93 protein-coding genes, 1 tRNA gene and 1 pseudogene (1 of these 95 running past the window's edge) are annotated in these 115343 nt (G+C 54.3%); 38 read left to right on the top strand and 57 right to left on the bottom strand.

All coding sequences use genetic code 11. The features are described 5' to 3' along the window. Positions 1-144, bottom strand: a pseudogene (locus C5F52_RS18370) (IS256 family transposase); the annotation flags it as partial. Between the two features lie 173 nt (positions 145-317). Here C5F52_RS18370 and C5F52_RS18375 point away from each other — a divergent pair. From C5F52_RS18375 to C5F52_RS18385, 3 genes are all read left to right on the top strand, one after another. Continuing rightward, positions 318-394: transfer RNA gene (locus tag C5F52_RS18375), tRNA-Met, on the top strand. Between the two features lie 122 nt (positions 395-516). Next, a complete protein-coding gene (locus tag C5F52_RS18380; RefSeq protein ID WP_104799815.1) occupies positions 517-1263 on the top strand; it encodes a TerC family protein in 747 nt (248 codons plus the stop codon). A gap of 42 nt (positions 1264-1305) precedes the next feature. Continuing rightward, positions 1306-2472: an ion transporter gene (locus tag C5F52_RS18385; RefSeq protein WP_104799816.1), complete on the top strand. Its 1167-nt coding sequence runs from the start codon at positions 1306-1308 to the stop codon at positions 2470-2472. 47 nt (positions 2473-2519) lie between these two features. Here C5F52_RS18385 and C5F52_RS18390 read toward each other — a convergent pair whose 3' ends face one another. Genes C5F52_RS18390 through pal form a run of 5 tightly spaced genes read right to left on the bottom strand, consistent with a single transcriptional unit; the run spans position 2520 to position 7439 of the window. Next, the gene (locus C5F52_RS18390) at positions 2520-3704 is read right to left on the bottom strand and encodes an acetate/propionate family kinase (RefSeq protein WP_104799817.1); all 1185 of its coding nucleotides are present in this window, start codon (positions 3702-3704) and stop codon (positions 2520-2522) included. Next, on the bottom strand, positions 3701-5131 hold the full coding sequence (locus tag C5F52_RS18395; protein ID WP_104799994.1) for a bifunctional enoyl-CoA hydratase/phosphate acetyltransferase: 1431 nt from the start codon (positions 5129-5131) through the stop codon (positions 3701-3703). The genes C5F52_RS18390 and C5F52_RS18395 overlap by 4 nt, the downstream gene beginning before the upstream one ends. Before the next feature lie 49 nt (positions 5132-5180). Next, positions 5181-5963, bottom strand: a complete 783-nt coding sequence (fabI, locus tag C5F52_RS18400; protein ID WP_104799818.1) for an enoyl-ACP reductase FabI — start codon at positions 5961-5963, stop codon at positions 5181-5183. A gap of 32 nt (positions 5964-5995) precedes the next feature. Further along, positions 5996-6901 (bottom strand): NUDIX hydrolase, encoded by a 906-nt coding sequence (locus tag C5F52_RS18405; RefSeq protein ID WP_236657917.1) that lies wholly within the window; start codon positions 6899-6901, stop codon positions 5996-5998. Between the two features lie 22 nt (positions 6902-6923). Continuing rightward, entirely contained in the window at positions 6924-7439 is a 516-nt protein-coding gene (pal, locus tag C5F52_RS18410) for a peptidoglycan-associated lipoprotein Pal (RefSeq protein ID WP_104799819.1), read from the bottom strand. Between the two features lie 341 nt (positions 7440-7780). Here pal and C5F52_RS18415 point away from each other — a divergent pair, with 341 nt between their 5' ends. The 3 genes from C5F52_RS18415 to C5F52_RS18425 are packed head-to-tail and all read left to right on the top strand — an operon-like array spanning position 7781 to position 10848. Next, entirely contained in the window at positions 7781-8716 is a 936-nt protein-coding gene (locus C5F52_RS18415; RefSeq protein ID WP_104799820.1) for a ParA family protein, read from the top strand. Next, positions 8713-9207, top strand: a complete 495-nt coding sequence (locus C5F52_RS18420; protein ID WP_104799821.1) for a hypothetical protein — start codon at positions 8713-8715, stop codon at positions 9205-9207. Before C5F52_RS18415 ends, C5F52_RS18420 begins: the two co-directional genes overlap by 4 nt. A 30-nt stretch (positions 9208-9237) precedes the next feature. Continuing rightward, positions 9238-10848 carry an FMN-binding glutamate synthase family protein gene (locus C5F52_RS18425; protein ID WP_104799822.1) on the top strand — a complete coding sequence of 537 codons (1611 nt, stop codon included), beginning with the start codon at positions 9238-9240 and terminating at the stop codon, positions 10846-10848. On the opposite strand, the gene C5F52_RS30065 is transcribed toward C5F52_RS18425, so the two are convergent. The 8 genes from C5F52_RS30065 to C5F52_RS29935 are packed head-to-tail and all read right to left on the bottom strand — an operon-like array spanning position 10845 to position 17348. After that, complete coding sequence (locus tag C5F52_RS30065) at positions 10845-11951, bottom strand: hypothetical protein (RefSeq protein WP_201747046.1); 1107 nt, start codon at positions 11949-11951, stop codon at positions 10845-10847. The two genes, C5F52_RS18425 and C5F52_RS30065, sit on opposite strands and share 4 nt — an antisense overlap. 2 nt (positions 11952-11953) lie before the next feature. Then, entirely contained in the window at positions 11954-12436 is a 483-nt protein-coding gene (locus tag C5F52_RS18435; RefSeq protein WP_104799823.1) for a hypothetical protein, read from the bottom strand. A gap of 13 nt (positions 12437-12449) precedes the next feature. Then, the gene (locus tag C5F52_RS18440) at positions 12450-14087 is read right to left on the bottom strand and encodes an SPOR domain-containing protein (protein WP_104799824.1); all 1638 of its coding nucleotides are present in this window, start codon (positions 14085-14087) and stop codon (positions 12450-12452) included. 17 nt (positions 14088-14104) lie between these two features. Beyond that, the gene (gene flhB / locus C5F52_RS18445) at positions 14105-15253 is read right to left on the bottom strand and encodes a flagellar biosynthesis protein FlhB (RefSeq protein WP_104799825.1); all 1149 of its coding nucleotides are present in this window, start codon (positions 15251-15253) and stop codon (positions 14105-14107) included. 1 nt (position 15254) lies between these two features. After that, a complete protein-coding gene (fliR, locus tag C5F52_RS18450) occupies positions 15255-16025 on the bottom strand; it encodes a flagellar biosynthetic protein FliR (protein ID WP_104799826.1) in 771 nt (256 codons plus the stop codon). A 12-nt stretch (positions 16026-16037) separates the two neighbouring features. Next, on the bottom strand, positions 16038-16307 hold the full coding sequence (gene fliQ, locus C5F52_RS18455; protein ID WP_104799827.1) for a flagellar biosynthesis protein FliQ: 270 nt from the start codon (positions 16305-16307) through the stop codon (positions 16038-16040). Between the two features lie 11 nt (positions 16308-16318). After that, positions 16319-17086, bottom strand: coding sequence for a flagellar type III secretion system pore protein FliP (fliP, locus tag C5F52_RS18460; RefSeq protein ID WP_104799828.1), 768 nt, complete (start codon positions 17084-17086; stop codon positions 16319-16321). Continuing rightward, positions 17076-17348 (bottom strand): flagellar biosynthetic protein FliO, encoded by a 273-nt coding sequence (locus tag C5F52_RS29935; RefSeq protein WP_161499731.1) that lies wholly within the window; start codon positions 17346-17348, stop codon positions 17076-17078. The genes fliP and C5F52_RS29935 overlap by 11 nt, the downstream gene beginning before the upstream one ends. A 105-nt stretch (positions 17349-17453) precedes the next feature. Here C5F52_RS29935 and C5F52_RS18470 point away from each other — a divergent pair, with 105 nt between their 5' ends. Next, complete coding sequence (locus C5F52_RS18470) at positions 17454-17846, top strand: surface-adhesin E family protein (protein ID WP_161499732.1); 393 nt, start codon at positions 17454-17456, stop codon at positions 17844-17846. 10 nt (positions 17847-17856) lie between these two features. Continuing rightward, on the top strand, positions 17857-18585 hold the full coding sequence (locus C5F52_RS18475; RefSeq protein WP_104799831.1) for a hypothetical protein: 729 nt from the start codon (positions 17857-17859) through the stop codon (positions 18583-18585). Here the strand turns inward: C5F52_RS18475 and C5F52_RS18480 are convergent, their stop codons facing one another. The 10 genes from C5F52_RS18480 to C5F52_RS18530 all read right to left on the bottom strand — a co-directional run bounded on the left by C5F52_RS18480 (position 18586) and on the right by C5F52_RS18530 (position 31743). After that, positions 18586-19026, bottom strand: coding sequence for a flagellar FliJ family protein (locus tag C5F52_RS18480; protein ID WP_104799832.1), 441 nt, complete (start codon positions 19024-19026; stop codon positions 18586-18588). Next, entirely contained in the window at positions 19023-20342 is a 1320-nt protein-coding gene (locus C5F52_RS18485) for a FliI/YscN family ATPase (protein WP_104799833.1), read from the bottom strand. Before C5F52_RS18485 ends, C5F52_RS18480 begins: the two co-directional genes overlap by 4 nt. Before the next feature lie 2 nt (positions 20343-20344). Next, the gene (locus C5F52_RS18490) at positions 20345-21004 is read right to left on the bottom strand and encodes a hypothetical protein (RefSeq protein WP_146100113.1); all 660 of its coding nucleotides are present in this window, start codon (positions 21002-21004) and stop codon (positions 20345-20347) included. Next, entirely contained in the window at positions 20991-22373 is a 1383-nt protein-coding gene (locus tag C5F52_RS18495) for a FliH/SctL family protein (RefSeq protein WP_146100114.1), read from the bottom strand. Before C5F52_RS18495 ends, C5F52_RS18490 begins: the two co-directional genes overlap by 14 nt. Then, complete coding sequence (gene fliG / locus C5F52_RS18500) at positions 22366-23406, bottom strand: flagellar motor switch protein FliG (protein ID WP_201747047.1); 1041 nt, start codon at positions 23404-23406, stop codon at positions 22366-22368. The genes C5F52_RS18495 and fliG overlap by 8 nt, the downstream gene beginning before the upstream one ends. A 23-nt stretch (positions 23407-23429) precedes the next feature. Further along, positions 23430-25502 carry a flagellar basal-body MS-ring/collar protein FliF gene (fliF, locus tag C5F52_RS18505; RefSeq protein ID WP_104799836.1) on the bottom strand — a complete coding sequence of 691 codons (2073 nt, stop codon included), beginning with the start codon at positions 25500-25502 and terminating at the stop codon, positions 23430-23432. A 19-nt stretch (positions 25503-25521) separates the two neighbouring features. Then, positions 25522-25866, bottom strand: a complete 345-nt coding sequence (gene fliE, locus C5F52_RS18510) for a flagellar hook-basal body complex protein FliE (RefSeq protein WP_104799837.1) — start codon at positions 25864-25866, stop codon at positions 25522-25524. Beyond that, positions 25863-27341 (bottom strand): sigma-54-dependent Fis family transcriptional regulator, encoded by a 1479-nt coding sequence (locus C5F52_RS18515; RefSeq protein WP_236657918.1) that lies wholly within the window; start codon positions 27339-27341, stop codon positions 25863-25865. Before C5F52_RS18515 ends, fliE begins: the two co-directional genes overlap by 4 nt. Before the next feature lie 401 nt (positions 27342-27742). Further along, positions 27743-31102 (bottom strand): flagellin, encoded by a 3360-nt coding sequence (locus C5F52_RS18525; RefSeq protein WP_104799838.1) that lies wholly within the window; start codon positions 31100-31102, stop codon positions 27743-27745. A gap of 176 nt (positions 31103-31278) precedes the next feature. Continuing rightward, positions 31279-31743, bottom strand: coding sequence for a hypothetical protein (locus C5F52_RS18530; RefSeq protein ID WP_146100115.1), 465 nt, complete (start codon positions 31741-31743; stop codon positions 31279-31281). Between the two features lie 297 nt (positions 31744-32040). Between C5F52_RS18530 and C5F52_RS18535 the strand changes: the two genes are divergently transcribed. Next, the gene (locus tag C5F52_RS18535; protein ID WP_146100116.1) at positions 32041-35997 is read left to right on the top strand and encodes a hypothetical protein; all 3957 of its coding nucleotides are present in this window, start codon (positions 32041-32043) and stop codon (positions 35995-35997) included. A 169-nt stretch (positions 35998-36166) separates the two neighbouring features. After that, positions 36167-42214, top strand: a complete 6048-nt coding sequence (locus C5F52_RS18540) for a hypothetical protein (protein WP_146100117.1) — start codon at positions 36167-36169, stop codon at positions 42212-42214. A gap of 4 nt (positions 42215-42218) precedes the next feature. Here C5F52_RS18540 and C5F52_RS18545 read toward each other — a convergent pair whose 3' ends face one another. After that, on the bottom strand, positions 42219-44057 hold the full coding sequence (locus C5F52_RS18545; RefSeq protein WP_104799842.1) for an acetylglucosamine transferase: 1839 nt from the start codon (positions 44055-44057) through the stop codon (positions 42219-42221). Positions 44058-44177: 120 nt separating this feature from the next. On the opposite strand from C5F52_RS18545, the gene C5F52_RS18550 reads away from it, so the two are divergent. From C5F52_RS18550 to C5F52_RS18605, 12 genes are all read left to right on the top strand, one after another. After that, positions 44178-46388 (top strand): tetratricopeptide repeat protein, encoded by a 2211-nt coding sequence (locus C5F52_RS18550; protein WP_104799843.1) that lies wholly within the window; start codon positions 44178-44180, stop codon positions 46386-46388. 10 nt (positions 46389-46398) lie between these two features. Further along, a complete protein-coding gene (locus tag C5F52_RS18555) occupies positions 46399-46920 on the top strand; it encodes a hypothetical protein (RefSeq protein ID WP_146100118.1) in 522 nt (173 codons plus the stop codon). Then, the gene (locus C5F52_RS29735; protein WP_146100119.1) at positions 46917-48161 is read left to right on the top strand and encodes a glycosyltransferase; all 1245 of its coding nucleotides are present in this window, start codon (positions 46917-46919) and stop codon (positions 48159-48161) included. The genes C5F52_RS18555 and C5F52_RS29735 overlap by 4 nt, the downstream gene beginning before the upstream one ends. A gap of 24 nt (positions 48162-48185) precedes the next feature. Further along, on the top strand, positions 48186-49010 hold the full coding sequence (locus tag C5F52_RS18565; protein ID WP_104799846.1) for a methyltransferase domain-containing protein: 825 nt from the start codon (positions 48186-48188) through the stop codon (positions 49008-49010). A gap of 27 nt (positions 49011-49037) precedes the next feature. Further along, complete coding sequence (locus C5F52_RS18570) at positions 49038-50021, top strand: galactokinase (RefSeq protein WP_104799847.1); 984 nt, start codon at positions 49038-49040, stop codon at positions 50019-50021. Beyond that, positions 50018-50725, top strand: coding sequence for a sugar phosphate nucleotidyltransferase (locus C5F52_RS18575; protein WP_104799848.1), 708 nt, complete (start codon positions 50018-50020; stop codon positions 50723-50725). The genes C5F52_RS18570 and C5F52_RS18575 overlap by 4 nt, the downstream gene beginning before the upstream one ends. Then, complete coding sequence (locus tag C5F52_RS18580; protein WP_104799849.1) at positions 50722-51321, top strand: SIS domain-containing protein; 600 nt, start codon at positions 50722-50724, stop codon at positions 51319-51321. Before C5F52_RS18575 ends, C5F52_RS18580 begins: the two co-directional genes overlap by 4 nt. Continuing rightward, a complete protein-coding gene (locus C5F52_RS18585) occupies positions 51318-51854 on the top strand; it encodes an HAD-IIIA family hydrolase (protein WP_104799850.1) in 537 nt (178 codons plus the stop codon). Before C5F52_RS18580 ends, C5F52_RS18585 begins: the two co-directional genes overlap by 4 nt. Positions 51855-51856: 2 nt before the next feature. After that, on the top strand, positions 51857-52573 hold the full coding sequence (locus C5F52_RS18590; RefSeq protein ID WP_104799851.1) for a transaldolase: 717 nt from the start codon (positions 51857-51859) through the stop codon (positions 52571-52573). A gap of 102 nt (positions 52574-52675) precedes the next feature. Next, positions 52676-53806: a GDP-mannose 4,6-dehydratase gene (gmd, locus tag C5F52_RS18595; RefSeq protein ID WP_104799852.1), complete on the top strand. Its 1131-nt coding sequence runs from the start codon at positions 52676-52678 to the stop codon at positions 53804-53806. Between the two features lie 3 nt (positions 53807-53809). Next, a complete protein-coding gene (locus C5F52_RS18600) occupies positions 53810-54745 on the top strand; it encodes a GDP-L-fucose synthase (protein WP_104799853.1) in 936 nt (311 codons plus the stop codon). Between the two features lie 8 nt (positions 54746-54753). Further along, positions 54754-56181: a mannose-1-phosphate guanylyltransferase/mannose-6-phosphate isomerase gene (locus C5F52_RS18605; RefSeq protein ID WP_104799854.1), complete on the top strand. Its 1428-nt coding sequence runs from the start codon at positions 54754-54756 to the stop codon at positions 56179-56181. 86 nt (positions 56182-56267) lie between these two features. Here C5F52_RS18605 and C5F52_RS18610 read toward each other — a convergent pair whose 3' ends face one another. The 17 genes from C5F52_RS18610 to C5F52_RS18690 form a co-directional block, all read right to left on the bottom strand. After that, positions 56268-64730 carry a hypothetical protein gene (locus C5F52_RS18610; protein ID WP_146100120.1) on the bottom strand — a complete coding sequence of 2821 codons (8463 nt, stop codon included), beginning with the start codon at positions 64728-64730 and terminating at the stop codon, positions 56268-56270. 143 nt (positions 64731-64873) lie between these two features. Further along, the gene (locus tag C5F52_RS18615) at positions 64874-65446 is read right to left on the bottom strand and encodes a hypothetical protein (protein WP_104799856.1); all 573 of its coding nucleotides are present in this window, start codon (positions 65444-65446) and stop codon (positions 64874-64876) included. Positions 65447-65602: 156 nt separating this feature from the next. Continuing rightward, positions 65603-67762, bottom strand: a complete 2160-nt coding sequence (locus C5F52_RS18620) for a flagellin (protein ID WP_104799857.1) — start codon at positions 67760-67762, stop codon at positions 65603-65605. A gap of 99 nt (positions 67763-67861) precedes the next feature. After that, on the bottom strand, positions 67862-68230 hold the full coding sequence (locus tag C5F52_RS18625) for a flagellar protein FlaG (RefSeq protein WP_104799858.1): 369 nt from the start codon (positions 68228-68230) through the stop codon (positions 67862-67864). Between the two features lie 187 nt (positions 68231-68417). Beyond that, positions 68418-69941, bottom strand: a complete 1524-nt coding sequence (gene fliD, locus C5F52_RS18630; protein WP_104799859.1) for a flagellar filament capping protein FliD — start codon at positions 69939-69941, stop codon at positions 68418-68420. 59 nt (positions 69942-70000) lie between these two features. Next, entirely contained in the window at positions 70001-70924 is a 924-nt protein-coding gene (gene flgL, locus C5F52_RS18635; RefSeq protein ID WP_104799860.1) for a flagellar hook-associated protein FlgL, read from the bottom strand. Between the two features lie 15 nt (positions 70925-70939). Beyond that, complete coding sequence (gene flgK, locus C5F52_RS18640; protein ID WP_104799861.1) at positions 70940-74017, bottom strand: flagellar hook-associated protein FlgK; 3078 nt, start codon at positions 74015-74017, stop codon at positions 70940-70942. After that, positions 74014-74493, bottom strand: a complete 480-nt coding sequence (locus C5F52_RS18645) for a rod-binding protein (RefSeq protein ID WP_104799862.1) — start codon at positions 74491-74493, stop codon at positions 74014-74016. The genes flgK and C5F52_RS18645 overlap by 4 nt, the downstream gene beginning before the upstream one ends. An 11-nt stretch (positions 74494-74504) precedes the next feature. Then, positions 74505-75644 (bottom strand): flagellar basal body P-ring protein FlgI, encoded by a 1140-nt coding sequence (locus C5F52_RS18650; RefSeq protein ID WP_104799863.1) that lies wholly within the window; start codon positions 75642-75644, stop codon positions 74505-74507. 15 nt (positions 75645-75659) lie between these two features. Then, positions 75660-76343 (bottom strand): flagellar basal body L-ring protein FlgH, encoded by a 684-nt coding sequence (locus C5F52_RS18655; protein ID WP_104799864.1) that lies wholly within the window; start codon positions 76341-76343, stop codon positions 75660-75662. A gap of 11 nt (positions 76344-76354) precedes the next feature. Continuing rightward, on the bottom strand, positions 76355-77140 hold the full coding sequence (gene flgG / locus C5F52_RS18660) for a flagellar basal-body rod protein FlgG (RefSeq protein WP_104799865.1): 786 nt from the start codon (positions 77138-77140) through the stop codon (positions 76355-76357). 30 nt (positions 77141-77170) lie between these two features. Then, positions 77171-77935, bottom strand: coding sequence for a flagellar basal body rod C-terminal domain-containing protein (locus C5F52_RS18665; protein WP_104799866.1), 765 nt, complete (start codon positions 77933-77935; stop codon positions 77171-77173). Positions 77936-77957: 22 nt separating this feature from the next. Continuing rightward, a complete protein-coding gene (locus C5F52_RS18670; RefSeq protein WP_104799867.1) occupies positions 77958-81152 on the bottom strand; it encodes a flagellar hook-basal body complex protein in 3195 nt (1064 codons plus the stop codon). A 55-nt stretch (positions 81153-81207) separates the two neighbouring features. Then, a complete protein-coding gene (locus C5F52_RS18675) occupies positions 81208-81921 on the bottom strand; it encodes a flagellar hook assembly protein FlgD (protein WP_104799868.1) in 714 nt (237 codons plus the stop codon). Positions 81922-81946: 25 nt separating this feature from the next. Continuing rightward, positions 81947-82372, bottom strand: coding sequence for a flagellar basal body rod protein FlgC (flgC, locus tag C5F52_RS18680; RefSeq protein ID WP_104799869.1), 426 nt, complete (start codon positions 82370-82372; stop codon positions 81947-81949). Positions 82373-82378: 6 nt separating this feature from the next. Beyond that, on the bottom strand, positions 82379-82762 hold the full coding sequence (gene flgB / locus C5F52_RS18685) for a flagellar basal body rod protein FlgB (protein ID WP_104799870.1): 384 nt from the start codon (positions 82760-82762) through the stop codon (positions 82379-82381). A gap of 137 nt (positions 82763-82899) precedes the next feature. After that, the gene (locus tag C5F52_RS18690) at positions 82900-84162 is read right to left on the bottom strand and encodes a LysM domain-containing protein (RefSeq protein WP_146100121.1); all 1263 of its coding nucleotides are present in this window, start codon (positions 84160-84162) and stop codon (positions 82900-82902) included. Positions 84163-84232: 70 nt separating this feature from the next. Between C5F52_RS18690 and flgA the strand changes: the two genes are divergently transcribed. The 3 genes from flgA to C5F52_RS18705 all read left to right on the top strand — a co-directional run bounded on the left by flgA (position 84233) and on the right by C5F52_RS18705 (position 85943). After that, positions 84233-85042, top strand: a complete 810-nt coding sequence (flgA, locus tag C5F52_RS18695; RefSeq protein ID WP_146100122.1) for a flagellar basal body P-ring formation chaperone FlgA — start codon at positions 84233-84235, stop codon at positions 85040-85042. A gap of 141 nt (positions 85043-85183) precedes the next feature. Continuing rightward, positions 85184-85504 (top strand): flagellar biosynthesis anti-sigma factor FlgM, encoded by a 321-nt coding sequence (gene flgM, locus C5F52_RS18700; protein ID WP_236657919.1) that lies wholly within the window; start codon positions 85184-85186, stop codon positions 85502-85504. A 16-nt stretch (positions 85505-85520) separates the two neighbouring features. Beyond that, positions 85521-85943, top strand: coding sequence for a hypothetical protein (locus C5F52_RS18705; RefSeq protein ID WP_104799874.1), 423 nt, complete (start codon positions 85521-85523; stop codon positions 85941-85943). 26 nt (positions 85944-85969) lie between these two features. Here the strand turns inward: C5F52_RS18705 and C5F52_RS18710 are convergent, their stop codons facing one another. From C5F52_RS18710 to C5F52_RS18730, 5 genes are read right to left on the bottom strand one after another with little or no spacing between them, the layout of a single operon-like run. Continuing rightward, positions 85970-86263, bottom strand: a complete 294-nt coding sequence (locus C5F52_RS18710) for an EscU/YscU/HrcU family type III secretion system export apparatus switch protein (protein WP_104799875.1) — start codon at positions 86261-86263, stop codon at positions 85970-85972. Between the two features lie 8 nt (positions 86264-86271). Next, on the bottom strand, positions 86272-87363 hold the full coding sequence (locus C5F52_RS18715) for a hypothetical protein (protein WP_104799876.1): 1092 nt from the start codon (positions 87361-87363) through the stop codon (positions 86272-86274). Positions 87364-87372: 9 nt separating this feature from the next. Further along, complete coding sequence (locus C5F52_RS18720; RefSeq protein WP_104799877.1) at positions 87373-87768, bottom strand: FimV family protein; 396 nt, start codon at positions 87766-87768, stop codon at positions 87373-87375. 26 nt (positions 87769-87794) lie between these two features. Then, a complete protein-coding gene (locus tag C5F52_RS18725) occupies positions 87795-88865 on the bottom strand; it encodes a hypothetical protein (protein ID WP_104799878.1) in 1071 nt (356 codons plus the stop codon). 25 nt (positions 88866-88890) lie between these two features. Beyond that, the gene (locus C5F52_RS18730; RefSeq protein ID WP_104799879.1) at positions 88891-89394 is read right to left on the bottom strand and encodes an LPP20 family lipoprotein; all 504 of its coding nucleotides are present in this window, start codon (positions 89392-89394) and stop codon (positions 88891-88893) included. Between the two features lie 134 nt (positions 89395-89528). Here C5F52_RS18730 and C5F52_RS18735 point away from each other — a divergent pair, with 134 nt between their 5' ends. Beyond that, positions 89529-90632: a sigma-54-dependent Fis family transcriptional regulator gene (locus tag C5F52_RS18735; RefSeq protein WP_104799880.1), complete on the top strand. Its 1104-nt coding sequence runs from the start codon at positions 89529-89531 to the stop codon at positions 90630-90632. 30 nt (positions 90633-90662) lie between these two features. Here the strand turns inward: C5F52_RS18735 and C5F52_RS18740 are convergent, their stop codons facing one another. The 8 genes from C5F52_RS18740 to flhA all read right to left on the bottom strand — a co-directional run bounded on the left by C5F52_RS18740 (position 90663) and on the right by flhA (position 99075). Beyond that, the gene (locus C5F52_RS18740; protein ID WP_104799881.1) at positions 90663-91685 is read right to left on the bottom strand and encodes a flagellar motor protein MotB; all 1023 of its coding nucleotides are present in this window, start codon (positions 91683-91685) and stop codon (positions 90663-90665) included. After that, positions 91685-92545, bottom strand: a complete 861-nt coding sequence (motA, locus tag C5F52_RS18745; RefSeq protein WP_104799882.1) for a flagellar motor stator protein MotA — start codon at positions 92543-92545, stop codon at positions 91685-91687. Before motA ends, C5F52_RS18740 begins: the two co-directional genes overlap by 1 nt. 123 nt (positions 92546-92668) lie before the next feature. Beyond that, positions 92669-93091 (bottom strand): flagellar export chaperone FliS, encoded by a 423-nt coding sequence (gene fliS, locus C5F52_RS18750; RefSeq protein WP_104799883.1) that lies wholly within the window; start codon positions 93089-93091, stop codon positions 92669-92671. Positions 93092-93184: 93 nt separating this feature from the next. Continuing rightward, positions 93185-93988, bottom strand: a complete 804-nt coding sequence (locus C5F52_RS18755) for a hypothetical protein (protein WP_146100123.1) — start codon at positions 93986-93988, stop codon at positions 93185-93187. Then, positions 93985-94740 carry an RNA polymerase sigma factor FliA gene (gene fliA / locus C5F52_RS18760; protein ID WP_104799885.1) on the bottom strand — a complete coding sequence of 252 codons (756 nt, stop codon included), beginning with the start codon at positions 94738-94740 and terminating at the stop codon, positions 93985-93987. The genes C5F52_RS18755 and fliA overlap by 4 nt, the downstream gene beginning before the upstream one ends. After that, entirely contained in the window at positions 94737-95564 is an 828-nt protein-coding gene (locus C5F52_RS18765; protein WP_104799886.1) for a MinD/ParA family protein, read from the bottom strand. Before C5F52_RS18765 ends, fliA begins: the two co-directional genes overlap by 4 nt. After that, on the bottom strand, positions 95557-96942 hold the full coding sequence (locus C5F52_RS18770) for a hypothetical protein (protein WP_104799887.1): 1386 nt from the start codon (positions 96940-96942) through the stop codon (positions 95557-95559). The genes C5F52_RS18765 and C5F52_RS18770 overlap by 8 nt, the downstream gene beginning before the upstream one ends. 36 nt (positions 96943-96978) lie before the next feature. Then, on the bottom strand, positions 96979-99075 hold the full coding sequence (flhA, locus tag C5F52_RS18775) for a flagellar biosynthesis protein FlhA (RefSeq protein WP_104799888.1): 2097 nt from the start codon (positions 99073-99075) through the stop codon (positions 96979-96981). A 189-nt stretch (positions 99076-99264) separates the two neighbouring features. Between flhA and C5F52_RS18780 the strand changes: the two genes are divergently transcribed. Genes C5F52_RS18780 through fliN form a run of 4 tightly spaced genes read left to right on the top strand, consistent with a single transcriptional unit; the run spans position 99265 to position 103206 of the window. Then, positions 99265-101172, top strand: coding sequence for a flagellar hook-length control protein FliK (locus C5F52_RS18780; RefSeq protein WP_104799889.1), 1908 nt, complete (start codon positions 99265-99267; stop codon positions 101170-101172). Positions 101173-101207: 35 nt separating this feature from the next. Next, on the top strand, positions 101208-101807 hold the full coding sequence (gene fliL / locus C5F52_RS18785; protein ID WP_104799890.1) for a flagellar basal body-associated protein FliL: 600 nt from the start codon (positions 101208-101210) through the stop codon (positions 101805-101807). A gap of 11 nt (positions 101808-101818) precedes the next feature. Then, positions 101819-102811: a flagellar motor switch protein FliM gene (fliM, locus tag C5F52_RS18790; protein ID WP_104799891.1), complete on the top strand. Its 993-nt coding sequence runs from the start codon at positions 101819-101821 to the stop codon at positions 102809-102811. A 14-nt stretch (positions 102812-102825) separates the two neighbouring features. Beyond that, complete coding sequence (fliN, locus tag C5F52_RS18795) at positions 102826-103206, top strand: flagellar motor switch protein FliN (protein ID WP_236657920.1); 381 nt, start codon at positions 102826-102828, stop codon at positions 103204-103206. Positions 103207-103287: 81 nt separating this feature from the next. Here the strand turns inward: fliN and C5F52_RS18800 are convergent, their stop codons facing one another. Next, positions 103288-104490: a carbonic anhydrase gene (locus C5F52_RS18800; RefSeq protein ID WP_161499733.1), complete on the bottom strand. Its 1203-nt coding sequence runs from the start codon at positions 104488-104490 to the stop codon at positions 103288-103290. 235 nt (positions 104491-104725) lie between these two features. On the opposite strand from C5F52_RS18800, the gene miaB reads away from it, so the two are divergent. The 4 genes from miaB (at position 104726) to C5F52_RS18820 (ending at position 109362) form a co-directional block, all read left to right on the top strand. Next, positions 104726-106060 (top strand): tRNA (N6-isopentenyl adenosine(37)-C2)-methylthiotransferase MiaB, encoded by a 1335-nt coding sequence (gene miaB / locus C5F52_RS18805; RefSeq protein WP_104799893.1) that lies wholly within the window; start codon positions 104726-104728, stop codon positions 106058-106060. A gap of 100 nt (positions 106061-106160) precedes the next feature. Beyond that, a complete protein-coding gene (locus C5F52_RS18810) occupies positions 106161-107528 on the top strand; it encodes a Rieske 2Fe-2S domain-containing protein (RefSeq protein WP_104799894.1) in 1368 nt (455 codons plus the stop codon). Further along, positions 107525-108991 carry a glutamine synthetase family protein gene (locus tag C5F52_RS18815; RefSeq protein ID WP_236657921.1) on the top strand — a complete coding sequence of 489 codons (1467 nt, stop codon included), beginning with the start codon at positions 107525-107527 and terminating at the stop codon, positions 108989-108991. The genes C5F52_RS18810 and C5F52_RS18815 overlap by 4 nt, the downstream gene beginning before the upstream one ends. Before the next feature lie 41 nt (positions 108992-109032). After that, on the top strand, positions 109033-109362 hold the full coding sequence (locus C5F52_RS18820; RefSeq protein WP_104799896.1) for a 2Fe-2S iron-sulfur cluster-binding protein: 330 nt from the start codon (positions 109033-109035) through the stop codon (positions 109360-109362). 69 nt (positions 109363-109431) lie between these two features. Here C5F52_RS18820 and ffh read toward each other — a convergent pair whose 3' ends face one another. Next, entirely contained in the window at positions 109432-110817 is a 1386-nt protein-coding gene (ffh, locus tag C5F52_RS18825) for a signal recognition particle protein (RefSeq protein ID WP_104799897.1), read from the bottom strand. A 56-nt stretch (positions 110818-110873) separates the two neighbouring features. Between ffh and C5F52_RS18830 the strand changes: the two genes are divergently transcribed. From C5F52_RS18830 to C5F52_RS18845, 4 genes are all read left to right on the top strand, one after another. Next, positions 110874-111689 carry an inner membrane protein YpjD gene (locus tag C5F52_RS18830; RefSeq protein WP_104799898.1) on the top strand — a complete coding sequence of 272 codons (816 nt, stop codon included), beginning with the start codon at positions 110874-110876 and terminating at the stop codon, positions 111687-111689. Next, positions 111686-111928 carry a PP0621 family protein gene (locus tag C5F52_RS18835; RefSeq protein WP_104799899.1) on the top strand — a complete coding sequence of 81 codons (243 nt, stop codon included), beginning with the start codon at positions 111686-111688 and terminating at the stop codon, positions 111926-111928. Before C5F52_RS18830 ends, C5F52_RS18835 begins: the two co-directional genes overlap by 4 nt. Positions 111929-111931: 3 nt before the next feature. Beyond that, positions 111932-112516 carry a 1,6-anhydro-N-acetylmuramyl-L-alanine amidase AmpD gene (gene ampD / locus C5F52_RS18840; RefSeq protein WP_104799900.1) on the top strand — a complete coding sequence of 195 codons (585 nt, stop codon included), beginning with the start codon at positions 111932-111934 and terminating at the stop codon, positions 112514-112516. Positions 112517-112908: 392 nt separating this feature from the next. Then, positions 112909-115343, top strand: the 5' portion of a protein-coding gene (locus C5F52_RS18845) for a ribonucleoside-diphosphate reductase subunit alpha (protein WP_104799998.1). 481 nt of this gene lie beyond the right edge of the window; the window shows 2435 of its 2916 coding nt (coding positions 1-2435); the start codon lies at positions 112909-112911; the stop codon falls past the right edge of the window.

Consider the following 115343-nt stretch of genomic DNA (forward strand, 5'->3'; position numbering starts at 1 on the left):
AAGGTGCTCAGCCATCTCGGCTTCAAGGGCTCGCTCGACCAAGCGTTTGGTCAATTGTTTGAGAAGCCCGTTTTCTCCGATGAGGTCTTCAGGCTTTTTGTAATCCGCCAACAGGCGGTCTATCAGTTCGTTGCTTACGGTCATTTCTCTTCCTTTGAAGATGAAGGCAGTTTCCTGCCATTAGACCGTTTACACAAAATCTAGGACACGCCCCTGCGCCCCTGCAACAGCACGTCGCGACAACCATCGTAATCACCCATGCACAGCGCTAAACCGCCTAGAAAGGCTTGAAAAATAGCTTACAATGTCGCCTTGTCGGTGGTATAGCTCAGTTGGTTAGAGCGCAGCATTCATAATGCTGATGTCGCAGGTTCAAATCCCGCTACCACCACCAAAAATAGAAACCCACAGTTTTGCGACTGTGGGTTTTTTCTTTGGTGTTTACTTCTATGCCTTAGAAACCGCATGCTTTTTCCTGACTGGCTATCCTGCAAGCCTTCACTTGGAAAACTTCGCATGGACCTCCTCACCAACCCACAAACTTGGATCGCCTTTGGCACACTCACCGCCTTAGAGCTGGTGCTGGGCATCGACAACATCATCTTCATTTCCATCTTGGTGGACAAATTACCTGCGGCCAAACGTGAGATAGCGCGGCGCGTCGGCTTGTTCATGGCCATGTTCATGCGCATCGGCTTGCTTTTGATCTTGTCAGTCATCGTAGGACTGGTCGAGCCTATCTTGACGGTGATGGACAAAGCCGTTTCTGGACGAGACCTGATTTTGATCATCGGCGGCTTATTCCTGATCTGGAAAAGCACCGGTGAGATTCACCAGTCGTTTGAAGGCGAAGAAAGCAGCAACCCTAACGCCGCTAAAGCCACCTTCACCAGCGTCATTTTGCAGATCATGGTGATCGATTTGGTCTTCTCGCTCGACTCCATCATCACCGCGGTGGGCATGGTGGACGAAGTCGCCATCATGATCGCAGCCGTCGTCACGTCGGTGGGCTTGATGATGTTGTTTGCCAAAGCCATTGGTAAGTTTGTCTCCGAACATCCCTCAATCAAGATGTTGGCCTTGACCTTCTTGGTTGTCGTGGGCGTGGTGTTGATCGCAGAAGGCGTGGGCCACCATATCCCGAAAGGCTATATCTACTTTGCCATGGCGTTTTCGGTGATTGTGGAGATGCTCAACATCCGCTTTCGCAAACGTGCCAAGCAAGTGGTCCATCTGCATCAAGCGCGCATCCCTGGCGAATAAACAAAGGCAAAATGGTTTTATCAATTTTTTGAATAAAACCACATGCAGCTGCTACTCAAAAAAATCAATCTGTTTGGGCATTTCTACAAAGCGCTGCACTACTTCATCACCAAGAACAAAGGCCGAACTGCACGCCAGAAAGTCTTTTCGCTGCTGCACCCCACCAGCACGTCGGGACCGCTACACCGTTACATCGACCATGTGATCATCACGGCGGTCTTGGTGTCAGTGATGAGCATCATCTTGGAAACCGTGCCCGAAATTCACGCCATCTTCGGGCCTGAGTTCAAACTGCTGGAGTGGGTGACTGTGGGGATCTTCACCATCGAATACGTGGCACGAATTTACAGCTGCTGCGAGCTCGAAGAATACGAACACCCCATCAAGGGCAGACTGCGTTACATGATGTCTGTCAGCGCGTTGATCGACTTGTTAGCGATATCGCCGTTTTACTTTGATCTGATCTTTCACGAAAACTTCGACCTGCGGTTTTTGCGGGTGTTTCGTCTCTCACGCTTACTCAAACTCACCCGCTATACCGGCACGCTCAACACGCTGTTCAAAGCTGTGCAACGCGAGCACCGCGTGTTGTTTGCCTCTGCGTTCATGATGCTGCTGTTGGTGATCTTGACGGCCAGTTTGGGCTTTGAGCTGGAGCATGCCGCACAGCCGGACAAGTTCGAAAGCATTCCAGCCACCATGTATTGGGCCGTCATCACCCTGGCCAGCGTCGGTTATGGCGACATCACACCCGTCACACCCTTGGGACGCGCCATGACGGTGGTGATCAGCCTGATTGGCATTGGTATTTTTGCCATTCCCGCAGGCTTGATGGCTTCGGCTTTCACCGACCAGTTGCGCATTGACCGCGAAACATTTGAAAACGAGTTCCGCAAAGCCGTGGCCGACGGCCGCTACTCCGCCCACGACCGCCAAGCCTTAGACGCCGAAGCCGAGCGCTTGCACCTGACACCCCAAGACGTGAACCGCATCATGGAGCGTGTGCGCAATGAAATGCGCAGCGTGGGCCACGACGTGACTGAAGGCCTAGACCCCGAGGTGATGCTGGAGCGCTATCGCCAACAAATCAGCAACTTACGCAGCATGGCGCATGGCAAAAGTGCAGCGCAAATCAACACGCTGCTGACCGATGAAGCCAAATCGACGGCTGTGGAGCGCGAGATTTGGCAGTCACTGCGCCAAAAGTAAAACGCGCACAAATCGGAATTTAAAAATAACGCGACAGAGGTGGCGTCTTACAACAAGGCCAACGCGTCTTGCGCGGCCACACGGCCTTCGTCGGTGGGCACCACCCATACCTCGACGGCGCTGTTCGCGGTGTGAATCGCACACACCGCATCGCCCTTGGCCGCTTGGTTCGCGGCTGCATCCACAGACACGCCAAGGTAAGACAACGCATCTGTGACCTGTTGACGCAACACAGCATCGTGCTCACCCATGCCGCCTGTGAACGCCAGCACATCCAGCCCACCCAAGCACGCCGTCAAGGCACCCGCTTCGCGCACCACGCGGTGTGCAAACAAATCGGTGGCAAATTGGGCAGCGTCTGAGCCAGAGGCCCGCAAGGTGCGCATGTCAGCGCTTTCGCCAGACACGCCCAGCAGACCGCTTTGTTTATAGAGCAGCTTTTGAATGGCGTCGTGCCCCCAACCTTGCTCCATCAAGTACAGCAACACCCCAGGGTCAAGCGCGCCGCTGCGGGTACCCATCATCAGCCCATCCAAAGCCGAAAAACCCATGGTGGTGGCACAGCTTTCATGCGCACGCGTGGCGCACAAACTGGCACCGTTACCCAAATGGGCCATCAGCGTGCGGCCACCCGAACGTGGCGAGACACCTTGCAACACTTGGCTCACATATTGGTAAGACAAGCCATGAAAACCGTAACGGCGCACACCTTGAGCCGTGAGTTGGCGGTCAATGGCAAACGTGGTTTCTAGGGGCGACAGTGTGCGGTGAAACGCAGTGTCAAAACACGCCACTTGCGGCACGTCCGGAAAAGACGCAGCAAACGCCCGCACACCCGCCAAGTTATGCGGCTGGTGCAAAGGCGCCAACGCGTTGAGCGTGGCCAATTGCACCAACACCTCGGGCGTCACACGCACGCTGTTTGTGAAAAATTGGCCACCATGCACCACACGATGCGCCACAGCTTGCACCTGCAGGTGTGAAAAATGGGACATCAACAACAGGTCGAGCGCGCTGAGTGCGGCATCGAACACCTCTTGGTCTGGCAACACCGCCACGTCGGTGACGGTTTTGACTTGGCCCTTGGCCGCAAAACTGATGCAAGGCTCACCCGATGGCTCCAAGCCTTCGATGTTGCCGGTGACTTCGGCCTCACCGATCGTGTGGCCTTGGATCGGGTACAGCGCAAATTTCAGGCTCGATGAGCCTGCGTTGACAGACAGAATGCTCATGCGGGATGGTTGCGGTAGTGGTGCGCAATCAGCTTGGCCAACAAGGCCGAAGCGCTGCGCGTGGTGGCTGTGTCGGCGCGGCTGGTCAAGGCAATCGGCACGCGCGCGCCCAGCACCACGCCACAACCCGAGGCACCGCCCAAGTATTCGAGCTGCTTGGCCATCATGTTGCCCGACTCCAAATCGGGGGCCACCAAAATATCGGCCTGCCCCGCCACACGTGAGGCGATGTGTTTGATCTCGGCCGCGTGCATGGACACCGCGTTATCAAACGCCAAGGGCCCGTCCAACAAACCCCCTTTGATTTGCCCGCGATCGGCCATCTTGCACAGCGCAGCGGCGTCTAAGGTGGAGGGCATGTTGGGGTTGACTGTTTCGACTGCGGCCAAGATGGCCACTTTGGGTTCAGCCACGCCCATGATTTGCGCAAACAAAATCGCGTTTTGCACGATGTCCGCCTTTTCGGACAGGCTGGGTGCGATGTTCAGCGCGGCATCGGTGATGTACAGCGGCTTGGGGTATGCAGGCGTCTCGAAGCGAAACACATGCGACATGCGACGCCCCGTGCGCAGGCCAGGCTGCATGACCACGGCGTGAATCAACTCGTCGGTGTGCAAGCTGCCTTTCATCAAGGCCTCCAGCTGTTTGTCCGCTGCCATTTGCGCGGCGAGTTCTGCCGCGGCATGGCTGTGCGGCACATCGATGATGTCAGCCGTGCCTAAATCAATCCCAGCGTCTAGCGCCAAGGCGCGCAGTTTTTTCTCAGGGGCAATCAGCACCGCATGAATCAGACCTGCGCGGTGCGCGTCCATTGCGCCTTGCAAAGAATCTGCGTCACAAGGGTGCACCACGCCGCAGCGCACAGCCTCCAGCGTGGCCCCCAGCGCCAACAAATTGGCATGACGCTGCTCGGGATCAAACACACTGATGTGCGGCGCTTGAATACGCTGCATGCGCAACTTTTCAGCGGGTGCCATCACATGGGCCACACCGTACAACACGCGCTCGCCCTTTTGATTAACTAAGGTGCAATCCAAATCGATGGTCTTTTTCTCCGCGTGCTTGGCGGTGCACGTGACGCTGACGGTCAAGGTGTCGCCAATTCGCACGGGGCGACTGAAGTGCAGGTTTTGCTCTAAATAGATCGTGCCGGGCCCTGGAAACGTGGTGCCCAACACGCTGGAGATCAATGCGCCACCCCACATGCCGTGGCCAATGACGCCATGAAAGAGCGTGGCGTTGGCGTAAGCAGGATCGAGGTGCGCGGGATTGGTGTCACCTGACACAGCGGCAAAGGCTTGGATGTCGTCGAGCGTGAGGGTGCGCACCAAACGCGCGGAATGGCCGATGTCGATGTCGTCAAAGGTGAAGTTCTCAAACCAAGCGGCGTCGAGGGTGATGGGGTTGGCAGTGGGTGAGTTTGACATGCAGGTGGACGGTGGGTCGGTGCGAAATAGGGGGTGCCAAACGAGCGCGTCACGCCACGGCGTGGCTGCCCGCATCGACATAAATGGTTTGCCCCGTCATGCCACTGGCGGCATCGGTGCACAAGAAGGTGCTGAGGTTGGCAATCTCGTCCAAAGTCACCAAACGGCGCAAGGGTGATTTTTCGATGTTGCTTTGCATCAGATCGTCAAAAGCCTCAATGCCCGAGGCCGCGCGGGTAGGAATCGGCCCCGGCGACACCGCGTGCACGCGAATGCCTTGGGGTCCAAGCTCCAAGGCCATGTAACGCACCAACGATTCCAGCGCGGCTTTCACAGGCCCCATCAAACCGTAATGCGGCACCGCTTCATCAGCGCCCAAATACGTCATGGTAATCATGCTGCCACCCGCCGTCATGTGCGGCGCACACAACTGGGCCAACGTGGCAAACGAGTGGCACGACACCTCCATGGCGCGGGCAAAGCCGACGCTGGAGCTGTCGACCACGCGGCCGTGCAAATCTTGCAGCGGCGCCCAAGCGAGGGAATGAATCACAAAGTCCAAGCGGCCCAACTTGGCTTTGGCGTAGGCCACCAAGGCCTCCAACTCACCGGCGTTTTCGATGTTGCAGGTTTGTAAATCAATGCCAGAGGCTTCGGTGAGCGGGGCCACAAACGGACGCGCTTTGTCGTTCAAACACGACGCAACCACCTCGGCACCCATGGCCTGCGCTTGTCGGGCACAACCCCAAGCAATGCTGTGTTCGTTCGCCAGGCCAAGGACCAAGCCTTTTTTGCCAGCGAGGTGAAAAGAAGAAAGTGAGGGCGTCGTCATAGCGGCAATTTTTTAAAAACGACCCCTGAATGTCAGGGGTTCAGCAAAGCGTCGAGTCCGCCCAAAGGTTCAAAACGACCCTCGATGAAACGCAGTCGTGTGGGCCCCATCATGGCACGTTGCTGCACCGAATGAAGCGGATCGCCCGGGTAGCAAATGTGGCGCAAACCGTCGGCGTCAAAAGTTTCGGGCATCACACGGGGAGGCTGTTGCTGCGCGGCGGCACGCAACACGCTGGCCGCATCGGCAGACCCCAGCAAACTGACCAACGTCATGATTTGAGGCGGCGCCAATGACAACTCGCGGGCCCAGTATTTTTCAAGGGCAGCGCGTGGTGTCAGCCAAATGCTGTCGACGGCTTCTACGTTGTCATGAATCGGCGCTTGGCCTGCGGGCAAAACGGCCACGAAGAATCGGGTGTCAAAACGTTTGTTGGTCACCGAGGGCATGAGCGGTGTGATCCACCGCGACCACGGCGCCAAGTGCTGCGTATCGATACGCAGCGCGGCATCTTGCAGCACCTGCTCAAACCTTTGGCCCGCATGCAACTGCTGCTGCCAAGCTTGGCGTTGTGCGGCGTCGTGGGCCAACACATCGCTGTCGGCATGGCGCGCATACAACACGCCACACTCCTCCAAAGACTCACGCACAGCGGCGACATACAAGCCAGCAGCCGTATGCGCGTCTAAATCAGGTTCGCCCAAGGACTGGTGCAAGGCTTCAGGCGCGCGATCCAAGTGGCTGTGCAAACTGGGCGCGCAATCGGCGTCGTCCAGCTTGCCACCCGGAAACACATAAGCACCGCCCAACACGGCCGAAGCGGCGTGGCGGCGCAACAAAAACACCTCCAAACCCACCTGAGGCGTGTCACGCAGTAGCACCACCGTGGCCGAAGCACGCGCTGGCGTGGTCACCACTTCGCTGTTGAGTTGCATCATGTGAGTTAGGGGGTTGGATCAATTACTTGTTGGGGTAAGCGATGTCGACGCGGCGGTTTTGCGCCCAAGCGGCTTCGTCATGGCCTTCAGCACGGGGCTTTTCGCTGCCAAAACTCACCGGTTCGGCTTGCTTGTCGCTCACGCCGTACACCTTCAAAGCACGAGCAACCGCTTCGGCACGTTTTTGACCCAAAGCCAAGTTGTACTCGCGGCCACCGCGCTCGTCGGCATTGCCTTCAAGACGCACGCTCACATTGGGCTTGCTGGCCAAGTATTTGCCTTGACGCTCTAACACTGGGGCATCGCTGGCTTTGACGACGAACTGGTCAAAGTCAAAGTACACGCTGCGTTGTGTCGAAATCAAACTATTGGGATTCAAGTGATCGGCCACCACCGCCGTCACGGTCGATTCAGCACCGGGGGCTGGGGCCACAACTTTGCCCGTTACCTCCGTGGTGTTGTCCAGTTTGGTAGAGCTGCAAGCTGACAAAAAAGCCAGAGAAACGAAAGAAAGGAGAGCAATGTGGCTTTTAGACATGAAATGAGTTTTTACAAAAATTAACACTCAAATTTTAACGGTCAGTTTTAATCGAAGCGTGTACTTAGACAACGGCCACGCGAGCCATGGACGTTTTTCAACGCCTCAAAATGGCAAAAACAGCCAAATAAATTTGATGTTTTTATCTTAATTGATAGAATTTAAGAAAAATACATGACGAACCATTTTTCATGATTTTGTTTCGTTTTTGCAACCATCATCATTAAAAAGTACTATTTAGATTGATTTTCATGATTTTAGAGTTACATTCGTATGCAAATCAACGGATTCATCCCATCTACTCACCCTGTTTGTACGCAGTCGATGTTTGAAAGCAAAGAATGTCCAGTTTTAAAATTTTGATCACCAGCCAAAAAGGCGGCGTCGGCAAAAGCACCGTGGCCGCCAATTTGGCCGCATTTGTGCGCCGCCTTGGCAAATCGGTCACCTTGATTGACTTTGACACCCATGCATCCTCCAGCAACTGGCTCAACCGTGCCCCAGAGATTGGGGTGTCTGTGCAGCACCACCTTTTGCCGCTCGAACAAGGTGGCAAACGCCCCATCCTCGATGCACGACTGCATTTGCGCCGTGCGGCCGAACGCGCAGAGGTGGTGGTGTGTGACCTCACATGGACCGACGCCATCGCTAGCGAGTTGATGCTGGAATTTGACTTGGTGATTGTCCCAACGTCTGTGTCTGAAATTGAACTGTCAGCGACCGCTGGATTTTTGAACCGCCATCGCTGGGTATTTGACGCCATCATCCTGCACAGCGCGCCCATGTTGCTGATGTGTCCAACGCGTGTACATCCTGAGCAACTGCGCAGTGACGTTTTCTCAAACCAACGTTTCCCCGTCAGCTTCATGTTGGCACCTCCTGTGTTGGAAGCACAGTCAGCGCGTGACCTGTTTGAACGTGGCTATTTGATGGACTTACCCGATGCCTGCGGCACGTCATTTGTGGAGTTTGGCAAAGCCGTGATGGCGGCGCTTGAAATGCGAGAGGCATCCCTCGTCGTGCGTGAAACACAGACAACACCCGCTAATTTGAGCGCTATTGTGCGTAAACCGCTACACAACCCCACGGCCAGCAAAACGGCTACGGTCTCTAGCCAAGCTTCTATCTTGGGACGCCACCGTTTGCAAAAGATGCGCGCAGACGCCACCTCCGGGAAGAACCCCTCGGCGCCCTCTCAAATGCCAGCGAACAGCCTTGCCTCGATGAGGATTCCACAGTTTTTTAAACGTATGTCCATGGGAATGAGCACAAAATGAGCGCAGAACCACAATTTTTGTCCTTCACTGGACTCAAGCAATACACCCCCAACCAAGGCTGGAATGACACCAAGCCCATGACGCCACCGACCCCACCTACGCTGCTCAAGAGCGTGCCAGACAACGTGCCCACCTTGACAGAGCCCTTGGCGTCAGACGCTGGCGGTTCAAAAAATAATGTCTTTGACCCACTGATTCATGAGCTGTTTGATCAACTGCGGGTCTCCCCCACCGACGAGCTGACGCAAACTTGGCGCACGATTGCAGCAGAAGTCAACCTGCTGAGCCAACGCATGGCCCTGCAACGTGAATTGCAAGAACGGCTCAGCCACCTCGACCAAGACTTGGCCGAACTCAGGGCCAATATCATGTCCCATCTGCAAGAAGTGCAACAAGCAGCAGATCAGCAACTGTCTTCTGCACGACTGCGTGCCGAAGTTTCAGCCTTGGCGCAATCCAAATTAGCGGCGAAACTGCATAACAAGCTTTAATCCCTTACCCTCACGCGAAGGAGCGTAACGATGCTGGACAAACTCAATCAGATTTATCCGGTGCGCTACACCGCCTTCATCGCCTCGGTGGTTTTGTTGGTTTTCACCTTGCTCGGAGCTGGGGTCACGGGGCTCAGTGGCTGGTGGCCCTTTTTGTTTTTGGTGTTGAGCGGCATCGGCTGGTACGACTTGCAGCAAACACGCCATGCGATTTTGCGTAACTACCCTGTGATTGGGCATTTGCGCTTCATGCTCGAAACCATTCGTCCTGAAATTCGGCAGTACTTTTTAGAGTCTGAAACCGATGCATCCCCCTTCTCACGCGCACAGCGCACCCTGGTATACGCACGCGCCAAAGGCGAATCAGACAAGCGCCCTTTTGGCACACAGCTTGACGTGCGCGGCCTAGGCTATGAGTGGATCAACCACTCCATCGCCCCTTCCAAGTTAGAACACCATGACTTCCGCGTAAGGGTGGGTGGCGCAGACTGCACGCAGCCCTACAGCATGAGCCTGTTCAACGTCTCCGCGATGAGCTTTGGTGCCTTGAGTGCCAATGCCATCATGGCCTTGAACCTCGGCGCCAAACTGGGTGGTTTCGCGCACGACACGGGTGAAGGTTCTATCTCTCGCCACCATCGAACACACGGCGGTGACTTGATTTGGGAAATCGGCTCAGGCTACTTTGGTTGTCGCGATGCTGACGGCCATTTCAGTCCCGAGCGGTTTGTCGAAAACGTCCGCTCGCCACAAGTCAAGATGGTGGAAATCAAGTTGAGTCAAGGTGCCAAACCCGGCCACGGCGGCGTGTTGCCCGGCCCCAAAGTCACCGAAGAAATTGCCGAAGCACGGGGTGTGGGGATTGGTGAAGACTGCATTTCTCCTGCCAGCCACAGCAGTTTTTCAACGCCCTTGGAACTGATGCAATTTGTGAAGCAGTTGCGCACCTTGAGCGAAGGCAAGCCCGTGGGCATCAAGCTCTGTATTGGTCATCCATGGGAATGGTTTGGCATCGTCAAAGCCATTCGCGAAAGTGGCATTGCCCCTGATTTCATCGTGGTGGACGGCGCAGAAGGCGGCACAGGCGCTGCGCCCTTGGAGTTTTCAGACCACATGGGCATGCCCTTGCAAGAAGGCCTGCGCTTGGTGCACAACACCTTGGTGGGCGTGGGTTTGCGTGACCAAATTCGGCTCGGTGCGAGCGGCAAAATTGTCAGCGCTTTTGACATGGCGCGTGCGTTAGCGCTGGGCGCTGATTGGTGCAACAGCGCACGCGGCTTCATGTTCGCTTTGGGCTGCATTCAAGCCCAAACTTGCCACACCGGCAATTGCCCCACGGGCGTCACCACGCAAGATCCACAGCGTCAAATGGCTTTGGTTGTGCCGAGCAAAGCAGAGCGCGTTCACCAATTTCATGCGCACACCTTGGAAGCGCTACAAGAGTTGATGCAAGCCTCTGGCCTGCACGCCCCCAGCGATATCACCCCGCGCCACATCATGCGACGCGTGAGTGAAAGACAAACGCTGCATTTGTCCGAACTGGTGGACACCTTGGCCACGGGGGCCTTGCTTCAGGATGACCTCAGCGTCTTGCCTTCGGTCTTTCAAGACTGGCCCCAAGCCAGCGCCGCGCACTTTTAATCAGCGGCGCGCGGGTATTGAATAGGTCGGTCTTTGGCGGGCACAGCGGCAGCTGCTTTTGCTTTTTCAGCGGCAGCTTTTTCGGCAGCAGCTCTGTCAGCAGCCGCTTTCTCAGCGGCCTTTTCCGATGCCACACGCACCGCGGCAGCGCGCTCAGCCGCTAATTTCTCCGCAGCAGCACGTTCAGCAGCAGCCTTTTGCAGGGCCACACGTTCTGCAGCGGCAGCGCGCTCAGAAGCCAAGGCTTTGTCTGCCGCAGACGTGGCAGCCGCCGCCTTTTCGCTAGCCTTGGTAGCAGCACGTTCGGCAGCAGCGATCGCTTTGTCATGCGACTGGGTGGAGCTGTTCAAGTCTTGCTTGAGCTTTTGGATTTCATTCAGTAACGTTTGTGTGCTGGGCCCTGATGGGGCAGCACTCGGCGCTTGGCGCGACGACGATTGGCTCGCCGACTGCATCTTGCCTTCCATCGACTGCAGCTTGGTCTCTAAACCTTGCAGTTGTTTTTGCATGGCTTGAAACTTCGCATCGCTGACTTTGTTGGACTGATCCGCAATGTTGGTCGGCATGGCGATCAAGATTTTGCTCAATTCATCCAAACGGTTGGCAACTTGCGTTTGCGTTGCCGTCAGCGCGTCTTGCTTGTCCGTCAACTCGGAGAAGTCCGAATTGGTTTTGCCAATGGCGGTCAAACTCGCGTCCACTTCGATCACACGTTTGGCCATGGCATAGATCATGGTGTCAAGCTCTTTGATCGACTTGGTCATCTTCAAGCTGATGCCCAAAAAGATACCAATCGCCACCAATAAACACACCACAAACACACCCAACACAATGCGTGAATGCAAGATGTTGCGACGGTTGGTGGTTTGAATTTTCACCACCACCGCACGCATGGTGGCGCTGATGTCGGCGGCCACCGAAGCCGAGCGCGTCGACACCTCGGCGGAGTCAAGCACCACCGACGTTAATTCTTCAATTTGTCGAGCGACTTCGTTGCTGTCCATCGCTTGACTGGCGATGTCTCTCAGACGATCTGCCGTCGCAGCCACATCCACCAAGGGGGCTTTCTCGCCATCGGCGGGTTGTTGGGCGTCATCAGCCATGGTCAAACCTTTATCTTGGAACTGTTTGCAAGTCGATCCAGCTTATCGTTCAAAGAACTGATCTGGCCCGAAAGCTTGCCCATGCGGGCTTGCCTTATCTCTGCACGTTTATCGGCTTCAGCGGATCGAACTTGAACGTCCGCTTGGATTTGGAGTTCCTCATCAGGCGCCGCCAAACTCAAAGTAGGTGCTTGGATCGGATCTTCATCATCCGACTCATCAATCTCAGCCAAAGGCATCAGCTCGGTCAAAGTCGGCACTTCCGACAAAACTTGCGCAGACACGCTGACCGCATCTTCAGGCAAATCAGGCATGTCTATTTTGGGTAAGGTCTCGGGCTCATAACCTTTAGAAAAAGGTATTTCATCATCGGAACGAACGACTTCACCGACAGGCTTTTTCGGGGCGAGCTCGACATCCTCCGCATCAGGAATTTCAATGTCGTCTTCGAACTTCTTCGAATCTTCGTCTCCGGTAATTCTCATAATTAGCTCCCTCTTAGGGCTTGTTAAATTGGGACTTCAATGCTTTCACGCTGCGTAACCAACCCTTAGACAACAAGGGGCTGGTCTGCATAAAAGCATCGGCTTGGGCTTTGGTCGTGAAGGGACCCGCCAGCAAAATAAAGTAGCGTTTGTCGGTGTCTTTCTTCGGGGCGCGAACGACACGAGATTTGGCATACGCAGCGTTGCTGCGTTTGAAGGCAGTGATATCCGCCTCCGTGTCAAAAGCAGCCAATTGCACCACGTAGCCATTGACAGGCAATTGCTCAACCCACGCATCGTCAGGGCCTGCCACAGGCGCTTTGGTTGGCGCTTTCTCAGCCACCTTCGGTGCTGGTTTTTCAATGATCTTGGCTGGTAGCACAACCATGGCTGCCAAGGGGACCGAAGCGGCAGCGGCAACAGGGACAACCGCAGGCGCAGCACTGGCCACCGCTGAAGCCACCGCGCTGACTGCCCCTGCAGCAGAGGCAGAGGCCGGCGTAGAAGCCACCACAACGGCGGCACTGGCGGCTGTCGATGCAGCCTCTGCGCTGGCACTGGCGGCTTCAAGTGCCGACGTCAAAGCCGCCGCACTGGCAGCGGCGGCAGCAGACGCAGCCAATTCAGCGTCTTGTGCAGAGACAACGGCAGCGGGTGTGCCTCGCAACAAATACTTTTTAAAGGCGTCCACCTCTTGCATGAGCAAATCTTGGTACATCCAACCAAAAGCGGCCAACGACAACAAGAAGACCAACACCAGCCAACCCCATGGCGATTTGGAGGGGCGCTTGAACACCTCGACATCGGCCGCAGGCGGCGTCACCAAAACATCACTGGCGTGCAGCGAAGGTTCGCGAGAAACGTCACTCACAGGGTTTGCAGGCAATGGCGCTGCGGCAGCAAGAAACGTCGCGGCAGGCTGACCGGGCTCCGTGAGCAAAGGCAAAGCACTGGGCGCAGGTGGCAAAGGTTCGAGCGTGGGTGGAAGTTTGTCTCGCTGGCCAAATCCGGGCACACGCCAAGAGGTTTTCGTTGGCAACTTCAGTGGTTCAGCCTCAGCTTGCGCCTCGCCATCGGACACAGCAGGTGCCAAAAATGGGTTTAACGTGGGCTCAATCTGAGGGGGCACGTCCTTGGGTGACTCCGCCACCCAATCGGTCAACGGTTTTTTAGCCTCGCCCACTTGCGTTTCGACTTCCCACTGCAGGAGGTTTTTGCCAAAAGCCTCCAACTTATTTTTGTACGCATCGGCGCTATTGATCAACAAAATCACGTTGATGTTGCCTGCGGGAAAGCCATTCACCAGACGCGCCAACAACTGCAACTCGAAGTCTTGCATCAAGATCGAGTCACGGAAAATCAAGAACCGACGTGGCGCATGCTTTTTGTCTTTCTCCAACGCTTGATTCAGCGTGAGCTCCGACAAAATCTCGTTGAACTTTTGCACCAAGCGTTCGGAGTTGGTGGAAAAGCAAAACTCCACTTGGTGATTGCCCTTGGCACGCAACTGCTCTTCAAACAAATTACCGTAATAGTCGAGCACCATGTCGTGCTCACTCAGGACGGCCAAGTTGATACTCCCCTCGGTCAAAGACTTGAGGAGAATTTCAAACCGGAGCCGGTCACCGGGGCTTTGGAAAATATCTGTCATGGTGGCTCAGTGGGGTCTCAAGCGTTCATGGCTTTGCCGTTGGCGTCGAACTTCATCTCATCAGGGATAGACGGATCGGGTTTGATCACATCATGGCCTCGACCATACGATTGGTTCAAGCTGAACACATAGGCGATCACCTGCGCAACGGCATGGTACAAAGCCTCTGGAATCGGGTGATCCAGCTTCGTCGTGAAGTATAAGGCGCGAGCTAACAACGGCGCCTCAAACAAATACACCCCATGTTCTTTGGCTTCCTCGCGAATGCGGGCCGCCAAACCATCTTCCCCTTTGGCCACCAGCAGGGGCGCCCCGTCCCCTGTCGGGTCGTACGACAAGGCCACCGCAAAGTGGGTTGGGTTGGTGATGACCACGTCGGCGTCTTTCACGTTGGACATCATTTTGTTGTTCAAGATTTCGTGCTGACGACGACGAATTTGACCTTTGACCTCGGGGTTACCTTCCGAGTTTTTCATCTCGTCACGCACCTCTTGCTTAGTCATCTTCAACTTCTTGTTGAGCTGATGGCGCTGCAAAGGCACATCCACCAAGGCGACCAGCACCAACCCGAGGCTAAGCCAAAAGCATGAATCCACGATGATGGTGCCCGCCACTTTGATGGCGGGGCTCAAGTCCATTTGCGAAATTTGTGTGAGGTCTTGCAAGTTGTTCATGACCGAGATCAACAAGATCGCGCCCACCAACACAAACTTCACCAGCGCCTTGCCCAAGTTGATGGCAGCTTGCGGCCCAAACATGCGCGCCAAACCCGTCATTGGGTTGAGCTTGTTGAACTTGGGCATCACCAAGCTCGGTGCAAAAATAAATCCACCCGCCAAGGTGGTCGACAAAATAGCGATCACATACAAAATAGCCATCAGGGGCAAGATGATCAAAAAGCCGTCCACGATGGAGCTGGCAAAAATGGCGGGCAACAGCTCGGTCTTGTCCACAATGCGGCGGTCAAACTGCAGCTGCTGCTTGAACAAATTGCCCATGCTGTTGAACAAGTACTGCCCCATCATGGTGAAGAATAAAGTGGCGATCACCATCATGGCAGCAGGTGCCAACTCTTGCGAGCGGGCAATCTGGCCATCGTCGCGCGCTTTTTTAAGCCGCTGCGCCGTCGGTTCTTCGGTTTTGTCTGCGCCGCTTTCTTCTGACATGTCAGCTGGCTCCTAAAAAAGACCGAAGCACGAAGAACGCCTGCGTCCACACCCATTGGATACGCGCCACGTTGTTGCCCATGGAGAAAATCAAAATCACAAAGCCGGTCAAGATCAAGGCAGGAAAGCCCACCGTGAAAATGTTCAAACTGGGGGCGGCACGGGCCACAAAACCGAGGCCAATGTTGATGAACAAGAGCGTCATCATCACGGGCAAGGCAATCAGCAAAGCGCCCAAAAACATCATGGCACTCCAGTTGATCATCTTGCCCAACATGTCTTGGCTAAAAAACGGCTGACCAATCGGAATGAGCTGAAACGATTCCAGCACCAAGCCAAACACAATCAAGTGGCCACCGATGCCCAGAAACACCAGCGTGCCCAAGATGTTGAAAAACTGAGAAATCACGGGCACGTTGCCCATGTTGGGGTCCATCATGTTGGCGATCGACAAACCCATTGAACCCGACACCGCTTGTCCCGCCACCACCATCGCAGCCGACGCGACTTGCGAGACCAAGCCCATGGTTAATCCAATCAAAATTTGACGGAAAATTTCCATCAAACCCTCCGCACTGAGCGGGTCGATGCGCGGGATGTCGAGTTGCTGAGACACCAAAAACGCCATCGAAAACCCAAGCAACACGCGAATGCGCATGTTGACCGCACGGATCGAAAAAATAGACGTGAACGCCAGAAACGCAGACAAGCGCAGCATGGGCCAAATGACGACCAAAAACTTGTCCAGAATTTCAATGAGCGAGGCGTTCATGGTCAGCAGGTGTTACACGAACAAACTGGGAATGCGGATGAAGATGCCCTTGGTGTAGTCCACCATGGTGTTGATCATCCAGCCACCGGCGAGTGACATGGTCAAACCAATGCACACCAACTTCGGAATGAAACTCAAGGTTTGCTCGTTGATCGAGGTCGCAGCTTGAAAAATACCCACCACCAAACCAACGATCAAACCCACGCCCAACAGGGGCGCAGAAATCAGCATGGTCATCCACAAGGCTTGACGAGCTAAATCGACGACGGTTGCGCTATCCATGACGTCTCTCCTTAAAACACAAAACTGTTGGCCAACGACGCCATCAAGAGCGTCCACCCATCAATCAACACAAACAGCATGAGCTTGATGGGCGTGGAAATGATCATGGGCGACAACATCATCATGCCCATGGACATCAACACGCTGGCGACGATCAAGTCGATCACCACAAACGGGATGTAAATCAAGAACCCAATCGTGAATGCGCTCTTGATCTCCGATGTGATGAACGCGGGCATCAAGGTGGTGAACGGCACTTGTGCGGCATCTTGTAAATCACGGCGGTTCGAGATTTGCATGAACATCGCAATGTCGTCTTCACGGGTTTGCTTGGTCATGAAGTCGCGCACAGGGGCTTCGGCTTTCATGAGGGCTTTGTCGAAATCGAGGTTGCTGTTCATGTACGGGCCAATGGCGTCGTTGTAGACCTGCTCAAACACGGGCGACATGATGAAAAATGTGAGGAACAAAGCCAAACCTACCAAGACCATGTTGGGCGGTGTTTGTGCCGTGCCCAGTGCTTGGCGCAAGATCGACAAAACGATGATGATGCGCACAAACGACGTCATCATCAGCAACATGGAGGGCAACAGCGTGAGCGTGGTCATCAAGCCCAGCAATTGCAGGCTCATGCTGTACTGCTGACCCGATTTACCACCCGTGACGTTCACCAAAGGAACGCCTTGGGCGTGGCTGATCACTGGCAATGACAACAAGGCGAGCAACAGCACACCCAAGATGACATAGAGAATCTTTTTGGTAATAGGCTTACGCAGCATGCTCAACCCCTTCGGTCCAGGTGTGCAAGGTTTTCACCTCACCGGGGCTCACGCTGGTGAGCACCATTTGGTTGTCGACTTGAATCAACACAATTTTGTGTTTCAAGCTCAAGGGCAAGGCTTCTTTCACCTGAATGCGGCGATCCGCAGCCACACCGTTGCCCATCGCACGGTTGCGTTTGACCCACCACAGCGCCGCACATAACAACAGCAGCACCCCTAAGGTGCTGGCGAAGAATTGGCCCCAATCGAAACTTTGCATGATGAATTTCCTGTGCGCACTGACGCTTTTCCGACACTTGGCGTGCCTGTACCTAGGATATCTCGCAAAGTGCGTGCCAAGTTTTACTGACGCTATAGTCATTCCATGCAACAACTCAAAGCACTCCTCATCAGCGCAGCTTTGCTGGGCAGCAGCTTGACGCATGCCCACAACTTGACTGCCATTGGCCTGTTTGACATTGGTACGTTCTATGTGGACATGGACACCCTCACGCGCACAGGCGAAATCAGCAAAGTCTGGACCGCGTTGGATTACCGCGACCCACAAGTCAACCAACACAACAAAAAGACTTACAAATCAACACGCATGCAGATGGAATTCAACTGCAAGCACAGCACCGTGCGCACCCTTGCGCTGTCGTACCACAGCGGCACACGCTTGACTGGCAACATCTTGTCCAGCGAGGGCGTGATTGGCACGTTCGAGCCCGTACCACCCGACACCCCTGTTTTCAGGATCATGCGTTTGGTGTGCTGAGGCGACGGCAATGAGCACATGGCGAGACCTGCTGCATGCAGGGGGCACGGGTGGGTTGAGTTGGCACCTGCACGCATGGCGCGCACAGGCACGGTGGCAAGCGACCGTGAATCACCTGGATGCGTTTTTGAGCAAGGTACAACCTCACACCCAACACCTGCTGCTGATCGGCGGCAGCGCGGGCTGGATGATGCCGCCCAACTGGCTGACCCGATTTCAACGGATTGATGCGTACGACATCGACCCCCTCGCAGGTCGACTCTTCACATGGCGACACGGACCTCATCTGCGCCAACACGGTGTGCAGGTCACCCACCACCGTCAAGACGCGCTGGCCACCTTGCCCGAGTTGTTGCGCGAGCACCCCAATGCCTGCGTTTGGTTTGACAATGTTTTGGGGCAACATCGGTTCCGCGTTGGCGATATTGCCCGCGCTGAAAAAGAGTTGCGCCATTTAAAAGTCAGCTTGCAAGGCCGCCACTGGGGCAGCGTGCACGACGTGTACTCAGGCCCCACGGATGGCCAAGCACGGGTGGCAGACATCCAACCGAGCGTGACAGTGCTCGGTCCACAAGAAGCCGATCTCTCACAAGCTTTGTTAGGCAGCGTGGGGGCCAAAGGCGAATGGCGCGATCACTTGACGCAAGACGTGTTCCCCACAGGCACCACCACACACTGGATCCCATGGGCATTTCGCCCCGACGACTGGCATTGGCTGCAAGCGGGCTGGGTGAGTTAGTTAAGACTTGAGGTTGTAGAGCATCACGCCAGCAGCATCCATCTCGCGTTGTTCGCGCTTCTGATGAAAAGCACGCACTTGCTTGAGGTCTTGCTCCATCAAAGTTTCCATTTGGATGCGTTTTTTCTCTGCCGCCAACAGCATGAGTTTTTTGCCGTCTAGATCTTGGTTGGCTTTGGCCAAGTCGGCGTCCACGCGTAGCACCAGGGCTTTGACCTGCTGCATGAAACCCCGATAGTTCAAGGTCTCAGCCATGCTGTGCAGTTTTTTCTCGGCTTCTTTAGAGCGGTGCACGTAATCGAGGTAAAGCATTTCCATGCGCTCTCGGCTTTGCTCCAAATGCGTCACACGCTCACGCGACTTCACCACTTCGGCCTGCGCCTCTTCACACTTTTCTTTGGCTTTCTTCGCCAAAATCGGCCAAGCGGCGCGGGGCTTCATGACAGGATGTGGCGCAGCTGATCGCGCGTGACTTCGTAGTCTTCAGGCGCGTGCATCTCTTGGCGCAAAAACGCCACCATGTGATCGCGCAAGCGGATGGCCTCATCCAACTCGGGGTTCGAGCCATGCTCATAGGCGCCGACTTGCACCAAATCCGCGTTTTGTTGGTAGACCGACCAGAGGCGGCGGAACTTGTTGGACTGACGCAAATCATCGGGGCTGACCAACACTTGCATCACCCGCGAGATGGAACCATTCAAATCAATCGCGGGGTAATGCGCTTGGTCGGCCAAACGGCGCGACAACATCACTTGGCCATCCAAGGACGCGCGTGCGATGTCCACAATCGGATCGGAGGCATCGTCGCCTTCGGCCAACACCGTATAGATGGAGGTGATGGAGCCAAAGCCATGACGGCCCACGCCACCCCGTTCAATCAAGTTGGGCAGCAACGCAAACACAGACGGCGGATAGCCTTTGGCCGTGGGGGGCTCACCAATGGCCAAACCAATTTCGCGCTGTGCATGGGCCACACGGGTCAAGCTGTCGCACAGCATCAACACGTTTTTGCCTTGGTCACGGAAATACTCGGCAATCACATGCGTCATGTGCGTAGCCTTCAAGCGCAGCACGGGCGACACGTTGGCCGGCGCCGCAATCACCACCGACTTGGCCAAACCTTCATCGCCCAACGATTCCGCAATGAACGCTTGCACTTCGCGGCCGCGTTCGCCGATCAAACCAATCACCACCACGTCGGCTTTGGTGAAACGGGTCAACATGCCCAAGAGCACGCTTTTACCCACACCAGAACCCGCCACCAAGCCGATGCGTTGGCCTCGGCCAATCGTCAACACGCTGTTGATGGCCTTCACGCCCACATCCAAAATCGTGTCGATGGGGCCACGCTCCATGGGGTTCAGCGGACATCCGAGCAAACTCAGTTGATCCGGCAAATGCGGCAAGGGTCGACCGTCCAAAGGCTGGCCTCGGCCATCAATCACGCGCCCCAACAAGCCCGCACCCAAACGCACTTGGCCTGAATTGTTCATGACCCGCACGGTGTCGCCTGGGCCCACACCCACAGGGTCGGTGAACGGCATAAGGTACAAGGTTTTGTCGTTAAAGCCCACCACCTCGGCTTCCACACGGTGGCCATGTTGACCCAGCACCTCACAGCAAGCGCCCAAGGGTGCCATGATGCCGCGCGTCTCCAGCGTCAAGCCCACCAAGCGCACCAGCGTGCCGCTGCGCTTGGGGTCAGGCACACGCAGCTTGGGCAGCGTGGCGGCGACTTCTTTGCCAAAGTCCAGCATCTTTATTTGACTTCAATCATGCCGCGAATCACGGCAGCCACACGGCTTTGGTCTTGGTGCACCACCATGCGCACCACACCCACTTTGTCTTCGTAGCTCTTGGCGCCATTCAGCAGCTCAGGCGGAATGGTGGGCTTGGCTGCATTCTTTTTCTCACGCTTGATGCGTTCTTTGATGTCATGCAAAGACTCGCCTTCGGCGATCTCGATCTCACCTGGGGCTAAGTCGCTCGATGGCGCATCAGCGTTAACCTCTGAATCCGAAGCCATCGAGACATCGCCTGCGTTAGACGCGGAAGCACCATCCGCCAAGTCCCCCGAAGCCGCCGTTGTGGCGTCGACATCTGGCACATCGGACGATGCGGCAAGCTCAGCCCCCTCCTCGGCCGCCACCGGAGGCGCAGGCAGCACCAAAGGTTGACGACGTTCGGGCAACTCCAGCAGCAGCTGTTGGTAGCGAATTTTTCCTGTGCGTTGGGACGCGACTTCTTGAGTGGCGCGCTGCACATGCGCTTGCACCGACTCAATCAACGCACGCTGCATGTCTTGCGGATTGGCATTGCCCGTCAGCATATTGAGCATGATGGGGCGCACCACGGTCACCACAATGACCATGAAAATCAGCCCCATCAACAGGGTATTGAGTACGTCAGGGATGTACATCAGCAGCTTCCTCGGTTACTTTTTCGGCATCGTCTTCAGCGACTTCCAAAGCCTCAGGCTTCGCCAAGGCCGACTGTTTGCGCCAGCTGTCCACATCGATCAACATGGTGCGCGCCAACGCTTCTAAGCGATGCTCCACCAAGTCCTCCACGATCATGTCGTTCGCAAACACGCGCACGCTGCCCGGCTTCATGTCGTGCACGGCGTCGAGTCGCATGCCTTGAATGAAGGCACCGCCGTCTGCTTGCAAACGCGCCTTGTCTTCTGGGTTGAGCTCGACCACCACAGCGCCTTTGGCAGGATGGTCCAAGTCGTCCAAACAACGCTGCACCAGTTGTTCCATGGCATGGCCAGAGGTGCGCAACTCGCACTTCACCACTTGCTCGGCCAAATGCAAAGCCAAGCGTTTGAGGGGTTCAAAGAATTGGGTGGGGTCTTCCAACAACGCGTTGAGCTTGGCAGACACTTCGGCCATCACCTCGTTTTTGGCCGTGACCTCTTGCTCGGCGAGTGCTTGCGCCTCGCGTGCTTGTTCTTCCGCCAAGGCCAAGCCTTCTTTCATGCCTTGCTCACGGCCTTCAGCCAAACCTTGTTCAAGTCCCTGCGCGAGCCCTTGCTCAATGCCTTGGGCAATACCCTGCGCCAGGCCTTGTTCGATGCCCTGCTCTAAACCTTGGGCCATGCCTTGTGCGAAATGTGCAGCTTCGCGCTCAGCCACTTCGTCGTGGGGCACCCCTTCGATCACGGGTGCTGCAGCAGCAGCCTCGGCGGGTGCAGGCGCATCGGCCATCTGCGCAGCGGCATGCAACGAAGCTTGCGCAGATTCGTCTTGTGTATCTTCAAAAGAAGCGGCGGCATCGGCCACTTTCGGCAACTCACTGGCCACGGTCTCAGCGTCAGTCAACGCAGCGTGTTCGTCGGCATCGCCTTCGGTATGGGCGGCATCGTTGGCCTGAGTTTCTGGTGCATCGACCGCTTCAGTCAGCGTCGATGGCGCGACGGGCTCAGCCGCGACGACGCGCTTGGGCTCGGGTGCCTCGTACACATCCAACACGAAAGGCAAGTGGGCATTGGCACTGGCAGCCTCTTGTTCTTCCAACGCTTTTTTAGCCAATGCGTGCTGTTTTTTGACATCGTCCAGCAAACTGAACGCACGCTGTGCGCTATCTGACAAAGCATCGTGAGAGACGGGGTGATCGTCACGAATGAACCCCGAGTCGTGGCTGCCAAACGTGTCGCTTGCAAAGCCTTGCGCCTCGCCGCCTTGCCAACGGCTGGACGTGAAACCACGGACGGTGTCATCCGCCAACACGCCGAGATTGGGATGCCACACCTTGGTTGCGCGTGCAGGATTGGGCCGATTAAACAAAGTCGGCGCCTCCCAAAACCAGCTCGCCGGAGTCCGACAGCTTGCGCGCCATGCGCATGATCTTCTTCTGCGCTTCTTCCACGTCCGCCATACGCTGGGGGCCTTTGGCCTCCATGTCGTCGCGGAACATGCCGCGCGCGCGCTCAGACATGTTGTCAAAGAAGCGGTCTTTCACGCCGTCGCTGGCACCTTTGAGCGCCATCATCAACATGTCGGGCTCGACGTTGCGCATGAGCACCTGAATACCTTTGTTGTCCACGCTCATCAAGTTCTCGAACGTGAACATGTTGTCTTGAATCTTGAGCATCAAGTCGGGATCGATTTCGTTCAAGCCGTTCATGATGCTGGCTTCCAGCGCCGTCTTGGTCAAGTTCATGATCTTGGCCGCAGCTTGAATACCGCCAAAACTCGACGACTGAGCGGACGCGCTCTTCGAGAATTGCTGCTTCATGATCGACTCCAGCTCGGCCATGGCCGAAGGCTGAACCGTGTCCAAACTGGCCACACGCTGAATCACTTCGGCGCGCGTATCGGGTGGCAAGTAGTTCAACACATCGGCAGCGACTTCGCTTTCCAGCAACGACAAGATGATGGCCACCACTTGGGGGTGTTCACCACGAATCATGTCGGCAATGCCGCGTGCATCCATCCAACTCAAAATGTCCAAACCTTTGGTGCCTTGGTCGGGCATGATGCGGCCCAACACCGAAGCGGCTTTGTCGTCGCCCAACGCACGTCGCATCACGTTTTCCACGTAATCGGTGTTGCCCATGCTCAAGGTCGATTGTTTCTTCAAGTGCTCCACAAACTCGTCGAGCACCACGTTCACAGCGTCTTGCGAAAAATCGGCCACAGACACCATGGCGCCGCCCAATGCTTGTACTTCTTTGGGGTTCAAAAATTTGATGATGTCTGCCGCTTGTTCTTCGCCCAACAGCAGCATCAACACTGCCGCACGTTGCGTCGAGGTGATAGCCGCGAGCTCGGCGCGCAGCGCCTCGGTCATCACAATCGCGTTGTCGTTATCAGCCATGGTTTTTCCTCAAACTTATTCTCTTAGACGGGGGGGCGGATCAAGGCCTTGAGCACACCCGCCACGCGGGTGGAGTCTTCTGCCACGATCATGCGAATCAACGCAACTTTGTCATCATACGAGTTGGCTGTGTTCAGCAGGTCTGCAGAAATCGATTGTTTCTTAGGCTTCAGGCTGGCCATGCGGGCTTTGACTTCTTCCAGCGTTTCGCCTTCTTGAATTTCAATCTCGGCTGTCTCAGCCTCAGGGCCCAAAGCAGCTTTCGCTTCTTGCTTGATGCGCTCTTGCTCAGCCGCTGCGGCCTCGGCAGCGGCTTTTTCTTCGGCAGCGACACGGGCTGCCTCGGCCACCTTGGCAGACTCTTCAGCAAGACGTGCAATCTCGGCTTCGTGGGCTTCTTTGGCCATTTTGGCACTGGCCTGTGCAGCGGCCGATTCGGCCGTGGCGACATCGATGGCCATTTGGGCATCGGCGGCGGCGGCGGCGGCGGCAGCAGCGGCAACAGCAGCAGCATCGACAGGTGGCGTGGTCAAACGGCGCACCATGGGCAACACAATCGTCATCAAGACCAGCAAGAAGATGCCACCCACCACACCGGCATTCACCAGAATTTGGTAGTTTTCGTCGCGGTACCAAGGCACGGCTGTTGGGTCGATTTGAGGTTCAAACTTGGTACCCACCACAGTGACTGCGTCACCACGCTCGGCGTTAAAACCCACAGCGCCTTTGACCAACTGGTTCAAACGTTCAATTTCTTCAGCCGTGTAGGGAATGGATGTGGCTGGGGCTGCGCCATCGGCAGGCTTTTCGACTTTCATGCCAGCAGGAATGGGACGCTCGTTGATCAACACACCCACACCAATTTTGGTGATGTTGCCCATCGCACCTTTGGTGTGACGCACAGAGCGGTCGAGTTCGTAGTTTTTAGTGCTGCGCGCTGTGACCTGCGTGCCTTTTTCACTCACGCCCTTCAAAGGGTCTGAGTTGGTTTGGGTCGTGGCTTGGGGGTTGGTTGGTGCGGGCGGTGTGTTCGACAAAGAGCCAGGAATACCAATCGCGTCACGCATGGTGTTGCGGTCTTCCACAAACAACTCCGAACGGGTTTTGGGGCCTTTGTCTTGTGCGTCGTAATCTTCGGTGGTGACTTCGGTTTGTGTGAAGTCAAGCGTCATGCTGACTTGCGCACTCACGTTGGCCTCGCCCACGATGGGGGCCAGCAATTGAATCAAACGGGTGCGGTACAGGTCTTCCATTTGCTGCTTTTGCGTCAGCTGTGCAGAGGTCATGCCCAAAGGCTGCTCGACCAACATTTCGTTCATCAAGCTGCCGAAGTTATCGACGACCGACACGTTTTCAGGGGCCAAGTAAGGCACGCTCGACGCCACCAAACGGATGATGGCTTGCACGTTGGCCGACGACACGGTGTGGCCTGGCAAACGGGTGATCACTACCGACGCTTTGGTCGTGGCACGGTCACGCACAAACACGCTTTGCTTGGGTGAGGCCAAGTGCACGCGGGCTGATTTGATACCGCCGATTTGCGTGATGCTGCGGGCCAGCTCTTGCTCCATCGCGTTGTTGTAACGCACCTGCTCCATGAATTGGCTGGTGGTCATGGCAGGCATGTCTTTGAGGTTGTCCATGCCCGAGGCTTCGGTGCGTGGCAAACCTTTAGAGGCCAACAACATGCGCGCTTCTTGGTAACGTGAGGTGGGCACAGAGATTTGGCCGGTATTGACATCAACCTCCGGCTTGTATTCACCCGCCTTCAGGGCTTCGATGGCCAATTGCTTGTCTGCATCGTTGAGCATCAAGACCAAAGGACGGTAAGGCGTGGGCTTCATCGACGTGAAAAACACGGCAATCGACAACAGCAGCATGAAGATCACCACGAAGGGCAAGGTTTTGCGCACCGTGGGTTGACGCAAGATGTCGCCCACCAAAGCGCCAGGGCCTTCTTTGGCGTTCAGCCATGCGGGCAAATTGTTGTTGCCCGCTTTGCCGCTGCCGCCACCCGAGGTGGTGCTCATCGCTGCGTTATCGGCGCCCGTCGAGGCCACAGCCAAGGGGTTCATGTTCAGGGTATCAGTTGCCATATCAGTCTCTCAATCCAGATTACACCGGCATGTTCATGATTTCTTCGTACGCTTTCATGACCTTGTTGCGTACTTGCAAAGTGGCTTCAAAAGCCAGCGAGGATTTCTGCATGCTCAACACCACATCGGTGAGGGGCACGTTTTCGCCGCGGTCATAGGCGTCTGTCATGGCCGTGGACTTGGCCTGCGTGTCGTTGACTTTGTCGAGCGCTGTTTTGACCGATTCAAAAAAATTAGATTGGCCTTCGATCTTGGTAGAGCTGCTTTCGCTCACCGACGATGACGAACCGGTGGACTGCGCTTGGTGCGCACGCAACGTCTCCATCATCGACATGATGTTGGCGTTAGAGATGCGGTCAATCATGCGGACACTCCTTCAGACATACCCAAGGTGCGCAGCTGCGCGAGTTTGTAACGCAAGGTACGTGGGCTGATACCCAACTTGGCAGCCGCTTCCATCCGGCTGTCGGTACTCTGAATGGCAGCCATGATCACTTGGTGCTCGCTGGCTTTGACGGCATGGCCCAAATTCACAGGGGCCGATGCGTCACGCATGGCGATGGGGGCCATGGCTGCCACAGCAGCAGTAAACGCGGGAGTTTGCACTTCTGGCGTCACTGGCATGGCTTGGGCCAAGGCCTCGTTCAAAGCAGACATGACCGAGGCAGCAGGCAACGCATGCACAGCGGGCAAAGCTTGGTCGTCCATCGCGGCATCGTCGAACATCAAATGCGCAGGGCTGATGGTGCGGCCGCCACACAACACCACAGCGCGTTGCACCACGTTTTCGAGTTCACGCACGTTGCCAGGCCATGGGTAGCTTTGCAGCAAAGCTTGGGCATCTTCGGTCACCGTGAACGGCACGCCACCTTTGACATGACGGGCCAAGGACTGCGCCACCAAGGGCACGATGTCACCTGGACGGTCCTTCAAAGGCTGAATACGCAAACGGAAGGTGCTGATGCGGAAATACAAGTCTTCACGGAATTCGCGTTGCTCAATGGCCAGCTTCAAATCTTTGTTGGTGGCAGCGATCACGCGCACATCGAGGTCGATGGTGCCTTCGCCGCCCAAACGGTTGAGTTTTTTCTCTTGCAACACGCGCAGCAACTTGGCTTGCAATTGCATGGGCATTTCACCGATTTCGTCCAAGAAGATGGTGCCGCCGTGGGCTTGTTCAAACAAACCTTTGTGTTCTTTCAAAGCACCCGTAAAAGCGCCCTTCTCGTGACCGAACAACATGTCTTCAATCAAGTGCTCAGGCATAGCCGCGCAGTTCAACGCCACAAACGGGCCTTTGGCACGGGGTGACGACTCGTGCAAAACACGGGCCAACACTTCTTTGCCAGCGCCAGTGGGGCCGACCAACAAGGCGGTGACTTCGGTTTGCGCCACGCGTTGGGCCAAGGCCAGCAAATGTTGGCTGGTCGGGTCCACAAACACATAGCTCTTGGTTTTGAGTTCGGGTGCATTCAAACCCTTGACGGCATCTTGCCAAGCACCAGCCGACCACTCGTCCGCTGGCAACACATGCAGAGCGCCCAAACGCATCGCGTCCACAGCCACTTCCATGCGGCGACGTTCCACACGGCACAACACAGGCACGGTGTGGCCCAGTTGGGCAATGAGGGTTTGAACTTCTTGCAACAGCTCAGCGCTGTCACCCAGACGAATCACCAACACATGCGCACGGCGCAAGGCCAAGGTCAGGTCGCCCAAAGTAGAGACGGTTTCCAGACTGATACCGGCGGCATCCAGCTGGGCGCGATCTGCCGCTTGCAGTGGACTGAAGGGGTCCAACCACACGGCATGAATAACGTTGACAGAAGAAGCAATCACTTTGAACAGCCTGAAATAAAGGTAAGACTGTTATGCAAGGTGCGTGCCAGGTGGTTTTGTAACCTATGTAATTAAATTAATGCGTACAACAGGCCTGCGAAAGTCAGTTTTCTGACGATCCGACGGTTGCTCGACAGGCTGAGCTGTCTTTTTTTCTACAGGGGGTTTAGCGACAAAAGCGCCACAAAAACGGCCGTCCGTGCGCAGCACTTCCAGCGAGGGAATCACACGCGAGCGAAAACCCATGAACTTGCAGCCGTAAGGTGCACGCACATCCCAGGTGGTCGTCAAGTAACGACAGTCCCAACAATTGGGGCCCTTGGGTAAATTGGATAACTTAGACAATTTGGGTTCAGGCGAAGCGCCCTCTTCGGCTTTCACAGCGTCAGGAGGGGCTTGGGTTAACCGCCCAACAACTTCATGACTGACTGCTGGCTGGTGTTGGCTTGCGCCAAAACCGCGGTCGCAGCTTGCTGCATGATTTGGTTCTTCGCCAATTCGGTCGAAGCCGAGGCGTAATCTGCGTCTTCAATCTGACTGCGCGAGGCAGACAGGTTCATAGATACATTGGTCAAGTTATTGATAACGTGGTCCAGTCGGTTCATCACAGCACCCATGGTGGCGCGTGTTTGGTTGACCTTGTCCATGGCCTCATCAAGTTTGGCCAGCACAGCTTGTGCCCCCTCGGTCGAACCTATGGAAGTTCGCGTCAAAGGCTTACCCATCAAAGTGGGGCCACCTGGCAAAGCTTCTGGAATCGCTTGACCAACGGCCAATGGATCTAAATCTGCATCCCATGTGATAGCACCCGTGATCGGGCCACCCTTACCAAAGTCAGCCAAATCGATCGTGATCTTTTGACCGGCGCTGGCACCCACTTGGAAGGCCAACCGTCCAGTGCGTGGAGGGCTCATCTTTGAGACAGCTTCGTCAACTTCACCGCCGTATTTACCTTCACGGAAACCGAGTTTTGTGAAATCGCCTTCTGTCGTGAATCCATTGTCACCTGGCTCCACCGTAAAGGCTTTGGCAGACTGCAATGTCACGGTACCGTAGACTGTATTGGCACCAGTGTAGGTTTGTGTGGCACCAGGCGCACCCTTAACACCCGGTGGATTGTTTGTATCTGTGCCCAAGCCAAGGCCAAAACTACCGGCATTGACCTTGTCGCTATCAAACCAAACGGATACGTTGCGGCCGTCAACGGCTGTTAACGAGATCCCGCCATTGCCGTTATCTGAAGCCTCAACGCCAGAATATCCAGCCAAACTCTTGACTGCTTCAATCACCTTATCTCGACGGGCAGCTGGCGCTTCGCCGGCCACCATGTTAACCACTACGTTCACGCCGTTGATGAACAAAGACTGATCGCCTGTGACTTCTGGCTGAGCAATAGAAGTAATGCTGCCTTCTATACGTGCCGGCAAAGTAAGCGCAGTGACACCTGTCAAATCGCTACTGGCATTGATTGCTGCTGCAGTTGCCAATGCACTCGAAATGCGTGCACTGGATACAGTCTGGGTGCTAGAAAGCGTATCGTCACTGGCTGCTGCCGCACGAATTGGCACGCCATTGATGATCAGGTCGCCGGTCCCCAATGTTGGAAACGCAGGCGCCGTATTCAACACCGTGGGTTTGCTCGCAGCTGTGCTGGTCACCACAATGTCTTGGCTGGAAGAAATCGAGCGTGAGCTAGAGAAAATAACACTTGAACCCGACGATGCAACAGAGGAAAAATCGGATGACAAAGGATCTAAACCAAAGAAGCCGTAATCGGGATTGGCAGGTGTCGATCCAGCTGCCAAGCTTGAAAATGCTGCTGCGACCTTAGCGCCCGTCACGGGACCATCGGCTGTGAAGGTCAAGCCTGCCACAGTCACCGTTTCGGCATCTGCCAAATCGGAGAAAGTGATGGTGTATGTCGGCGTTGCCACGGCACGATCCATGGTCGTGACAGACGATAAAGTCTTACTGGTGTAGTTGAAACGCTCCAAACCAAGACGCGAAATGTCGCCGTTGGGTGCAGATGTGATGTTCACAGACTGTTCAACAGCACCTTCCAGAGAATACGTACCTGATTGAATACCATTCTTGACACCCGTCAAACGTGAGAAGTCAGCATCTGCAGCGGCTGTGTTGAATGCAACTTCGATGTTGCGCCCATCATCGGCCACCAAGGTAATGCCTTTGCCTTCTGTGAAGGTATCAATGGCACGAACGCCGGTCTTGGCTGAAATAAAGTTAATCGCAGCCACAGCCAGTGCACGTGATTCACGCGGGTTATCCAGCAAGGTTTTGACCATGGGTGTCGTAAACCCGTTGATCGTCATGGTTCCTGCTGCCACGCCAGAACCAGACATGCTGGTTCCAGTCATGATGTTGGGATTCACGACAGCCTGAACACCAGAAAGAAGTGTTTTTTCATTAATGGCTGCCACTTTTGCAATAGCGCTTCCAATTGCATTTTCAGGTCGTGAAATCTTGTCATCAACAATACGAGTTGCACCGATCGTGATGCCATTGATGATGGCATCCCCTGCATTGGTAGCCTCCAATGGCTTAAACGAACGCGTGACGGACATGTTGATGGTGTTATCGGCAACAAAGTTTAATGGTGCAGATGCAGTGTCAATCTGCTCAAAAACAACATCACCACCCTTAAGCAAGTTGTTGCCAACTTGGTCCAAGGCTTCTTTACTGATCGTCACCACGCCACCTGCGATGCTGACCGCTGGCGAAATATCAATAATTTGACCGTCGTTTAAGGTAAAAATCGCCGTCCGTGCAGATGTGGCACCGGCCATTGTGATGCTCAAGATACCAGCTTTAGCAAATGAACCTTCGCCGGTGACCAAGACTCCGCCACCTGCCACACCTGTTGTCGTGGATACAGTTGGGGCAAGAACACCTGTGCCTGCCGCCGAGACCACAAAGGGATCCGTCGAAGTAACATCTGCAAAGGGGGCATTGCTTGTGTAGGTAACACTGCTTCCCACCGCTGGTCCAGATGCGTAATCTTTGATATCACCAATGCTCAACGCAGAAAACTTGCCCTTTGTACCACTGAGCGTTGTTGGATCAACCGTGCTCGCCAAGTTGGCAAAGTTAGCAGCCACTTCGGCAGCAGAGTTGTCTGTAGTTGCGGTGTATGTCAAGCCGTTTACAGTGACGGACTGTCCTGTTGACAAGGCTGGAAACGAAACCACGGAGGTTTGAGTTACACCACCAGAGGCGCCGGTCGTACTTGACACGGGCGCAGAGGAGGACATCTCAATCTCGGCGTTGTAAATGGGTTCAGATGTAGTTTTGTAGACGGGCTTGATACCAACACGTTCGCCAGTTGAACCGTTGAGAACAGGAAAACCATTCCACTCAGTGTTGTCGGCAATTTGGACAATTTGCTTTTTCAACTGTTGGAATTCCAGATCCAAGTAGCTACGCTGATCGTTGTTGTTGGTGTCGTTAGACGCTTGGATCGCCAACTCACGCATGCGTTGCATCATGTCCGTGATTTCGTTGGTCGCCCCTTCCGCTGTTTGGATCAGGGTAATGGCATCTCCCGCATTGCGCACAGCTTGATTCAGACTGCGAATTTGCTGCGTCATGCGTGTGGCAATCGCCATACCCGCCGCATCGTCGCGTGACGAGTTGATGCGCTTACCAGTCGACAACTGCTGCATGTTGACAGCTTGACTGCGTTCTGTCGATTTCAGTGCCGCCTGCGAAAACAGGGCTTTGACGTTGGTGTTGATAACTGCCATTTTGTATTCTCCTGACCTACACGGTCTTTAACTACCCAAACCCTTAAGCAAACTGCGTGCCAAGTGTTTTAGCGCTTTTTTGACGGTTCAAATAAGGGGTTGAAAGTAATCTTTTGGTTGCTGCGGCAAGCTTTGTTCACGCAAAGCGGCAAGGTCTTGCCAGCGGCAATTTCAAGTTAGTGGGTGTACCCATTCGTTTCAAGGGTATTGGCATATTCCTCAAGGGAAAGTGCCTCAGCGGTCAATTCAAGCTGCTCGGGATAAGCAGCCAAACCCTGCTGTACAACTTGAATGGCACGAACAGGATCTAAGTTACAACGCAATGCGCGCACGAGCATTACATAAGTGAAAGGCTGTGTATTGCTGCCTTGCAATGTCAACAAGTCTTCCAAGAATTCCACGGCCAGTTGCCAATCTTGGTTCATCACAGCGAGCAAACCGTTGATAGCCAGCATGTCTTCACTTTCGGGGTAAAGGCTCATACCAGCATCACCCAATGCACAGGCCAAGGACGTCTGTTCAGTGGCAACCAAGGCTTGAATAGCTTCGCGAATTTCGGCGGGACTAAAGCGTTTGATCGCACTGGCGTTGAACAAGCCACCGACCGCGGCTTGGTTCATCAATTCTTGAATAAGAGACATAATTACTCCTGACAATGTTTGGTTAGTTGTTTACCTGAGTCAATAAAACACAGGCTCAGTCAGTAAAAGCAATATCAATGCCAACTTTTAAAAATAATGAAACCAGAAGAAAACCTTACTAATTCGCGCTTTTAAATAGAAAGACTTTAAATAAGTAAATATTTATTACTATAAAAATAATTGACATTTTTTGCTAAAGCTTTTCTGCGAGGTGTCGATTCAAACGATTCACGGTGGAATGGAAGTTCTACCGAGCGTTGTAATCGAGTTGTTCAAACATAAGACTGAGAGTCCCTCATGGCTATATCAATATCAGAGATCCGTGCCGCATCGCCCAGCACCATCACGAGTTACTCCACCACAACGGTGCGTGGTATTGATCCAAATACCGTGAAGGCCATGTCCGCAACGCAAGTGAAGGCACTGTCCTCGGCCCAAGTGAACGCCCTGACATCCACTCAAATCAATTCCTTGAAAGTGGAATCAATTGACACTGGAGTCATCAGCAGTTTGGACACCACAGTCTTTGCCGCCATGACGGTCAAGCAAATTCCTGCTCTCACGACCGACCAAATCATCAACATGATTGGCTCACAACTCAACGGATTAAGCTCTGGCCAGGTGCAATCGATGCAACTGGCTGATGTCTCCGCCTTGCAAACAACGCAAATTCAGGCGCTCTCATCAACCACCCTAAACACGCTTACAGCCTTGCAGCTCAAGGCATTCAGTAGCACTCAAATCAAGGCCCTGAGCGCCACGGGCCAACTCAATAATTTAACGTCTGCCAAATGGCAAGGGCTTTCAGTGAATGCCGTCCAAGCCTTGAGCAGCAGCCAACTCAATGCTTTGAGTTCCAGCAAGATTGTTGACTTGACTAACGTGCAAGTTCGCTCATTGACCAGCACACAACTCAACAGCATGAGCTCAACAGCGCTTCAATCCATTGAAACCGCTGATTTGCAAGCCCTTTCTGCCAGCCAAATTACAGGCCTGAGCAGCACGCAGCTCAATAACCTGTCTAGTACTCAGCTCAAAGCCTTGAGTGGTAGCCAAATTCAAAGTTTGTCCAGCACCCAGCTCAACAACCTGACCTCCACCAACTTAGGTCACTTAGAAACCGCGGATGTCAAAAGCTTGACAGCCGCTCAAATCAGCTCCCTCAGCAGCACTAAGTTGAATGAGCTGGGTTCGGCGCAAGTCAAGGCATTGTCAGGTGTGCAGCTTAAAGCGCTCACAACGTCTCAACTGAATGCACTCAACACCACACAAGCGGGCAACCTCACGTCAACGCAATTACAAATCTTGACGGTTAACCAAATCGGTGCTCTCAGCTCAGAGGTTGTGCAGGCCCTGTCTTCCAGCTCGATTGAGTCCCTCAGCGCCGGCCAAATTGGCGGCCTCTCCACCTCAGCTATGGCTGGTATCAACACCACCAAAGCCGGTGAATTAACTGCGAACGCCATCAAGTCACTCACGAGCAGCCAGCTCAATGCCTTGAGCACCGCGTCACTGGCCAAACTCAGCACCAGCGCTGTCGCGGGCTTAAGCGCCCAGCAAGTTGGTGGGTTGTCTTCCACGCAGCTGAACAGCCTCACCAGTACACAGCTTCAAGCGATTGATGCCAACGACCTCAAGTCGTTGACCACATCACAAATTCGTAGCATTGACTCTGCGCAATACAACCAATTGAGCTCTAGCCAAGTGCAAGCGCTGACGGCCACACAGTTGCAAGCCATGACCACGGCCCAAGTGGACAACCTGAGCTCAGCGCAAATTCAATCCTTGAGCGATGTGCAAATCAAAGCACTGACCAGCACGCAACTCAATGCGCTGAGCTCTTCCAAACTACAAGCTATCCAAACCCAAGACTTGAAAGCCCTGACGGTGCAACAAGTGACGGCCATGTCCTCGACGCAACTGAATGCCTTGAGCTCTGCGCAAGTTCAGTCCTTGGACAAGTCACAAATACAAGCCCTGACAACCACCCAAGTCAGCGGCATCAGCTCCACTCAGGCCTCCTTTATTGGTATTGAGCAAGCCAAAGCGATGTCTGACAAGCAACTCAATGCCTTGTCTACTGACGCAGTTGCTAAGCTGAGCACAGCTGCAGTTCAAGCTCTCACGGCGAACCAAGTCGGCAGCCTGAGCTCCACGCAACTCAACAGCCTCACCAGCAACCAAGTTCGTGCGTTAGATGCCACCGACCTGAAAGCGATCAAGACCGATCAAATCAGCAACCTTTCATCCTCGCGCTTGAATGATTTGAGCTCCACCCAAGTTCAATCATTGACAGCAGTGCAGTTGAAAGCGCTCAGCAGCACCCAGGTGAATGACCTGAGTTCAACACAACTGCGCAGTTTGAGTGACCTGCAAGCCAAAACCTTGACCAGCAGTCAACTGAACAGTTTGAGCTCAACCAACCTGCGCGTTCTGGAAACGGCTGACATCCAAGCCCTGATTCCCGACCAAGTCAAAGCGCTCAGCAGCACACAACTGAACAATTTGACATCGGATCAATTCCAGGCGCTCAATGCCACCCAGGTCAAAGCTTTGACCAGCACCCAAATTGGCGCTTTGAGCAGCACACAAGCAGGTTTCCTGACCACGGCTCAAACACAAGCCTTGGTCGCCACGCAGGTCAGCGCCATCAGCTCGTCCTCGTTGACAGCCATGAGCTCGACCGTCATCAACGCCCTTACGGCAACCCAAGTTGGCGCTTTGTCGACCTCGGCTATGGCGGGTATCACCAGCACCAAAGCTGCCGACCTAAGCACGCTGGCCGCACAAGCCTTGACCACCAGCCAAATTAACGCCTTGACCTCTGGCGCTTTGACCAACTTGTCCACCGCTGCCATCACTGCTCTGACGGGCAAACAAGTTAGCGGCATGTCGTCCAGCCAACTCAATAATTTGACCAGCTCTCAAGTCACCGCTCTGGACGCTACCGACGTGGCCGCTTTGACCACAGCACAAATCCGTAATTTGAGCTCGACGCAATTCAACAACCTCGGTTCTGCCCAAGTCCAAGCACTCAAAGGCGATCAGTTGCAAGCCATGACCACCACACAAGTGGAAAATCTGAGCACAGGCCAACTGAAAAATCTGAGTGAAACTCAGATTGCGCTGCTGACATCGACACAACTCAATAGTTTGAGTTCCACCAAACTGCAAGCCATCGAGACCAATGACATTGCAGCACTGTCCCTCGCCCAAGTGCCGAGCTTGAGCACAACCCAGTTGAATAACTTGACCTCAGGTCAACTGCGGGCCTTGAGTGGTGTTCAGATCCGTGCTTTGACCACGGGTCAAGTCACCGCCATCTCCACAGGTCAATTGGGCAACCTCAGCACCACTCAGCTGACCAGCCTGACCGTGACACAAGTCGGTTCGCTGAACTCAGCCGGATTGCAAGCTCTCAGCTCTACCCAAATTGAATCCCTGTCTGCGGCACAAATTGGAGCGATCTCGACCACGGCCATTGCTGGCATCAACACCACGAAGGCGGGCGAGCTCTCTGGCACAGCAGTGCAAGGCCTGACCACAGACCAACTCAATGCCATGAGCCAAGCCTCCATTGCCAAGTTGAGCAGCGCAGCCATCACAGCGCTCAGTGCCAACCAAGTCAGCGGTTTGTCGTCCACTCAGCTCAACAGCTTGACCAGCTCGCAGCTGCAAGCCATTGAGACTGCAGACCTGATCAAACTGACCACGGCGCAAATCAGCAATATCAACTCAACACAGTTCAACAGCCTGGCTTCTGCACAAGTTCAAGCCTTGACCGCGGTTCAGTTGCAAGCTTTGGGCACTTCACAAGTTGACAACTTAAGTACCACTCAAATCAAGGCCTTGACCGGCGATCAAGTCAAAGCACTGTCCAGCACACAATTGAATGCGTTGAGCTCCGCCAAACTGCAAGCGATTGACACTGCAGACATTGAGATGCTCACTTCGCCTCAAGTGAGCGCACTAAGCACCACCCAAATGAATAATTTGGGAACCAGCCAAGTGCAAAGCTTGTCCAACTCAGCTCTGCGGGGGTTGACCAGCACGCAACTCAACAGCCTGAGCTCGACCAATTTGCGCGCTTTGACCACAACCCAAATTAGCACCCTTGAGGCTGCGCAAATGGGCAGTCTGAGTACAACTCAGATCGCTAACTTGACCTCTGCTCAGGCAGGCGCTGTGACTGGTGCACAACTTGCCGTGATGACCTCCGACCAAGAAAGCCACCTGCCGGACGATCCGGCCTAACTGCTCAAGTTAAGTCTCTTTCAGTGCACCCAGTGAGCCACCGCGCTCGCTGGGTTTTCTGCGTTTAAAAAAAATTTAGGGCCTAGGGCTCAACTCGGCACCACATGTGCCGAATCAGTGTGTGTTGGATTCACTCTTTGTGGTGAATTCTCACCAGAGAACACTGAACATGACCCTTTCTATCAGCTCCTACACCTACCGACAGATGACCAATCTGACCACGGGTCAGGTCGCGTCCATGGTCACCGCAGACGTAGCGCAACTGAGTGCACGTCAGATTCAGGCTGTCACCAACACAAATTTGAAGGTTTTAGATGCTGGGCAAGTTCAAGCCCTGAGCCCTGAGCAGCTGAATGCGCTCAAGGCCAGCCAAATGGGGGCTTTGACCTCTACCCAACTCAACTCACTATCGTCAACCCAACTCGCTGGCATCAATGCCACACAAATTAGCTCGCTCAACAACCAAGTGATTGGCGGGCTGTCAACAAGCTTGGTCTCAAAAATGGGGGTTGCCCAGGTTCAAGCACTGTCCACCACTCAAATCATTGGGCTAATCGACCAACAACTCGGGGCCATGGGCATTGACAGCGTTCAGGGACTGAAAAGCGCACAAATTCGCGCCATTGAGACGCGTGACATGGGTGGCTTAGGCACCCAGCAAGTTGTGGCCTTGAGTGCCACCCAAGTCGCCGCTTTCTCAGCCGGTCAACTCACCGCCATGAGTACGGCACAAGTCAATGCCATCGAAGCCCAAGACTTGGCCTACATGAGTGGTTCTCAAATTTCCGCATGGAACGGCACCCAAGTGGCCGCCATGACAACAACCCAAGTGGCAGCCCTCAGCCCCCAACAAATCGGTGGATTAACAACAGCCGGCATCGCCGCCCTCACCACCGACCGCATCGCGGTGTTGTCAGATAACCAGGTCAAGGCCTTCAAGGTCAATCAACTCGTGGCTCTGAGCAGCGAGCAAGTGGGTGCCATTCAAGATGTGGCCTTGGCTGCCTTGTCTAAGAGCCAAATTTCGTCTATTCAAGCGGCCGACATGGCTGGCTTGCAAACTAGCCAAGTTGCCGCACTGACCGCCACTCAGGTCTTGGGCCTCACCAACAACCAACTGGCGACGTTCTCTGACGCTCAAGTGGCAGCCATTGAGCCGGCGGATTTGGCCATGCTCAACCTGTCGCAACTGGGTGCGATGTCGACAACCCAATTCCAAGCCTTGGAAACCGCCCAAGTGGCCGCCTTGGGCCTGAACCAAGTGCTTGGCATGGGCGCTGCCAAAGTCGGCAGTTTGCAAACTGAACAAGTGGCCGCGTTGACCCAAGACCAAATCAGCATGTTGGGCAAGCCTCAAATTGCAGCGCTGAGCAGCGATCAAGTCGGTGCACTGACCACCAACCAAGTCCAGAGCCTCAAGCCCTTGGTCATGGCCTCCTTGACTACAGATGCACTGGCTGGTTTAGACCAGGCACGCGTCGGTGCACTGGACGCCTTGCAAGTCGCTCAAATTTCCGTGGTTCAACTGGCCGCGGTGTCCACCGATCAAATTTCGTGGATTTCCACCGATGCAGTTGCAGCATTGACTGGCAATCAAATCAACGCTTTCAGCACGGACCAAGTCGCTGCCCTGACTACCAGTCAGGTACCCGTGCTGAAGCTGTCTCAGATCAGTCACCTTAACGCCGCCAAAATTGCAGCCATGGTTACCGATCAAGTGGCCGCCTTAACCAGCGAACAAGTCGGCAACTTGGCTGCCACTCAAATCGGTGCCCTGTCGAGCGATCATGTCGCGGTATTGAGTGTTGATCAATTGGGCGCTTTGCGCCAGCGTCAAGTGGCCGCCATCAGCACCACCGCCATCGCTGGATTTGACACCGCGCAAATTCAAGCACTTACTGCGACGCAAGTCAGTGCATTGACGGACAGCCAAGTCAGCAACTTGAACACCACGCAATTTGCTGCGATCGAGGCCGAAGATGTGATCAGCCTGACCGACAGCCAAATTCGCGCCTTGAGCTCTGAGCAAGTCGGCGCCATCACCAGCACACAACTGGCCGCCCTGACCCTGCGACAAGTCGCTACTCTTGAAACCCAAGATTTGGTGGGCTTGAGCACTGAAAACGTGGCGGGCCTGAGCAACGACCAAGTCAAAGCGCTGACCAAGTTCCAAATCAGCAATCTGACGACGGACCAAGTGGCTGTCATCGAGAACGAAGACATCGCCGTATTGATGAACAAGCAAATCACGGCTTTGACGTCCAATCAATTCAGCGCCTTGACCACGGACCAAGTCAGCAATTTGCAAGTCGCTCAAATGGTGGCGATCGATATTGAAGATTTGGCCGCTTTTGGCTCCGCTCAAGTGCAAACCTTGAGCCAAGACCAAATCACAGCGTTGTCGCTCAATCAAGTCCGTCACCTGACCACCGACTTTGTTTCGCAACTCACGACCGAACAAGTCGCTGGTTTGAACTTGGTCGATGTCGCTGCCTTGTCTGAAGCCCAATGGATGAGCTTGACCACCGACCAAGTCGCCGCGCTGACGGTCGATCAAATCCCGGCTATTCCTAAGAACAACATCGCCGCGATGACGACCAACCAAATTGGTGCCTTGAGCGCCGAGCACATGGTCGCCTTGGCAGGTCGTCAAATTGCGTCTTTGACCACCACACAAATGGAAGTGCTCAGCACGACCCAGCTGTCCGCCATTGAAGAAGCAGACATTCCAGCAATGAGTGCTGACCAACTCAACGCCTTGAACACCTCACAAGTCAGTGGCTTACGCGTTGAACAAATTGCCGTACTTACCGGTAAACAAATTAACCAGCTGGGTGTGGATCAGTTCTCGGCATTTGACGCCAACAAGATCACAGCGCTGACAGAGAAACAATTCCAGTACATCAACACCGACCAGCTGGCGTCGCTGACGTCGACCCAAACCGCCGCCATCGAAACCCAAGACTTGGCGGCCTTGAACGGACACCAAATTGCATCCATTCAACCCGACCAAGTGGCGTTGCTGTCGGACGAACAAATCGCTGGCATGCGTCGTGCGCAGTTCACCAGCTTGGGCTTGGAGCAAGTCGCTGCCTTGACGACTGGTCAAATTGCCGCGATTGAAACTGCAGATATCAGTGGCCTGAATGTGCGTCAAATGGAAATTTTGAGCACCAGCCAGTTTGGAGCCATCACGCCAGACCAAATGACGGCTTTGTCGATGACCCAAGTGGCCAACCTGACCGCAGAGCAAATTGGTGTCATGTCGGACGAGCAATTGCTGGCCATCGATGCGTTGGACATGAGCGCCATTTCTGCTGACCAGATTCGCGCCTTCAGCACACACCAAATTGCCACCTTGGAAACCGCACAAGTGGCAGCATTGCGCCCTGGCACGGTGGCGGCTTTTGACAATGCACAAACCAGAGCGCTGGACGCCGCACAAGTGGTGGCGTTGACCCAAAGTCAAGTGGCCAGCATCACCGATGACAACGTATCGGTCATGTTGACCGAACAAATCACAGCGATGGAAGATCGCGATGTGGCGGCCTTTACTGGCAGCCAAGTTGCCAGCCTGACCACGGCACAAATCAACGCCTTGGGCGACTCTCAGATTCAATCGATTGAACTGCGTGACGTGGTGTCCTTGAGCGAAGAACAAATTTCTTCCATGCAAGACGGCCAAGTGGTAGCACTTACAACCGCTCAGTACCAAGTCATGCTCAGCTCACAAGTTGCTGCGCTCACGACCGCGCACATGGCCGCACTGGAAACTGCCGATTTGCGCGTCTTTAATGCCAGCCAGATTCAAGTGCTGGATGTCAGCCAAGTCAATGCACTGTCGTCCGACCAAATGGGCGCCATGTTGACTTCACAAATCGCCAACTTGACTCTGACGCAAGTGGGTGGTCTGTCTGTCGACCTGCTCAGCACACTGGGCACACAGCAAGTCAACGCCCTCAGCAGCGACCAGCTCAATGTGTTGAACACCACCCAAGTTACCTCGTTAACGACGGTGCAAGTGCAAAAACTCTCGACTCAATTGTTGTCAACTTTGTTGGACGAGCAAGTCAATGCATTCTTGGACGAGCAAGTTCAGGCGCTCAACACCAGCAGCATTCAAGCCCTCACGACCTCACAAGTGTCAGCGCTCAGCGCAACGCAAATGCAAGCGATGTACACGCAGCAAATCAGTGCGCTAGAAACCGCCGATATGACGGTTTTGCGTGCAGAGCAAATCACCAGCTTGAGCACTGCACAAATCGCTGTACTGTCCACCGCTCAGTGGACGGCCTTGTCTGCCGACCAATTCTCGGCGCTGACTCTGGAGCAAATTCCGGCTATCCAAGCCGAAAAACTCAACACCTTGGGCGTCGACAAAGTCCAAGTGCTCAACGGCGACCAAGTAGCCGTGCTGACCACCGGACAACTGCAAGCCTTGACCACAGATCAATTTGTGGGTTTGCAAGACACCCAAATTCCATCGCTGACGCAGGGCCACATCCAAGCCCTGACAGACACCGAAATGTCGGTATTGACCTCGACGCAAATTGGTGCCATGTCTTTGCCACAGCTCGAGTACCTCAGTTCCAGCCAAGTGGCCTTGCTGTCGACAACCGCAGTCTCGAGCATGGATCCGACCCAATTGGCACAGGTCTCAACAGGCTGGTTCAAGGCCCTGACCACCACGCAACTGCCGACCCTCAGCTTGTCGCAAGTGGGTCAATTGCAAGACGTGCAAGTGGGCGCCTTGTCCACCACCCAGTTGGCGGCCTTGCAACCCACCCAATGGGCGCAAGTGTCCACGCCAGCGTTGCAGATCTTGTCAACCGCACAGACGTCCAGTCTGTCGACCAGCGTGATCCAAGCTTTGAGCAACGACCAAGTGTCGTCGTTGACGACCAACCAAGTCCAGAACCTGGCATTGAGCCAAGTTCAGTCCTTGTTGACCGGTCACATCAGTGCGATGGGCATCGAACAGATCGATGCATTGACCACCAGCCATGTGCAAGGCATGTCGTCAGACCAAATTCGTGCACTCACAGTGGACCAAGTGCCGGCCTTGTTGGATGCGCAAGTGGCTGTCTTGTCCACGGCACAAATTTCTGGTTTGCAAAACACGCAAGTCACAAGTTTGACGACCTCTCAAATTGTGGCCATGAGCAGCGACCAGCTCAAGTCGCTGAGCGAGACACAACTCAACGCGGTGACCGAAGAACAAATGGCAGTCATGGCCGGAGAGGATATTGCAGCCTTGAGTGCCGATCAAATCGTGTCGCTCAGCGCCGCACAGCTCACATCGATCAGCGCCAGCGCTGTGACCTCGGTGCGAACAGCCGCCTTGGAAGCCTTGAGCAACTCGCAAGTCAAAGCCTTTACCACCACGCAAATTGGGGCGATGACGAACGAACAGGTTCAAGCCTTCACAGGTACGCAAATCGCCGCCATGGATTGGGATCAAATTGCAGCCATCCAACCTGCCGCGATTACCGCGATGTCGGACATGCAAATTGGTTCGCTCACAGCGACACAGGCTGCCAGCATGACGGGCAACCAAATTGCTGCCATTGAAACGCAAGATTTGGTGGTGATGAGCAACTCGGCAGTACGCGCCTTGACGTCAGACCAGATCGTGGCGATGAGCAGCGACCAGATCAAGGAATTGACGGGCACACAAATTAGTGCTTTGACCTCTACACAAGTAGAGGCTTTTGAAGCTGACGACTTGGGAGCCATCACCGCTACGCAAGTGAGCAACCTGAGCATCACGCAACTGCAAGCCATTCCTGCCAATAAGATGCAGTACTTGAGCAACGCAGCCGTTGGCGCTTTGTCGGTCAGCCAAGTACAAAGTCTGAACCGCGAACAAATCATGGGCATCAGTGGTACTCAATTGGCCATCATGAGCAATGCGCAAATCTCTGGTTTCACCCCAGACCAAGTGACGGCCTTGAGCGCCTCTCAATTGGGTGCAGTGACCACCAGCCAGATTCGTGCTTTAACGATTGAGCAGATTGGATCGTTGATGGTCGAGCAAATCCCGAACATCAGCGAATACGCCATCGCCAACATGTTCGCCAGCCAATTGGCCGCCTTTGACGTGACGCAATTGACCTCATTCAATAGCAGCCAAAAAGCCATTTTGAGTTTGCCAGCCAACTCCGGCAAGCTCACGCTGATGAGTGCTGAGCAGCGTCAAGCGCTGGGTGTGGCTTAAGACACTAGGGCGTTGAAGCGCCATGCGTCTCAGGGAGATTTCGCGATTTGAGCCATGTCTTGAGCTTTTGCTCAAGACTGGCCACCATGGTGCGTGCCCCATGCTTGGCATCGGGTAGGTTCAATGCGTGGTTAAGCTTGCGCGCCCAATAACGCGTGCGTGACCTGCTGCTGGCCAAATGAATGGCCTGCGCTTGGTACTGCTCCAAATCGTCGCAGATCAAGCCATTGAGTCCCAGCGCGTGCAACATACTGGCAGCCATGCGAGACACCAAGGTTTTACCGCGTCGCGTCAAAAGGGGAACACCCGCGGCCAACACATCGCGTGCGGTTGAACCTGCGTTGTAGGGAAATGTATCAAGGTACAAGTCGACCAAGCGCAGCCGCTCGCAGTAGTGCACATACGATGTGCGCGACGCAAAAATCACCCGCTGCGCGTCCACGCCGTGACGCAAGACCTGCGCCTTGAGCGATGCCGTGGCGACAGGGTTATCGTCCAACAACCACAGCACCGTGTTGTCGGTATGAATCAGAATTTGCATCCAGGCTGAAAACATCTCGTTGTTAATTTTGTAGATGTTGTTGAAGCAACCCAGTACAAACGCGCGCTTCGGCAAACCCTCACTGACCCGCGTGCAAGCCTCAGTATTTAGCGGCCTTTGCACCGAGGCGGTGATCTCTAGGGGAATGAAACACCCATCCACGACCAAAGGCCGTTCGGCCATTAAAAGCTCTACCTGCTCGGGACAGGCTTGTGCATCCGTCACCACAAAATCCAACCAAGGCATAGCTGTGGTGCCCATGAAACCCAAATAGGTTCCCTGCAGCTGTGCAGGACGTGCCGCAAAAATGCCTGGCCGCGCGCCCAAGCTCAAGCCATGCAGGTCGATCAATACGTCGACTTCCAAGCTCAGAATCACCTGCACCGCCTCTGCATCACTGAGATGGTGAATCGGTACCCAGCGATGAAACGCCTGTTTCAAGCGTTGGCGGCATGCGCTGCCATCTTCAGGGCTGTGGTCAAACGCGATCACTTCAAAGCGGCGACGGTCATGCGCTTCAATCACCTCAGGCAACAGCAAACCCACGGCATGGGTGCACAAGTCGCCCGACACATAGCCAATGCGAATTTTTCGATGTTTGTAAGTCTGGGTCTTCGCAGGCAAATTCAGCAAACCACTGTATTTGCGTTGCACGATTTGCCGGGCAGCCAGCAACTGCAACGCAGGGTCGTCAAACAAGGCCAACATGGCCAAAGGCGAGGTGTGGCACAGCTGCATGTGCGGCGACAAGCCCGGCAAGTCTTGAAAAACGGGCCACTTGCATTGCTTCATGCGCAGAAACACCCAATGCTGCAGCACATCGGGCTGATCGGGCTGAAGCACCAAGCTTTGGGTCATGGCGTCTTCAGCTTCAGCGTAATTTTTCAGCGTTTCTTGCACTCGACCTACATGATTAAGCGTGGTGCGTTGCAAATTTTGAGCAGTCTCGCCCAAGGTGCCTGGCGCAGCGGCAACTTCTAGCCAGTGCTGCAAAGCCAAGTCGGTCAACCCTTGCCGCTCATACACCAGCCCTAAATTGACCTTGGCCAATGCAAAAGCAGGCACTAACTGGCAACACTCGGCGTAAACCGCCTGCGCGCCCTGCCAATCGGACTGTTCAAACAAGAGCACGCCCAAATTGAACAAGGCGATGTAACGGTCTAAACCTTGGTAGCCCTCCAGCCAATCTCGGTACATCTTGACGGCCAATGGTTGATGCCCAAGCGCACAGAGTTTTTCAACCTTTGGAATGAGGTCTTCCAACAAAGGGCGTCTAGCTGTGGCGGTCTCGGCATCGTGCATACCCGTTAGTTAGCGAGTTTCATGCCATTAAAAACACTCGAGACTGACGGAAAACCGTCAAATTAACTGGCAAGACTTTTGCTTATAGAGCTTTGAAATTTCAAATTTTGGGAACCATTCATGAATCAACTGGCTACTTACAACACTTTGCAGCAGATGCTGGACCACGCGGTCACCTTGCAGCAAGCTGGGGATGTGGCCTCATGCGCCACCCTGTTTGAAAAAGTATTAGAGATTGAGCCGGGCAACCCTGTGGCGCTGTACTCGATGGCAGCCGTCGAATCAGGCCGTGGCAATTACGCTGCGGCGCTGAACCACATCAAACCGGTGCTCATCAGCAACCCCAAGTTTGCGCTAGCCCACTACGCTTTTTCTATCATCTTGTTCAACCTAGGTGAGTTAGAAAATGCACGCATTTCGGCAGAAAACACCCTGCTGCTCGAACCCACCATGAGCGATGCCCAAGCGCATTTGCAAACTGTGAAGATGGCTATCGAGGCGGCACAAAAAACAACAGTGGCCCCCAGCCATGAAGTGATGACCCTCAACACCCAAGGCATTGCCCTGCAAGGCCAGGGTGACCATGCAGGCGCCATTGCCTTGTTTGAACAAACCTTAGGCCTTGCACCAGACAACTTCATGGGTTTGTACTCTTTGGGCGTGTCGCAATCGGCAGTAGGCCGAGCTGCAGAAGCCCTGCAAACCTTCACACGCGCCTGCGAAACATCGCCGCAAATGGCCATTGCTCACTTTGCGCGCGCCAAATCGTTGCAAGACCTAGGGCTGGCAGAAGCCGCCATTGCTTGCTACGACGATGCGATTGCCGTTGACCCCAAATACATGGAGGCCTACACCAACAAAGCCGCCGTATTGCAGGCCATCAACCGCCACCACGACGCCCTGCTGACCTTGGTCAAAGCTACTGACATTGACCCCAACCATGTACGCTCGCTCGAAGGCCAAGGGCAACTGCTAGGCCAGTACAAGCAATACACCTTGGGCACCAACGCCTTTAGACGCGCCCTAGAAGTCGACCCCGACTACGCCTACGGCGAAGGCCACCTGATCAGCGCACGCCAGAGCAACTGCGACTGGACCGACTTTGAAGCCAAGCGCGAACTCATTTTTGAAGGCATCCGTGCTGGCAAAAAAATGTGCGGCCCGCTGACCATCATGTCGCTCACCGACGATGCAGCCTTGGCACGCCAATGCATTGAAATTTATGCCGCAGACAAATACGGCCCATCCATGTACACGCTTTGGAATGGCGAAAAATACCAACACCGTCGCAAACGCGTAGCCTTTATTTCTGCCGACTTCAGAACCCACCCCGTAGGCTACCTGATGATTGGCATGCTGGAAAAGTTTGACAAAAAACACTTCGAAATTACCGGCGTCTTTACGGGCACCCCCGATGGCAGCGACTTGTGGAAACGCTACCGCTGCGCCTTTGACCACTATTTAGACGTGCAAGACAAACCAAGCCTTGAAGTGGCCAAACTGCTGCGCGCCATGGAAATTGACATCGCCATTGACCTGTCGGGCCACACCGAGGGTACGCGCTTAGAAATTTTGTCGCACCGCCCTGCCCCCGTGCAAATGACCTATTTGGGTTTTCCAGGCACCTTGGGCTTGCCCTTCATTGATTATTTAATTACCGACCCCGTGACAGTGCCGCCCGACATGCAGCAGCACTACCGCGAAAAGATTTTGTACTTGCCGCACTGCTATTTGCCGCGCGACGACTCGGTGGTTCCCGCCGACAAAGTACCCACCAAAGCGGAATGTGGTTTGCCTGAAGAAGGCGTGGTGTTTTGCAGTTTTAACCATGACTACAAAATCAACCCACCCATGTTCAAAGTGTGGATGGACTTGCTCAAAGCCGTGCCCGGCAGCGTGTTGTGGCTAATGAAACTCAACGACGGCGCCCATGCCAACCTCACGCAATCGGCCATCGCCCATGGTGTGGACCCAAGCCGTGTGGTTTACGCCACGCGCGTGCCATCGATTGAAGACCACTTAGCCCGTTACAAACTGGCCGATGTCTGCCTAGACACCTTTCCCTATAACGGCCACACCACCACCAGCGACGCGCTGCTGGCAGGCGTGCCTGTGGTGACGATGATGGGAAGTAGTTTTGCTTCTAGAGTGGCGGGGAGTTTGTTGAATGACCACCAACTCACAGGATATATCGCAAACGATTTCGATGAGTACTACTCAATTTGTATTGATGCGGTAAATGGGAAAAAAATTAACGGGTCAAAGGTGTTTAACACAAGTCGAATCACCAATGAATCGAAGCAGTGGTCTGAGTTGCTAAGCGCGCTGTAAGGAATAAAAAATGCTGAAAAGAGTCATTATTGGTGGGTCGTCTGAAATACCAGCATGGACAACCATGAATGCAGACCCCTCTACGAATCCAGATATTCTGTCAGATATTTGCGACTTGAGTCAAATTGAAGAAAACTCTGTCTCAGTTTTTTACATGAGTCACGTCTTCGAACATATTCCGTTATTCAAAGTAGAAAGCACTTTAAAGAAGCTATTTACCGCAATGACATCGAATAGCACACTGTACATATCAGTTCCAGATCTTTCAATACTAGGAAAGCAACTGGAGAGTCAACAATTAGGAATTCAGCAGAAAATTCATGTTCTGCGGATGATTTATGGCGGGCAAGTATCAGATTTTGATTTTCATTATTTTGGATACACTTTTGAAGTACTAAGTTTTTTTCTGCAAGCAGCTGGGTTTCATAACATACGCAAAGTAAAGTATTTTAATTTACATAAAGATACGAGTAATTTTTCGCCCTATTTTGACACCACAATTAGCTTAAACATCATTTGCCATAAATCATGAAAAATAACGCCCCAACAGTTATGGTGCTTTGGCATGCGAACCCGAACCCATTCGCCCCACCTTTACTCTCTACCAATCAAATTACTGGCGTACTGGATGAGCACAGTACCCAAGAATTCAATTATGGAACTCAAAAATTCTCATTCCCTAGAGGCGAATTTGATTTAGAAGCCCTGCTAAAAGAAAAGAATATCGACAAACCTGATTATCTATTTGTCTGCTTAGATTCAACAACACCCTATATTGCCCGTAATATTAAGAATGTTTGTGAAAATTCGTTTTTATGTTTAGGTGATAGCCATCACTTACCACAACCCATCACTCGACTGATCAACTACGCCTCAAACGAAAAATTTGGCGGACACATATTTACAAACAATGTACGACACGCACACTGGTTCAAGCACCGCTGTGATGCGGATCAGTATTTTGAGCCAGCGCTTTTCGCCCTAAATTTGGGCTCAAATTTAGATGATAACTTGAGACCAATAAATCACTCTAAGGAAACGCCGGTGTTTTATGGCCAGATGGGACAATTCCATCCGCGTCGAGGACGAATCATGCCCAATTTACTTCAGAAGAATTTAGTTCGGCATATTTCCGGTTCTCGAGAACAGCTTTCAACACAAATGAAACAATCGATGGCATGCATCAACGTGACATTGAATTCAGATCTTAATTCCCGTGTTTTTGAGATCGCTCAAACAGGTTGTTTGCAAATCGTGGATCAACTGTCCATTTTTAACGGTCATGGCTCTGTGTTGATTCCAGGACACAACTGTTTGACGTTTCAAACTGAAGCAGAGCTGCACGAGGTGCTCAGTGATGTGAATTACTTAAAGCAAATCGGCACTGTTTTGGGCGCTAATTTAAAACATGAGTTTGATCAATATTGGGGTATCGAGCGTATCAAAGATCGCTTATCTGCTTCAGTATTGAGTGATTCGGTTAAACTAAATCCCACTCCAAAAGAAACTGCTCGATTTAACAATTCCAACAAGAATGCAGATTTTGAAAATAGACTATTAGTCTATGAAAATTTACTCGAATTACACAGATCCAACGAGCGCATATCAATTTACATCGACTCAAATCATTCACATGAGTACATACAAGACTTAATCGATTTACCTCGGCTTGAATTCCCAGAAAAAGACATCTTCCTAGAAGACTCAAAATCTCTAAGAATATATATCAAAGAAAACAACTTAAAAACACCTGAGCTTTTTTTCGTCTCGTAAATAAAACGCAACATAGGAAATATCATGCCCATATTAACCGAATCAGAACTTAAAAATAAATATAATTTACCGAATTATCATGTCCCTTTTTTGCTAAAAGCAAATGAGCTGCTTGATTTTAGAAACAAGAAAGTTCTAGAGGTTGGCGGTAGCTTGCCTCGTGATTTAGTTATTGGAGAACTGCAAGCAAGCCAATGGGTAGGCATTGAACAACTAGACTACTGGCAAGAAATACAAGCAGCAAACCCTACAACGTCGACTCAATCTATACAATTTTCTAATTATGACTCAATAGGCAATTATCAAATTCTTACTGGCAGCATTGAGGACATACCACAATCATTTTATCAAGAATTCGATATAGTTTTTTCTATAGCTACTTTTGAGCACATTCATAAGCTTCCAGCGGCATTAGATCAAATGTACAAATGCCTAAAAGTAAATGGCAAACTTTTCTCATTATTCTCACCTATTTGGTCTGCACACGATGGCCATCATCTGCCTAATTCCTACACTGAAAATGGTGAAAAATTTAACTTTTCAAACAATCCTATTCCACCTTGGGGGCATTTATTAATGCGGCCAATGGAAATTTATGATTTATTAGTAAGTAAATTTGATAGGAAATTTGCCCAAGAGGTTGTTTACTATATTTTTCAGTCCAATCACATAAATCGATATTTCTTCAAAGATTATACAGATGTTATTGAGAGATCTAAATTTCAGAAGAAAGATATTCACCCACTTTTCCCGATGGAAATTCCAAATATGATTCAAGAGGCACTAATTAAAAAATATGGTGACCAAGATTTCTCCCACAATGGGATGCTTGCGTTGCTACATAAGTAATTTTTTGAATATTACTGAGAGCATCTTATGATTATTTCGCGTAGCCCTCTTCGACTGAGCCTTGGCGGAGGCGGTACAGACCTGCCCTCCTATTACCGCGAGCATGAAGGATTTCTAATTGCTGCAACCATTGACAAGTATGTATATGTCACAGTCATGCGGCCGTTCTCAAAAGGTATTTATCTCAAATACTCTCAAATTGAAAAGGCTAAACAAGTAGACGAAGTAAAGCATCCAATAATTCGCGAAACACTTAAACTACTTGAACTCAATACACCGCAAATCGAAATCACATCTCTGGCAGATATTCCTGCTGGTACAGGTTTAGGATCTTCAGGTAGTTTCACAACCGCTCTGCTGAAATCTCTATATGCACACAAACGGCAGCATCTACATCAAGAAGAGTTAGCTGCACTAGCTTGCGAAATTGAGATCAATCGACTTCAAGAGCCAATTGGTAAACAAGACCAATATGCCGCAGCATGTGGCGGAATCACGTGCTACACCTTCCATAAAGATGATAGGGTTACCACTGTGCCCTTAAAGATTAGCACCTCAACATTGTTTGAATTAGAAGATAACTTGTTGATTTTTTTCACAGGATTCTCTAGAAGCGCCGGTGGCATTTTGAATGACCAAAATACCAAAACATTGGTGAATGACAAGGACATGCTTGCTAATTTACATTATGTAAAAGAAATTGGTTATCGCAGTAAGGATGCTTTGGAATCAGGTAACACAGCCCTTTTTGGTGAGTTAATGCACGAACATTGGGAACATAAAAAAAGACGTTCTGGCGGAATGAGTAATTCTCAAATTGACGACTGGTACAAGTTGGCTATGCGCAATGGCGCCATTGGCGGGAAGCTAGTCGGCGCTGGTGGTGGTGGTTTTTTAATGTTTCTGGCAGATGACCGCACTAAGTTGCGTCAAGCCATGATGAATGCGGGTTTGGATGAAGTGCGATTCAAATTTGACTTTGAAGGCACAAAAATTGTTTTGACATCATGAAACTTCCCATTGCAATTCTTGCTGGTGGACTTGCTACGCGCATGATGCCTTTGACTCAATCTACTCCCAAAGCCTTGCTCAATGTGGCGGGTAAACCATTTATTCACTGGCAACTTGAATATTTGATGCAGCAAGGCGCCAAAGAAGTTGTACTCTGCGTTGGACATTTGGGCGAGCTTATTGAGGCGTCTGTAGGTGATGGAAGAGACTTTGGATTGAATGTAAGTTACTCGTTTGATGGATCGACATTGCTTGGTACGGGTGGTTCTATCAAACGCGCACTTCCATACCTGGATAAGGCTTTTATGATTTTATATGGCGACTCTTTTTTACCAATTGACTATAAATCTGTAGAGGCTGAATTCTTTAATCAAAATAAACCTGCGTTGATGACCATTTTAAAAAATGAAAATCGCTGGGATAAGAGTAATGTAATTTTCAAAAATCATGAACTCATTGAGTACAACAAATTAAAATGTCACTCAGACATGGATTACATTGATTATGGCTTGAGTATTATGAGTGCAAGCTGCATCAATGAATATTCTAAATCTGATGCATTTGATTTATCAGACCTTTACCATCATTTATCGGTGACCAAAAATCTTGCTGGCCTTGAAGTTAAAGATCGGTTCTTTGAAATCGGCTCGCAAATTGGTCTTGAAGAAACACAAAAATTTTTTGAACTGAAAGGTAAACCATGAGTTACGCAAAACAACACTTAAACGAAGCCATTGAGATCATTCAAAAGATTGATCAAGACTCAATTGAAAAGATGGCTTCCCTTTTGCATGATGTCAAATCTGATGGAGGACGAATTTTCTTTTTGGGGGTTGGCGGCAGTGCTGGTAATTGCTCCCATGCTGTCAATGATTTCCGAAAAATTGCTGGCATTGAATCTTATGCACCAACCGACAATGTTTCCGAATTAACAGCACGTACAAATGATGAAGGTTGGGCGACAGTTTTTGTTGAATGGCTTAAAACTAGCAAATTAAAACCTACTGATGTTCTATTTGTCCTTTCGGTCGGTGGTGGTAATTTAGATAAAAATATCAGTCCCAACTTGGTTGAAGCGCTCAAATATGCAAAAACAGTTGGCGCAAAAATCACTGGTATTGTTGGCCGAGATGGCGGCTACACAGCACAAGTTGCAAACGCATGCGTTGTAGTTCCTACCGTGAATCCAGACACCATCACACCACATTCAGAAGCTTTTCAAGCGGTGATTTGGCACTTGTTGGTATCTCACCCTAAACTCAAGGCCCATACTACAAAATGGGAATCGACTGTCAAATGAAAAATCGTGCGGTTTTTTTAGATCGTGATGGTGTAATTAATCGCGCCATCGTTCGCGATGGAAAGCCGTACCCACCTGCTTCTTTAGATGAATTAGAAATTCTGCATGGTGTGCCTGAAGCACTATATAAACTAAAGTCCGCAAATTACAAACTCATTGTGATCACCAACCAACCAGATGTCGCAAGAGGAACCATGAAGCGTGAAACCGTTGAATTGATTCACAAACATATGTTGAAAACTTTACCTATTGACAACATTCGAAGCTGTTTTCATGACAGCCAAGACAATTGCGACTGCAGAAAACCTAAAGCAGGCGCTATTTTGTCTGCTGCCATTGAATTTGAAATTGATTTAACGAATAGTTTCATGATCGGTGACCGCTGGCGTGATATTGAAGCAGGCCAGAGCGCGGGTTGTCATACCTTTTTTATTGACTATGGGTACCTTGAGACCCAACCATCATCACCTAACCACATTGTCAAGAGCCTCAACGAGGCAACAGATATTATTTTAAATTTCCAAAGGAGTTGATCATGAAGAAAATTAATGAATTGAAAGTAAAAATCTTTGCTGATGGCGCTGACAAGTCTGGCATGCTAGAAATGTATTCAAAGCCATTTATTCACGGATTGACCACCAACCCTACTTTAATGAAAAAAGCGGGAATTACAGATTACCGAGCTTTTTGTAAAGATATTCTCAACACAATTAACGATAAACCCTTATCTTTCGAAGTCTTTTCGGATGATTTCGCTGAAATGGAACGACAAGCACTTGAGATCGCAAGCTGGGGCGAAAATGTTTACGTCAAAATTCCAGTTACCAACACAAAGCAGCAGCCCTGCTATGAGTTGGTGCATAAACTATCAACCCAAGGCGTGAAAGTTAACGTCACTGCGATCATGACCTTGTCACAGGTTCGTGATGTCGTTTCTGCTTTAGATCCAAACGTACCTAGCTATGTTTCTGTCTTTGCAGGTCGAATTGCAGATACAGGACGCGATCCTTTGCCATTAATGGCCGCATCAGTAGAAATTTTAAAATTAGCGCCCGCCGCTGAACTCATTTGGGCAAGTCCAAGGGAATTATTAAATATCTATCATGCAGATCAAATTGGCTGCCACGTCATCACCGTCACGAATGATATTTTGAAAAAGATTGATCTGATTGACTATGATCTTGATACTTATTCATTGGATACAGTCAAAATGTTTTATGCTGATGCCTTAGCGGCCAATTTCTCACTTTAATTTTGGTGTTTTTCGAGGGCCGCTTAGCGAGCAAATTGTTTGACATGTGGACATGTAACCAAGTCAACTACAGTTTATAAATCAATTCGAAAGATTTTAATCATGACCATTGCTAAGAAGGTAGCCCTCATCACCGGCATCACCGGCCAAGACGGCTCCTACCTCGCCGAGTTCCTTTTAGAAAAAGGCTACATCGTTCATGGCATCAAGCGTCGTGCATCGTTGTTCAATACCGATCGTATTGACCACATCTACCAAGACCCGCATGCCAACAACAAAAACCTGCATCTGCACTACGGTGATTTGTCGGACAGTAGCAACCTCACCCGCATCATTCAACAGGTGCAGCCTGACGAGATTTACAACCTAGGCGCTCAAAGCCATGTGGCGGTGTCGTTTGAGGCCCCCGAATACACCGCCGATGTGGACGGCATGGGCACGCTGCGTTTGCTCGAAGCCATTCGCTTTTTGGGGTTAGAAAAGAAAACACGCTTTTACCAAGCCTCCACCTCTGAGCTGTATGGCTTGGTGCAAGAAAAGCCGCAAAGGGAAACCACCCCCTTCTACCCACGCAGCCCTTATGCGGTGGCCAAGCTCTATGCCTACTGGATCACGGTGAACTACCGCGAGGCCTATGGCATGTATGCCTGCAACGGTATTTTGTTTAACCACGAGAGCCCGCGCCGTGGCGAAACGTTTGTGACCCGCAAAATTACCCGCGGCATGGCCAATATTGCGCAGGGCCTAGACAGTTGCCTTTACATGGGCAATATGGACGCGCTGCGCGACTGGGGCCATGCCAAAGATTATGTGCGCATGCAATGGATGATGTTGCAGCAAGACACACCCCAAGACTACGTCATTGCCACCGGTGTTCAATATTCGGTGCGTCAGTTCATTACAAAAACTGCGACTGAATTGGGCGTCACCCTCGCCTTTAAAGGCGAAGGCGTGAACGAAGTCGCCACCGTGGCCAAGATTGAAGGCTCCGACGCGCCAGGTTTGACTGTGGGTCAAGTGGTAGTGCGGGTTGACCCCCGCTACTTCCGTCCGACCGAGGTGGAAACCCTTCAGGGTGACCCGAGCAAAGCCAAGGCTGACCTAGGCTGGGTGCCAGAAATTACGCTCGATGAGATGGTCAAAGAGATGGTAGCCAACGACTTGAGCAAAGCCAAACAGCATGCCTTGCTCAAGAAACACGGTTTCAACGTATCTGTAGGCATTGAGCACTAAGCCATGAACTTGGATGCCAAGATTTATGTAGCCGGCCACCGTGGGATGGTGGGCTCAGCCATCGTGCGCCGCTTGCAGGCGGATGGTTACCAACACATCATCACCCGCACGCACGCCGAGCTAGACCTGACGCGGCAAGTAGAGGTGGAGGCTTTTCTCAAAACCGAAAAGCCCGACTACCTGTTTATCGCGGCAGCCAAGGTAGGCGGCATTCACGCCAACAACACTTACCGCGCCGACTTCATCTACCAAAACCTGATGATGGAGGCCAACCTGATTCAGGGGGCGTATGCGGCAGGCATCAATGACCTGATGTTTTTGGGCTCTAGCTGCATTTACCCACGCGACTGCCCGCAGCCGATCAAAGAAGAATATTTGTTGACGGGGCCTTTAGAGCAAACCAACGAGCCCTATGCCTTGGCCAAGATTGCAGGCATCAAGCTGTGCGAGAGCTTCAACGCCCAATATGGCACGCGCTACACCAGCGTGATGCCGACCAACCTCTACGGCCCCGGCGACAACTACGACCTGCAAAACAGCCATGTGTTGCCCGCGCTGATTCGCAAAGCGCACGAAGCCAAGCTGCGCGGTGACGCCGAATATGTGGTGTGGGGCAGCGGGAACCCCATGCGCGAGTTTTTGTATGTGGACGATTTGGCCGACGCCTGCGTGCAACTGATGACAGCGGGCTACCACGGCCCCTTGCTCAACATTGGCACGGGCGTGGATGTGACCATCCGCGAACTGGCCGAGCAGGTGATGCAGGTGGTGGGCTTTGAGGGCCGCATTGTGTTTGACAGCGCCAAGCCCGACGGCACGCCGCGCAAGTTGCTAGACGTGTCAGCCGCCGCCGCTCAGGGATGGCGAGCCAAGGTGGCGTTGGCTGATGGCATCAAGTTAGCCTATCAAGATTTTTTGAAAAACCACGCTCAAGCATAAGGCACTGTATGACGGTTCCGAGATTAGTTCCAGTGGTGTTGTCTGGTGGAAGCGGCTCGCGCTTGTGGCCACTTTCTCGCTCATTGCGCCCCAAACAATTCTTAGGCGTGACCGAAGACGCGTCACTGTTTCAGCTGACATTGCAGCGCTTGCAAGGCATTACTGCCGACGTGATGCGCCCCATCGTGGTGGCCAACAACGACCATCGCTTTTTGGTGGGCGAGCAGTGCCGCGAGGCGGGGGTGACGCCGCACAGCATCTTGCTAGAGCCTGTGGCGCGTAACACGGCGCCAGCCATCGCGGTGGCGGCGTTGGCGGCCCTGGCCACTGGGGCCGACCCCGTGCTGCTGGTGCTGCCGTCGGACCACACGTTTGCCGATGTGCCTGCGTTTCACCACGCGGTGCGGGTGGGGCTGAAGGCGGCAGAGGCGGGCGCGCTGGTGACGTTTGGCATTGTGCCCACGCACCCCGAGACGGGTTATGGCTACGTCAAAGCCAGTTTGCCGTTGGATGCGAATGCAGCTGTGCCGGTGCAGCAGTTTGTCGAGAAGCCCGATCTCGCCACGGCGCAGGCCTACTTGAAAGACGGCAGCTACACCTGGAACAGCGGCATGTTCATGTTCAGGGCGTCGGTGTTTTTAGAGGAGTTGGGCGAGGCCAACCCCGCCATGCTGCAAGCCTGCCTAGGCGCATGGAACAACGCACAGAAAGACCTTGAGTTTGTGCGCTTGGACAAAGAAGCGTTTGCCAGCAGCCCCAGCGACAGCGTGGACTACGCGGTGATGGAGAAAACCAGCAAAGCCGTGGTTGTGCCGCTAGATGCAGGCTGGAACGATGTGGGCGCATGGTCTGCTGTGTGGCAGGTGTTGCCGCAAGACGCCCAAGGCAACGCCACGCGGGGCGATGTGCTCTTGGAAGGTGCCAAGAACAGCTACGTGCATGCCGACAGCCGCTTGGTCGCGCTGATTGGCGTGGAAGATTTGGTGGTGGTCGAAACCTCAGACGCGGTGCTGGTGGCCCACAAAGACAAAGCGCAAGACGTGAAGAAAGTGGTGGACCGCCTGAAAGCGCAAAAGCGCCCCGAGGTAGACCAACACCGCGAGGTGTTCAGACCGTGGGGCAGCTACGACAGCGTAGATAGCGGTGGGCGTTTTCAGGTCAAGCGCATCAAGGTGAAGCCAGGCGCGAAGTTGTCGCTGCAAATGCACCACCACCGCGCCGAGCATTGGGTGGTGGTGTCGGGCACGGCGCTGGTGCGCTTGGGCGAAGAGACCAAGCTGGTGACAGAAAACGAATCGGTCTACATCCCCGTGGGCATGACGCACGCGCTAGAAAACCCAGGCAAAGTGCCGCTGCATTTGATCGAGGTGCAGTCGGGTTCGTACCTGGGTGAGGACGACATTGTGCGGTTTGAAGATTTGTATGGGCGCATCTAAACGCTGCAAACAAACGCCCTCACTTTTCAATCTCACCGCATCAATGACTGAGTAGGACAGAACACCCTACTCAGTCATTTTTTTGCTTAACGCGTCACCAAACCAGCCACTTGTGTCGTTGTCAGCGACCCAATCTGAGTGGTTGTGAACGCATTGATGTCGCTACCCAAAGCTACAAGCTTCGCAACGGTCAAGGTCGGGATCTGCGTGGTCGTCAAACCAGCCACTTGGCCAGTCGTCAGAGCCTGCAAACCAGCGGTTGACAATGCGGCCAACTGGCCAGTCGTCAAGGCACCAATTTGCGTTGAGCTCAAAGCCTGCAAACTACCCGTGCTGATGGCACCGATTTGTGCAGTGCTCAAAGTGTTGAGCTTGTCGGTGGCCAAGCCATTCAAGGCCGAGGTCGACAGAGACTGAATCAAATCAGAGCCCAAGCTGTTGAGTTGAGCGCTGCTCAAGGCATTGACTTGTGTCGAGCTCAACACGGCCACATCACGCGCTTCCAGCGTTGGCAACTGGCTGGTCGTGAGCGATGCAATCTTGGTCGACGACAAGGCCGCAAAGTCAGCCGTTTCCAAGGCCTGCAGTTGGCTGCTGCTGAGCGCAGGAATAGCGGCGGTGTTCAACGCATCCACTTGCGCGGTGGTCAAAGCGGTGATTTGCGCACCGGTCAAGCCTGCGATAGCGGAGGATGAAAGGGCAGCCACTTTATCGGTGGTGATGCCTGGCACAACAGACAAGCTCAAGCCTTGCACCTGTGTCGAACTCAGCAAGTTGACCATGCCCGTAGACATTGCCGCCACGTTGGCCGCACTGAGCGCGCCGATTTGGTCACTGGTCAATGCTGTCACTTGGGTGGTTCCCAAAGCCAAGACTTGACCTGTGGTCATGACCCGGACCTGCCCGTTGGTCAAGGCGTTGACTTGCGACGTTCCCATCGCAGTCAAGTTGGTGGTGGACAAGGTGTTGATCACCGCGTTACTTAGGAGCTTGACTTGGTTCGTGGTCAAAGCGCCCACCTGCCCCGTAGACAAACCGGACACAACCGTGTTGGTCAACTCGCTGATCTGCCCTGTACTCAATTGCGTCACTTGCGTGGTGCTCAAGGACTGGAGCTGAGTGGTCGTCATACCTTGCAGCTGTGTCGCAGTCAAGGCTTGCAAGTTGTCGGTTGCCAAAGACTGGATGTTGGCGGTGCTCAGAGCGTTGATTTGGTCGTTGCTCAAAGCGGCCACTTGCGAGGTGGTCAAAGCATCCAGTTTGGCAGTCGTCAAACCACCAATCACGTCGCGAGACAGGACACGAGTTTGGGCTGTACCCAACTTGGCAATGTTGACATCACTGATTTGCAACACTTGGTTCGAGGTCAAGGCCGCCACATCGGTGGTCTCCATAGCCACCAGTTGTGCACTGGTCAAGCTGCTGACCTGAGAGGTGCCCAAACCAGCCACTTGATCAGCCGTCAAGGCTTGGATCAACGCGGTGCTCAAGTCATCGATGCGCGCATCGGCAATGGCAGCCACTTGCGTGGTCGTCAAGGCAGCGAAGTCAGCGGTCTCAAGGCTGTTCAACTTGGTTGAGCTGAGCGCGTTGAGCTGAGCGGTGCTCAAGCCTGCGGCTTGATCGGTCGTCAAGGCGCGCAGCTGATCGGTCGTCAAGGTGGCCAAGTCTGCCGCGGCAATGGCGTTGAGTTGAGCGGTGCTCAAGGCTGCAACATCGGCGTTTTCCATCACCACCAATTGGGTGGTGGTCAGTGCAGCAACTTGGGCGGTACCCAAGGCGGCCACTTCGCCAGTTGTCAAAGCTTGCACTTGTGCGCTGGTGAGTTGGTTGACTTGGCTGGTCAACAAACTTGCCACAGCACTGGTGGTCATCGATTGCAGCTGTGTTCCGGTGATGGCTTGCAACTGGCTCGTTGCCACTAAGCTTTGCAGTTGTGAATCGCTCAAGCTACGTAACTGTGTGGACGACAAATTGGCAATCTGTGCCGTGCTGAGTGTGGACACTTGGTTGGTGTCCAACGCTGCGATTTGTGCGGTAGACACCGAGGCAAAAGAACCCACCGAGATCTTGCTGACTTGAGATGTGGTCAACGCATTGATCTGCGATGTGGTCAACGCGCCCACTTGATCGCCATTCAAAATATTGATGTTCGCTGTCGACAAGGCTTGTACCTGTGCCGTGGTGAACGCCTTCAATGGATCGAGGTTCATCACCGTGAGTTGGTGTGTACCCAGCACAGCCACGTTGGCGGTGGTCAGAGCAGACACTTGGCCTGCCGACAAGGCATCAAACTGCGTTGCCGACAAAGTGGTGATGTCAGAGGTTTCCAGGGCTTCCACTTGAGCAGTGGTCAAGTTCTCTACCAAGTTGACGGACAAGGCTTGAATGTCATCGGTACCCAGTGCACGAATGCCTGCTGTGGTAAAGCCCTTGATTTGCGTGGCGCTCAAGGCGGCAATGTCTGCCGTTTCGAGTTCGACCACTTGTGAGGTGGCTAAGCCACCCAGTTGCGCGGCACTCATGGCTTGAACTTGCGTCGAGCTCATGGCTGTCACACGACCAGCGGCCAAGCCTTGCAACTGAGCAGTACTCAAAGCGTTGACTTGCGCGGTTCCCAAGGCAGCCACACTGCCATTGCTCAGCGTGTTGACTTGGTCTGTGCCCATGGCCTGAATTTGGCCTGTGGTCAATGTTGCCAACTGAGTGCTGGTGAGCTGGTTGAACTGCGTAGTAGCCGTCAACGAAGCAAGTTGTGCGGTACCCAGGGCTTGGACTTGTGACGTGCTGAGTGTTTGCAACGATCCTGCAGACAAGGCCATGGCTTGACCCGAAGACAACGCCGCCACTTGAGCTGTGCCCAAGGCTTTGACAGAGTTGCTCGCCAAGGCACTGATGTGGTCGGTTTTCAAACCTTGCACCGTCGATGTAGCCAAGGTTGCCAACGCGGTCGTGTTGATAGCGTTAATCTGGGCCGACCCCATGGTGTTGAGTTGCGTGGTGCTCAAAGCGCCCAATTGCGACGAAGACAGCACGCTCACCTGTGAGGTGTTCAAACCTGCGGCGTTGGTGGTGGACAAGCCACTCATCTGACTTGTGGTCAGACCCGCCACAGCCGTGGTGGTGATGGAGCGCACGTTGGTGCTGCTGATGGCATTCAATTGACCCGTTGATAACGCTGCCACTTGGGAGGCGCCCAGTCCAGACAAGGCGCTACTCGACAGGGCAGCCGCCTGGTCAGTGGTCAACGTACCCACTTTGGATTCGTTGATGCCTGCCATCTGTGTCGATGTCAAAGCAACGATTTGTGCTGTGGTGAAGCTGGCAATTTGTGCAGCAGACAAGGCATTGAAATCGTCACGCTCCAAGACACCCACGGAGGTGCTCGACAAGGCACGCAACTGGTCGGTACTCAAACTACTCACTTGCTGGCCTGACAAAGCCACCACATCCGCAGACTCGAGGTTATTCAACTGACTGGTGCTGAAAGCGGCAACTTGCAAATCGGTCAACGCTGTCATCTCAGTGGTGCTAAAGGCGCGCACTTGGTCAGTCGTCATCGCATTGATGACCGAGGTTGCCAAAGTAGACACTTGAGTATTGGTGAGGTTAGGCACCAAGGCTGTCGCAGCGCCCTGCAATTCGGTGTCACTGAAAATTGCGCCAATTTGTTCGGACGTCAGCGCTTGAACTTGCCCAGTTGCGACCGTATTCAACTGAGTCACGCTGAGCGACTGCAGCTGCGTACTGGTCAGCGCATTGATTTGTGCCGTACCCATGCTGGCAATGCTGACCCCAGAGGTCGACAAGGTGGCCAACTGTGCGGTCGACAAAGCTTGTACTTGCGAAGTGCCCAGCGATGCCACTTGGGTGCTGGATAGCTTGTTGAATTGCGTGGTCGCCGTGAGCGATTGCAATTGCGTGGTGCCCAAGGCACGCAGTTGTGAAGAGCTTAAGGTTTGTAAGCTGGTGCTTGAGAGCGAGACGGCTTGACCTGACGTCAAGGCGTTAACTTGCGCTGTACCCAAAGCTACCACAGATGCGCTAGCCAAAGTGCTGATGTGCTCGGTCTTAACACCCTGAAGTGTGGCGGTGGACAGGCCACTCAAGGCCGTTGCGCTCAGCGCATTGATCTGTGCAGATCCCATGGCGTTGAGCTGGTCTGTACCCAAGGCGCCCAATTGACCTGCGCTCAAGGCATTGATTTGCGCGGTTTGCAAGCCCGCCACATTGGTGGTGGACAAGCCGCTCAGTTGGGTGGTTGTGAACCCAGACATTGCACTGACCGCGACCGACTGGAGGTTGGTGCTACTGATGGCGTTCAGTTGCCCCGTGCTAAACGCCGCCAATTGAGTTGCCGACAATGCATTGATCAGGGCCGTCGACAGTGCAGATGTTTGCTCAGTCGTCATACCACCCAACTGCGTAACGCTCAACGCGCCCGCCTGAGAACCCTTGATCGCTTGCACTTGTGTCGTGGTGAACGACGACACCTGAATGGCGCTGAAGGCCACCAGATCATCGTTTTCAAGTGATTGGATTTGTTCGGTGCCCAAGGCTTGCAGTTGCGTGCTGGAGAGTTCGCGTAACTGTGTAGCGCTCAAGGCGCGCAAGTCTGCGGTCTCAATCGCGTTCACTTGTGCCGTGGTCAGTGCATGCAATTGGTCGTTGTTCAACACGGCCATATGTGCCACTGTCAAGGCCTTTACCTGCCCAGAGGTCAGGCCTTGCACTTGATCTGTGCTCAACGAACCCACCTGCGTTGCGCTCATTTGTGCCACTGCGGCAGTGCTGATCTTGGCAACTTGTGAACTGGTCAATGCGGCAAGTCGTGCTGTGCTCAGGCCTGACACTTGCGACACCGTCAATGCACTCGCTTGGTCAGTGGACAAACTCGCCAATTGAGAGGTAGAAAGAGCGTCAAATTGTGTAGCACTGAGTGTGCTGATGACTGTTGTGCTCAATGCGCCAACTTGGCCAGTGCTCATGGCACCAATCAATGTCGCGCTCAATGCTTTGGACTGCGAAGAGCTCAATTGAGCGACGACACCCGTGGACAAAGCAGCAACCTGGGTGGTACTCAACGCGGCAATGCTAGACGATTGCAAACCTGCCACTTTGGCGGTAGACAAGGCGTTGATGGAAGTGGTCGTCAATGCGCCAACTTGCGAGTTGGTCAATGCGGACAACTGCTCCGTGGTCAGGGCCACCATGGCACCCGTGGAGAGAGAAGCAATTTGCGTAGTGGTAATGCCTTGCAGCGTAGCGGTCGCCACAGCAGCCAAGCCACCTGTGCTGATCGACTCAAACTGTGAAGTGCTCAAGCTATTCAGTTGAGCAACAGACAAACCAGCCACTTGGCTCGAGCCCAAAACGCTCAGAGAAGCCGTTCCTAATGCTTGTGTCTGAGAGGTTGTGAGGGCGCCCAACTCTGTTGGAGTGAATGCTTGTACCTGCGAGGTAGACAAGGCCGCGACAACGCCCGTACTCAAAGCACGCAATTGATCGCTGGACAAGGCCTGAACCAAACTGGTGTTGAGACCAGCGACATCATCTGTCGTCAAAGCACCCACTTGGGTGGCAGACAAATAACCCAGTTGTTCAACACTCAGATCATCAATTTGGCCTGTACCAAGCGCTTGAACTTGCGCCGTGGTCATGCTTTGCAGTTGAGTTTGCGTCAGCCCGTCCATCAAATCGGTAGTGCTGAGGTTGGCAACTACGGAAGTCGACAACGCTTTGAACTGGTTGGCACCCAACGCACCCAACTGCGTGGAAGTCAACGCATTGACTTGCGAAGAAACCAACCCTGCTACGGCACCAGTGCTGAGGTTAGAAAGCTGCGTGTCGGTGAGTGCTTGGAACTTGGTTGAACTCAAAGCAGACACTTGGCTGCTTTGCAAAGAACCAATTTGCTCGCCATTGAGCAATTGCAGTTCGGAGGTGCCCATCGCGGCGACCCCTGCAGAGCTCAAGACCTGCACCTGTGCGCCCGTGAGCTTCTTGACCAACGTGGTGCTCAGACCAGCCACTTGGGCCGTATCTAATGCAGCGATGGTGCTGGTAGACATGCCTTGCAAGGCTGTGCCAGAGATTTGGTTGAGTTTGGTAGAAGTCAACGCCGCCACTTGACCTGAGCCAATGGCTGCAATCGCAGAGTTAGTGAGAAAAGCCACGTTGCTACTACTCAACGCTGACAACTGGCCAGAGTTCAAACTGGTAATGCCAGCCGCAGAGAGCGCCGACACTTGGTTGCTTTGCAAAACACCCATTTGAGCCGTGCTCAAAGAAGCAACATCTTCAGTCGCCATACTGCGTATCTGAGCATCGGTCAGCACCGTGATTTTGCTGGTACCAAGGGCTTGGAAATCTTGTGTTTCAAGCGCTTTGATTTGGCCCGCACTCAAAGCCGCCAAGGTGTCGGTCTTCAGTGACTGCACTTGATCGCTGGAAAGCGCCGTGATGGCATCACTGGTCAAGTAGGCCAATTGCGAAGTTGTCAAAGCATTGAGCTGCGAAGAGCTCATGTTCTGAACAAAAGAGGTGCTCAAGGCTCCCACCTGATCGTCCGTGAGCTTACTCACTTGGGTCGAACTCAGAGCGGCCAGATTGGTAGTCGACAGGCTGGCAATTTGGCCTGTTGTGAGCGAGGCGACTTGCTGCGTTTGTAACAACTGAATGTTGGCCGTCGTCAAAGCAGATAACGTTGCACTGCTCAAAGAACTCATTTGCGTGCTGGAAAGCGCCTGCAGATTGGTGGAGCTCAGTGCATTCAAATTGCCCGTGCTAATCGCCGTCAATTGCGAAGAACTCAACGTGCGGACTTGAGTGGTGGTCAGCTGATTGAGGGCATCACTCGAAAGCGATTGCACTTGACCCGTACTGAACGACTTGAGTGTGTCAACACTGAGCGTGCCGATGACTCCCGTCGACAAAGCTTGCACTTGAGAGGTGCTGAACGCAGCTATTTGAGTGGCTGTCAGCGCATTGATGAAACTGGCCGACAAAGCGGCGGAGGCAGCGGTGGACAGGCTCTGCAGTTGGGTATTGGTCAGAACCTTGGCATTGGTCGAATTCAAGGCACCCACCGCAGACGAAGACAAGGCTCCGATGATGGTGCTAGAAACAGTCTTCAACTGACTTGCTGTCAAACTTGCAATTTGAGTCGACGACAACACCGCTGCATTTGCGGTTCCAAGGCTGGTGATTTGTGCCGCACTCAAATTTTGCAATTGAGAGCTGTTAAGCGACTGTGCTTGACTGCTACTGAGCGAACCTAGTTGCGTGTTTGTCAAGGATTTAAATTGTGTGACCGTCAGCGATTGCAAGCTAGCGCTGCTCAGACTGGCCAAGGAAGTTGTGCTTACCGCATTGAGCTGAGCCACTGTGAGGGCCCGTAAATCAGTAGAGCTGAACTGTGAAATTTGCCCTGTGCTCATCGCGTTGATTGCAGCGGTAGACAAGGACGTGACTTGCAAATTGGTCAAAGCACTGACCTGCTCAGTACCCAGCGCTGCCACATTGGTAGCGCTCAAGGCTTTAATTTGAACGCCAGAAAGCGCTGCCACTTGCTCTGTCTTTAAATTTGTAAGCTTGTCCGTTGAAAGCGCGTTGAGTGCCGATGCGCTCAAGGAAGCGATTTGCCCCGTTGCAAGTGCTCGGAGCTGCCCTGTGCTCATGCCACTGACTTGCGCATTAGACATACCTGCGACGGAAGCCACACTAAGCGCCGTCACTTGGTTGGTGCTGAAGGCGCCAATTTGTGACGCCGACATGGAAATCACGTTTTTCTGCGTCAATGCGCTGACTTGTGAGGTCAGCAAACTAGACACTTGGGTATTGGAAAAAGCCGCGACCTGGGCTGTCGTGAGCTTGGCGATATCGCCTACTTCCAAGGCTTGTAGTTGTGACGTGGTCAACGCATTCAACTGAGAAGTTTTAAGGGCTGCCACTTGAGTCACGCCCATGGCCCGAATTTGCCCCGTGCTCATGCCCGTCAGATCGCGGGTCTCGATGGCTCCAATTTGCCCCACACTCATGGCAGAAACCTGGCTGGTGCCCAGAGCGCCAAGCTGGTCACCAATCAAGGCAATGATTTGGTCGGTCGTCAAAGCTTGAATTTGCTTGACTGACATGGCCGTCAAAGACTCCGTCTTGACGTTGCCAATTTCAGAAGTCTTGATACCTGACAGTTGAACGGCAGATAACTTTTGCACTTGCCCTGTAGACATGCCATTGAGTTGATCAAAGCTCATCGCAGAGACTTGGGCCTTGCTAACCTTCGCAAGTTGTGTCTGAGAAAATTGACCAATCTGGTTGCTTGAGAGCGCAGCCATTTGCCCTGTACTCAACGCTGCAATGTGCGAGGCCGACAAACCAGCAATTGAGCTTGGCAGAATGGATGCGACTTGCGTGCTGGTTAGCCCACGGACTTCGGTCAACGTGAGGGTGCTGATCTTGGTCGACGTCCAGTCATCAATGGATGTAGATGCGGTAATCCTCGGGGTGTAAACCGGGGAAGATCCTGCAGAAACTGGGGTAGTAGCCATAGTGCACTCGATTCTTTGTCTGTTAGTAAAGTGAACAGTTGCCCCAACAGGAACATACCGTTACACCACTCGTCTCGTTGAATCGACTGCTCAAGAAAAAACTTTAGCGAAATTCTTAGCTTTTTTAAATGTCGTTGCAGAGATCATGCTGCGGCTTGATTGAAAGACGGAATTTTATTTAAATTCATCGCCAAAACAGTACGTTTTCCACTATTTTCAGGGACTTCATGTCGCAAATAGCCTGGAAAAATAATCAGCGTATTCGGTTTGGGTTTGACCAATAATTTTTCTTCAAAAATAATGGGGGCGCTCTCATCATCCGCATCCAGGTAGATCACTGCTGAGAAATCACTGGGGAAATGAGAATGAAGAATCGTTTTGTCAGACTGTTGATAAGTGACGCCCCAGCAATCTGCAATTAAAAAATCCAGATTCAAACCTTGCATATCCGTGTTCCAAAAGTCTTTACAAATTTGCTTGACTGTTTGAATGACAGAATTACACAAGGGATGTAATTTTGTGTTGAGCAAATGACTCTTCCAAGGACTCATGTAAACCGCTTTGACGTTGGAAGGCGTTGACTCAGGATGGGAAATTCGCAATTCATCCAGCGCTTGTCGGGCAAGCAGCAACTCCGCTGCCAAATGCGAAATATCACACCAATAAATTTGGGCTTTAGTTTCGACTTCTAACAAGTTGATAGTCTGTGAATTCATGGCTGCTAAATCTCCTCTGCTAAATTTTAAGGAGTAACCCTGCGCAATAACCACCTAAAAATCTGACCTAAATCAAAGAATATGACATTGGTAGGGTGACACGAACAAAAGCCCCCGCAAGGGGGCTTTTGAAGTTCGTCAACCGCCTTGTAGAAATTACTTCAGCAAAGACAACACGCCTTGCGCAGACTGGTTGGCCTGAGCCAACATGGCCGTTGCAGCTTGCGAAATGATTTGCGAGCGGGCCATGCTGGTTGTTTCTGAAGCATAGTCTGTGTCCAAAATACGGCTGCGTGATGCAGACATGTTTTGATTGGACTCGGTCAAGTTAGACACCACAGACTCCAATCGGTTTTGGTAAGCACCAGCACGCGCTTGCATGGCCGAGACACCTTCCAGAGCGGCATCAATGGCAGTAATTGCCGCAGAAGCGCCGCTTTGAGTGGAGATATCGATGTCAGCGACTTTAGCGCCTTGATCTGAACCACCAAATGTGCCACGACGGAAGCCCATCAGTGCAAAGTTTTCGTTACCTTCGTTGCCGCTTTCGACAGAGAACGACTTATCGGACTCCAGACGAACAGACGCGAAGTGGGTCACCACGTCTGCACTGGTCACACCGCCACCGATGGTCACACCATCCAAGCCCAATGCCTCTTCACCTGCCGAAGAACCAATGGAAATGTTGCGTCCGTCTTCGGCTGTCAATTGCACGCCTTCACCCCACGCGGTAGCCACAACACCGGTTCGACCCGCAAACTTGTTGATAGCTACCAAGACGTCGTCACGGTTTGAACTGCTACTCAAGGTGATGTCAATGTCAACACCGTTGATGTTCAAGTCACTCACAGCACCTGCGGTAAAACCACGGCCGCGCAACACGTTGGGCTCGGCAACAGCAGTCACCCCCGTCATGCTTGACTTTTTGTTGATGGCTGCAGCAGTGGCAATCGCACTGCCCGCCTTGGCACTTGGATCCACAAATTCGCTGGATGCATCGTCGTCGCTGGCAATGGCGGCATCAATACCCACGCCATTCAAGACCAAGGTATTGCCCTTCAACAAACCCGTTGTGCCCGTGGCAGGCGCATCGCCTTCGCCAGCACTAGGGCGCGCCATCGTCACGACTTGGGCTTTGTTGGTGCTGAACGTACCGGCGGTCAGACCCGCGTTTTGCACGTTTTTGTCAGTTTCACTGGAAACCGTGAAACTGGAACCATCTTTGGTACTCAACTCAAAGGTACCGATGTAAGTGCCTGTGTCAGACAAGCCGACATCAGCCGCATCCAAACCGCCGGTAGACAAGTCAATTTCGATGTTGCGACCATCTTCAGCGACCAAGATCACACCTTGAATATCATCGCTGGTGTTGATAGCCGTGACGCCAGTTTGCTTAGACACGTTGTTGATGGCTGTTGTGACCATCAAACGGTTAATTTCCAAGTCACTGGTCATTTGGATGGATGCAGTTTCAACGCCGTTGATGGTGATCGTACCTGTGGCAGAGCTTGTCGCCATGGCAGTACCGTAAGCCATGGTTGAGCCAACTGTGGCGTAAACACCGCTTTGCTCTGAGACACGGTTGATAGCAGCAGCTTTTGCGATCGCGCTGGCCGCTTTGCCACCGTTGTCAGCAAAATCAGATGACAACATATCGTCAGTCGCCAAAGATGCACCGACAACAACGCCGTTCAACACCAAGTCGCCGTTCAACAAGGCGCCAGATTTGCCATTCACAGGGTCCACTGAACTGCTGGCTGCATCATCAAACACAGTACCCACTGAGCTCAAAGAAGTTTTACCACCTTGACCAATGTCTTTGGTTTGAACGGAGTCAAAACCGATGGTCATGCGATCGCCAGCATTGACACCCGTTTGCAATTCAATCTTGCCAGCCGAACCATCCAACAGTTTGATGTTGTTGTGGTTAGTCTTTGTGGCAACGTTGTTAATTTCTTGCTTCATTTGATCGACTTCCAACTGCAAAGATTTGCGATCAGAAGTAGACATAGCGCCGTTACCAGCTTGAACAGAGAGTTCACGCATGCGTTGCAGCATGTCGTTGACTTGACCCAAAGCGCCTTCAGCAGTTTGAGCCATCGAGATACCGTCGTTGGAGTTGCGAATGGCAACAGCGAAACCACGAATTTGCGAAGTCATGCGATTAGAAATAGCAAGGCCAGCCGCATCGTCTTTGGCACTGTTGATACGCATACCAGTCGACAAACGCTCCATGCTGGTTTGCAATTTGCGTTCGACATTACTCATGGAAGCTTGTGCTGCGAGAGCTTTAACGTTTGTGTTGATAACGGACATGGTGTTACTCCTTGATAGTCCTACAGAATGGTTGACTTGAACTCAAGACATCTGCCTTGATAACCAGTGAATCGTCTGGTCTACGAAAAACTTTAGTAATTAAATGACGGTGTTATGCAACATTCCCTTGAAGTCTTCAATGCTGTGCGCCATGCGCACAATGACTTCATTGGGAATCTGACGAACGACCTCACCTGTTTGCGCGTTCTTTATCAAGACAATGGGCGTCTCGAGCGCGTTATCAATGGAGAAATTGATATTGCGACCACCATCACGCATAACTTCATTCAGGTGCTGAATAGCCTCAGACAGTTCTTGTCTCTTTTGCTCTGTATCAACTTTGATGACTGGCTTAGTTAGTGGCTTCAAATGCTGATCAGAAGCAGCTTGAGAAGGCTCTGATTTAACAGACGTCGGTTTGATTCCTGCGGGGGCCGAGGATGGCAAGGATGGAATTTCATTGAACATATGCACCGCCTTATTTCAAGAACCCCAACGACAGGCAAGGCGCGAATAGCGCCTATCGGACCGTCATAGGAGATGACAGTCATTGATTCGGCGCGATTCAGAAATACTTGAGTAAAAAATTTAAATAAATTTTTATACTTTTAAAGTGCTAACTTTTAAATTTAAAACTCTTTTAATAGATTCTTAATTACTTATTTGTGTAAGCAGCCATCATCCCACCAAACGTCGACTTCAAACTGCTCTTTTGACTGTTAACGCTGCCGACCAAGCTGTCCATGGCTGCAAACTGTTTTTGATAGCGCTTGAGCAAACCATCCATACGTGTTTGAAGTTTGGCCAACTCCTCTTGGTGCTTGGTATTTTGTGTTGTGGCGTTTTGACTTTGACGCGCAACCACACCTGTAGGACCCAATAAATCTGTGAGCTTTTTCACCGCGTCGCCAGCCACGCCAGCAGGCGCAGTGCTGTAAGTGCTCAAATTATTTTGGTTGCCCGAAAAGGTTTTGACGACATCGTCAAAATGACTGTTCAACGCAGCGTCAAGCTTGGTGTTATCGACGTTCAACGTACCGGCTTGATCAACACTGATACCCATCTGCCACAACGAACCCACCCCAGAACCTGGGGTTGAAGAAGTCCCAGCAAACATGCCACGCAGCTGCTGCTTGATCATTCGCACCGTGGAGTCGCCCACCAAGGTGGCGCCGTAGGTGTCCATGGTGGATTTTGGGTCAGTCACGACGTTGAGCATGGTCATCGCGTCGTTGTAACTTGAAACCAACGTAGAGAGCTTGTCTTTGATAGACGCGGGTTCGCGTGTCAAATTGACTTGTGCAGAACTTGTTGTTGTCGCTTTCAGATTAATCGTGACGCCCGGCACAACATCTTTCAGCACATTGGTGCTGCGGGTGTAAGTGACGCCGTCAATTTTGACCTGCGCGTCGGAGGCAGCTTGACTACCCAGATTGCCAGCATTGAAACTCAGGCCGGGCGATCCAGAACCTGTGCCGTAACTGGGTGTCAATGTGAAGGCACCTGCAGAGCCTTCGGCGCCCGACAAAATAATTTGAAATGGTTTGCCAGAGCCATCTCCGGTATCTACCAATTTAGCGGTCACGCCACGACCTGCGGCGTTGATCGCATTGACCACGTCTTGTGGCGTATCTTTACCTGCAGGCAAATTAATCGCTGAAGGTGTACCGCCAGAAATTGCAAGGCTCAAACTCATGGCAGCGCCACCGTTGAGTGACACTGCCGCCGAAGTGACGCCATCGCTGACGCTGCGCTGAGCTTTGGCCAAACGCACCACGTCAATGTCATAACTATCAGCTTTAGCGGTTGCCGTGGTCGTGACACTGAAGGCGTTGGGATTTGTATTTTCCGCCGTCAGTACATTGAAGCTCGTCTGATCTTTAAGGGCTGCAAAAGCCGTTTTCACCTCACCCAATACAAACGACACAGCCGCAAAACCAGACACGCGCGCATCATTCTTCGTGATTTTGGCGTTGATACCGTTTTCTTGAGGTAAGCGCTCGGCATCGACCAAGTTTTGAGCGAGAGACGCTGTATCAACGCCCGAGCCTGCGCTGAGCGAGGTGATGATTTTTTGCGCCGCAGCCTTATTGGCTGCAGCCGTCGTCGCAGCTGCAGCTTTATTCGCTGCAGCGGTGGAAGTTGCCGAAGACGTGGAGCTGACAGCAGTCGTGGCCATTGAAGTTGAGCTTTCTTATCTTTGACTTGATCGACGCGAAGTATTCAAACTTGAATGCATTAATTCAAAAATTTAAACAAACTCATCTGCGAAATTTTGGAGAAGCTGCTTTGTGCAGCCTCCAAAGCCAGTTGGTCTTTGTTCATTTTGGTGATGGCCGCTGTGTAGTCGAGGTCTTCCACGTCAGAGCGGGTTGTTTTCAGGCGCAACACCACTTCGTCCAGCACACTGGTTTGCAAATCGACCACCGACAAGTCGGAGCCCACTTGGGCCAAGCTGTTACTTATACCTTCTTGCAAATCATCGACTTCGGCAATGCCACGCTGTGTGCTGGCCAAGTCGCCTGAGGCAACAGCCTTGGCCAGATCGTCTAGCGACTGAAAGAAATCAACACCCGTTTGACCACCTTTGGCATCGGTACGCGTGATGCGCACAAAAGCGTCTGAACCTGGCATGTTGAGGTTCATGCGGCGGTTATCGCCGACATTAACTTTCATGCGCGACTGGTCCCCTTGGTACACCACTCGGCCGGACGCATCTTGCGCAAAGGCGGGCTGCCCCGTGCGGCTGCCAGAGAACAAGTAATTGCCGTTGCTGTCTTGGCTGTTGGCCAAGCTCATGATTTGCTCGCGCAAGCCGGTCAGTTCCAGCGCAATGCTTTTGCGGTCATTGGGACTCAGCGTGTCGTTGGCGCCTTGTATTGCCAATTCCTTGATGCGGTACATCACATCGGTGGTGTTTTTGAGTGCGGTCTCTTCAGACGTCAAGCGGACGTTGGCTGACTTCAAGGTGTCTTGGTAACTGGCATTACGTGACAGTTCCGACTCCAAACGCGTCACCAAAGCAGCCTTGTCGGGTGCATCGCTGGGTTTGACAATATTTTTGCCGGTGGACAACTGCTCCTGCGTTTTGGCCAAGTTGGATTGCACCGTGCTTAACTGCTGCGTCGAGCGGTCAAAGTAGAGAGAGGTTGAAATTTTCATGGTGTATGGCCTCTATCAGCGAATTTGGACAATGGCGTCAAACAATTGACCAGAGATTTGCAACACTTTGGCGTTGGCTTGGTAGGCCTGTTGCAAGCGAATGAGGTTGGCCGCTTCGTCGTCTAGGTTGACGCCCGAAATTTTGTCGCGCGAAGCAATGGCTTGGTCGTTGACAACGGTCAAGGCTTGTTGGGTGATGGTGGCTTGCTGCGCGAGGTTACCCACGTTGTTGATTTGGTCGATGTAGCTATTGGCCAAGGTTTTGCCATTGACCACCGGCTTGCGATTGAGCTCCACCATGTCAAGCATGTTGACGTTGTTGCCCAAACCGTCTTGGTTACCGTCGACTTGGTAGCTATCTCCCACGCTGGGTGCGTGATTGAATTTGATTTGCAAGCCTTGAAATTCGATCACCGGCTCCAGCGGCGAGTTGTCGTAACTGCGATTCGCTAACTCGGTGCCGGTTTTTGTATCGATGATGCTGAAGCGATTTGCCGCAGTGAACTTCACCGTTAACGATTGGCTACGTAAACTATCACGCGGCACATCAGGTTCACCAGTGAAGCTGGTCGCTACCTTGACTGTTCCTGTTCCTGTGATGAAAACCAACAAGTCATCCGGACTGCCACCTTCAATGAAGGCACCTGTACGCAGACCAAGCTTCGCCAGATCGGAAGGGTCGCCTGTTTTTTCATCAGGCGGCACACCAAATTTTCCGAAGGACAAGCGAATGTCGGTTTGCGTTGGATCGGCAGCGAGCTTTCGCTGGAGACGCTCAGTTACGTCATAATCAAGAGGCTCAAGGCCCAACGCATTGGCACCGTAAGTCCCGTCATCCTCCTTACCAGGGCCGATCGAAATACTGAGTGTCCCGTTCGGATCAATCGCTGAGGTGGTTGATAACTTCAAATTGCCAGTGCTATCTAAGTCTGCCTTAACGCCTGTGTTTGCAGATTTGTCGTTGATCGCAACAATCAGGCTCTGAATAGAGCGAATGCCGCTGTTGCTGGCCAGAATCTCATTACCGTTAATTGACAACGGTTTGGTCAAATTTATATCCGTACTTGAGACCACCATGTCGCGCACCACTTGGACCATGCGAACTTGTCCATCGTAGGTATTAGGTGACAAGTTGAGAGCATTTAGCCCAGGTTGCGCACCCGCGTTCGCATTGATGGTGATGGGCAAATTGTTTGAATTTTTGAGGACTAACTCACCCGCGCTAGTGACGATGGCAGTGACTTTTTGACTGATTGATTCACCAGCGAACCGAGTGTTGATAGCTTGCGCCAAGGTCTCGATGCTGAAATAGGTTTTAGGAACAGAGAGGCCGTTGATGGTCAACGCCTGCGTGAAGTCAAGCTGACTGCCTGACACACGAATTTCACTGAAAGCCTCAGCGCGAATATTGGTGGCGCCCGAGCTCAGATTGATCAAAGCCGCCACATCAGACGGTTTTGCCGAAGCCTTGAGCCCGCCCAACTTCACACCATTGAGCACCAAAGCGCCTGGCTCAATAGCGGTGCCATCACCGGGCACCCGTCCAGTCTCAAGCACAGCAGGCATGGGAACAGTGTTGGCAGAGACACCATTGACATCAAAGCTTTGACCATACAAGACCGTGGCTTTAGCACCGTAGAAAAGGTCTAAATCACGGTAACCATCTGGCCCTGTCTTGTTCAGATAGGCGTCGCTGTAGGTGGCATTGGGTACAAAGCCATTGCTGGGTGACATGAGCTGAAACTCTTCGTCCAAACTCAAGGTCTTGCCCAACAACTGACGTCCATCACGGGTCATCACTTGCAGCTGTTGGCCTTTGTCGGCCTCGTCCAAATAAAACGCAGCTTTCACACCTGCAGCCAATGTGGTCACCGGCGTGAACAAACGCGCGCCATCGACTTTGAAGGTCACGCCTGCTGTGGCATTGGGGTTGTTCACCAGCGATGGGTTGCTCAAAGGCGTGGCAGGCGTCAAGCCCGAAAACTTGACCGTGGCACGGGTGGCACTGACGTTGGTATTGCTTTCGCTGACCCGAAACTGGGCAGCCGTAGCCACACGCAAAGCATCGTTCAAGGCCATGCGAATGCCACCGGCAGCATGGGGCGCGGCTGGGTCAATGGCGAACAAATCGGTGCCCATTTTTCCGTAACCGTCGATGCCGTTCTGTTGAACCGCATTGGTTTCAATGACGAAGGTTTGGGCCAACGAGTTCAAATTCTTTTGGGCCGGCTCCAAGACTTGGCTGATGAAACTTTGGTAACCACCCATTTGGCCGCCGCTGGCACTGGCCAATGACTCGCTGTTGCCGTAGGGGTCAATCACCAAGCTCACGCGGTCCTTGACAGCGGGGTCTAAGCCCACAGGACGTGACTTTTGTCCGTCAACCACCAGACCTTGGGTCAGGGTAGTGCCCATGCTGACCGTGACCGCACCGTTGGTGCTGAAGCTGGTTTTGATGCGCGCCAAATCGGACAACTGGCGCAACATCAAGTCACGACGGTCCAACAACTCAGGCGGCTGCAAATTGACCGACGTCGCTTTGGCCATGGCTTGGTTCACCAAGGCCAATTGGCTGGTGAGGGTGTTGATTTGTGTGGCCGTACTTTCGACGGCTTGACGGGTTTCGGTCGCCACCAAATCGAGCTGGCCCGAGAGTTCGGCAAAACGTGACGCCACGCCTTCCGAACTGCGCATAAAGGTGGTACGCAGCACGGTCGAGGCGGGGTCGGCCGACAAGCTGCTGGCGGCATTGAAGAAGTCGTCCAACGCCGAGCTCAAGCCCACGCTCTTGTCGCCCATGATGTCCATCACGCGCTTGGTGTACTCCACCATCGGTTTTTGGCTGGCCAAGTCGCTGGTGCTGTTGCGCAAGTTGGATTCGGCAAACGCATCAAACTGACGCTTGACGGTTTGCAACTCCACACCTGTGCCAAAAAACATGGCGGCCGATTTTTGAGGCGCGGAGTCTTTCAGAACCGCGTCTTGGCGCGAATAGCCTTCGGTGTTGACGTTGGCAATGTTGTTGCCCACCGTGCTCAACGCACGTTGGTACGCGCCAATGGCGTTGCCGCTGATGCCTAGCATGTCACTCATGAACCACCTCCAAGCAGTTTCTTGGTGTCATGCAAAGGCTTGATCACGGGCATGTTGAACTTCAACGGATTGACTGCAGGCGTTGCGTTCATGGGCAAGGCCGGCTCTTTGGGGTTCAAAGCCATGCCGCCGACTTGACGTGCTTTGAGCATGTCAGCCGTGCTGGGTTGGTTTTGTTTGACCGCTTTGGCCATGTAGTCGGCCACACCCAAGGCGCTGCGTTTGGCCATTTGCATGGAGACTTCTTTGTCAAACATGCCTTCAAAAGTTTCCACGCCGCTGGACTGGTTGTCCTCGTCCTTCATGGTGGCTTCGCGCATGGACTTCATCATCATTTGGATGAAGAGGCCTTCGAATTGTTGTGCTGATTCTTTCAGCGCTTTGTCTTGGTTTTGCTGCGCTTGGCCACGCAACTCACCCAGACCCGAAAAGTCCAGGTAGGACCGGGTGGTGGAGGTGTCGACGGGGCTGCTCATGTCAGTTCTCTTTAGATGATGACCAACTCGGCGCGCAGGCTGCCGGAGCTTTTCAAGGCTTCAAGAATGGCAATCAAGGCCGAAGGCGACGCGCCCACTTGGTTGACGGCGTCCACAATTTGACGCAACTCCACACCAGGCTGGAACAAGAACATCGGCTTGTTCGGCTCATTGACTTTGATGTCTGCGTTTTGCACCTCAGCCGTTTGACCGCCTGCAAACGCATTGGGCTGCGACACCTCGTTGGTGGCCGTGATGGCGACCGAGATCGTGCCGTGCGACACCGCAGCAGCCGTCACACGCACCGAGCGGTTGATCACAACAGTGCCTGTGCGTGAGTTGATGACCACACGCGCTGGGGGTTCACCTGGTGTGATCTCTAAAGCTTCCACCATGCTCATGAATGACACACGTTGATTCAAGTTTTTAGGGGCTCGTACCGATACCGAAACACCATCCAAAGCTTGTGCCACGTCGCCGCCAAATTTTTTATTGATCGCGTTGACGATGGCCGTCGTGGTCGAAAAATCGTTTTCACGGATGTTGTAGATCACGTTTTCAGCGGTCTCAAACGGGGTGTCCACAATGCGCTCCACAATCGCGCCGCCAGGAATGCGAGCGGAGGTGGGCACGCCGATGGCGACTTTCGAGCCCGCTTGGCTGGCGTCGATGCCGGTGGCGGTCAAAGCACCTTGTGCCAAGGCATAAATTTCGCCGTCCACGCCGCGCATGGCGGTCATGATCAAACTGCCGCCGCGCAAATTGGTGGCTTTGCCGATGGCCGACACGTTGATGTCAATGCGTTGACCGGGCTTGGCGAAGCCAGGCAAATCAGCGGTGACCAACACAGCGGCCGTGTTTTTGATGTCCACGCGGGCTGCGGTCGAGGCTTGTTCAAAGTCGGTCAAAGGACCGTCAATGCGCACGCCCATTTGTGCCAGCATCGCTTTCATGCTTTGGGTGGTGAAGGGCACCGAGGCGTCGTCGCCCGTACCTTGCAAACCCACGACCAAACCGTAACCAATCAATTGGTTGGGGCGCTGGGCCGCGAGCGTGGCCAAGTCTTTGACACGGTCAGCGCAAGCGCTGCCCGCAGCCAGCAAACTCAAACTGGCCACACAAAGACGGAAAAAAGAAGAAAGACGCAACATGAGGAACTCGTTCGCTTAGAAGGGCCAGTATTTGTGCAAAGCAGAGGTTCCCCAACCTGCTTTGGTCGCGTTGGCCAAGTCACCCGAGCCACGGTAGGCAATTTGTGCGTTGGCCAAGCGGCGTGACTGCACGGTGCTGTTCGGGCCCACGTCTTCAGGACGAATGACGCCTGAGACTTGAATGACCTCGGTGCCTTCGGACAGGCCCAGTTTTTTCTCGCCACGGATGATCAAGTTGCCGTTGGCCAAAATTTCAACCACGGTCACCGCAACAGAACCCACCAAAGAGGCTTGCTGGTCGGCTTTGCCTGCACCTTTGCTGCTGTTGGCGTTCTCGTTGAGGTTGATGCCGTTGAACAGCGGCGAAATCTTGCCAACTTGGGTGCTGAGACCCGTCGGCAGAGAATTTTTAGATTCGCGGCTGACGTCGGTGTTTTGCGTGCGTGCCGCCTGTGTGGACTCATTGAGCAGCACGGTGATGATGTCGCCCACTTGGTAATTGCGGCCACGGCCAAACCAAGCGTCGCTTTGCCGGTTGTTGTAGATGCCGCCGGTGGCAATCTTTGGCCGGTCTGAGGCCAAAGGATAGACAGGGGCAAAGTCGGGTGACGATTTGAGGACCAAATCGACCGGCTCGGAGGCGCAGCCTTGCAGCGCAGCCACATAGGCCATGAGAGAAAGCGTGTGAAGGAGTTTCATCAGGAACCTCATCACATGTTTTGGTTCAAGTACTTGAGCATGCCGTCCACGGCCGAGACGGCTTTGGAGTTGATCTCGTAGGCGCGTTGGGTCTCGATCATGTTGACCATCTCTTCGACCACGTTCACGTTGGACGCTTCGAGCGAACCTTGGTTCAGCGTGCCTGCACCGTTGAGGCCGGGCTGCAAAATTTGCGCTTGACCGCTGGCTTGCGACGAGTCGTACAGGTTGTTACCAATAGGCTTTAAGCCACTTGGGTTGACGAAACGCGCGATCTGAATCTGGCCAATGTTTTGAGCACCGCCACCTGCCACCAACTCAGCGCTGACTGTGCCGTCACGGCCAATGGTCAAGCTGGCTGCGTTGTTGGGGATGGTGATCGCCGGAATCAACGGGAAACCTTGTGAGGTCACCATTTGGCCGGTGCTGGAGATCTTGAAGTTACCGTCACGCGAGTACGACGTGGTGCCGTCTGGCATTTGAATTTGGAAGTAGCCGTCACCGGTGATGGCCACGTCCAGCGGGGCTTGGCTGTTGACCATATTGCCCTGCATGTGCAGCTTTTCAGTGGCATTGATCTTCACACCCGTACCGAGCATGAAACCCGTAGGAGATTGGGTGTTGTTGGTGGTTTGACCACCCGGCTGCTTGATGTTTTGGTACAGCAAGTCCTCAAAGACAGCTCGGTCGCGCTTGAACCCGGTCGTGTTCACGTTGGCCAAGTTGTTCGAGATGACGTTCATACGCGTTTGCTGCGCGTCAAGACCCGTTTTGGCTACCCACAATGATGCGTCCATGATTGATCGCTCCCTTTAAAACTGTCAAATTCAGGACGCCTTCATCATGGAGGCGCCCGACTCATCGTTGGACTTGCTTTCTTTGATGATTCGAACCTGGTGCTCAAACGAGCGGCTCTGTTCAATCAGCTTGACCATCGATGCCATTGGATTGACGCTGCTGCCTTCTACGGCCTGCGGTGTCAAAGAAACTGGCTCTGGACCAGTTGCAAAGTCCGTGCCAGCTTCTTTTCCGACAACTTTGAACAAACCGTCTTCACGCTTGCTCAACGGTGTGGCACTGGCATCACGCAGCAGCAGCTGGGCAATGGCCTGCTGCTGGGGTACGCCTTGCTGGGCAGGATCAATGGCGTAAAGCGTGCCGTCAGTGCCAAAGGACAACTTAAAACCGGGCGGTACGGTGATGGGCCCGCCGTCTTGACCGCGCACCAAGTGACCGGTGCCGGTTTCCAACACACCGCTGGCGTTGACCTTGAGGTCGCCACGACGCGTGAACGCCAGCTCGCCATTGCTGCCGGTGACGCCCAAGACGGTTTTGTGGTTCAGAGCCACGTCCAAATCACGGCCCGTGACCATCAAAGGGCCTGGGTCGAGCTGCACTTGGTCGTTGACATACATGCGCGGCTGAATGCGCGAGTCAAAGCCCTGACCGACCGCTTGGTGCGATTGCAAAGTGACGTCAAAGGTTTTCTTAAAACCAATGGTCGACACGTTGGCGATCTCGTTGGACAACTGGTGGCGCGCAATGCGCTCCTCGTTGATCGCAGCCATCGAGTTAAAAGATAAGCGGTCCATGTCAGGCTCTCAGTGCGTCCGCTTAGTTGCGGATCTGAATGATGGTCGAGGTCAGCGAGGTGCTGGTCTCAATGGCTTTGGCGTTGGCCTGGAAGTTACGCTGTTCGGTGATCAAGTCCACCAACTCTTGCGTCAAGTCCACGTTCGCACGTTCGGTAGCGCCGGAGCGCACCGTGCCGTAACCGGCAGAACCGGCTTCACCGTACTTGGGGGTGCCTGAATCAGACGTTTTGTAGTAACTGGTGTCGCCAATCTGGCGCAAACCGGTGGGGTTGGAGAAGTTCACCAACACCACTTTGCCCAGCGACTTTTGCGCGCCGTTGGAGTAACTGGCGTTGACCAAACCGTCGTCGTTAACCGCCAAGCCCACCAAGTCACCTTCGGGCGCACCGTCTTGCGACTGCGACAGCACCGCATAAGGCGAAGCGAACTGAGTCGACTTGGAATAGTCGATGTTGATCGTCAAAGAGCCCTTACCGTTTGGCAAGTACACGGTGTCGAGTTGAGCGCCTTGTTTGGGAGAAACCAAGTTACCGGCTGTGTCAAAGGTCAGCTCGCCTTTGTCGAAGTAAACAGGTGACCATTCGGGCAAGTTGTCAAAGCCGGTGGCGGTAGAAGACTCTTTACCGAAGCCATCAATGTAGACCGTCGCGTTTTTGTCGTCCTTGAAAGGTGTGGGTTTGATCCAAGTGGTGGTGGTGCCGAACTGAGCGTCCAAACCATCCAAACCCCAACGTGCGTCGCCGGTTACTTTGATGTAAGAGCTGGTCGATGCCGTGCCCGTGGTGAACTTCAAGGCGTTGGTTTTGGTGTCATACGTCACCTTCACACCATCGACAGTTTGAGGCGTGGCGCCATCGACCGACGGGCCTTGCAGGTTGTTGATGCCGCTTTGCAGGGCTTCCATGAAGGTGCTCAGCGTGTACGTGTCTTTGGGTGGAACGACCACCGTGCCCGTCACACCGTTGACCGAAACCACGAACTGGTTGTTGGTGGTGTCGACAGAGAAGTTGTTGTCCACGTTCACCGCCAAGGCGTTACCTTCCAGCACCGCGGGCATGGATGTGACGCCACGCAAGGCTTCAATTTTGGATTGACCCACCACGTAAGAAGCTGGATCACCTGTCAGACCCAAACCTCGTTCGTTCACGGTGGCCAAGCTAGCTGGTTTGATGTTGCTCAAACTGATGCTGGAGGAATCCCCGGTGGTGCCGGACTTGAAAACAAAGCCGCCTTTGACCGCATCGTATTCAACCGTGGCGCCGTAACGCTGGTCGTTGGAGGCGCGCCAAGGGCCAGTGGAGACAGAAGGCGTGATGCCTAAGCCAACGCTGTCGTCATTCACACCTTGCACGATGGGGTCGTTGGTGGGGCGAATACTGGTTTGGGTGCTGAAAACTGCAATTTTGTCGTTGCCATCGGGCTTGAAGACCAGTTGCTGGGCTTTGGTGTCGTAACTGACGGTAACTTTGCCGTACTTCTGACCAACGCCTTGTGTCAGGTTAAGCACGTCCAGTCGGGCGTCGATTTGGTCCTGAACTTCGGACACCAAATCTTCGTACTTCATGTTGCCATCGGCATCGCCTTTACCAGCCAAGCTGATGTCGACAAGGGGCGCGCTGGTCAAGGGCGACTTGATTGGCAGTTGAAGCGAAAACGTGGTTCCAGTGGTGGACTTGAAGTTGAAGGGCTTTTCATCGCCGTAGGCACGGTTGATGGAGTTGGTCAATTCAGCTGCAATCTGTGCACCTGACAATTTGACGTCCTTACCGGCCAAACGCTCCAAGCCAACAGAAACCGGCTCAATCGAGTTGTCGATATTGATATCGAACAGGTTTTTCAAGTCGTCAGCGCTCTTCTTGCCAACCAATTGCGGGTCAGCCGTCACATGTGAGCCCTGCGTGCCAACGGCTGTCAACGTTGTGGGTGTCGCGGAGGGGCCACTGGTCATGACCACATCGGTGTCAATCGCCGTGATCGACAGCGGATCGGTTGCCGTGACGACCAATTTACCAGCGTTGGCGCCCGTTCCTTCGGAAGCAACGTACGACGCAGCAAAACCTGCATTGGCATTCAAGGTGTTGATCACATCCGTCAGTGTCGGGCGACCAATGCCTGACGACGGAGGCACGGTGATGGGTACGCCACCAGCGCCCACCGTCACCTGAAACAAATCACCTGTGGCGGCAGCGCCCGTAGGCATGGTGTAAGCCGCAGTGTTTGCACCTTGCAAGGCCAACAACTCAGCCTTGGGTGTGACAACGTAGTTGCTGAAGTCCACGCCATCATTGGTGCCAGTGCCTAAGCCCGTAGCGCTACCACCAGAGACAGCTGCTGGCTGAGAGGTGCGCACGTCGTTCAATTGATCGAGTGAGAATTTGTAGGTCTTCTTGGAGAAGCTGCTGTTCAGCGCAGCAATTTCATCAGGGGTCTTGAAGTCACTCTTGGCTTTGAGTTCGCCGTATTTGTTGACGTACATGACTTCACCCACCTTGTTGGTGGCTTGCTGCAAAGAAGCGTCAACCAACTGATCGCCCACATACACAAAGGTTTGCCATTTGTTGTTTGGGGTTTCTTGACTCGCGTTTTGTGTCTTGACGTAGTAAACCGTGGCCAAGTAACCGTTACCGCCACCGTCATACACGGTCAAAGCGGTGCTTTTGTTGTAGGTGGTGGAGTCGTTGCGGTTGAATTCGGAAGTGATCACAGTTGCATCCGCAGGAAAGTTCAAACCCAGTTGCACTTTGCTGGTTTGGGTGGCCATGCCGGTAGTTTTTTGCGGAATGGTGAGCACGTTCATGTCGGTCAAGTTCGCTTTGCCGGACGAGTCAACCGACGCTGCCATCAAACGCTGTCCTGCCGAGTTCACCACGTTGTACTGGTCGTTCATCATGAACGAGCCGTTACGCGTGAAGATGTCCTGAAAACCGTCTTGCGACTTGAGGGGGAAGAAACCGTCGCCGCTGATCGCCAAGTCCAAGGTGTTGGACGAGAAGGTCATGTTGCCCTGTCCAAATTCTTGAGTCACTTTTTTCAGCGACACACCTTGACCGATGGTGGACGACGCTTTTTGCAACGGCGAGGTGGCAAAAATGTCGCCGAAGTCGGCGCGGCTGCGCTTGAAACCCACGGTACTCACGTTGGCAATGTTGTTGGCGGTCACGCCGAGCTGGGCGGTGGCGGCGTTCAAGCCGGTCAGAGAGGTATAAAAAGACATGGTGCGTTAACTCCAGTGAGAAATTCTTAAATCGTTAAATCGTTGGATCGGTAAATCAGGAACCGACGCGCTTGACGTCGGCCAAATTGACTGTTTTGCCGCCATCGACTTCGAGCAACAAGGTGCCATCACCGGCTGCAGCGCTGGACACGCTGCGCACAGTGGCATAGGTGTTGACGGTAGGGGTGGTCATCTTTCCTGCGCTGTTGACCGTGGCCACGTAGCGGTAGGTGCCGTTGGGTGCCATGTTGCCCCCGTCATCCAAGCCATCCCACGCCAAGGTGGTGTCACCCACAGGCTGCGCGCCCATGATTTGGCTGCGCACCAAAATACCTTTGTCGTTGAACACTTGCAGCTTGATGCCATCGGCACCACTGGGCAAATTGATGGTGCCTTGCGACACGGTGGTGTCGGTGACAGTGACAGGACCATCGGGCACGGTCACGGTTTTGCCGATCAAAGAGGATGCGCCCAACATACGGTCACCGCTGAGGCTGGAGACCATGGACTCCAAGCTGGCTTTCATGGAGGTGGAGGCTTCGAGTTGTGAAAACTGGGCCAACTGGGCCACAAAGGCCTCGTTTTTGACGGGGTCGGTGGGGTCTTGGTTGGTCAGCTGCGTGGTGAACAACTTGAGAAACGCGTCTTGCCCCATGGTGGAGCTAGAGGCAGACGCTTTCGCCGCGTCTTGCTGCGCCTTGTATTGCGCGCTGGTCATGATGTTGCTCGGCAGCGAGCTCATCATCGAGGTGGTGTCAGAAATGGCCATAGAAGACTCCCGTGCGTGCTGTCAATCAGCTCTTGATAATTTCGAGGGTGCGCGACATCAACTGCCTGGCGGTGTTCACGACTTCAACGTTATTTTGGTAGGAGCGTGAGGCGGCCATCATGTCGACCATCTCGGACATTTCGTTCACGTTGGAGTGAAAAACGAAGCCTTCTTTGTCGGCCAACGGGTTGCCTGGGTCCCAGGTTTTGCGCACAGGCGCTTGGTCGTCGACGATGCGATCGACCTTCACGCCACCGATGTATTGCGCGCCCGCATGGGTCATTTCTTCGCGCATCAAAGCTTTGAACAGCGGACGCTTGCCACGGTAAGCCTCGGCTTCTGTGCCGGACACCGAGTTGGCGTTGGCCAAGTTAGAGGCGGTGGTGTTCATGCGCACGGTTTGCGCATTGAGCGCGGTGCCGGCGATGCCAAAGACGTTGTCAAGGTTCATGATTCATTACTCCCCGCGCAAAGCTTTGCGCAACCCGCCAATGCGGTTTTCTAAAAATTGCAAGGTCGCTTGGTACTCGCTGGCGGCCTTACCGTATTGGGCTTGTTCCACGTTCATCTCGACGGTGTTGCCGTCGAAGGAACTGTTGAAAGGGGTGCGAAAACGCATGCCGTTGTCTGGCCCCTCTTGGATGCCTGCAAAGTGTTTGTCATTGGTGGATGTCAAATATTCGGTCTTGGCTTCTTTGAGCATGGCCTTGAAGTCAACGTCTTGCGCTTTGTAGTTCGGCGTGTCGGCGTTGGCGATGTTGCGGGCGAGCACTTCCATGCGTTGGCTTCTGACGCCCAGCGCACGTTCATGAATTCCGAATGCGTTTGAAAAAAGATTCATGGCACCACTCCGATCTAGATCGACTCCGATTAATTGACACATGGCCTCAAGTCATGAGACCTCACGTCGATTAGTGCAAGAGCCATGCCAACGGTGTTTTGACGGTGCTGGCGGCAAACATTTGCCGCTCCCCTGCGTTATTGCACTTGGGTAACGACGGCTTGGGTGGCGTACGCGCTCATGCGCGCAGCTTGTGGGGTGGCGCGTTGGGCCACATCGGTGCCCAAGCGTTCTTTGGCGTTTTGATGCAAACCCGCCACGATGGAGTTACGGGTGATCGGCGAGCGCACATCGCGGTTGACGTGCAAGTAAGCCGCTTGACGGCCTGGAATGTTCAGGGGTGCGTTGGGACGCGTTTCATTGCGGGCTGCAGGTGTCAACACGGTCAAATACAAATCGTCCAAACCCACGGGGCCGTTGTTTTTAAGACCTGTGTCGTCAAAGTATTTGCCAACCATGTCGAGTTGCTGCAACACGCTGTGGCCCAAGATGGCCTTGGGGTTGGCGCCAAAACCGGCGCTGGCTGCACCGCGGTCTGGGCCGTCACAAAACTGAATGATGCCATGGCAGCGGTTGTTGGTGGCTTTGGGGTTGAGGCCATCGCTTTCCATCAAGCTCAGTCGTGCAAAGTCATCCGGCGCAAACTTGTGTTGCTGCGACATTTGCACAATTTTGTTCATCACCGCTTGCTTTTCTTCGGCAGGAATGAAGCCTTTTTCCACCGCACGGGCGATGGTTTTTTCAAGAACAGGGTGCGTGCTGCGATCGGCGCGCGACAACAACTGAATTTGTGCCGTGCCTGCCAACGATGAGGTGCCCAAAGGGGTGGCGAAACTCTCGCCGTTCAACACCAAGGGCGCTGGCGCATTGGCCGAAGCGCCCGTGGATAAAGATGGGCTTGATGCATTGGCTGCAAGTGCGGACAACGCGGCTGCGGTGCTGATTGAAATCGTGCTTGCAGCGGTGGCATTGGGCGAAGCGTTGGCGACTTGTGCATTAGCCGCGCCAGTTTGCGCCTGCGCCACGCTGTAATTCAGACTGTCCAAGTTCAGACGCTGCCCAGGGTGAATCAAGTTCGCGTTGGGCAAGTTGTTGGCGCGGGCCACCGTTTGGGCCAAGCGCAAAGCCTCGTTGTTGGACACGTTGACGCCACGCGACGCCATTTGCTCGCGCACGATGCCCGACAAGGTTTGCCCCGATTTGACCGATGTGTCCCATGCCGCCACCTTGCCTTCAGGCGCGAGCGCACCAGACGTGTTGGACGCTGTTTGCGCCGAAGACAACGCACGCGTGAAAGCAGGTGCCGCACGCGTGAACGCCTGCGACCCCACGGGCAGCGATGGCTTGCCGTTGATATCGGTGGTGTTCACCTGGGGTTGAAAGGACGGGTCGAGTCGCATGAGCATTCCGTTTAACGGTGGGGTTTAAAAGTTGGTCTCGTTCTTGCAAGAAGGTGAAGGTCTGAAAAAAATGTCAAAACTTCAACACCTGACCCAACTCACCATGCAATTGCTGTGCCTAACTAAAACCGACAGCTTCCGAGCCCTCTGCGCTCGGTGGTTTGGGTGGGTGCTCGCCTTGGCGCTAAGCCACGCCAGTCTTGGGTTTGCGGCAGATACACCCTCTGCCCCATCGGCCTTTGAGGCCTTGCAAACGCAAGCGCAGCAATGGGCCAGTTCACACCCCTCTTTCCAAGGGCGCGCCGTGCATGTGGCGCCCATCGACAACCGCATTGCGGTACAAAGCTGTCAACAAACGCTGCAGTTTGACCAACCCTTTCCGGCTCAAGCCTCTGTGCGTGTGCGTTGCGGACAACCCATGTGGCAGCTTTACGTCACTTTGAATTCAGGCAATGCGCCTGCCGCGGTTGCACGCAATGGCCTCCCCGCCCCCGCTGTGCAAAAAGTGTTGGTCGCCAAAGACCTGCTCAAGCGCGGTACGTTGCTGACACCCGCCATGTTCACCGCCACCGAAATGCCAGCACCAGGCATGGAAAGCCAACTGATCAACGACCCCAAGCTCATCGTCAACATGGAGTTGACGCGTGACTTGACGCCCAATACCCCTCTGAAAACCTACGACGTGAAAACGGCCGTGATGGTAAAAAGAGGCCAAGAAGTGCAGGTCACGGCGGGCGTGGGCCAAGGTTTTTTAATCACCATGCGCGCCGAAGCTTTGCAAGATGGCGGCATGGGTGAACAAATTCGTTTAAAAAATAGCGAGTCGGGTCGATCTCTAACTGCAGTGATCACTGGACCCAATGCAGCGAAACTGAGATGAATACATCAAATATGATTAATTTATCAAATTTGTGGTATTAATTTTTTGAAAATCGTCCTCAAGTTCTAGAATTTGGGGTCGATTGAAGTGTTGTGAAGAAAGTTTGACTTGCTGTAACAGGTTAAAGAAAGAGAAATCATCATGAGTGACGCTATTTCGAACTACGGACGTATGGCCACATCGAACGCTGCATTGCGCAGCAACATCGATAAGGTCGACAAAAAAAGCCCCACTGCCACGCAAGCGGCAGACACGGGATCTACACCCACGCTGGAAAAAACTTCAGCGGGAGCAGACAAATTGAGCCTGAGCAATGTTGCGCAAAAGGTCATGGCACAGCCAGACTTCGACCGTTCCAAAGTCGAAGCGATCAAGCAGGCGATCAAGGATGGCAACTATCCTGTGAACCCTCGCCGCATCGCTGAAAACTTTGTCGCGCTCGAACGCATGATTTCGAACTGATCGGACCCCACCCGATATGACGACACCCGCCACCGACACCCTGCCCTCATCTCTGGAGCAGGCCTTGGCCTTGGCGCAAACGCTAGAAGAAATGCTGGAACTGGAGTTCGAGCACCTGAAAGCGCAAAACTTGGATGCCTTCGAGGCCTCCCAACCCGTCAAAAACGACTTGCTGCTGCAACTCGTTCAACTCGCTGGCATTCAAAACGCCGAGTCCGCTGACGCCTTGGGACCCGAATGGGACGGCTTCAAGGAGCAGATGGCCCAGTGCCGCGACATGCACCGTCGCAACGAAGTACTGATTGGTCGAAAAATTGACGCCATTCGTGGCGCGCTGCAAAGCTTGCAAGTGCAAGACCCCGCCAGCTCGGTCGAAATTTATGACCGCCTCGGCAAACTCAACCGCGTGCGTCGCGGTCGTGGCTATAGCGACGCTTGAGCCCTGAAGTGCAGCTGCGAGCTGCGTTAAGCCTCGCGCGCCTTCTCATCCCCGGGCTGCATGCCCTTGAGCCAGTACACCCACGACAAAATCACGGCCACGGCGGTGAACATGTCTTGCGGAATTTCTTGACCCACATCTAGCCGACTCAACATGGCCAACAAACGTGGGTCTTGCGCCACATACACCCCCTGACGCTTGGCCTCTTCAACGATACGACGCGCCAACTCGTCATCCACTTTGGCGGTGACGGTCGGTGTTTTATTGCGACCGTACTCTAGGGCGACGGCTTGCTGCGCATAGGGCTTATTGGGGGACATGGCTTGGCTCAGGCTTGGGTGTCAATCAACGCGCCATGCGGTGGTGGCGCACGGTCCACCTTGGCATCGGGGCGCGCGGCGTTGTAGACCTGAAAACTGCCCATCACCAAACCCGCGCTTTCGAGCTCATAGGTCAACTCACTCGCATTGAAGCGCGCCTGTGCGGCCACCTCTTCTTTGAGGGCCCACATGGTCAGATCGACGTGTGCGTTGTCGCTGATCGTGGTTTTGAGCCATACCTCGCCCAGCACACGGCTTTGGGTGTGCATGTTCACCACCAAAGGGTTTTTAGGTTGACCGAGTGAATTGCCGCGACGCTCGAAGCGCATCTCCAGAGGGTCGGCGTCTTTGAACGGAATGACAAAGGCCAAATTCAAATCGCCTTTGTGCCAATCTTGTGCGGCTTGCAATTGAGCAGACTCGGCTTCGTCCACCGCGTGTTGCAAAGCTTCGGTGTCGCTGCCTTCCATCGCCCCCACGCGGGCGCGATCGGCCATGATGAGGCGCAACAGGGCTTTGACATCGGACTCCACGGGCACACCTTCGGCCAAACTGGCTTCGCCACTTTTGCCATGCTGCGACACCCACCGACGCAAGGTTTGCGGCTGCAAAGACGCCATGCTCAAGCGCTGGGCTTTGATGCGCTCTTTCAGTTCACTGCTGCCCGCGGGCAACAAGCTCTCCAACATGCCCGGCTGCATCAAACTCATCAAGGCTGTGAAGCCCCCGGGCTGAAACAGCAAGGTGTTCAAGCGCGAAGGCGGGGCAGCGACGGGGGCGCCTGTGGCGGGGTCCACACCGGCAAAGCGACCGGTGTGCAAGAGCTGCAAGGTCCACTGCCCTGTGGGCAAGAGGTGCGCGCGCAGTTGCATGACATCGCCCTCTTTGATGTAGGGCGAGAGGGGCAAATTGAACACATGCTCGTTGAGCGTGAGTTTGAGTTGGTCTTGGCGCAACGCGGCCGTGGCTTGCACCACTTGGCCGTCGTGCAGGCCCAGCGCACGCGCCACAGGCGCATCGACATAGGCCGTGCGCATGTCGAGGTGCACGGGCGACACCCGAGAAACTTGGTAGACGCCCTCTGGGCCAAGAATGGCCATGGCTAGACCTTAGGGAAAGCGCACCCAGTTTTTGCGCTCATTCATGTTCATGTCGCGGGTGGAGTAACCGCCCGCCCAAGTGCTGCCCGAAGGCGCAGAAGCTTTACCGCTGGCACCCAACTGCGTGCGCAACATGTCTTCGTTACTCGGCAGGCGCAGCACCGCACCCGCGATCAAGACGCGCGGGGTGGACTGGGTGAAGGCTTGCGGGTTGTGTTGCATCAGGGCTTGGCGCAGAACTTCGATTTTCAGAGGACTCTCAGCCAACTGTTGGCGAATCACTTTGTCCATTGTGTCACCAGCTTGCACGGTGTAGGTCTTGCCCGCAGGCTCAGCAGCCCAAGCGGAACCGGCCATCCAGCACATCGCCAGCAAAGCGCGCAAGGAAACAGGCAAGGTGTTCATGTGAATTCTCCGTGTCAACATTTTGTTCAGTAGGTGTAGGGCCAAGCCACCCATGTGCCGCGAAACTTTTGCGCTTGTCCAGCCACTTGCTTCAATTCAGCTTGGTACGCCGTGACGGATTTGACCTCTGCCAACACGGCGGCATCCAACGCACCGCCTTCTAAGGCATGTTTAGGCAGCACCCGCGCATCGGCCAGCATCAGCTTGTCGCCCACCCGCAGGCCCGCTGTGCCGCCCGCATTGAGGGTGAGTTTGCCTGGCTCGTCTTGCAACACCGCAAAGCTTTGCGGGTCGCAGGCCAGTTGCTTGTCGAGTTGTTGAGCCAAGCCAGCGACAGAGCGCGCAATCGCGTCAGCGGTATCAAGGTCCATTTTGGGCTGCCCCAAACGGTCAGGTTGCGGGTAAGTCAAGACCAAATCTTGGGCACTCAACCATGCACCGCGCGCGCCTGGACCACGCACTTGCCACTGCAGCGCGAAGCCAGACAGATCGTCGGTGGTGGTGCCTTGCGGCGCGGGAGCCAAGGTCAATTGCAGGTGCCACTGCACATGCTCTTCGCCGTGGCCGTAGGTTAAGCGGTCGTAGGCGCGGGTGTGCACCGTGTCGGTCATCACGCGCCAGTGCTGCGCTTGGCTGGCCGCTTCGAGTAAGCGTGCGCGAGCGGTGCGGCCAATTTGCTGGGCATGAAAACGTTGTGTCGAACGCAAGCTGGGCGACAAGTCCACACCCACGGACATGACGTGCATCAACGGCGCTTTGGCTTGGGTGGCCTCGCAGCGCTTAGGTGCTGCGGCCACCACCTCGACGTTGGCATCGGCCATGTCGGCTTGCGGTTCGTTGTTGGCGTCGCGGGAGTAAGACTTGACGCGCAGATCGCGCACCTTGATCTCGGAGCTGAAGCGGTTCAGTTCGCGCAAAGCCCCATCGGTCTCCATCCAACTCGTGGCGGTGACTTGGGTGTTCGCTTTCATGGCGGTCTCCACCAGCGCGCTGCGGATCGCTTTCAAGCGCTCCTCAGGATTCAAGTCAGCAGCCCATGCGCCCTGCCCTAGGCTGGCGCCCACAAGCACAAACGGCATCCAACGCAAAAAGGTCATGGCACACATCTCCAAACGGGGCGCATCAGCGGCGTTTGTTGTTCAAGCTGGCGACGTAGAGCGTGCGCAAGTCGTTGACCACACCACGGTCCAAAGACATGGTGGTCTCGTACGTGTCGTCACCCACGGGCGTGATGCTGACGAGCACCGCGCCAAAAATGACACCTTCCACACGCGCACGGAAGGTGTCGCTCATCACGGTCATGTCCGCCACGGTCGTGCTGGCGTCCAGCTGTTGGCCGTAAACCTGTTCGGTCAAGGCGCGGTAGGCGTCAAGTTTCGATGCACGAATGGCCAACAAACGTTGCTGCGCTGGGTTACGGTGGTTTTGAATACTAATCACCGCATAACCGGTGGCGACCAAGGTCTCACGCTTTTCAGTCATGGGCGTGATCATGGTGGCGGGCTTGTTGTCAGCCGCAGATTGCGACGGCTCTTCATACTCATGGACGTGGCGGAACTTAAAAGCGGAGCAGCCGCTCAAAAACAAAGTGACCGCTAATGCAGTCCAAATGGTGATGCGTTTCATGTCGTGTTCCTTAAACAGGTCTCCCCCTTGATTCGGTACGAAATGAGGCATCTTTAATATTTTGAAGAATGAATACTTTTACTGTCTTGTCGTATCTCTTTGGCCCACGACAATGATGTGTAGGAATTTTTGACATGAAACAGATTACTCACTTTATTGGATCGAGCACATCCGCTCAATCGTTACGCGATCTGGTCGCCACCATGGCCAACTCGAACGCCACGGTCATGATCACAGGCGAAAGCGGTACCGGCAAAGAACTTTTGGCGCGCTTGTTGCACGACCAGTCTGACCGTTGTGGCGCCAACTTTGTGCCTATCAACTGTGCCGCCATTCCTAAAGATTTGTTAGAAAGTGAACTGTTTGGTCACCGCAAAGGCGCCTTCACGGGCGCAGTGGCCGACCGCATTGGTCGCTTTGAATTGGCCCACGGCGGCACCATCTTTTTAGATGAAATTGGCGACATGTCGCTGGACATGCAAGTCAAATTGCTGCGCGTGTTGCAAGAGCGCACGGTCGACCCGATTGGTGGCACCCGTCAAATCCACGTCGATGTGCGCGTGATCGCTGCGACCCACCGTGACTTAGAAACCGAGATTGCAGCAGGCCGCTTCCGCGAAGACTTGTATTACCGCCTCAACGTGTTGCCCATGGTGACGCCTCCGCTGCGAGAACGTCAAGACGATGTGCCCGAATTGCTGACATTTTTTGCAAAAAAATGCGCCAACTTTGGCAAACAACCCATCACGTTCAAGCCGGACTTTTTGCAAGCGCTGCAAAAGTACCCTTGGCCTGGCAACGTGCGTGAACTGTCAAACTTGGTGGACCGCTTTAGCACGTTGTACGCCAGTCAAGAGTTGGAATTACGCGCCATTCCGCCAACCTTGCTGCCCAAAGGGCTGATTTCGGCGCAAGCTGAATTGCAAGCCATTGCACCCTTGTTGGCCAAGTTAGAAATGACGCCGCCGCCGGAAGTGCTGATTGAGTTGGACGACCAGCCAGAACCCGAAGACGAGAACGACATCGAAGGCATCATCATGCTGGCACAGGGCATGCCGCAGTTGCCGCCCGAAGGCTTGTCGTTGAAAGAGCGCATGGCTCAGATCGAGCGCAGCATCATCGAACAGGCGTTGAGTCGCAACTCAGGCAATGTGTCACGCACTGCCAAGTTGCTGAATTTGCAACGCACCACCTTGATCGAGAAGATCAACAAGTACGACTTGCGCTCAGCCGCCTAACGTGAAGCGCATCTAGGCGCCAAGATAACGTTAATCGCGGTCTTGGTCGTTGTAGAGCACCGTGATGCTCATGCGACGGTTGCGCGGATCGCGTGGGTCTTTGGGATTGAAGGGGTCGGTATCGGCCACACCCTCAATGCGGGCAAAGCGGTTTTCTTTGATCCCCTTCTTCTCCAGCAACGAACGCGTCACTTCAGCACGCTCAGCCGACAGCGACCAGTTGTTGCGCCCTTCAGGATTTTGAAACTGCACGCTGTCCGTGTGACCGCGAATCGCCACTTTATTGGGAATATCGGCCAATGAGGCAGCAATTTCAGCAATCAAGTTGGAGGCTTTGCCTTGCATGTTCATGCCACCGCTGGGGAACATAGCAAAGTCGGCCTTGTCGATGATTTCAATACGCAAGCCATCTTTGTCGCGCGTGATCGACACCTGATCTTTCAAGCCTTCGAGCTTTTTGTTTTGCGACAGTTTTTGCTCAATCTCTTGTTCGAGCTTGGCAAAGTCAGCTTGCTCTTTGGCCGCAGCGACTTCTTTTTTCTGCTCTTCCGTCAGCTTGTCAGGGTCAGAATACGGGTTTTCGTTTTCTTTGCCAGGCTCGGTACTCGGGTTAGGGCCACCCTCAGAGCGGGGGGTCAAACGTTCCAACAAACCGGTTTGTTTGGCTGCGAACGGAAAACCATCGGGGTCAATGATGGAACGGCCACCGAACATGCCGTTCGAGCCCGCCAATTGGCCAATCGCGACCATGCTTTGCGACGTGGGTTTGAAGTAATCGGCAATGCTTTTGCGCTGGTCTTCGTTCGAAGCACCGAGCAACCACATCAACAAGAAGAAGGCCATCATGGCCGTCATCATGTCGGCCAACGCAATTTTCCAAGCGCCGCCGTGGGCACCGCCATGACCTTCATCAATGATCTTTTTGATGATGATCACCGGCGCTGGCGCAGCCGGGGTGTCTTCGGGAATCGGAGGTGGCGCAGGTGGTGGCGCAACAGGCTTGGCTTCGCCTTCGGGTACGACCGCTACGGCGGCGTCTTTGTCATCCGCCATTATTTCCTCAGCGCGTCAAAAAGTTCGCCGAAGGTGGGCTGGTTGTGGTGGCTGATACACACACGGGCACCTTCAATGATCAAAGGCACAGGATAGCCGTGCATATTGCCCAAAATGATCTGCTGCGCCACTTTGAGGACTTCGCCGTCTTCGTCAATGATCTGCTTCAGACGGTTGCCGAACGGTTCGAAAATACCGTAAGCCAAAAACACGCCCAAAAAGGTACCCACCAAAGCGCCACCAATCAGGGCACCCAGCACAGGTGGCGGTTGGTCAATCGCGCCCATGGTTTTCACCACACCCAACACGCAAGCCACAATGCCCAATGCGGGCAAAGCGCCAGCCAAAGCGGCAATCGCTTCGGCGTATTTCATTTCGTTGTGGTGGTGCAGTTTGATGGACGCTGTCATCACATCTTCCACCGCATAAGGGCTCAAGGTGCCCGAGGACACCACCATCAAACGGATGGTGTCACACACCAAGCCGACCAAACCGTGGTCGTGAAGCATCTTAGGACATTCACCAAAAATCGCACTGGCCTCCGGATTTTCGACGTGCGATTCCATCGCCACCGCCCCTTCCGCTTTGAGCGTTTTCATCAACTTGGAGATCACCGCAATGATCGCCACGTAGTCATCTTTTTTGTAGGTTGGGCCCTTGATCACCTTGCCCATGCCGGCCATGGCACCCTTGAAAATATGACCGGCATTGCCCGCCATCATGCCGCCGATGCCCGCGCCACCAATGATGAACATCTCAAAAGGAGCGGCCTTGATGATGGGCGCCAAGCTGCCGCCAGCGATCACGAAACCGCCGAACACGCAAATGAAAAGGACGACCAGTCCAAGGATAGTAAACATCTAAAGCTCCAAAGCAGGCTGGCGCATTCAGGAATAGCCCCGAAATGCGTCTCAAATTTCCCCGACAACCTGCAAGATTAACTTAAAAACAAGAATCTTTTGCCAATTCGCAAAAATCAGGTTTTAGTTCATCAAACCGGCAGGACGTGCAGTGGGAGGCACCAAAGCAGGCACGCCTTCCCAAGCATCGCGAATTTCGCGCATCAAACCATGGATTTCATCCAGAACGGTGATGTCGTTGTGCGCATTCACATGGAACAAACGACGGGTCACATAGCTGTACAACTCATTGAGGTTGTTGGCCAAGTCACCGCCTTTTTCAAAGTCCAAAGCGCCTTGCAAACCAATCACGATGCGACTGGCACGGGCAACGGCCTTGGACTTTTCTGCGATGTTGTTGTGTTGGATATGGCCGCGAGCGGTAGACAAGCTCTCCAGCAAGCCATCAAACAACATTTGAATGAGCTGCACATTGTTAGCCGTGGCTACGCCTGTGGTGACTTTGACATTGCCGTAACTTTGAATGGCACGCATGTTGGCTCGCATCTGATTAGCTCCTGTGTTTCTCTGGATGACACAGACAGTATCGGAAGGGTGGCCAAAAACTTGAGAGATTTGATGAGAAGTTCATGCGTATCTTTAAGCCGTCTTGGCGTCAGCGGCCACAGGCGGGTTGAACGGCACGTCGGTCACCGTGTCGGTGGCCAAATCTTGCCGCTGCTGGTCCTCGTACGCCTGCACATGCTCCAAACCTTGGTTTAAAGCGTTGCCGCCTTCGAGTACCTCGGCTTGGCCAGTTTGATCGGTCAAGGCCAAAACTGCATCGCCGGATGCGTCGGCCTCATCGGGCTGGCCTGGACGCTTGAATAAAAACTGAGAATACGGCGTGTCATTGGGAATGTTGACACGCTGGTACATCATGTCCACCACACTGTCGATGGTCTGCTTCAAGCGGGACAACACGTCTGGGTCTGGATTTTTGGCGTAATCGCCACCGTATTCACGGGCATTGCGGTAAATGCTGCCCAAATGCTGGGGCGGCAACCACGACTGAATGTGACCGCGCGCTGTTGAAATTTGACGCTCCGAGTTGGGCACGCGGTTTTCAATGCCCGCGGCATCGTCTACGCCATCTTGGAATGTGGCAGTGATGTGTGCGCGCAAGATGGGCTCGTAATGGGGGCGCAACGCCTCGATCAAATTGGGGTCAAAGCCCTCAACTTGCTTGCCGTTCATGGCGTCCCACAGCTTTTTACCTTCTAGGCCGCTGAACAAAATATCGCTGGGTGGCGTAGGCTCTGCTGGTGTCTCGGTGACAGGCTGTGCATGGGCGGGGTTTTCGTACAACTTGGCCAACTGGTTGACCTTGTCGATCAAATACAGCGTGAGAATGACCAACAGCAGCAGCACCCAAGCCACCACATTCATCATGAAGTTACTCATGCGCGTCTCCTAGCCGCGGGTTGATCGGCCTCCGACCCTTCCACTTTCAAGGTGCCACGCAACTTTTTGACCACCGATGACAAAATTTGGCTCACCCGAGATTCGCTGACCCCCAAGGTCTCGCCAATTTCTTTGAGGTTGAACTCTTCCACGTAATACAACTGCATGACCAACTGTTCGCGCTCAGGCAATTGCGCAATGGCGTCGGTCACCGCATCCATGAACTGCGCTTCTTCCACGATCACATCGGGTTGCTGCGACGAATCGTCGGCAATGCTCATCACCTCTTCGGTGACCACTTCCATCGAATAGGTTTCAAAACGCTTGGCTTTGCCGCGTTCTTTGTGAAACTCTTCGAGGTCTTTGCCCATGTAATCGGCAATTTCCGCTTGGCTAGGCGCACGGCCTAACTCGGCAGCCAAGGCGTGCACCGTGGTGTTGTGCTCTTTGTTGAACGCCACCGCAGAACGCGGCAAGAACGACAAGCGACGCACCTCGTCCAGCATGGCGCCACGCACACGGCTATGCGCAAAGTTTTCAAACTCGATGCCTTTGACAGGGTCAAACGCGCGCGAAGCTTCCAGCAAACCGATCATGCCGACTTGAATCAGCTCATCGAGTTCCATGAAAGCCGGAATGCGCGCCTTAAGGTGCAGCGCCACACGCTTGACCAAGCCAAGGTGGGCCAGCACCAGGTCTTCGCCTTTGGGGGCGCAGGCTTTGTACATATTGACGGGTGAACGCGGGCTCATGATTCAGACGAACTGTTTTGCATCAGACGCTCCATGAAAAATTGCATGCCGCCCGACGGATGGTCGATGGGTCGCAAATGGGTGCAGGCTTCGGCCAAACGCATGTAGTCACGCGATGCGGCGGTGCCGGGGGCCAGCTCCAGCACCGATTGGTATTTTTTAAGGGCCCGCAATACCATCTCGTCGCTCTCGATGGAGGTGAGGTAATGCACCGACTCGCCCAAGAAACGCACGCACACGTCGTTCAGTTTCTTGTAGAGCTTCCAGCCTTCGGCTTGGGTGTTGACCATGTTGGGCAACAAATAGATCTCGTCGAGGCCCATTTCTTTGGTCAAAATTTTGATGGTGCCGTAAGCATCGGCAATCGACGAAGGATCGTCTTTGACCACGATGAAGCGGCGCTGACACGCCGACAAAAACGACAACACCGAAGGCGAAATGCCGGCCGCCACGTCAACGATCAAATAGTCGACATCGTCGGTCAGGGCGCCAAACGACTGCACGATGCTCGCCGCTTGAACCTGGCTCAACCCGGCCAACTCTTGCATACCCGAAGCGCCTGGGATCAGCTTGATGCCTTGGCGGGTGGTGATCATGATTTCAGGCAAGGTCTTTTGACCTGCCAAAAAGTGCCCCAAGTTGTACTCGGCGCGGGCACCGAGTGCGATTTGTGCGTTGGCCAAGCCGAGGTCGGCGTCAAACAACATGACGCTGAAGCCCATTTGGCGCAAGGCCACCGCCAAGTTGATGGAGGTGGTGGTTTTGCCCACCCCGCCCTTGCCGCTGGCGATGCCGATGATTTCAGTTTTACGGTGCTTACTCATGGGTCAGGCCTGTGGTTTCGGGTTTAAAGCGGGCGGCAATTTGTGCCAGTTTAGAGCTGGCCAAGTCGTTCAAGGCGGCGTTGCGCGCTGCATGAGGGTGATCTTCCACCTCTGGCAGCGGCAGGTTGTCCAAGGCGCGCTTGACCAAATCGGTCATCGCCACGTCTTGCACCAAGTCTGCAGTGCGGTCGCCTGTGCTGGCCACCGACACGCCCAAGGTTTGCTCGGTCAAGAACTGCAACAAGGCCCAAGGTTGGTTGGACTCGTCGAGCTTACTCAACATCAATGACGCCCAAGTGTTGTCGGTGTTTTCAAACACGCGGCGCAAGTTGGCAGCAGACGCATCGGCGGGCACCACGGCGTGGCACTGCACTTGCAGGTTCATGCTGCGCAGGTCGGCCAAGCGCTCGTTCATTTGCACGCCGGGAGTGTCGATCAAAATCAACTGGCGGGTGCTGTGCTCTTCGAGCAACAGCTTCAAGGTGGCGGCATTGGTGGCGCGGAAGCTGTCCACACCCGACTGGGCGCTGAGCAACTGGGTTTGGCTCCAAGCGCCAGCGCGTTGGTCGTGAAAGCTGATCACCACCACTTGTTCGCTGCCGTGGACGAGCGCGGCATTTTGGGCCAAGCGGGCAATCATCAACGACTTGCCAGCGCCTGAAGGACCGGCCAAAGCGTGCACGCCAGACAGTGGCGCCGCGGCAGACTCTTGGCCCACGGCATGGCTGAGTTGGCGTTGCAAAGCACCCATGGCGTCGGCCATGTTGTCGTGGTCTTTGATGCAATCCATCAACAAAGCGCGCAAAGCCACAGGAATGGGGGCGTCGTTCAACGCATCACGCAAGGGCGACAAAGCAGCAGGCAACGGCACGCTGCCTTGCCAAGCGGCCATTTGTTGACCGAGTTTGAATTCGCGGCGCAAAGAAGCCAGTTCTTCGCGGACCAAGGCGACGATTTCGCGACCGCGCAAGGCATCGTGCACGTCTTCGGCGTGTTGTGTGGATTCTTTGACAGGGCTGACGGTTTGAGGTGCAGAGACTTTGGCCATGGGTTTGGCCACGACTTGAGGCTTGACTTCAATCAGGGGCTGAGCCACTTGGGTGGCTTGGCGCTCGCGGGATTCGCGTTTGTTTTGGTCAATCGTTTGGCCCAACAACACATCAAACTTGCCAGCAGGCGCTTTGGATTTCGAGAAATCGCTCTTGATGAACGGCTCGGCTTCCTCTGGCGTCAAAGGCGACAAGTCCACAGCCACGATCAACTCCGTCAAGCCATTGACTTGGCTGCTGGAGATGATCAGCACATCGGGGCCGTACTGAGCCACAGCCTTTTCGTTGGCTGCGCGGGCGTCGCGGGCGAGGATTCGTTTCAGTTCCATAGGTCAGCTCACTCTGTCTTATTTGTTGTTGTCGGGTTATCGGCTTTTGGCATCCACGGTGTGGATCACTTTGACGGCCTGATCGTCCGGAATTTCGCTGTAAGACAGCACAGTCAAATCGTTCACGCGGAAACGGGCAGCTTTGGACAGCCAGCCACGAATCACAGGGGACACCACCAACACAGCGGGGTGACCCATTTCTTCTACCGTGCGTGCACCTTCGCGCAAGCCGGCAAACAAGTTCTCAGACAAACCGGGTTCCATCACCACGGCTTGGCCAGGTTGGCTTTGTTGCAAGACGTTATGCAACAACTGTTCCAGCGAAGGCTCCAAGGTCATCACTTGCAAGCCACTGTCGGCATCGACCAAGCTTTGCATGATCATGCGACCGAGCTTGGGGCGAACCATGGCGGTGAGTTGCTCAGGGTCTTGGGTGCGAGTGCTGGCTTCGGTCAAGGCTTCGGCAATCGTGCGCATGTCACGGATCGACACCGATTCCGACAGCAAATTCTGCAACGTGCGTGTCAAGATACCGAGCGACAACTTGCCGGGCACCAAGTCTTCGACGATCTTGGGCGACTTGGCTGCCAATTTATCCAACAGTTGTTGGGTCTCGTCGTGGCTCAACAAGTCCGAGGCGTTTTCGCGCAGCACTTTGTTGAGGTGGGTAGAAATGGCGGTGGCCGCGTCGACCACGGTGTAGCCCAAGGTGCGGGCTTGGTCGCGTTGCGAAGGCTCAATCCACACTGCTTCCAGACCAAACGCGGGTTCGCGGGTGGCGATGCCTTCGAGTTGACCGTACACATGACCGGGGTTGATGGCCAATTCGCGGCCCACTTTGACTTCGCCTTTGCCACGCACCACGCCTTTGAGCACGATGTTGTAAGCGTCTGGGTCGATGTTCAAGTCGTCACGGATGCGCACGGGCTGCACCAAGAAACCGAGTTCAGCAGAGAGCTTTTTACGCACGCCTTTGACGCGCGTCATCAATTCGCCACCGGTATCTACGTTGACCAAAGGAATCAAGCCGTAGCCAATTTCCAAGCCAATCAAATCGACTTGGTCCACATCGTCCCAATCGAGTTCTTTGGGCGCTTCGGGGGCGACGGCATCTTTGACAGCTTGTTCAGCCTGTTCGTCTTGCACTTCGCGGGTGATGATCATGAGTCCCAAGCCCGCGGCGGCGGCAGACAAGGCAATGAACATCAGGTGCGGCATGCCGGGCACCATGCCCAAGATCAACAAAATGACCGAAGAAATAAACAAGGCGCTGGGATTGGCCAATTGGTCAGACGCTTGCTCAGAGATCGACTCAGCGGTTGTCACGCGGGTCACGATGATGGCGGTGGCCAGCGACAGCAACAACGATGGAATTTGCGACACCAAGCCGTCACCAATGGTCAACAGGGTGTAAATCTTGCCGGCTTCGGCCACAGGCAGGTCATGCTGGGCCACGCCAATGATCAAACCGCCGACCAAGTTGATGATCAAAATCAACAAACCAGCCATGGCGTCACCGCTCACGAATTTAGAAGCACCGTCCATGGAGCCGAAGAAGTCAGATTCTTGGGCCAACTCAGCGCGGCGCTTTTTGGCAGTCTCTTGGTCGATCACGCCAGCGTTCAAGTCGGCGTCGATGGACATTTGTTTACCAGGCATGGCGTCCAAGGTGAAACGGGCGTTCACTTCAGACACGCGGCCTGCACCTTTGGTCACCACCACAAAGTTGATGATCATCAAAATCGAAAAGATGATGAAGCCCACCACGTAATTACCAGCAATCACAAACTCACCGAAGGCCTGCACCACTTTGCCAGCGGCATGGCCGCCTTCGTGGCCGTTGACCAACACCACGCGGGTCGATGCCACGTTCAGCGCCAAGCGCAACATGGTGGCAAACAGCAGCACGGTGGGGAATGAAGAAAATTCGAGCGGCTTGCGGGTGCCGATGGCGATCATGATGACCACCAAGCTGATCAAGATGTTGAAGGTGAACAAAAAGTCCAGCAACAACGCAGGCAGCGGCAAAACCAACATCGACATGATGACGAGCACCACCACCGGAATACTGAGTCCGGAGAGGTCAAATTTCGACAAGTTGTGTCGAATCGTTGACAGAGTGAGAGTGCTCATTGATGAAATCCAGTTGAATTGGAACGTTTAGTCGTCTTTTCGTCCCTGATAAAACATCGGGGACATGTTCACTAAGCAATCGATGTGCCAACTCAATCTGACACCGACGTGGAAGCTGACGAGCAGCGGCAAGATGTGACCTGTCACGGTTTTTGCTTAAGTCATAGGCAAACTCGTTTTAAAGCACACATGAACCTGTCCAGCTACCTTCAAATGCCACCGGCACCTCCCGTGCCCCAAAGCCTCTCCACCAGCGCCACACAAGGGCTGGCGGCGGGGGTGCGGGCCGACGCGGGAACCAACGCAGGGCAAGACTTCGCCAACATCATGGCCCGCCAGTTCCAGCGGCTGTCCGCCTCGGAGCGGCCAAGTTTTGCCGCTGAAACGCCGCCTAGGCCCGAAATCAGCGCCCAAGCCGACCAAACACAGCGGGCGCAATGGGCCACCAACACGTCGTATGCCACCCAACAACGCTTGAACGACGACCGCCAACAAGCGACGTCCCGCGATGCCCAGGCCAATCAAGACGTGGCGCAAAGCCAAGACCGAGCAGGCGACACAAATAAGAGCGACGCTGACAAAAGCGATGCGGAAAAGAACACCGCCGAAAAGAGCACGGATGAAAAGCGCGCCGAACAACGCGCACAAGCGCTGCGTGATGCAGCCAGCGCCAAAGCCTTGAATGCGGCCGATGCCACGCTATTGGCGCAAGTCGCCATGATGGCCATGCCGCCCGCCGCGCCAACCCAAGGTGCAGCCCCCACCCCCTCCGAAGCCTCGCTGTCTTTGCGCACGATCGCGCTCAGCCCGCAAATGCACATCATCACCGCGCCCAGCGCCACGCCCAACGCAGAGAGTTTGACGGCGTTTGCCAAATCCATGGGCCTAGACGAAGCTGCGATTCAAAAGCTACTCGGCGATGGCACGGCTAACCCAGCCACCACTGGCGTACTCGCCGGACAAGCCACCCCTGCGACGGACGCAACAGATCCATTGCTGCAAACCTTGAACACCGCTTTCGCAGGCATGCCCGCAGCAACAGCCACGACGCCCGCCCCCGTCCTGCCATCGACAACACCAACCTCTTCAGCAGCGACACAATTGGCCGCTTTAGGGCTTTTGCCTGATTCAAACTCAGCCACTGCTGTCGCGTCCGCACAAACTGATTTGCCGCTCATGAGCCGGCCATCTGCCACGGCATCTGCCACGGCATCGGCATCGGCATCGGCATCGACCACGATGGCGGCTACCAGTCCCCTGAGCACCGCGCCACAGCAGCCTGTCCAACTGGGCTTGAGCGCCGCCGAGATGGCGTCGATCCAACAAATTCAAATCACCATCGCGGCACCCGCTGCCGCGCCGGTGGCTTCGTTACAAAACATGGCCATGACCACTTCGGGTGCCGCAGCCTCGCTCAGCACACCATCCAGCACGCTGGATGCCTTGTCCTTGCTGGGCGGCAACGTCACCGAGCAGAGCATCAGCGATTTGGTGGCACAGTTCTCGCAAAACACCGCAGGCGGCGACGATGCGCAGCAGCAACCCTCGTCAGGCAACAACGGCGGTCAAGGTTTTGCCCAAGCCTTGGCACAAACCACCGCCCCTGCACAAACAACGAACGCAAACGCCACATCGCAAGTCGCCACGACAACGCCCATGAGCGAGGTGTACGACCAGTTGAGCGACAAAATGGCCACCGAAATGGCCGCCCGCATGCACAAGCAGCTCAGCGATGGCGAATGGAAAATGAAATTCGGTTTGCGCCCTGCCCATTTGGGTGGCGTCGAAATTCAGCTGGAAATGAAAGACGGCAAACTCAACGCCGTGTTCAGCGCCGAAAACCCACTCACACGCGACCTGTTACAAAACAGCAGCCAGCGCTTGCGCGATGCACTTGAAAACTTTGGCATTCATGCCGGTCAAATGCACATCGGACAAGACCGCGGCAACGCACAACAAAACCCATCTCGCGGTTCATCAAAACCGTCTCAAGTTGGTGACAATTCATCATTGCAAGTCAAGGGCAGCGACAACGTGGCCAACGCCACCGAAACCCGCAACAAGGCCAATGCGTCCTTGCTTGACCTGTACGCCTAAACACGCATGACAATCTAATAACAGGAGTAAACCCCATGTCCAGCGCACCCGCAGCCGCAGCAGCCCCCGCCGAAGAAGGCGAAGTCAAGCCGAAAAAGAAAAAGCCAATCTTATTGATTTTGGTGATCGTCTTGTCGCTCATCATCCTGATCGGTGGCAGTGTATTTGGCACCTTGTTCATGTCTGGCTACTTTGAGCACAAGAGCGAAGCCGCCGCCCACGACAAAGTCGACGAGCTCGAAAAAGCCGCCGAAGAAGCGCATGGCGCCGCACCTTCTGGCCCCTCTAAGGTGAAAAAAGAGTCGGAGACCACGCGCTTTGAAAACACGTATTTGCAAATCGACAAAGAGTTCATGACCAACATCACGGGCAGTAAAAAAGTGATGGTGGTGCAAATCGCCGTCATGACCCATTACGACAGCCGTGTGTTTGACAACGTCAAAAAGCACGAGTTCGCCGTGCGCTCAGCGGTTCTGGACGTGATGCGTCAAAGCACCGAAGCCGACATTGCCAAGCCAGAGTTCCGCACCGAGCTGGCTGCCAATATCAAAAAAGTCATGAATGCAATGCTGATGAAGTACGAAGACTTCGGTGGCATTGAAGACGTGTTCTTCACCTCATTTGTGATGCAGTAACGCACAAGTCCATGAAATCCAACCTGCTCTCGCAAGAAGAACTGGCCGCCCTCTCTGAAGGTGTGCGCGACGGTTCGATCGAGACCGACACCGGCTTTAACACCCGTGTTCGGGTTCGCAAGCACGACCTCGCCAGCGAAGACAGCAGCTTAGGCGTGAACGTTTCGTCGGTCGACATGATCAACGAGCGTTTCATCCGTTTGTTCCGTCTGGGCTTGCTCGAAGTGCTGCGTACCAGCCCGCGTGTGAACCCCACCCGCGTGCAGATCTTGAAATTTGGCGATTACCTCAAAGGGCTGAAGCCACCGCTTTCGGTCAACATGGTTCGCATGAACCCGCTGCGCGGTAACTCGGTGATCATCATCGACCCCAACGTGGTGTTCAGCTCGCTGGACAGCTTCTTTGGTGGCTTTGGCAAAGGTGTGGGCGAGCTGCCCTCGGGCCGTTTGTTCACGCCCACCGAAAGCCGCATCATCAAAATTATCTTGGAGGTGTTCTTTCGCTCACTGACAGAAGCTTGGGGGCCTTTGTTGCCCATCGAGTGCGAGCATGTGAGCTCTGAGATCAACCCTCAATTTGCACAAATTGCCGATGAAAACGACTTGGTCGTGCTGAGCCGCTTTGAAGCCGATGCCACGGCCAGCGGCGGCAAAGGCTTCATCGATTTGGTTTACCCCTACTCGTCGCTCAAGCCCGTGCGCGAACTGCTCAGCAGCCGCGTGCAAAGTGGCGAAGGCAACGAAGAGTCCGACAAGATTTGGCGTCGCGACTTGGCTGCGGCCGTGGGTGACGCCAAACTGGAATTGGTGGTCAACATGGGCGAAGTCAAAACCACGTTGCACCACTTGAACAACTTGCAAGAAGGCGATTTGCTCTTCTTTAAGAAAGACGAGACGGCGCTGATGACCACCAGCGGCGTCCCCACCTTCCACGTCAACGTGGGAACACGCGGCTCACAAGTCGCCGTTCAAATCGACCACGAACACGTACACGGAAAAATCTGAGACAGGACTTTCAAATGACTGATAACACTGACGACCAAACCCACGAACTCGACGAAGACGCCCAAGCGGGGCTGGCCCAAATGTTGGCTGGCAACGCGGAGCCCAGCTTGGAAGACTTCAAACCGAGCATGCCCGGCAACATCAACCCCGAGATCTTGCAAAACATTTCGGTCACCTTGTCCATCGAGGTGGGCCGCGCGCAAATCAAGATCAAAGACCTGATGCGTTTGACCCAAGGCAGCGTGGTCGAGCTCGACCGCATCGCTGGCGAACCACTGGACTTGCTGGTCAACAACTCGGTGGTTGCCCAAGGCGAAATCGTGCTGGTCAACGACCGCTACGGCGTGCGCCTGACCCGCGTGGTGCCCTCTTCGGAACGCCTGAAGCTGATTTAATTCACTTTGCTCCCTCCGCTTCAAGCGGCCAAAAAAATGCCTGCAATTGCAGGCATTTTTCTTGGGGGGCAGAAACCGTGATCAGTTCGCGTTGATCTTGCGACCGTTCAAAGGCTGCACAGGACGTGCATTGCGCTTGAAGGGGAAGTCGATGACTTGCTTCTTGCCAATGTCGACGGGCGTCTTCAAGATGTAGAAGTTCACGCCTTCGGTACAAGGTGGCGTGGTCAACGAACCTTCGTAGTTGTAATGGGTCAACGCAGCGGGCACCAAAGTAGCTGGGTCGAACTTGGCTTTCTCAGGCTTGACTTCGGGGCCTTCTGATTTGGGTGCGTTGTTCCAAAGCGTTTGAATGGACGCGTTATCTTTGCCTTCGTTGAGCAACACGCCCAACACAGCCAACTTGCCTTCGGCATTTTTGTGCACAAAGTGAGCGACCATGGCCATCGGCTTGCCGTCAATTTGCTCTTCGCTGGGGCGGTGGAAGTGGAATTGCAACAGGTTGTAGACGTCTTTGTTGATCTTCAAAGTGCTGCCTGGCTCCACGTTCACTTGGATGGTGTGGCCGTTGTTCAAGATTTTCAGCGGGCCTTCTTTGTACGCCACCGTCAACACATCTTTGGACTTCGCAAAGGGGCCCGTGATGTTCAAAGGCGATTGCTTGGTGCCCGTGCCGCAAGTGGGGAACTCGTCGCCCCATTTTTCTGGGCCCATCTCACCCTCGTACGCCCAATGCACGGCATGGTGACCGTCTTTTTTGGCATGCACCGGCTCTTTGGCAACGGCACAGTCCGCCAACACTTTGACTTTTTGTCCAGCAGCGACCAAGGCGTTTTGCGCAGCGCAAATGGTTTTGAGGCGCGAAGCGACTTCCGCCATTTCAAGGGATTTTTCAAAAGCCGAAATGGTTTCTGGATCTTTCGCACCACGGGTCAACAAACGCAAAGCGCCCAAGCCCAATTGACGATCACTGGTCATCGGGCCTTTTTGGGCTTTGATAAACGCGTCGTACTCTTCCAACACCACGCCGTTGCTGAACGCATCTTTAACGGCGGCCAATTCAGTCACGGCAGGCTGCATCTCTTTCAGCTCGTCTTTGGCTTCTTCCAGCTCTTTGGTGAGTTTTTCCAACTCTTCTTGCGCCTCGCTCATGCCCTCGCTGGCCTCGGTCAGCTCTTTGACAACATGAGTTTTGGCGCTGTAATTCATGTAAGCAAACGCCGCAGCGCCCGCCAGCAACAGGCCTAGGACAATTTCGAGAATCAGACGTAGGTATTTTTTCATGGCCATTCACTTGAAGGGGTGCATTGATAGATGTCCTTGAGACCAGCGCGCGGCTTCTCTCAAGGCAGGTGCATGCATATCGGCTCCAAGTCCACAAAGCTTTAATGCACGGTTGAGCCGGCGAATTATGGCCGCTGGGTTGGCAAGGGGCTGCGAATTACAATGGTGGTCTTATCAACAGCCTCTGGATCAACACCATGAACCGCTGCACTTTGCCCCACGGGGAGGCGCTCGCATGAGCCCCAAAGTCTTCATCAAAACCTTCGGTTGCCAAATGAACGAGTACGACTCGGACAAGATGGCCGACGTCTTGGGCGCGGCCCAAGGCTACGAAAAAACCAACGACGTCGAACAAGCCGACTTGATCGTTTTCAACACCTGCTCGGTGCGTGAAAAAGCGCAAGAAAAGGTGTTCTCGGACCTCGGTCGCATTCAGCACTTGAAAGCCAAGGGCGTCAAAATTGCCGTCGGCGGCTGCGTGGCCAGCCAAGAAGGCGACGCCATCATTGCCCGCGCACCTTATGTGGACGTGGTGTTTGGCCCCCAAACCCTGCACCGCTTGCCCGATTTGCTGAACCAACGCGAATCGCTCATGCGCCCGCAAGTGGACATCAGCTTTCCCGAGATCGAAAAGTTCGACCACCTGCCCCCTGCGCGCGTCGAAGGCGGCACCGCCTACGTGAGCATCATGGAAGGCTGTAGCAAATATTGCAGCTACTGCGTGGTGCCCTACACCCGTGGCGAAGAAGTGAGCCGTCCGTTTGACGACGTGTTGGTGGAAGTGGCCGGTTTGGCCGCGCAAGGCGTGAAAGAAGTCACGCTCTTGGGCCAAAACGTGAACGCCTACCGTGGCGTGATGGGCAACACCGCCGAGATTGCTGACTTTGCGTTGCTCATTGAGTACGTGGCCGAAATTCCTGGCATTGAGCGCATCCGCTACACCACCAGCCACCCCAACGAATTCACTCAGCGCTTGATCGACGCCTACGCCAAAGTGCCGCAACTGGTGAGCCATTTGCACCTGCCTGTGCAGCACGGCAGCGACCGCATCTTGATGGCCATGAAACGCGGCTACACCGCCATGGAATACAAGAGCACGGTGCGCAAACTGCGCGCCATTCGCCCAGACATGGCGATGAGCTCAGACTTCATCGTGGGCTTCCCCGGCGAAACCGAAGAAGACCACCAAAAGCTGATGAAGCTCATGGACGATGTGTACTTTGACAACTCGTTCAGCTTCATCTTCAGCCCGCGCCCTGGCACCCCCGCCGCCAACCTGCACGACGACACGCCCCACGCGGTGAAGCTGCGCCGCTTGCAAGAAGTGCAAAAGGTGATCAACGACAACATGCACGCCATCAACGTGCAACGCGTGGGCACCGTGCAACGCGTGATGGTGGACGGCTACTCCAAGAAAGACGCCAACGAGTTGCGCGGCCGCACCGAGTGCCACCGCATCGTCAACTTCCCCGCAGGGCCGAACCCTGAGCGCTTGATGCACCAGTTGATTGATGTGAAAGTGACCGAGGCCAACCCGCATTCATTGCGGGGTGAGGTGGTGGTGAAGTAAGCGACGAGCTTGCGATCAACCCCAGCCAACGAGTCGCCTTTGTGCGACTCGTTGTCGTTTGGGCTTGTATAAACTGAGTTCAACCATAGAGAACCTGCCCATGAAAGCCGAACACAACGAGCGCGTTACGCGCATTGGCCCCCACACCCCCTGCGGCAATTTGATGCGCCACTATTGGCAGCCTGTGGCCTTGGTGGATGAGTTCAACCCCGCGCTGGACCCGCGCATGGGCATTCGCCCCGTCAAGGCGGTGCGCGTTTTGGGCCAAGACTTGGTGCTGTTCAAAAACGCGCAAGGCGAGTTTGGGTTGCTGGACCGCGACTGTCCGCACCGAGGGGCCGATTTGTCGTTTGGTCGCAACGAGGGCGATGGGCTGCGTTGCCCATTTCACGGCTGGAAGTTTGATGTGTCGGGCCAGTGCGTACAAACACCCGCCGAGCCCACAGGCAGCAAGCTGTGCCAACACGTCAAGCAACGCAACTACCCGCTGGTGGAGCGCAGCGGCATTTTGTTTGGTTGGTTCGGCCCCGAAGACAGCACGCCGCCGCCCTTTCCAGCGCTGGACTGCTTCACCGCGCCCAGCACCCACACGTTTGCGTTCAAAGGCCTGTGGCAATGCAATTGGCTGCAAGCGTTTGAGGTGGGGGTGGACCCCGCACATGCGTCGTTCTTGCACCGGTTTTTCTCGGACGAGTCGCTGGACGACACCTACGGCAAGCAGTTCCGCGGCGCAAGTGCGGGCGACATCAACGGCGAGCGCTGGCCCATGACCAAAGTCATGCGTGAGTTTGACCAGCCCAAAATCACCACCCAGCCCATGCCGTTTGGCATGCGCCTGACCGCGCTGCGTCCGATGACCGAAGCCCTCACCCATGTGCGGGTGACCAACGCCATTTTTCCGCACACCTTTGTGATTCCGCTCTCCGAGACCATGACCATCACGCAAATGCATGTGCCCGTGGACGACACGCACACGTATTGGTACTCGGTGTTCACCAGCTTTGCAGGCCCAGTCGACAAAGAGGCCATGCGCAACCAGCGCCTCAGCGCCATCGACTTGCCCGACTACATCCCCAAATCAGGCCGCCACAACAACTGGGGCTTCGACCCCGAAGAGCAAAACACCCGCACCTACCTGGGCATGGGCGAGCACGACATCAACGTGCACGACCAATGGGCCTGCGAAAGCATGGGCCCCATCCAAGACCGCACACGCGAGCACTTGGGCACCAGCGATGTGGCCATCATGGCCAACCGCCGCAATCTGCTCAAAGCCATTGACGATGTGGAAGCGGGCAAACTGCCCATGGGCTTGGCGCAGCCCGACATTGCCGCCCAACGCATGGGCCCCAATACAGTCGACGGCATCGCCCCCGCGCAAGATTGGGAGAACTGGTGGCAGCACGCCGTGGCCAGCAAACGCGCCAACGCCCCGTGGGATGCGGCTTTGCCTGAAAGTCAATCGTGAGCGAAGCCAAGCACGACGCCCTCGCTCACACCGCGCGTCTGATTGAAAGCAGCGGCTTGGAACTGGTGCGTTTTGCGTGGTGCGACACGCACGGCATGCTGCGCGGAAAAACGCTGACGGCCAAAGCGGCTGTGAACGCCTTGCGCAGCGGCGTGGGCATGGTGAGCACCTTGATGCTCAAAGACACGTCTGACCGCACGGCGTTCAAAGTGTTTGAAGCGGGCATGGCCGATGAGTTGCCGGGCTTTGAGTTCGCCAGCAACTTGCTGTTGATGGCCAACCCCGAGAGCTTTCACGTTCTGCCTTGGGCCGAGAAAACTGGTTGGGTGCAATGCCAACCCGTGTTTCAAAACGGCACGCCCGTGCCCTTTGACACGCGCCGTCAACTGCAACACGCCCTCGGCTTGCTCGCGCAACAGGGCTTGGGCATGGTCTGCGGTTTGGAGGTGGAATTTCACATCTACCGCCTGAAAGACCCCACGCACGGCCACGACCTTGACCCGTACACCGCCGCTTGGCCAGGCCCCAGTCCTGAGGTGAGCTTGATTCACCCAGGCTACAACTTGTTGTCCGAGCACTGCTTTGACATGAGCGAGGAGCCGCTGCGCATCGTGCAACACACGGCGCAAGCGCTGGGCTTGCCGCTGCTGTCGCTGGAGATTGAACTGGGCCCCAGCCAAGTCGAAGCCGTGTTTGACGCGACCGACGCGCTGACCGCCGCTGACAACATGGTGCTGTTTCGCAGCGCCGTCAAACAAGCCTTGCGCCGCGCGGGCTACCACGCCACTTTCATGTGCCGCCCGCCCTTTGCACACATCATGTCCAGCGGTTGGCATTTGCACCAATCGTTGGTGGCGCTGGACACAGGCCGCAACGCCTTCATGCGCGACGCCCCCGCACCGCACACCCAAGCCACAGAGGCGCGCCACACCTTGTCGGACCTAGGCACCCACTATTTGGCGGGCTTGCTGCAACACGCACGCGGCATGACCGTGATGTGCACGCCCACGGCCAACGGCTTCGGGCGCTTCCGGCCCAACGCTTTGGCACCACAGTCCATCGTGTGGGGACGCGACAACCGAGGAGCCATGCTGCGCGTGGTGGGCCAAGCGGGCGATGGCGCGACGCGTATTGAAAACCGTTTGGGAGAGCCCGCGGCCAACCCTTATTTGTACATGGCCTCGCAAATTCACGCCGGTTTGTCTGGCATGCGCCAGCAACTGATGCCGCCCGCAGCCACCGAAGCGCCCTACGCCGAACTGGCCGATGACAGCAGCACGCGCATTCCCAACACCTTGGGCGATGCCTTGGCCGCGCTGCAAGCCGACACGGCGATGGGGCAAGGCTTTGGCGCCGACTTTGTGCGCTACTACAGCCGCATCAAAGCGGCAGAGCAAGCGCGCATGGACGCGGCAGAAGACCAGTTAGAGTTTCAACGCCGCGAGTACTTCGGGCGTATTTGATCCACCCAACGCCGCCACGACCCTGGCGCAGTGAGACCCACATGATTGAACTTGTTATTTTTGAAAATGCGGCCGACACCCAAGGCACAACCATCACCGCCAAAGCCGGCCAAACCTTGATGAAAGCTGCGTTGGCGGCCGACATTGAGGGCGTCGCCGCAGATTGCGGAGGCACCCTCACCTGTGCCACCTGCCATGTGATGGTGCGTGAACCTTGGTTGAGTCAATTGCCCGCCATCACGGATGACGAAGACGGCATGCTCGACTTTGCCGCCTGTCCACGCCAGGCAAACAGCCGTTTGTCGTGTCAGATCACGCTGACCGAAGGCATGAACGGCATGCAGATCGATTTGCCGGCCAGCCAATATTGAAGATGCGTCACACGGTCTGGGCCGGGCCAAGCCGTGTGGGGGCAGAGAGTGAGGGCTTAATGTGCGGGTTTAGCGCATGCCGGGGAAGCCGCCACCGCCCATGCCAGGCATGCCCTTCATGCCGCCTAGCTTTTTCATCATCTTCATCAAGCCGCCGCCGCGCATCTTTTTCATCATGTCTTGCATTTGCTCAAATTCTTTGAGCATGCGGTTCACGTCTTGCACCTGAACCCCCGCGCCTGCTGCAATGCGGCGTTTGCGGGTGGCTTTGATGAGGTCGGGTTTGCTGCGCTCTTGCGGCGTCATGCTGTGGATGATGCCTTGCTTGCGGCCGATGTCTTTTTCAGCGCGCGTCAAATCGGCTTCACTGGCTTTGGCGGCCATTTGCGTGGGCAATTTGTCCATCAAGCTGGACAAACCACCCATTTGGCGCATTTGCTGAATTTGGGCCAAAAAGTCGTTGAGGTCAAAGGCGTCGCCACGTTTGACCTTGTCGGCCAACTTTTGCGCGGCTTGCATGTCCACACCCGCGGTGACTTGCTCGACCAAGGCCAAGATGTCGCCCATGCCCAGCACGCGACCGGCGTGACGTGCGGCATCGAACAACTCCAAACCATCGAGCTTTTCGCTGGTGCCCGCAAACTTGATGGGCGCACCGGTGATTTGACGCACCGACAGCGCAGCACCACCGCGTGAGTCGCCATCGAGCTTGGTGAGCACGATGCCCGTCAAAGGCAAAGCTTCGCTGAAGGCCTTGGCGGTGTTGATCGCGTCTTGACCTTGCATGGCGTCGACCACGAACAGGGTTTCAACAGGGTTCAACACGCGGTGCAGGGTTTTGATCTCGGCCATCAAGGCTTCGTCAATGGCCAAGCGACCGGCGGTGTCGACCAGCAACACATCGAAGTAATGCTTGCGGGCGTAGTCGAGGGCGTCGCGGGCGATGTCTTCGGGCTTTTGGTCGGGGGAGCTGGGGAACCACTCGGCACCGGCTTGAGCGGTCACGGTTTTGAGCTGCTCAATCGCCGCAGGGCGGTACACGTCACCCGAGACGGTCAGCACTTTCTTTTTGCGCTGGTTGATGAGCCAACGCGCCAGCTTGGCGGTGGTGGTGGTTTTACCGGCGCCTTGCAAACCGGCCATCAAAATCACGGCGGGGGGTTGCGCGGCGAGGTTCAAGTCGCTGACGCCTTCGCCCATGGTCGCGGTCAACTCTTGGTTGACGATGGCGACCAAGGCTTGACCGGGCTGCAAAGAGCCCACCACTTCTTGGCCCAGCGCTTTTTCTTTGACACGGGCGATGAAGTCGCGCACCACGGGCAAGGCCACGTCGGCTTCGAGCAAAGCCATGCGGACCTCGCGCAACATGTCGGCCACGTTGCTCTCGGTGATGCGGGCTTGACCGCTGATCTGTTTGACGAGGCGCGAGAGTTTGTCGGTCAGGGCTGAAGCCATATAAAACCCTTGAATGGGAGAGGTGAAGGAGTCAAGCAAAACGCTAAACTTGTCGCATGATTTTAGCCAGCGACTCCTCCGTCACTCTGTGGCTCAGCCTCTTGACCGCAACGGCTTATGCGCTGACGGCGTTGATCGGCCCGCGTTTGGCACTGCGCCAAGGCCATCGGCTGCTGTGGGCGCCTTGGACCCTGCACGGTTTAGGCTTGGTGTTTGCGCTTTTTGGGCCGCAGTCTGAGGGCTTGCGCTTTGGCTTCGCGCCCGCGCTGTCGGTCACCGCTTGGCTGATGTTGACCTTTTATGTGTTGGAGCAGCACTGGTTCCCCCAACTGCGCACACGCTGGACACTGACCGGCTTAGGCGCCGCGGTGGTGTTACTCGCGGCCCTCTTTCCTGGCACGCCGCTGCACACGGCGGCATCGCCTTGGTTGCCCCTGCATTTGGCGCTGGGCGTTGCGTCGTATGGTTTGTTTGCCGCCGCCGTGGTTCATGCATGGATGATGACGCGCGCTGAGAAAAGCATGCGCATGGCCACCACAGACACGGCTGTGGGTTTGCCGCTTTTGACCCTCGAACGACTCACCTTCCGTTTTGTCAAAGCCGGATTTACTTTGCTCACCGCCACACTGGCGGCGGGCTGGTTGTTTGGCGACAGTTTGTACGGCGCCAAAGCGGCATGGCGCTGGGACCACAAAACCGTGTTTTCTTTACTGTCATGGTTCACGTTTGCCGTGCTGTTGGTGGGGCGCAACCGCTTTGGCTGGCGGGGTCGCAAAGCCGTGCGGGTGCTGTACATCGGTGCGGGTTTGCTACTGCTAGGCTATGCGGGTTCGCGCTTTGTGCTGGAAGTCGTGTTGGGACGCGTGGCATGAAATACCTCATTTGGCTGGTCATCGTGTTTGCTGGCATTTGGTGGCTTCGCCAGCAACGCCAAACGACCTCTGGCGACACACCCGAGAAGACCACCAAAGCCTCACGCTCTAAGCACGGTGGACCACAAGTGATGGTGCCCTGCGTCCATTGCGGCGCCCATGTGCCAGAAGCTGACGCCGTACAAGGCAAGCAAGGCCTGTATTGCAGCGCGGCGCACCGGCAGCGCCAAGAAGGCTGACACATGCCTGCTGACACCACGTTGTGGCGCGCCGGTTGGTACAACTTCGCACAACACACGCCCTCCCCCAACTTTGGACCGCGCCCATCAGACGTGCGTCCTGACTTGATGGTGATCCATTCCATCAGCTTGCCACCCGGTCAATACGGTGGTCCAGAAGTAGCCGCCCTCTTCACCAACACCTTGGATTGGGACGCGCACCCTTACTTTGAAAAGATTCGAGGCATGGAAGTGTCGGCGCATTTTTTCATCCGCCGTGACGGTGCCTTGATTCAGTTTGTCAGTTGCGACGACCGAGCTTGGCATGCGGGCAAGTCGCAGTATTTGGGGCGTGACAACTGCAACGACCATGCCATTGGCATTGAGTTAGAAGGTTTGGAAGGCCAAACGTTTGAGCCCGAGCAATACGACACGCTCAGCAGCCTGTGTGCGGCGATTGCCCAACACTACCCCGCACGACACATAGCAGGTCATGAACACATTGCGCCCGGACGCAAACAAGACCCAGGTTCAGGCTTTGATTGGCCACTTTTGCGCCGAAGTTTGGGCTGGAAAGCACAATTTTTTCCGAAAAATATTTTTCTTTAGTCAGATCCTAAAAAAATATCAGAGCGCTTTAAGTTGCACAGAGTTTGTGCACCCACCCAGCAACTTAAGACAGCATGGGCATTCGCAGCCCAAAGGATCTCAAAAGCCGCTTGAGATCAAGATATTTTCTAAAAATCCCCATCGATATTGGCCCCACGCAGCATGCTCAGATGCCCCATGGATGGGCATGAATTTTCATACAATAAAAATGAATACCAATACATACAAAAACACTACCGGTAGTGTTTAGACGCAGCACCAAACACCAGATATAGTGTGTGGTGTTGGCACAGAGGTCTCATCAAAAGACACTGTGCAGCAGGTTTTGAATGCGCGACACAGCTCGCCCCAAGACCCACGCCACTGAACCCCAAGCAAGGAAGAACAACGATATGCAAACAGCAGAACACACCCCCACCGGGGCCGCTACGCAACACGCTCCCATGGCGCAAGATCGCGCCGTGACCGACACCCACAACAGCTTGAATCACTACCAAATCATCCGTCGCAATGGCGCCGTGGTGCCTTTTGAGCCGGCCAAGATTGCCGTGGCGATGATGAAAGCGTTCTTGGCGGTGCACGGCACACAAGGCGCCGCCTCTGCCAGCGTGCGCGAAACCGTCGATGTCTTGACCCAAAACGTGGTGCGCGCCTTGATGCGCTCACGCCCAGGCGGCGGCACCTTCCACATTGAAGACGTGCAAGACCAAGCTGAATTGGGTTTGATGCGCGGTGGCCACCACGAAATCGCGCGTGCCTACGTGCTCTACCGCGAGCGCCGCACACAAGAGCGTGCGCACACCAAAGAACAAGCCGCACCGGCAACCCCTGAACTGCATGTGATCGATGACGGTCAACGCGTGCCGTTGGATGTGCCACACCTGCAACGCCTGATCAACGACGCCTGCGCGGGCTTGGGTGCTGACGTCAAACCCGCACCGATCTTGGCCGAGACCATGCGCAACCTGTACGACGGCGTGCCCATGGACGAGGTCTACAAAGCAGCGATTTTGGCCACACGTACCCTGATCGAAAAAGACCCTGACTACACCTACGCCACCGCACGCTTGCTGATGCACACCATCGCCAAAGAAGTGTTGGGCAAAGAAGTGCTGCACGCCGACATGGGCCAACACTACGCCGAATACTTCCCACAGTTCATCAAAAAAGGTGTCGAGAACGACTTGCTCGACGACAAGATGCTGCAGTTCGACTTGGAGCGCTTGGGTCAAGCCCTCAAAGCCGACCGCGATTTGCAATTCGATTACCTCGGCCTGCAAACGCTGTATGACCGCTACTTTTTGCACGTGCGCAAAACACGCATCGAACTGCCACAAGCTTTCTTCATGCGCGTGGCCATGGGCCTGTCGCTCAACGAAATCGACCGCGAAGCCCGCGCGATTGAGTTCTACGAAGTGCTGTCATCGTTTGACTTCATGTCGAGCACACCCACGTTGTTCAACAGCGGCACCTTGCGTTCACAGCTCTCCAGCTGCTACTTGTCCACCGTGCCTGACCACTTGGACGGCATTTACGAGTTGATCAAAGAAAACGCCTTGCTCTCTAAATTTGCGGGCGGCTTGGGCAACGACTGGACCCGCGTGCGCGCTTTGGGCAGCCACATCAAGGGCACCAATGGCGAATCACAAGGCGTGGTGCCATTCTTGAAGGTCGTCAACGACACCGCTGTGGCGGTGAACCAAGGCGGCAAGCGCAAAGGCGCTGTGTGTACCTACCTCGAAACATGGCACTTGGACATCGAAGAGTTCTTAGAACTGCGCAAGAACACCGGTGACGACCGTCGCCGTACGCACGACATGAACACCGCCAACTGGATCCCTGACTTGTTCATGCGTCGCGTGATGGAAAAAGGCGAGTGGACCTTGTTCTCGCCTTCTGACGTGCCTGATTTGCACGATTTGTTCGGTGCGGCCTTCGAAAAAGCCTATGTAGCCTACGAAGACAAAGCCAAGCGCGGCGAAATCAAGCCCAGCAAAACCGTGCAAGCCACCGACATGTGGCGCAAGATGCTGACCATGCTGTTTGAAACAGGCCACCCATGGATCACCTTCAAAGACCCATGCAACGTGCGCTCACCTCAGCAACACGTCGGCGTGGTGCACTCGTCCAACCTGTGTACCGAAATCACGCTGAACACCAGCGACACCGAAACTGCGGTGTGTAACCTGGGCTCGGTCAACTTGTCGCGTCACTTGAAAGACGGGGCCAATGGCAAAGAGCTCGACCACGACAAACTCAAGCGCACCATCACCGTGGCGATGCGCATGCTCGACAACGTGATCGACATCAACTACTACGCCGTCAAAAAAGCGCGTGACTCGAACCTGCGTCACCGCCCTGTGGGCATGGGCATCATGTCGTTCCAAGACAGCTTGTACGCCATGCGTGTGCCCTATGCGTCGCAAGAGGCCGTCGAATTTGCGGACCGCTCGATGGAAGCTGTTTGCTATTACGCCTACTGGGCGTCCAGCGAATTGGCCAAAGAACGTGGCAAATACGCCAGCTACAAAGGCTCGCTGTGGGACAAAGGCATCTTGCCTCTGGACTCCATCGACTTGCTCACCGAAGCCCGCGGTGGCTACTTGGAGATGGACCGCTCCAAGACCATGGACTGGGACGCACTGCGTGCCAAGATCGCCCAAGACGGCATGCGCAACTCCAACTGCGTGGCCATCGCGCCCACCGCCACCATCTCCAACATCATTGGCGTGGACGCCTCGATCGAACCCTGCTTTGGCAACTTGTCCGTCAAGTCCAACCTGTCTGGCGAATTCACTGTCATCAACAGCTACTTGGTGCGTGACTT

The organism is Limnohabitans sp. TS-CS-82, assembly GCF_002943475.1.

What these genes read in the sequence shown, in the direction of transcription:
- C5F52_RS18380 (WP_104799815.1), top strand. Translation starts at nt 517, where the DNA reads ATGGACCTCCTCACCAACCCACAAACTTGGATCGCCTTTGGCACACTC.
- C5F52_RS18385 (WP_104799816.1), top strand. Translation starts at nt 1,306, where the DNA reads ATGCAGCTGCTACTCAAAAAAATCAATCTGTTTGGGCATTTCTACAAA.
- C5F52_RS18390 (WP_104799817.1), bottom strand. Translation starts at nt 3,704, where the DNA reads ATGAGCATTCTGTCTGTCAACGCAGGCTCATCGAGCCTGAAATTTGCG.
- C5F52_RS18395 (WP_104799994.1), bottom strand. Translation starts at nt 5,131, where the DNA reads ATGTCAAACTCACCCACTGCCAACCCCATCACCCTCGACGCCGCTTGG.
- fabI (WP_104799818.1), bottom strand. Translation starts at nt 5,963, where the DNA reads ATGACGACGCCCTCACTTTCTTCTTTTCACCTCGCTGGCAAAAAAGGC.
- C5F52_RS18405 (WP_236657917.1), bottom strand. Translation starts at nt 6,901, where the DNA reads ATGATGCAACTCAACAGCGAAGTGGTGACCACGCCAGCGCGTGCTTCG.
- pal (WP_104799819.1), bottom strand. Translation starts at nt 7,439, where the DNA reads ATGTCTAAAAGCCACATTGCTCTCCTTTCTTTCGTTTCTCTGGCTTTT.
- C5F52_RS18415 (WP_104799820.1), top strand. Translation starts at nt 7,781, where the DNA reads ATGTCCAGTTTTAAAATTTTGATCACCAGCCAAAAAGGCGGCGTCGGC.
- C5F52_RS18420 (WP_104799821.1), top strand. Translation starts at nt 8,713, where the DNA reads ATGAGCGCAGAACCACAATTTTTGTCCTTCACTGGACTCAAGCAATAC.
- C5F52_RS18425 (WP_104799822.1), top strand. Translation starts at nt 9,238, where the DNA reads ATGCTGGACAAACTCAATCAGATTTATCCGGTGCGCTACACCGCCTTC.
- C5F52_RS30065 (WP_201747046.1), bottom strand. Translation starts at nt 11,951, where the DNA reads ATGGCTGATGACGCCCAACAACCCGCCGATGGCGAGAAAGCCCCCTTG.
- C5F52_RS18435 (WP_104799823.1), bottom strand. Translation starts at nt 12,436, where the DNA reads ATGAGAATTACCGGAGACGAAGATTCGAAGAAGTTCGAAGACGACATT.
- C5F52_RS18440 (WP_104799824.1), bottom strand. Translation starts at nt 14,087, where the DNA reads ATGACAGATATTTTCCAAAGCCCCGGTGACCGGCTCCGGTTTGAAATT.
- flhB (WP_104799825.1), bottom strand. Translation starts at nt 15,253, where the DNA reads ATGTCAGAAGAAAGCGGCGCAGACAAAACCGAAGAACCGACGGCGCAG.
- fliR (WP_104799826.1), bottom strand. Translation starts at nt 16,025, where the DNA reads ATGAACGCCTCGCTCATTGAAATTCTGGACAAGTTTTTGGTCGTCATT.
- fliQ (WP_104799827.1), bottom strand. Translation starts at nt 16,307, where the DNA reads ATGGATAGCGCAACCGTCGTCGATTTAGCTCGTCAAGCCTTGTGGATG.
- fliP (WP_104799828.1), bottom strand. Translation starts at nt 17,086, where the DNA reads ATGCTGCGTAAGCCTATTACCAAAAAGATTCTCTATGTCATCTTGGGT.
- C5F52_RS29935 (WP_161499731.1), bottom strand. Translation starts at nt 17,348, where the DNA reads ATGCAAAGTTTCGATTGGGGCCAATTCTTCGCCAGCACCTTAGGGGTG.
- C5F52_RS18470 (WP_161499732.1), top strand. Translation starts at nt 17,454, where the DNA reads ATGCAACAACTCAAAGCACTCCTCATCAGCGCAGCTTTGCTGGGCAGC.
- C5F52_RS18475 (WP_104799831.1), top strand. Translation starts at nt 17,857, where the DNA reads ATGAGCACATGGCGAGACCTGCTGCATGCAGGGGGCACGGGTGGGTTG.
- C5F52_RS18480 (WP_104799832.1), bottom strand. Translation starts at nt 19,026, where the DNA reads ATGAAGCCCCGCGCCGCTTGGCCGATTTTGGCGAAGAAAGCCAAAGAA.
- C5F52_RS18485 (WP_104799833.1), bottom strand. Translation starts at nt 20,342, where the DNA reads ATGCTGGACTTTGGCAAAGAAGTCGCCGCCACGCTGCCCAAGCTGCGT.
- C5F52_RS18490 (WP_146100113.1), bottom strand. Translation starts at nt 21,004, where the DNA reads ATGTACATCCCTGACGTACTCAATACCCTGTTGATGGGGCTGATTTTC.
- fliG (WP_201747047.1), bottom strand. Translation starts at nt 23,406, where the DNA reads ATGGCTGATAACGACAACGCGATTGTGATGACCGAGGCGCTGCGCGCC.
- fliF (WP_104799836.1), bottom strand. Translation starts at nt 25,502, where the DNA reads ATGGCAACTGATACCCTGAACATGAACCCCTTGGCTGTGGCCTCGACG.
- fliE (WP_104799837.1), bottom strand. Translation starts at nt 25,866, where the DNA reads ATGATTGACCGCATCTCTAACGCCAACATCATGTCGATGATGGAGACG.
- C5F52_RS18525 (WP_104799838.1), bottom strand. Translation starts at nt 31,102, where the DNA reads ATGGCAGTTATCAACACCAACGTCAAAGCCCTGTTTTCGCAGGCGGCA.
- C5F52_RS18530 (WP_146100115.1), bottom strand. Translation starts at nt 31,743, where the DNA reads ATGTCTCTTATTCAAGAATTGATGAACCAAGCCGCGGTCGGTGGCTTG.
- C5F52_RS18535 (WP_146100116.1), top strand. Translation starts at nt 32,041, where the DNA reads ATGGCTATATCAATATCAGAGATCCGTGCCGCATCGCCCAGCACCATC.
- C5F52_RS18540 (WP_146100117.1), top strand. Translation starts at nt 36,167, where the DNA reads ATGACCCTTTCTATCAGCTCCTACACCTACCGACAGATGACCAATCTG.
- C5F52_RS18545 (WP_104799842.1), bottom strand. Translation starts at nt 44,057, where the DNA reads ATGCACGATGCCGAGACCGCCACAGCTAGACGCCCTTTGTTGGAAGAC.
- C5F52_RS18550 (WP_104799843.1), top strand. Translation starts at nt 44,178, where the DNA reads ATGAATCAACTGGCTACTTACAACACTTTGCAGCAGATGCTGGACCAC.
- C5F52_RS18555 (WP_146100118.1), top strand. Translation starts at nt 46,399, where the DNA reads ATGCTGAAAAGAGTCATTATTGGTGGGTCGTCTGAAATACCAGCATGG.
- C5F52_RS29735 (WP_146100119.1), top strand. Translation starts at nt 46,917, where the DNA reads ATGAAAAATAACGCCCCAACAGTTATGGTGCTTTGGCATGCGAACCCG.
- C5F52_RS18565 (WP_104799846.1), top strand. Translation starts at nt 48,186, where the DNA reads ATGCCCATATTAACCGAATCAGAACTTAAAAATAAATATAATTTACCG.
- C5F52_RS18570 (WP_104799847.1), top strand. Translation starts at nt 49,038, where the DNA reads ATGATTATTTCGCGTAGCCCTCTTCGACTGAGCCTTGGCGGAGGCGGT.
- C5F52_RS18575 (WP_104799848.1), top strand. Translation starts at nt 50,018, where the DNA reads ATGAAACTTCCCATTGCAATTCTTGCTGGTGGACTTGCTACGCGCATG.
- C5F52_RS18580 (WP_104799849.1), top strand. Translation starts at nt 50,722, where the DNA reads ATGAGTTACGCAAAACAACACTTAAACGAAGCCATTGAGATCATTCAA.
- C5F52_RS18585 (WP_104799850.1), top strand. Translation starts at nt 51,318, where the DNA reads ATGAAAAATCGTGCGGTTTTTTTAGATCGTGATGGTGTAATTAATCGC.
- C5F52_RS18590 (WP_104799851.1), top strand. Translation starts at nt 51,857, where the DNA reads ATGAAGAAAATTAATGAATTGAAAGTAAAAATCTTTGCTGATGGCGCT.
- gmd (WP_104799852.1), top strand. Translation starts at nt 52,676, where the DNA reads ATGACCATTGCTAAGAAGGTAGCCCTCATCACCGGCATCACCGGCCAA.
- C5F52_RS18600 (WP_104799853.1), top strand. Translation starts at nt 53,810, where the DNA reads ATGAACTTGGATGCCAAGATTTATGTAGCCGGCCACCGTGGGATGGTG.
- C5F52_RS18605 (WP_104799854.1), top strand. Translation starts at nt 54,754, where the DNA reads ATGACGGTTCCGAGATTAGTTCCAGTGGTGTTGTCTGGTGGAAGCGGC.
- C5F52_RS18610 (WP_146100120.1), bottom strand. Translation starts at nt 64,730, where the DNA reads ATGGCTACTACCCCAGTTTCTGCAGGATCTTCCCCGGTTTACACCCCG.
- C5F52_RS18615 (WP_104799856.1), bottom strand. Translation starts at nt 65,446, where the DNA reads ATGAATTCACAGACTATCAACTTGTTAGAAGTCGAAACTAAAGCCCAA.
- C5F52_RS18620 (WP_104799857.1), bottom strand. Translation starts at nt 67,762, where the DNA reads ATGTCCGTTATCAACACAAACGTTAAAGCTCTCGCAGCACAAGCTTCC.
- C5F52_RS18625 (WP_104799858.1), bottom strand. Translation starts at nt 68,230, where the DNA reads ATGTTCAATGAAATTCCATCCTTGCCATCCTCGGCCCCCGCAGGAATC.
- fliD (WP_104799859.1), bottom strand. Translation starts at nt 69,941, where the DNA reads ATGGCCACGACTGCTGTCAGCTCCACGTCTTCGGCAACTTCCACCGCT.
- flgL (WP_104799860.1), bottom strand. Translation starts at nt 70,924, where the DNA reads ATGAAAATTTCAACCTCTCTCTACTTTGACCGCTCGACGCAGCAGTTA.
- flgK (WP_104799861.1), bottom strand. Translation starts at nt 74,017, where the DNA reads ATGAGTGACATGCTAGGCATCAGCGGCAACGCCATTGGCGCGTACCAA.
- C5F52_RS18645 (WP_104799862.1), bottom strand. Translation starts at nt 74,493, where the DNA reads ATGAGCAGCCCCGTCGACACCTCCACCACCCGGTCCTACCTGGACTTT.
- C5F52_RS18650 (WP_104799863.1), bottom strand. Translation starts at nt 75,644, where the DNA reads ATGTTGCGTCTTTCTTCTTTTTTCCGTCTTTGTGTGGCCAGTTTGAGT.
- C5F52_RS18655 (WP_104799864.1), bottom strand. Translation starts at nt 76,343, where the DNA reads ATGAAACTCCTTCACACGCTTTCTCTCATGGCCTATGTGGCTGCGCTG.
- flgG (WP_104799865.1), bottom strand. Translation starts at nt 77,140, where the DNA reads ATGGACGCATCATTGTGGGTAGCCAAAACGGGTCTTGACGCGCAGCAA.
- C5F52_RS18665 (WP_104799866.1), bottom strand. Translation starts at nt 77,935, where the DNA reads ATGGACCGCTTATCTTTTAACTCGATGGCTGCGATCAACGAGGAGCGC.
- C5F52_RS18670 (WP_104799867.1), bottom strand. Translation starts at nt 81,152, where the DNA reads ATGTCTTTTTATACCTCTCTGACCGGCTTGAACGCCGCCACCGCCCAG.
- C5F52_RS18675 (WP_104799868.1), bottom strand. Translation starts at nt 81,921, where the DNA reads ATGGCCATTTCTGACACCACCTCGATGATGAGCTCGCTGCCGAGCAAC.
- flgC (WP_104799869.1), bottom strand. Translation starts at nt 82,372, where the DNA reads ATGAACCTTGACAACGTCTTTGGCATCGCCGGCACCGCGCTCAATGCG.
- flgB (WP_104799870.1), bottom strand. Translation starts at nt 82,762, where the DNA reads ATGAATCTTTTTTCAAACGCATTCGGAATTCATGAACGTGCGCTGGGC.
- C5F52_RS18690 (WP_146100121.1), bottom strand. Translation starts at nt 84,162, where the DNA reads ATGCGACTCGACCCGTCCTTTCAACCCCAGGTGAACACCACCGATATC.
- flgA (WP_146100122.1), top strand. Translation starts at nt 84,233, where the DNA reads ATGTCAAAACTTCAACACCTGACCCAACTCACCATGCAATTGCTGTGC.
- flgM (WP_236657919.1), top strand. Translation starts at nt 85,184, where the DNA reads ATGAGTGACGCTATTTCGAACTACGGACGTATGGCCACATCGAACGCT.
- C5F52_RS18705 (WP_104799874.1), top strand. Translation starts at nt 85,521, where the DNA reads ATGACGACACCCGCCACCGACACCCTGCCCTCATCTCTGGAGCAGGCC.
- C5F52_RS18710 (WP_104799875.1), bottom strand. Translation starts at nt 86,263, where the DNA reads ATGTCCCCCAATAAGCCCTATGCGCAGCAAGCCGTCGCCCTAGAGTAC.
- C5F52_RS18715 (WP_104799876.1), bottom strand. Translation starts at nt 87,363, where the DNA reads ATGGCCATTCTTGGCCCAGAGGGCGTCTACCAAGTTTCTCGGGTGTCG.
- C5F52_RS18720 (WP_104799877.1), bottom strand. Translation starts at nt 87,768, where the DNA reads ATGAACACCTTGCCTGTTTCCTTGCGCGCTTTGCTGGCGATGTGCTGG.
- C5F52_RS18725 (WP_104799878.1), bottom strand. Translation starts at nt 88,865, where the DNA reads ATGACCTTTTTGCGTTGGATGCCGTTTGTGCTTGTGGGCGCCAGCCTA.
- C5F52_RS18730 (WP_104799879.1), bottom strand. Translation starts at nt 89,394, where the DNA reads ATGAAACGCATCACCATTTGGACTGCATTAGCGGTCACTTTGTTTTTG.
- C5F52_RS18735 (WP_104799880.1), top strand. Translation starts at nt 89,529, where the DNA reads ATGAAACAGATTACTCACTTTATTGGATCGAGCACATCCGCTCAATCG.
- C5F52_RS18740 (WP_104799881.1), bottom strand. Translation starts at nt 91,685, where the DNA reads ATGGCGGATGACAAAGACGCCGCCGTAGCGGTCGTACCCGAAGGCGAA.
- motA (WP_104799882.1), bottom strand. Translation starts at nt 92,545, where the DNA reads ATGTTTACTATCCTTGGACTGGTCGTCCTTTTCATTTGCGTGTTCGGC.
- fliS (WP_104799883.1), bottom strand. Translation starts at nt 93,091, where the DNA reads ATGCGAGCCAACATGCGTGCCATTCAAAGTTACGGCAATGTCAAAGTC.
- C5F52_RS18755 (WP_146100123.1), bottom strand. Translation starts at nt 93,988, where the DNA reads ATGAGTAACTTCATGATGAATGTGGTGGCTTGGGTGCTGCTGCTGTTG.
- fliA (WP_104799885.1), bottom strand. Translation starts at nt 94,740, where the DNA reads ATGAGCCCGCGTTCACCCGTCAATATGTACAAAGCCTGCGCCCCCAAA.
- C5F52_RS18765 (WP_104799886.1), bottom strand. Translation starts at nt 95,564, where the DNA reads ATGAGTAAGCACCGTAAAACTGAAATCATCGGCATCGCCAGCGGCAAG.
- C5F52_RS18770 (WP_104799887.1), bottom strand. Translation starts at nt 96,942, where the DNA reads ATGGAACTGAAACGAATCCTCGCCCGCGACGCCCGCGCAGCCAACGAA.
- flhA (WP_104799888.1), bottom strand. Translation starts at nt 99,075, where the DNA reads ATGAGCACTCTCACTCTGTCAACGATTCGACACAACTTGTCGAAATTT.
- C5F52_RS18780 (WP_104799889.1), top strand. Translation starts at nt 99,265, where the DNA reads ATGAACCTGTCCAGCTACCTTCAAATGCCACCGGCACCTCCCGTGCCC.
- fliL (WP_104799890.1), top strand. Translation starts at nt 101,208, where the DNA reads ATGTCCAGCGCACCCGCAGCCGCAGCAGCCCCCGCCGAAGAAGGCGAA.
- fliM (WP_104799891.1), top strand. Translation starts at nt 101,819, where the DNA reads ATGAAATCCAACCTGCTCTCGCAAGAAGAACTGGCCGCCCTCTCTGAA.
- fliN (WP_236657920.1), top strand. Translation starts at nt 102,826, where the DNA reads ATGACTGATAACACTGACGACCAAACCCACGAACTCGACGAAGACGCC.
- C5F52_RS18800 (WP_161499733.1), bottom strand. Translation starts at nt 104,490, where the DNA reads ATGAAAAAATACCTACGTCTGATTCTCGAAATTGTCCTAGGCCTGTTG.
- miaB (WP_104799893.1), top strand. Translation starts at nt 104,726, where the DNA reads ATGAGCCCCAAAGTCTTCATCAAAACCTTCGGTTGCCAAATGAACGAG.
- C5F52_RS18810 (WP_104799894.1), top strand. Translation starts at nt 106,161, where the DNA reads ATGAAAGCCGAACACAACGAGCGCGTTACGCGCATTGGCCCCCACACC.
- C5F52_RS18820 (WP_104799896.1), top strand. Translation starts at nt 109,033, where the DNA reads ATGATTGAACTTGTTATTTTTGAAAATGCGGCCGACACCCAAGGCACA.
- ffh (WP_104799897.1), bottom strand. Translation starts at nt 110,817, where the DNA reads ATGGCTTCAGCCCTGACCGACAAACTCTCGCGCCTCGTCAAACAGATC.
- C5F52_RS18830 (WP_104799898.1), top strand. Translation starts at nt 110,874, where the DNA reads ATGATTTTAGCCAGCGACTCCTCCGTCACTCTGTGGCTCAGCCTCTTG.
- C5F52_RS18835 (WP_104799899.1), top strand. Translation starts at nt 111,686, where the DNA reads ATGAAATACCTCATTTGGCTGGTCATCGTGTTTGCTGGCATTTGGTGG.
- ampD (WP_104799900.1), top strand. Translation starts at nt 111,932, where the DNA reads ATGCCTGCTGACACCACGTTGTGGCGCGCCGGTTGGTACAACTTCGCA.